Source organism: Xanthomonas bromi, from assembly GCF_900092025.1.
GTDB lineage: Bacteria > Pseudomonadota > Gammaproteobacteria > Xanthomonadales > Xanthomonadaceae > Xanthomonas > Xanthomonas bromi.
In genome coordinates, this window is the sequence record NZ_FLTX01000025.1 from 57,672 (window position 1) to 152,446 (window position 94,775).

The 94,775-nt window shown below is 64.1% G+C and carries 80 protein-coding genes, 3 pseudogenes and 1 riboswitch (1 of these 84 only partly in view); of the genes and pseudogenes, 62 read left to right on the forward strand and 21 right to left on the reverse strand.

From position 1 onward, the window contains the following. From XBLMG947_RS08625 to ndk, 5 genes are all read right to left on the reverse strand, one after another. Positions 1-581, reverse strand: partial view of a YfgM family protein gene (locus tag XBLMG947_RS08625; protein WP_065467761.1) — the 5' portion only. It extends 58 nt beyond the left edge of the window; only the first 581 of its 639 coding nucleotides appear in the window; its start codon is at positions 579-581; its stop codon lies off the left edge, out of view. A gap of 70 nt (positions 582-651) precedes the next feature. Next, positions 652-1,512: a helix-turn-helix domain-containing protein gene (locus XBLMG947_RS08630; protein WP_065467763.1), complete on the reverse strand. Its 861-nt coding sequence runs from the start codon at positions 1,510-1,512 to the stop codon at positions 652-654. After that, entirely contained in the window at positions 1,509-2,297 is a 789-nt protein-coding gene (pilW, locus tag XBLMG947_RS08635) for a type IV pilus biogenesis/stability protein PilW (RefSeq protein ID WP_065467765.1), read from the reverse strand. The genes XBLMG947_RS08630 and pilW overlap by 4 nt, the downstream gene beginning before the upstream one ends. A 10-nt stretch (positions 2,298-2,307) precedes the next feature. Continuing rightward, a complete protein-coding gene (rlmN, locus tag XBLMG947_RS08640) occupies positions 2,308-3,513 on the reverse strand; it encodes a dual-specificity RNA methyltransferase RlmN (protein WP_065467767.1) in 1,206 nt (401 codons plus the stop codon). 18 nt (positions 3,514-3,531) lie between these two features. Continuing rightward, a complete protein-coding gene (ndk, locus tag XBLMG947_RS08645) occupies positions 3,532-3,957 on the reverse strand; it encodes a nucleoside-diphosphate kinase (protein WP_065467769.1) in 426 nt (141 codons plus the stop codon). Positions 3,958-4,174: 217 nt separating this feature from the next. Between ndk and XBLMG947_RS08650 the strand changes: the two genes are divergently transcribed. From XBLMG947_RS08650 to XBLMG947_RS08660, 3 genes are all read left to right on the forward strand, one after another. Next, positions 4,175-4,807: a TetR/AcrR family transcriptional regulator gene (locus XBLMG947_RS08650; RefSeq protein ID WP_065467771.1), complete on the forward strand. Its 633-nt coding sequence runs from the start codon at positions 4,175-4,177 to the stop codon at positions 4,805-4,807. Between the two features lie 24 nt (positions 4,808-4,831). Further along, a complete protein-coding gene (locus XBLMG947_RS08655; RefSeq protein WP_065467773.1) occupies positions 4,832-7,204 on the forward strand; it encodes a 3-hydroxyacyl-CoA dehydrogenase/enoyl-CoA hydratase family protein in 2,373 nt (790 codons plus the stop codon). 156 nt (positions 7,205-7,360) lie between these two features. Then, positions 7,361-8,566 (forward strand): acetyl-CoA C-acyltransferase, encoded by a 1,206-nt coding sequence (locus XBLMG947_RS08660; RefSeq protein WP_065467775.1) that lies wholly within the window; start codon positions 7,361-7,363, stop codon positions 8,564-8,566. A 348-nt stretch (positions 8,567-8,914) separates the two neighbouring features. On the opposite strand, the gene crcB is transcribed toward XBLMG947_RS08660, so the two are convergent. Next, positions 8,915-9,316 carry a fluoride efflux transporter CrcB gene (crcB, locus tag XBLMG947_RS08665; RefSeq protein ID WP_065467778.1) on the reverse strand — a complete coding sequence of 134 codons (402 nt, stop codon included), beginning with the start codon at positions 9,314-9,316 and terminating at the stop codon, positions 8,915-8,917. Between the two features lie 109 nt (positions 9,317-9,425). Beyond that, positions 9,426-9,494, reverse strand: a riboswitch (Fluoride riboswitch). 2 nt (positions 9,495-9,496) lie between these two features. Then, positions 9,497-10,870, reverse strand: a complete 1,374-nt coding sequence (locus XBLMG947_RS08670) for a replication-associated recombination protein A (RefSeq protein ID WP_065467780.1) — start codon at positions 10,868-10,870, stop codon at positions 9,497-9,499. Between the two features lie 238 nt (positions 10,871-11,108). Between XBLMG947_RS08670 and xopZ the strand changes: the two genes are divergently transcribed. Beyond that, the gene (gene xopZ / locus XBLMG947_RS08675) at positions 11,109-15,275 is read left to right on the forward strand and encodes a XopZ family type III secretion system effector (RefSeq protein WP_065467782.1); all 4,167 of its coding nucleotides are present in this window, start codon (positions 11,109-11,111) and stop codon (positions 15,273-15,275) included. Positions 15,276-15,394: 119 nt separating this feature from the next. Here the strand turns inward: xopZ and lolA are convergent, their stop codons facing one another. From lolA to XBLMG947_RS08690, 4 genes are all read right to left on the reverse strand, one after another. Further along, entirely contained in the window at positions 15,395-16,066 is a 672-nt protein-coding gene (lolA, locus tag XBLMG947_RS08680) for an outer membrane lipoprotein periplasmic chaperone LolA (protein ID WP_065467784.1), read from the reverse strand. 65 nt (positions 16,067-16,131) lie between these two features. Then, the gene (locus XBLMG947_RS08685; RefSeq protein WP_065467786.1) at positions 16,132-18,060 is read right to left on the reverse strand and encodes a DUF3857 domain-containing transglutaminase family protein; all 1,929 of its coding nucleotides are present in this window, start codon (positions 18,058-18,060) and stop codon (positions 16,132-16,134) included. A gap of 118 nt (positions 18,061-18,178) precedes the next feature. Further along, positions 18,179-18,301, reverse strand: coding sequence for a hypothetical protein (locus XBLMG947_RS23935; RefSeq protein WP_258077737.1), 123 nt, complete (start codon positions 18,299-18,301; stop codon positions 18,179-18,181). A 148-nt stretch (positions 18,302-18,449) separates the two neighbouring features. Beyond that, positions 18,450-20,807 carry a DNA translocase FtsK gene (locus XBLMG947_RS08690; protein ID WP_065467788.1) on the reverse strand — a complete coding sequence of 786 codons (2,358 nt, stop codon included), beginning with the start codon at positions 20,805-20,807 and terminating at the stop codon, positions 18,450-18,452. A gap of 283 nt (positions 20,808-21,090) precedes the next feature. On the opposite strand from XBLMG947_RS08690, the gene trxB reads away from it, so the two are divergent. From trxB to infA, 4 genes are all read left to right on the forward strand, one after another. Continuing rightward, entirely contained in the window at positions 21,091-22,059 is a 969-nt protein-coding gene (gene trxB, locus XBLMG947_RS08695; RefSeq protein WP_065467790.1) for a thioredoxin-disulfide reductase, read from the forward strand. 57 nt (positions 22,060-22,116) lie between these two features. Further along, entirely contained in the window at positions 22,117-23,235 is a 1,119-nt protein-coding gene (locus tag XBLMG947_RS08700) for a GNAT family N-acetyltransferase (protein WP_065467792.1), read from the forward strand. 242 nt (positions 23,236-23,477) lie between these two features. Next, positions 23,478-24,227, forward strand: a complete 750-nt coding sequence (gene aat / locus XBLMG947_RS08705) for a leucyl/phenylalanyl-tRNA--protein transferase (RefSeq protein WP_065467794.1) — start codon at positions 23,478-23,480, stop codon at positions 24,225-24,227. Positions 24,228-24,305: 78 nt separating this feature from the next. Then, positions 24,306-24,524, forward strand: coding sequence for a translation initiation factor IF-1 (gene infA, locus XBLMG947_RS08710; protein WP_002813418.1), 219 nt, complete (start codon positions 24,306-24,308; stop codon positions 24,522-24,524). A 278-nt stretch (positions 24,525-24,802) separates the two neighbouring features. On the opposite strand, the gene clpA is transcribed toward infA, so the two are convergent. Then, positions 24,803-27,085, reverse strand: coding sequence for an ATP-dependent Clp protease ATP-binding subunit ClpA (gene clpA, locus XBLMG947_RS08715; RefSeq protein WP_065467796.1), 2,283 nt, complete (start codon positions 27,083-27,085; stop codon positions 24,803-24,805). A gap of 142 nt (positions 27,086-27,227) precedes the next feature. Next, positions 27,228-27,548, reverse strand: a complete 321-nt coding sequence (gene clpS, locus XBLMG947_RS08720; RefSeq protein WP_005914463.1) for an ATP-dependent Clp protease adapter ClpS — start codon at positions 27,546-27,548, stop codon at positions 27,228-27,230. 250 nt (positions 27,549-27,798) lie between these two features. Between clpS and XBLMG947_RS08725 the strand changes: the two genes are divergently transcribed. The 6 genes from XBLMG947_RS08725 to XBLMG947_RS08750 all read left to right on the forward strand — a co-directional run bounded on the left by XBLMG947_RS08725 (position 27,799) and on the right by XBLMG947_RS08750 (position 32,672). Continuing rightward, positions 27,799-28,257 (forward strand): NUDIX hydrolase, encoded by a 459-nt coding sequence (locus XBLMG947_RS08725; RefSeq protein WP_065467798.1) that lies wholly within the window; start codon positions 27,799-27,801, stop codon positions 28,255-28,257. Further along, entirely contained in the window at positions 28,254-29,390 is a 1,137-nt protein-coding gene (gene mnmA, locus XBLMG947_RS08730) for a tRNA 2-thiouridine(34) synthase MnmA (RefSeq protein WP_065467800.1), read from the forward strand. The genes XBLMG947_RS08725 and mnmA overlap by 4 nt, the downstream gene beginning before the upstream one ends. Continuing rightward, positions 29,390-30,004, forward strand: coding sequence for a high frequency lysogenization protein HflD (gene hflD / locus XBLMG947_RS08735; RefSeq protein ID WP_065467802.1), 615 nt, complete (start codon positions 29,390-29,392; stop codon positions 30,002-30,004). The genes mnmA and hflD overlap by 1 nt, the downstream gene beginning before the upstream one ends. Before the next feature lie 60 nt (positions 30,005-30,064). Then, positions 30,065-31,342, forward strand: a complete 1,278-nt coding sequence (locus XBLMG947_RS08740) for a methyl-accepting chemotaxis protein (RefSeq protein ID WP_181093154.1) — start codon at positions 30,065-30,067, stop codon at positions 31,340-31,342. Positions 31,343-31,427: 85 nt separating this feature from the next. Further along, positions 31,428-31,712 (forward strand): hypothetical protein, encoded by a 285-nt coding sequence (locus XBLMG947_RS08745; RefSeq protein WP_065467804.1) that lies wholly within the window; start codon positions 31,428-31,430, stop codon positions 31,710-31,712. Positions 31,713-31,988: 276 nt separating this feature from the next. Further along, positions 31,989-32,672: a hypothetical protein gene (locus XBLMG947_RS08750; RefSeq protein WP_065467806.1), complete on the forward strand. Its 684-nt coding sequence runs from the start codon at positions 31,989-31,991 to the stop codon at positions 32,670-32,672. Between the two features lie 478 nt (positions 32,673-33,150). Here XBLMG947_RS08750 and XBLMG947_RS08755 read toward each other — a convergent pair whose 3' ends face one another. Further along, on the reverse strand, positions 33,151-35,937 hold the full coding sequence (locus tag XBLMG947_RS08755; RefSeq protein ID WP_181093153.1) for a sensor domain-containing protein: 2,787 nt from the start codon (positions 35,935-35,937) through the stop codon (positions 33,151-33,153). A 120-nt stretch (positions 35,938-36,057) separates the two neighbouring features. Between XBLMG947_RS08755 and XBLMG947_RS08760 the strand changes: the two genes are divergently transcribed. Together XBLMG947_RS08760 and XBLMG947_RS08765 are read left to right on the forward strand one after the other, a co-directional pair. Then, positions 36,058-38,190, forward strand: coding sequence for a sensor histidine kinase (locus XBLMG947_RS08760; protein ID WP_065467810.1), 2,133 nt, complete (start codon positions 36,058-36,060; stop codon positions 38,188-38,190). A 3-nt stretch (positions 38,191-38,193) separates the two neighbouring features. Continuing rightward, positions 38,194-39,915 (forward strand): EAL domain-containing protein, encoded by a 1,722-nt coding sequence (locus XBLMG947_RS08765; RefSeq protein WP_065467812.1) that lies wholly within the window; start codon positions 38,194-38,196, stop codon positions 39,913-39,915. A gap of 133 nt (positions 39,916-40,048) precedes the next feature. On the opposite strand, the gene XBLMG947_RS08770 is transcribed toward XBLMG947_RS08765, so the two are convergent. The 4 genes from XBLMG947_RS08770 to flgA all read right to left on the reverse strand — a co-directional run bounded on the left by XBLMG947_RS08770 (position 40,049) and on the right by flgA (position 42,811). After that, complete coding sequence (locus XBLMG947_RS08770) at positions 40,049-41,275, reverse strand: ATP-binding protein (protein WP_065467814.1); 1,227 nt, start codon at positions 41,273-41,275, stop codon at positions 40,049-40,051. 164 nt (positions 41,276-41,439) lie between these two features. Beyond that, positions 41,440-41,772 (reverse strand): hypothetical protein, encoded by a 333-nt coding sequence (locus XBLMG947_RS08775; RefSeq protein ID WP_014503329.1) that lies wholly within the window; start codon positions 41,770-41,772, stop codon positions 41,440-41,442. Between the two features lie 15 nt (positions 41,773-41,787). Then, on the reverse strand, positions 41,788-42,099 hold the full coding sequence (gene flgM, locus XBLMG947_RS08780) for a flagellar biosynthesis anti-sigma factor FlgM (protein ID WP_014503328.1): 312 nt from the start codon (positions 42,097-42,099) through the stop codon (positions 41,788-41,790). Between the two features lie 67 nt (positions 42,100-42,166). Beyond that, a complete protein-coding gene (flgA, locus tag XBLMG947_RS08785; RefSeq protein ID WP_065467816.1) occupies positions 42,167-42,811 on the reverse strand; it encodes a flagellar basal body P-ring formation chaperone FlgA in 645 nt (214 codons plus the stop codon). A gap of 351 nt (positions 42,812-43,162) precedes the next feature. On the opposite strand from flgA, the gene XBLMG947_RS08790 reads away from it, so the two are divergent. The 31 genes and pseudogenes from XBLMG947_RS08790 to XBLMG947_RS08945 all read left to right on the forward strand — a co-directional run bounded on the left by XBLMG947_RS08790 (position 43,163) and on the right by XBLMG947_RS08945 (position 74,024). Next, positions 43,163-44,107 carry a chemotaxis protein gene (locus XBLMG947_RS08790; protein ID WP_065467818.1) on the forward strand — a complete coding sequence of 315 codons (945 nt, stop codon included), beginning with the start codon at positions 43,163-43,165 and terminating at the stop codon, positions 44,105-44,107. Positions 44,108-44,600: 493 nt separating this feature from the next. Then, a complete protein-coding gene (flgB, locus tag XBLMG947_RS08795) occupies positions 44,601-45,002 on the forward strand; it encodes a flagellar basal body rod protein FlgB (RefSeq protein WP_065467820.1) in 402 nt (133 codons plus the stop codon). 3 nt (positions 45,003-45,005) lie between these two features. Next, the gene (flgC, locus tag XBLMG947_RS08800) at positions 45,006-45,413 is read left to right on the forward strand and encodes a flagellar basal body rod protein FlgC (protein ID WP_005914451.1); all 408 of its coding nucleotides are present in this window, start codon (positions 45,006-45,008) and stop codon (positions 45,411-45,413) included. Positions 45,414-45,450: 37 nt separating this feature from the next. Beyond that, complete coding sequence (locus XBLMG947_RS08805) at positions 45,451-46,116, forward strand: flagellar hook assembly protein FlgD (RefSeq protein WP_065467822.1); 666 nt, start codon at positions 45,451-45,453, stop codon at positions 46,114-46,116. Positions 46,117-46,147: 31 nt separating this feature from the next. Next, positions 46,148-47,371: a flagellar hook protein FlgE gene (gene flgE, locus XBLMG947_RS08810; protein WP_065467824.1), complete on the forward strand. Its 1,224-nt coding sequence runs from the start codon at positions 46,148-46,150 to the stop codon at positions 47,369-47,371. A 143-nt stretch (positions 47,372-47,514) separates the two neighbouring features. Continuing rightward, complete coding sequence (gene flgF / locus XBLMG947_RS08815) at positions 47,515-48,270, forward strand: flagellar basal-body rod protein FlgF (protein WP_065467825.1); 756 nt, start codon at positions 47,515-47,517, stop codon at positions 48,268-48,270. Positions 48,271-49,324: 1,054 nt separating this feature from the next. Further along, a complete protein-coding gene (gene flgG / locus XBLMG947_RS08825; protein WP_010373615.1) occupies positions 49,325-50,110 on the forward strand; it encodes a flagellar basal-body rod protein FlgG in 786 nt (261 codons plus the stop codon). A gap of 38 nt (positions 50,111-50,148) precedes the next feature. Next, positions 50,149-50,841 (forward strand): flagellar basal body L-ring protein FlgH, encoded by a 693-nt coding sequence (gene flgH, locus XBLMG947_RS08830; RefSeq protein ID WP_065467829.1) that lies wholly within the window; start codon positions 50,149-50,151, stop codon positions 50,839-50,841. A gap of 10 nt (positions 50,842-50,851) precedes the next feature. Next, the gene (locus tag XBLMG947_RS08835) at positions 50,852-51,970 is read left to right on the forward strand and encodes a flagellar basal body P-ring protein FlgI (protein ID WP_065467831.1); all 1,119 of its coding nucleotides are present in this window, start codon (positions 50,852-50,854) and stop codon (positions 51,968-51,970) included. Position 51,971: 1 nt separating this feature from the next. Further along, positions 51,972-53,150: a flagellar assembly peptidoglycan hydrolase FlgJ gene (locus XBLMG947_RS08840; protein WP_065467833.1), complete on the forward strand. Its 1,179-nt coding sequence runs from the start codon at positions 51,972-51,974 to the stop codon at positions 53,148-53,150. Positions 53,151-53,161: 11 nt separating this feature from the next. Continuing rightward, positions 53,162-55,036, forward strand: coding sequence for a flagellar hook-associated protein FlgK (gene flgK / locus XBLMG947_RS08845; protein WP_065467835.1), 1,875 nt, complete (start codon positions 53,162-53,164; stop codon positions 55,034-55,036). Beyond that, positions 55,036-56,241 (forward strand): flagellar hook-associated protein FlgL, encoded by a 1,206-nt coding sequence (gene flgL, locus XBLMG947_RS08850; protein WP_065467841.1) that lies wholly within the window; start codon positions 55,036-55,038, stop codon positions 56,239-56,241. The genes flgK and flgL overlap by 1 nt, the downstream gene beginning before the upstream one ends. A gap of 318 nt (positions 56,242-56,559) precedes the next feature. Beyond that, on the forward strand, positions 56,560-57,759 hold the full coding sequence (locus XBLMG947_RS08855; protein ID WP_065467843.1) for a flagellin: 1,200 nt from the start codon (positions 56,560-56,562) through the stop codon (positions 57,757-57,759). Between the two features lie 234 nt (positions 57,760-57,993). Next, positions 57,994-59,319 (forward strand): flagellar filament capping protein FliD, encoded by a 1,326-nt coding sequence (gene fliD / locus XBLMG947_RS08860; protein ID WP_065467845.1) that lies wholly within the window; start codon positions 57,994-57,996, stop codon positions 59,317-59,319. 149 nt (positions 59,320-59,468) lie between these two features. Next, on the forward strand, positions 59,469-59,882 hold the full coding sequence (gene fliS / locus XBLMG947_RS08865; protein ID WP_065467847.1) for a flagellar export chaperone FliS: 414 nt from the start codon (positions 59,469-59,471) through the stop codon (positions 59,880-59,882). Positions 59,883-59,890: 8 nt separating this feature from the next. Then, positions 59,891-60,184: a hypothetical protein gene (locus tag XBLMG947_RS08870; protein WP_065467849.1), complete on the forward strand. Its 294-nt coding sequence runs from the start codon at positions 59,891-59,893 to the stop codon at positions 60,182-60,184. After that, a complete protein-coding gene (locus tag XBLMG947_RS08875) occupies positions 60,184-60,750 on the forward strand; it encodes a PilZ domain-containing protein (protein WP_065467851.1) in 567 nt (188 codons plus the stop codon). The genes XBLMG947_RS08870 and XBLMG947_RS08875 overlap by 1 nt, the downstream gene beginning before the upstream one ends. Before the next feature lie 70 nt (positions 60,751-60,820). Then, the gene (locus XBLMG947_RS08880; RefSeq protein WP_003482986.1) at positions 60,821-61,453 is read left to right on the forward strand and encodes a response regulator transcription factor; all 633 of its coding nucleotides are present in this window, start codon (positions 60,821-60,823) and stop codon (positions 61,451-61,453) included. Between the two features lie 221 nt (positions 61,454-61,674). Beyond that, complete coding sequence (rpoN, locus tag XBLMG947_RS08885) at positions 61,675-63,078, forward strand: RNA polymerase factor sigma-54 (RefSeq protein WP_065467853.1); 1,404 nt, start codon at positions 61,675-61,677, stop codon at positions 63,076-63,078. A gap of 8 nt (positions 63,079-63,086) precedes the next feature. Continuing rightward, positions 63,087-63,467, forward strand: coding sequence for a response regulator (locus tag XBLMG947_RS08890; protein WP_065467859.1), 381 nt, complete (start codon positions 63,087-63,089; stop codon positions 63,465-63,467). Continuing rightward, positions 63,464-64,948: a sigma-54 dependent transcriptional regulator gene (locus XBLMG947_RS08895; protein WP_065467861.1), complete on the forward strand. Its 1,485-nt coding sequence runs from the start codon at positions 63,464-63,466 to the stop codon at positions 64,946-64,948. Before XBLMG947_RS08890 ends, XBLMG947_RS08895 begins: the two co-directional genes overlap by 4 nt. Before the next feature lie 118 nt (positions 64,949-65,066). Further along, positions 65,067-66,176, forward strand: a complete 1,110-nt coding sequence (locus XBLMG947_RS08900) for a DegT/DnrJ/EryC1/StrS family aminotransferase (protein ID WP_065467863.1) — start codon at positions 65,067-65,069, stop codon at positions 66,174-66,176. 64 nt (positions 66,177-66,240) lie between these two features. After that, a complete protein-coding gene (locus tag XBLMG947_RS08905) occupies positions 66,241-66,465 on the forward strand; it encodes an acyl carrier protein (protein ID WP_024939600.1) in 225 nt (74 codons plus the stop codon). 5 nt (positions 66,466-66,470) lie between these two features. Continuing rightward, complete coding sequence (locus XBLMG947_RS08910) at positions 66,471-67,511, forward strand: ketoacyl-ACP synthase III (protein WP_065467864.1); 1,041 nt, start codon at positions 66,471-66,473, stop codon at positions 67,509-67,511. Then, complete coding sequence (locus tag XBLMG947_RS08915; protein WP_065467866.1) at positions 67,508-68,272, forward strand: SDR family NAD(P)-dependent oxidoreductase; 765 nt, start codon at positions 67,508-67,510, stop codon at positions 68,270-68,272. The genes XBLMG947_RS08910 and XBLMG947_RS08915 overlap by 4 nt, the downstream gene beginning before the upstream one ends. Continuing rightward, the gene (locus XBLMG947_RS08920; protein ID WP_065467868.1) at positions 68,269-69,006 is read left to right on the forward strand and encodes an SDR family NAD(P)-dependent oxidoreductase; all 738 of its coding nucleotides are present in this window, start codon (positions 68,269-68,271) and stop codon (positions 69,004-69,006) included. Before XBLMG947_RS08915 ends, XBLMG947_RS08920 begins: the two co-directional genes overlap by 4 nt. Then, positions 69,003-69,647 (forward strand): NeuD/PglB/VioB family sugar acetyltransferase, encoded by a 645-nt coding sequence (locus XBLMG947_RS08925; RefSeq protein ID WP_065467870.1) that lies wholly within the window; start codon positions 69,003-69,005, stop codon positions 69,645-69,647. The genes XBLMG947_RS08920 and XBLMG947_RS08925 overlap by 4 nt, the downstream gene beginning before the upstream one ends. 13 nt (positions 69,648-69,660) lie before the next feature. Next, on the forward strand, positions 69,661-70,806 hold the full coding sequence (locus XBLMG947_RS08930; protein WP_065467874.1) for an aromatic ring-hydroxylating oxygenase subunit alpha: 1,146 nt from the start codon (positions 69,661-69,663) through the stop codon (positions 70,804-70,806). Then, positions 70,796-71,419: an LbetaH domain-containing protein gene (locus XBLMG947_RS08935; protein WP_065467876.1), complete on the forward strand. Its 624-nt coding sequence runs from the start codon at positions 70,796-70,798 to the stop codon at positions 71,417-71,419. The genes XBLMG947_RS08930 and XBLMG947_RS08935 overlap by 11 nt, the downstream gene beginning before the upstream one ends. Next, positions 71,416-72,942, forward strand: coding sequence for an FkbM family methyltransferase (locus XBLMG947_RS08940; protein WP_065467879.1), 1,527 nt, complete (start codon positions 71,416-71,418; stop codon positions 72,940-72,942). The genes XBLMG947_RS08935 and XBLMG947_RS08940 overlap by 4 nt, the downstream gene beginning before the upstream one ends. A gap of 353 nt (positions 72,943-73,295) precedes the next feature. Further along, positions 73,296-74,024: pseudogene (locus XBLMG947_RS08945) on the forward strand (transposase). A 142-nt stretch (positions 74,025-74,166) separates the two neighbouring features. Here the strand turns inward: XBLMG947_RS08945 and XBLMG947_RS23595 are convergent. Further along, complete coding sequence (locus tag XBLMG947_RS23595) at positions 74,167-74,874, reverse strand: hypothetical protein (RefSeq protein ID WP_245228136.1); 708 nt, start codon at positions 74,872-74,874, stop codon at positions 74,167-74,169. A gap of 97 nt (positions 74,875-74,971) precedes the next feature. Between XBLMG947_RS23595 and XBLMG947_RS23600 the strand changes: the two are divergent. After that, positions 74,972-75,297, forward strand: a pseudogene (locus tag XBLMG947_RS23600) (hypothetical protein). Positions 75,298-75,605: 308 nt separating this feature from the next. On the opposite strand, the gene hap3 reads toward XBLMG947_RS23600, so the two are convergent. Both hap3 and xopN read right to left on the reverse strand, forming a co-directional pair. After that, positions 75,606-76,052 (reverse strand): Hpa3 family type III secretion system protein, encoded by a 447-nt coding sequence (gene hap3, locus XBLMG947_RS08955; RefSeq protein ID WP_065467881.1) that lies wholly within the window; start codon positions 76,050-76,052, stop codon positions 75,606-75,608. 1,013 nt (positions 76,053-77,065) lie between these two features. Next, a complete protein-coding gene (gene xopN, locus XBLMG947_RS08960; protein WP_065467920.1) occupies positions 77,066-79,192 on the reverse strand; it encodes a type III secretion system effector XopN in 2,127 nt (708 codons plus the stop codon). A gap of 346 nt (positions 79,193-79,538) precedes the next feature. Here xopN and XBLMG947_RS21410 point away from each other — a divergent pair. From XBLMG947_RS21410 to XBLMG947_RS09030, 14 genes and pseudogenes are all read left to right on the forward strand, one after another. After that, a pseudogene (locus XBLMG947_RS21410) lies at positions 79,539-80,146 on the forward strand (transposase); the annotation flags it as partial. Positions 80,147-80,405: 259 nt separating this feature from the next. After that, entirely contained in the window at positions 80,406-83,930 is a 3,525-nt protein-coding gene (locus XBLMG947_RS08970; RefSeq protein ID WP_083992981.1) for a glycosyltransferase, read from the forward strand. Between the two features lie 882 nt (positions 83,931-84,812). Then, positions 84,813-85,184, forward strand: a complete 372-nt coding sequence (fliE, locus tag XBLMG947_RS08975) for a flagellar hook-basal body complex protein FliE (protein WP_065467883.1) — start codon at positions 84,813-84,815, stop codon at positions 85,182-85,184. Positions 85,185-85,197: 13 nt separating this feature from the next. Continuing rightward, the gene (gene fliF / locus XBLMG947_RS08980) at positions 85,198-86,922 is read left to right on the forward strand and encodes a flagellar basal-body MS-ring/collar protein FliF (RefSeq protein ID WP_065467885.1); all 1,725 of its coding nucleotides are present in this window, start codon (positions 85,198-85,200) and stop codon (positions 86,920-86,922) included. 10 nt (positions 86,923-86,932) lie between these two features. Next, on the forward strand, positions 86,933-87,922 hold the full coding sequence (gene fliG / locus XBLMG947_RS08985) for a flagellar motor switch protein FliG (protein ID WP_065467887.1): 990 nt from the start codon (positions 86,933-86,935) through the stop codon (positions 87,920-87,922). Beyond that, a complete protein-coding gene (locus XBLMG947_RS08990; RefSeq protein WP_065467888.1) occupies positions 87,919-88,539 on the forward strand; it encodes a FliH/SctL family protein in 621 nt (206 codons plus the stop codon). Before fliG ends, XBLMG947_RS08990 begins: the two co-directional genes overlap by 4 nt. Next, positions 88,536-89,912: a FliI/YscN family ATPase gene (locus XBLMG947_RS08995; RefSeq protein WP_065467889.1), complete on the forward strand. Its 1,377-nt coding sequence runs from the start codon at positions 88,536-88,538 to the stop codon at positions 89,910-89,912. Before XBLMG947_RS08990 ends, XBLMG947_RS08995 begins: the two co-directional genes overlap by 4 nt. A 3-nt stretch (positions 89,913-89,915) precedes the next feature. Continuing rightward, the gene (fliJ, locus tag XBLMG947_RS09000) at positions 89,916-90,371 is read left to right on the forward strand and encodes a flagellar export protein FliJ (RefSeq protein WP_065467891.1); all 456 of its coding nucleotides are present in this window, start codon (positions 89,916-89,918) and stop codon (positions 90,369-90,371) included. Next, on the forward strand, positions 90,368-91,672 hold the full coding sequence (locus tag XBLMG947_RS09005; protein ID WP_065467893.1) for a flagellar hook-length control protein FliK: 1,305 nt from the start codon (positions 90,368-90,370) through the stop codon (positions 91,670-91,672). Before fliJ ends, XBLMG947_RS09005 begins: the two co-directional genes overlap by 4 nt. A gap of 166 nt (positions 91,673-91,838) precedes the next feature. After that, a complete protein-coding gene (locus tag XBLMG947_RS09010) occupies positions 91,839-92,387 on the forward strand; it encodes a flagellar basal body-associated FliL family protein (protein WP_181093152.1) in 549 nt (182 codons plus the stop codon). 10 nt (positions 92,388-92,397) lie between these two features. Next, positions 92,398-93,411: a flagellar motor switch protein FliM gene (gene fliM, locus XBLMG947_RS09015; RefSeq protein ID WP_065467897.1), complete on the forward strand. Its 1,014-nt coding sequence runs from the start codon at positions 92,398-92,400 to the stop codon at positions 93,409-93,411. Further along, positions 93,408-93,746, forward strand: a complete 339-nt coding sequence (gene fliN, locus XBLMG947_RS09020) for a flagellar motor switch protein FliN (RefSeq protein ID WP_010373746.1) — start codon at positions 93,408-93,410, stop codon at positions 93,744-93,746. Before fliM ends, fliN begins: the two co-directional genes overlap by 4 nt. Continuing rightward, a complete protein-coding gene (gene fliO, locus XBLMG947_RS09025; protein WP_065467899.1) occupies positions 93,743-94,150 on the forward strand; it encodes a flagellar biosynthetic protein FliO in 408 nt (135 codons plus the stop codon). Before fliN ends, fliO begins: the two co-directional genes overlap by 4 nt. A 1-nt stretch (position 94,151) precedes the next feature. Further along, positions 94,152-94,775 (forward strand): EscR/YscR/HrcR family type III secretion system export apparatus protein (locus tag XBLMG947_RS09030; protein ID WP_065467900.1); only part of this gene is annotated, 624 nt, incomplete at its 3' end.

A 94,775-nucleotide genomic window follows, 5' to 3' on the forward strand; every position in this document is an offset into this window, starting at 1 on the left:
AGCAACCGGCGCTGCGGCGAGGCCACATCCACGGTGGTCAGGGCCTTGGTGTACAACGCACGCGCTTCATTCGGCTTGCCCTGCGCGACTAACGCGTCGGCACGAATCTCCAGGCTGGCGTGATCCTGCACATCGCCCAGCAGCTTGATCGCTTCGTCCGGCTTGCCGCTTTCGGTCAGCACGCGCGCCAGGCGCTGCTGCACGATCTGCTTGAGCTCGCCTTCGGCGGGCACGTCGCGCAATGTCTTGATTGCTTCGGCGTTCTTGCCGGCATCGACCTGGGCCTTGGCCAGACGCAGCGCCGCCAGCTCGGCATAGATGCCGCCCTTGCCGTCGTCCAGCGCCGTGATGTCCTTGGCCGCCTTGTCCAGGTTCTTGGCCTGGATCGACTTCACCACCGCCTCGTAGCGGGTATTGGCCTCGACCAATTCGGTGTTGGTGTGCTTCTGCCACCACTGCCAGCCCAGGATCAGGGCCAGACCAAGCAGGACACCGCCCACCAGACCTGCGCCATTCTTTCTCAACCAGGAACGAACGCGTTCGCCTTGTTCGTGTTCGTCCAGCAGATCGTCGATCGCCATGCGTACTCTCGCTCCGTCATCCCGGAGGCGCGGAACATCAAAAGGGATAAATGAAAAACCGCAGTCCGCTTCACTCGGAAGCAGGTACCACGGAGCCGTCGGAGGATACCGCAAAACGGGCCACGTTAGCGCGCTGGAACGGTTTCACATCGACGATACTGCCGCCTTGCTGAACCTCTACCGCCGATGCATTGCCGAGCACGATGCGGCCCACCTGGCCCGGCGAATACGTGCGACGTTCGCCGGCACGCACCAGTGCTTTTTCGACCGCGCTGCCATCGGGTGCCAGGATCTGCACCCAACTGTCGCCACTGAAATTCAACGACAAACTGCCGCCCGGGGCAGCTGCCGCGGCAGGCGCCTGGGCGTCGGAGGTGGCACGCGGCACCGGGGTCATCGATGCGATATACGGCGCTGGCTGCTCGCGCGGCGCGGCAGGCGGCTGCGTCGCAGGACTGCCTGCCGGGGCTGACTTTGCAGCCTCCGGCATGCTGTCCAACGACACCGTGCTTGGCCCTTTGCCATCCAGATGCGAGCGCGTCGCATACCAGACCGGCACCGCGAACACGCCGGTGATGACCACGTACATGGCCTTGCGTACGGTACTTTCGAGAATGCGTCGCGCACGTGGCGTATGGGTGTGACTGACCAGCTTGACCGGTTCGATCGGCGCGATGGTCGCCTGCTGCAGGAGCGGCTCCAGATCGACCTGCAGCAGGCGCGCATAGCTGCGCAACTGCCCGCGCACGAACACCGGCGCGCCCAGACGCTGCCAGTCCTCCTGCTCCAACGAACGCACCACATGCGACGGCATGCGTAGCTTGCCGGCCACATCGTCCACACTCAGACCTGCTGCCTCGCGCGCTTCGCGCAAATGCTGTCCGCAGCCCTTTTCCTGCTCGAAAAGGTTCGGGTTGGAATCACTGATCACAATGCATTGGCCCCGGGGTTAGCGGTCGCTGCGTCAGGGAATTCCTTGACCAACCGCTGTTGGTAACGGCCGGCAGCTACCTTGTCGCCTAGCCCTTGCTCAATCTGAATGGCGAGTTGTAACACGGAAGCAGTTGCCGGTGCAGCCGAAAGACGTCGTTCGATAAAAGCGCGAGCTTCGAAATAATTGCGTCGCCCCGCTTCCAGACGCGCCATCGATTCAAGCGCATACGGATTATCCGGGTCTAGATCGAGCGCTTTGCGCAGATCGCCTGCAGCTCGCTCGGGCTGCCCCGCCTTGAGCGCGCAACCGCCGGCATTTCCCAATGCAGACGCAGGAGACGCATATGTGCGGTCGGCCAATGCACGATCGAACCAGGTCAACGCTTCTGCGGGCGAGCCATTGGCGCACAACCAGGCACCATAGTTGTTGAGCACGTCGCCGCGCTGCGGCGCGAGTTCTGCAGCGCGCCGGTACGACGCACCAGCAGCTACGGTATCGCCCTTTGCGCCCTGAATCAGCGCCAGCAGCCCGATGGCATCCACCGATTGCGCGTCTTTTTTCAGGGCGGCACGCACCTGTTCTTCAGCGCTGGCGTAATCGCCGGTCTGCAGGCGATTATGGGCGAGGCCGAGCTTTTCCTGCACCGCCAGACGGCTCTTGGTGGCGTTGCTGTCGCGGAAGGAATACACCGGCGAGACCTCTTCCACGGTCTTGACCGACCCGGCCTTGGCATTGCGACCACCGCAGCCGACCGCGCACAACGCGATCGCCACGGCCGCCATTAACGCAAGTTCACGCTGCCGCATCTCGATCAGCCTGCCCTTCCAATGTGCGGCGGAATTCCGCCTGACGACGGGTACGGTCCATGACCTGCCCCTTGAGCTGCCCACAGGCTGCATCGATGTCGTCGCCGCGGGTACGGCGCACCATCGTCAGCACCTGCGCGTCGAGCAGGATCTTCTGGAATGCGCGAATCTCCGTTTCGCCGGAGCGCTCATAGCGCGTGCCCGGGAACGGGTTGAACGGAATCAGGTTGACCTTGCCGGCGTCCTTGGACTGCACCGCATTGTCGAACTGCCGCATCAGCCTGGCCAACTGACGCGCGTGCTCCGGCTGGTCGTTGATGCCCTTCATCAGGGTGTATTCGAAGGTCACCGAGTCGCGCTTCTTGCTGCCAAGCAGGTAGCGGGCACAGGACTCCATCAACTCGGCGATCGGGTACTTCTTGTTCAACGGCACCAGGCTCTCGCGCAAGGTGTCGTTGGCAGCATGCAGCGATACCGCCAGCGAGACATCGCTCTCGGTGGCGAGCCGGTCGATCATCGGCACCAGGCCGGAGGTCGACAGCGTCACCCGCTTGCTGGCCAGACCGTAGCCCAGGTCGTCGCGCATCACGCTCATCGCGCGCACGACGTTGTCGAAATTCATCAGCGGCTCGCCCATGCCCATCATCACCACGTTGGTGAGACGGCGCTGCTGGTGCGGCACATTGCCCAGATGGCGCGCCGCCACCCACACCTGCCCGATGATCTCGGCAGTGGTGAGGTTGCGATTGAAGCCTTGGGTGGCGGTCGAACAGAAGGTGCAGTTCAACCCGCAGCCGACCTGGGAGGACACGCACAGCGTGCCGCGGCCCTTGTCGGGAATGTAGACCGTTTCGATGGCGTTCTTGCCGTCCGTGCCCATGGCCAGCAGCCACTTGTGGGTGCCGTCGGTGGAGGGCTTGTCGAACACGACATTCGGGACCAGCACCTCGGCATGCTGCTGCAACTTCGCACGCAACGCCTTGCCGAGGTCGGTCATCTGCTCGAAATCGGTGACGTAGCGGTGGTGGATCCACTTCATTACCTGATGGGCACGGTAGCGTGCTTCGCCGAGGGTCTCGGCGAAGAAGCGCTCCAGTCCCTCGCGATCGAGGTCGAGCAGGTTCTGCTTGCGCGCCGGCGCTGCAGGGACGGGCACGTCCTGCAGCACGGAGGGGATCACGACCTCATTCACGATTCGACTCACTCGGCCTCAGCGCGAGACCACTTCGGTGACGGCAAAGAAATACGCGACTTCATTGGCAGCGTTCTCGACCGAGTCCGAGCCGTGGGCGGCATTGGCATCGATCGAATCGGCGAAGTCGGCGCGGATGGTGCCCGGTGCAGCGTCCTTGGGATTGGTCGCGCCCAGCAGGTCGCGGTGTGCGGCAACGGCGTTCTCGCCTTCCAGCGCCTGGATCATCACCGGGCCGGAGATCATGAATTCGACCAGCGCGTTGAAAAACGGACGCTCGCGGTGCACGGCGTAGAAACCTTCGGCTTCACGGCGCGACAGCTGCTTGTACTTGGCGGCCACGACCTTCAGGCCAGCCTTCTCGAAGCGGCTGTAGATTTCGCCGATGACGTTCTTGGCGACGGCGTCGGGCTTGATGATGGACAGGGTGCGCTCCAGCGCCATGGGAATTCTCCGTTGGGCGGGCCACTGAAGACCCGAGGTTATCATGAAAAAAACCCGCGTCAAAACGCGGGCTTAGGCGTCTTTGCGATGGTCAATTCTATCCCGTCGCCGCTCCGTTTGCACACCGCCCCCTGAATCTTGCTGCATTGCGACATGACCTGCCTGCAACCGAGCCCGTAGACTCAAACAATCGTTTGATTGAGCCTGACCCCAACGCATGCCCAAGCCAGCCCACTTTTCCACCAAGGACCGCATTCTCGGTGCGGCCGAGGAACTGTTCGCCCAGCACGGATTTGCCGGCACCTCGTTGCGCCAGCTCACCACCCAGGCCGACGTCAACATCGCCGCGGTCAACTACCACTTCGGCTCCAAGGAAAACCTGGTCAACGAGGTGTTCCGCCGGCGCATGGACGAGATGACCACCGCGCGGCTGCAGCAGCTGGAAGCGGCGAAGAAGTCGCAGCCCGGCGAACTCACCGCGGTCCTGGCGGCGTTCGTCGAACCGGCGCTGGCGATGGCGCAGGACCGCCAGAACGGCGGCGCCTTCGTGCGCGTGATCGCCCGCGCCTATGCGGAAAAGAACGACAACCTGCGCAAGTTCCTATCCGACCACTACGGGCACGTGCTGCGCGAATTCGGCAAGGCCATTGCCGGTTGCGTGCCGGGTCTGAGTAAGGAGGAGCTGTACTGGCGGCTGGATTTTCTGGCCGGCGCGCTCACCTACGCCATGGCCGATTTCGGGCTGATCAAACGCCCGGCCGGCGTCAGCGAGGCCGACCACCGCGCCCGCGCGGCGCGCGAACTCATTCGTTTCGCGGAACCCGGTTTCCGCGCTCATTCCACACCGTAAACGTTCCACCAAGAGGCTATTGCTATGTCCAATCCGTTGCTAGTTCGTCGCGCCGCCGTGCTCGGTGCCGGCGTCATGGGCGCGCAGATCGCCGCGCACCTCACCAATGCCGGCGTCGACACCGTGCTGTTCGACCTGCCTGCCAAGGACGGTCCGGCCGACGGCGTCGTGCTCAAGGCCATCGCCAATCTCGGCAAGCTCAGCCCTGCCCCGCTCGCCAGCAAGGCGCTGGCCGAAGCGATCACGCCGGCCAATTATGAGAGCGGCCTGAAGCAGCTGCGCGACTGCGATCTGATCATCGAAGCGATCGCCGAGCGGATGGACTGGAAGCAGGATCTGTATAAGAAGATCGCCCCGTTCGTGTCCGAGCATGCGGTGCTGGCCTCCAACACCTCCGGCCTGGGCATCAACAAGCTGTCCGACGTGCTGCCGGAGCAATTGCGCCACCGCTTCTGCGGCGTGCATTTCTTCAACCCGCCGCGCTACATGCACCTGGCCGAGCTGATCCCGGCCAAGGGCACCGACAAGGCCGTGCTGGAAGGCCTGGAAGCGTTCCTGGTGACCACGCTCGGCAAGGGCGTGGTGTATGCGAAGGACACCCCGAACTTCATCGGCAACCGCATCGGCGTGTTCTCGATCCTCTCCACGGTCCACCACACGCAGGAATTCGGCCTGGGCTTCGATGAAGTGGACGGCCTGACCGGCCCGCTGGTCGGCCGCCCGAAGTCGGCGACCTACCGCACCTCGGACGTGGTCGGCCTTGACACCATGGCGCACGTCATCAAGACCATGGGCGACACCCTGCCGGACGACCCGTGGCACCAGTATTTCAAGTCGCCCAAGTGGCTGGACGCGCTGATCGCCAAGGGCGCGCTCGGCCAGAAGGTCGGTGCCGGCATCTTCCGCAAGGTCGGCAAGGACATCGTGGTGCTGGACCTGCAGAAGCAGGATTACCGCGCCGCCGATCGCACTGCGGCACCGGAAGTGGTCGAGATCCTCAAGATCAAGAACCCGGCCGAAAAGTTCGCCAAGCTGCGTGAAAGCCAGCACCCGCAGGCGCAGTTTCTGTGGGCCACGTTCCGCGACCTGTTCCACTACAGCGCTTATCACCTGGCCGATATCGCCGAGACCGCGCGCGATGTGGATCTGGCGATCCGCTGGGGCTACGGCTGGTCGCTGGGCCCGTTCGAAACCTGGCAGGCCGCCGGCTGGAAGCAGGTGGCGCAGTGGATAGCCGAAGATATTTCCAACGGCAAGAGCATGAGCAGCGCGCCGCTGCCGAACTGGGTGTTCGATGGTCGCGATGGCGTGCATGGTGCCGAAGGCTCCTACAGCCCGGCACGCGACGCCAAGCTGCCGCGCTCGGCGCTGCCGGTGTACAAGCGCCAGCGCTTCCCGGATCCGTTGCTGGGCGAGCAGTTCTCGCCGGGCGAGACCGTGTTCGAAAACGACGGCGTGCGCATGTGGCACGACGGTGACGACATCGCCGTGGTCAGCTTCAAGACCAAGATGAATACCGTCTCCGACCACGTGCTCAATGGCCTGCAGGACGTGGTGGGCCGCGCGGAGAAGGACTTCGCCGGTCTGGTGATCTGGCAGCAGAAGGAGCCCTTCTCCGCTGGTGCCGATCTGGCTGGCGCGCTGGGCCTGCTGCAGGCCGGCAAAGTGGACGCGTTCGAAGCCCTGGTCGCCAATTTCCAGGCCACCAGCCAGCGCATCAAGTATGCGCAGGTGCCGGTGATCTCGGCAGTGCGCGGCCTGGCGCTGGGTGGCGGTTGCGAATTCCAGATGCACAGCGCCAAGACCGTGGCCTCGCTGGAGAGCTACATCGGCCTGGTCGAAGCCGGCGTCGGCCTGCTGCCGGCCGGTGGTGGTCTGAAGGAAATCGCTGCGCGCGCCTCGGTCGCGGCAGGCCCGGGCGGCGATGTGTTCGCAGAGCTGAAGAAGACCTTCGAAACCGTGGCAATGGCCAAGGTTTCCAACTCGGCGGTCAATGCGCAGGAGCTGGGCCTGCTGCGCGCCACCGACAAGATCGTCTTCAACAGCTATGAGGCACTGCACATCGCCAAGGCCGAAGCGCGTGCGCTTGCTGAAGGTGGCTATCGCGCTCCGCTGCCGGCACGCCGCATCCAGGTCGCCGGCGATGTGGGTATCGCCACCTTCAAGATGCTGCTGGTCAACATGCTGGAAGGACGCTTCATCAGCGAATACGACTACGAAATCGCCACCCGCATCGCCACGGTGGTCTGCGGCGGGGAAGTCGATCGCGGCGCGCTGGTGGACGAAGAATGGCTGCTCAAGCTGGAGCGCAAGCACTTCGTCGAACTGGCCCAGCAGGAAAAGACCCAGGCGCGGATTGGGCACATGCTCAAGACGGGGAAGCCGTTGAGGAACTGAGAATCGGGAGTGGGGAATCGGGAATGGGTCAAAGCCCAACCGACTCCCCGCTTCTCCCAATTATCCGCCGGGTGATGAAGATGGCGAACTCAGGCGAATCCGCACTTACGATTCCCGATTCCCCACTCCCCATTCCCGGCTATCGGAGATAGCCAAATGAGCAAGCAGATTCAAGAAGCCTACATCGTCGCCGCCACCCGTACGCCGGTCGGCAAGGCGCCCAAGGGCGTGTTCCGCAATACCCGTCCTGACGACATGCTGGCGCATGTGTTGCGTGCAGTCGTGGCGCAGGCGCCGGGGATCGATCTGTCGCGCATCGACGACGCCATCATCGGCTGCGCCATGCCCGAAGGCGAGCAAGGCATGAACGTGGCGCGCATCGGCGTGCTGCTGGCCGGCCTGCCCAACACCGTGGCTGGCCAGACCATCAACCGCTTCTGTTCGTCCGGCATCCAGGCGATCGCAATGGCGGCCGACCAAATTCGCTTGGGCAATGTCGACCTGATGCTGGCCGGCGGTACCGAGTCGATGTCGATGGTGCCGATGATGGGCAACAAGGTCGCCATGTCGCCGAGCGTGTTCGCCGACGACCATGTGGCCATCGCCCACGGCATGGGCATCACCGCCGAGAAAGTCGCCGAAGAATGGAAGGTCTCGCGCGAGGACCAGGATGCGTTTGCGCTGGCCTCGCATCAAAAGGCGATTGCAGCGATTGCCGCCGGCGAGTTCCGCGATGAGATCACGCCGTACGAAATTCTCTCGCACCAACCCGACCTGGCCGGCAATGTCATCGCGCTGCGCAAACGTCTGGTCGACACCGATGAAGGCCCGCGCCCGGACAGCTCGCTGGAAGGCCTTGCCAAGCTGCGTCCGGTGTTCCGCAACGGCCAGTTCGGCGGCAGCGTCACCGCCGGCAACTCTTCGCAGATGAGCGACGGTGCCGGTGCGGTGCTGCTGGCCTCCGAACAGGCGATCAAGGACTACGGCCTGACCCCACTGGCGCGTTTCGTTAGCTTCTCTGTCGCGGGGGTGCGCCCGGAAGTGATGGGTATCGGCCCGATCGCGGCAATTCCCAAGGCGCTCAAGCAGGCCGGCCTGACCAAGGATCAGATCGACTGGATCGAGCTCAACGAAGCCTTCGCCGCGCAGGCGTTGGCAGTGATCCGCGACAGCGAACTGGATCCGTCCAAGGTCAATCCGCTGGGCGGCGCGATTGCGCTGGGCCACCCGCTGGGCGCCACCGGCGCGATCCGTGCCGCCACCCTGGTGCACGGCCTGCGGCGCCGGCAGCAGAAGTACGGCATGGTGACCATGTGCATCGGCACCGGCATGGGCGCGGCGGGCATTATCGAAGCGCTGTAAGCCGCTGTCCGACGAGATCGACCAGTGCGTCGATCTCGCAAACGCGATGAGTTGTGACCGAAGGCGTGCGCGAGCACGCCTTCTTTATGCCTGACCGCAGACCGCAGTCGACTGGCGTTGAACTGCGCGCAGCATCGCTTTCAACAGTCGATCCATCCGGTGGACGCACCGATCACGTTTTGGTGCGCATTTTGGCGGCCGCAACGCTTGAGCGCGTAGCGGGAACTGCCGCACCAGCAGTGCCGCACAGACCGACACGATCTACGCGCGCAACACACCGCGCAGCGCGCAGAAAACTTCGCTCATACACGTGAGTGCCTGCAAAAATTTGCAGAACAGGGAGGCTGCCTAGCGCGCCACCAGCCACTGACCTGCACGCGCACCCGCAAATACCAGGGCCAGTCCGGCCACCAGTGTGATGGCCAGATAGATGCCGATCATCGTCGAGCGATCGGTGCGTGCGAACACCAGGCACTCCATCATCAGCGACGAAAACGTGGTCAGTCCGCCGATCACGCCGACGATCAACAAGGCCCGCAGCGGCCAGCTCGATGGTCCGCGTGCATCCAGCCAGACCATCAGCACGCCAGCGACGAACGAGCCAAGCAGATTCACCGTCAGCGTTCCCCACGGAAAGCCGGTACCGAAGCGCTGGAGCAACGATGCACCGATCGCAAAACGCAGACCGGAACCCAGCGCGCCGCCGGTCATCGCCAGCAACAGCTGCTGCCACCATACCGGTGCGTTCATGTGCGTACCCCGCTATCGGGGAGAGTCTTCGAAGAAAGAGCGTGCGACATCGGCGTCATCCATCCTGAGTCAAGAACGATGCCGGGGCACAGACCTACCGCCCCGGCGGGGGTGGGCAGGCATCATCAGCGCGCAGAGTGCGTGCGGTTCGAGGAGGAATGCCATCTCCTGTGCTGCCGATTATGCCGTGGGCTTGCCGGCCTTGTCAGCCCGCGCCTGCGCGCGCGCCTCGCGCAGCCGATCGAGCTTTTCTTTCAGCTTGATCTCCATCCCGCGTGGTACCGGGTTGTAGTAGACGCGCTCGCCCATCGCATCCGGGAAACCGGTCTGATCCAGCGCGATGCCGCCCTCGGCATCATGGTCGTATTGATAGTCCTGGCCGTAGCCCAGCGTCTTCATCAGCTTGGTCGGTGCGTTGCGCAAATGCAGCGGCACCTCCTGCGTGCCGGTGGCGCGCACGTCGGCCTTGGCCTGATTGAAGGCCGCATAGCCGGCGTTGGATTTGGCGGTACTGGCCAGGTACAGCACCAGCTGTGCGAATGCCAACTCGCCTTCCGGGCTGCCGAGGCGCTCGTAGATGTCCCAGGCTTCCAGCGCCATGCTCTGCGCACGCGGATCGGCCAGACCAATGTCCTCGATTGCCATGCGGGTCAGCCGACGCGCCAAATAGGCCGGATCGCACCCGCCATCGAGCATGCGCGTCAGCCAGTACAGCGCCGCATCCGGGTTGGAGCTGCGCACGGATTTATGCAGCGCCGAAATCTGGTCGTAAAACTGCTCGCCGTTCTTGTCGAAGCGGCGCGTACGGTCGGCCAGCACCTGCAGCAGCGTGTGTGGCGTAATCTCGCCACCTTCGCCGGTCGCCAGTTCCGCAGCAATTTCCAGCAACGTCAGTGCCCGGCGCACATCGCCATCGGCGGCGCTGGCGATTTCCAGAAGCGACGCGTCGCTGACCTGGATCGTCTCCGCCCCCAACCCGCGCTGGGCATCGTGCAAGGCACGCTGCAAGGCTTCGACGATATCCTGCGGCGACACGCCTTCCAGCACATGCACGCGGCAGCGCGACAGCAACGCAGAGTTCAACTCGAAGGACGGGTTTTCAGTGGTCGCACCGACGAACAGGATCGTGCCGCGTTCGATATGTGGCAAGAACGCATCCTGCTGCGCCTTGTTGAAGCGATGCACCTCATCGACGAACAACACCGTGCGGCGGCCACCGACAAAACGCTGCGCTGCCTCTGCCAGCACATGCCGCACTTCCGGCAAGCCCGACAGCACGGCCGAGATCGCCTTGAACTCGGCATCGGCGTAGTGCGCCAACAGCAAGGCCAGCGTGGTCTTGCCGCAGCCCGGCGGGCCCCACAGGATCATCGAATGCACGCGCCCGGCTTCGACCGCGCGCCGCAAGGCGCTATCGGGAGCCAGCAAGCGCTTCTGGCCCACCATTTCATCCAGCGTGCGCGGCCGCATCCGCTCTGCCAAAGGCCCCATGGCGCTGCGATCGACATGCAGCAGATCGGGCGTGACCGAGTCGGGACGTTGGTGTTTGCTCACCCCTTCATTCTAACGCCTGCGTCGAGGGGACGTTCCACAACGCAGTGTTCGGCAATCTCTGGCAGAAACGCGGAGGTTCTCTTTCCAAGGGACCACTTCGCGCAGCTGCACTGCCTCGAACGTGCAGCGCAATATTGTTATTGTATAACGAGAGGCCGCATGCACAAGCTCGCCTATACACCGCATCGGCCGCGAGCGGCGCCAGCACAAGCGACACGTTCAACGCACGGACTTCACCATGCCCCGCATTCCGCTACGCCCGTCTGCCATCGCTGCTTGCCTTCCGGGAATGGCCGAGACCATCTCGCATCCATCCGAACCGTCAGCAAGGCGGCAAACGCACAACAAACTGGCGACCCCCGATCCATGCGCGTTCGAGGCGGAATTGATCCAGGCGCAGGAAGATCCGCTGGGTTGGTCCACGACGCTGCTCGAGCAAGCGAGGCAGGCAAGCGTCGTCGAGCCCGGATTGAAAGCCGCTCCCAAACGCAAACACGCTCTCCCACGGCCCTGCCGGAAGGTCGCAGAACGACTGGGTTTCAGGAGTGGTGCGCCAGAACCGCACACGACCCTGCTGCGTTATTCCTCCATGCAGCGCGAGCGGGACAGACCAACCGATCCATCGGACCGCCGCGCCGATGCCGGCCTTGATCCGCGAGCAGCCCCGCTGCTATCGAATGCCACCCAGAATCTCAATGAGGCGCTGATATCCCGCCTGGAGCAATCCAACCACGACCTGGCCTCGCGGATCTCCCGGCGTCGCCAGGACGAATTGAAGTACGCGCATGCACAAACGCTACAAACTGCACGCGAGCAATTGGCCTTGAGAGCCCGGCGCGCCGCCAATCTCAGCGACAGCATCAACGTGTTGACGCGCGAACGCGCCGAGCTGCTGCAACAGCTGCATGGATGCAATGTGCACACCGATGCGGTGTTGGCCGCGATACACGATCTTGAGTCGGACATTCTCTCAGCGCGCACCGCATTGAACGCGCTACCAGGCGATCAGCCGTCGCGCGCTGTCGCAGCGCGCACGGCGCCATCCTCGGCCAATGCGCATCAGGGCGTGGATGCCACACAGCTGCAGCTCGTCTGCACTCGGCTCGAAAACGCAGTGCAGGAGGCGCGCGCGCGCGGCGATGCGCTGGCCAAAGCGGTCTTCTTCGGCCGCGGCTCGGCACAGGCAGCACAAGCAGAGCGCGCACTTGCGGCTACGAATGCGGAGATCGATCAATTACGCAGTGCGTATGCACAAGCGCGCGATGCGTTGCAGTCGGATCAAGCAAGCAGCTCTGCCAATGAGCCGGCGGCTCGCACACTTGCGTCGCACCTTGCTGCAGAGCGAAACCGAGACATCGAGGCACTGCGCACTCGGCTGGGGCGCGACGAGAACATGCTGACGCTGCAACGCACGCATGCCGAGCGCTGCCAGCGGAATGCGCGGCGCCTGCAGGAGCGACTCGCCCGGGTCGACGCAAAACTGAAGCAGGCGCGGCATTCGTCGTGGATCAACACACAGGAAGTGTGGCAGCAGGAACAGACGGTCGGCCTGCTGGAAGCAGCGAACGACGAAATGCAGCGCGCGGCGGGACATGCAGCCGCGCAGCCGACGGCCGAGGAGGCCGGGCCCTCATCTGCCGACATCGTCGCCGACACCATGGAGGCACTGCTCGACGCCCTCCCCGGCTTTCGCGAGGAAACGATCGACCCGGTGAGTCGTCAGGTTCTGCGCGCCTGGGCTGATGGCCTGCATGGCCGCAGCGTTGCGTTCGGGACCGACGCCTTGCAGCCGGTCGACGCCTTGCGCATCGCCCTGCAGGCGTTATCGATCGCCAGCGAGGGCGATGCCACTGCAGCGGCCAACGTGCTGCAACGCCTGGGCGTCTTGCAGTTGCGTGAGCTGATTCCGCCGCCACAGGTCTCCATCGCTGCCGAAGCGATCCCGCCGTTGGATGCTGTCACCACCTGCGTCGGCCTGTTGGTCAGCGTTCCGCGCGGCATGCAGGTTCTTTCGCACATGCTGCGCGAAGAACCCACGCCCCCATCCAGGGAGTGGGTGGAGGCGGCGCAGGTCCATCTGCGTGCCAGCCACCGGCTTGCACTGACGCCGGACGCAGAACAGGCTGAACGCACCTGGCTGGTCGATGCGCAAATGGGAGCGCGCCATGCCGTGCATGGCGCCTCGCCGCTGCAGGGCCTGCAGTCTGCAACCGATGCCCAGCGCGGCGCCTTTCATGCGTTCCGCAACGGTTACGAAACCACCCGCGCAGGTTCACCCTATGCGCGCGTCAACGCATGCCTGCAGATGTTTGCGCAATGGGCGGTTGCAGGCAGCGGAACGCGGCGCAATCGCGCCCTCAATCCCTTCAACGCACTCGAGCTGGGGATGAAGGTCGGCGCCTCGGAAGCGCTTCCGACCGCTGCACGGCGTGCCAACGACGCTTTTCGCGAGGCGACTGGCCACTTGACCAGCTGGCTCGTCGCGCGCCGCCGGATCCAGTTGGCGTGCGGGCAAATGCCGTCGCAGGAGGAACTGGCGATGCAAGCGCTTTCGGAATACGCGCAATGGCTCCCACACGAGCAGAATGCAACCGACCTGACCTTCACTGACAAGGTGCTGGACAAGATCGAACGGCGCGCCCAGGAGCTTCAGCGCTCGGTGGCTGCCTCCGTGAGCGAGAGCGACGATCTGCAACCGGCGGCGTGCCATCCGGCGATCGCGTCCGCCTGGCTTGCATTACGTTCGGGCCGCATGCGTCTGCCGGAAACGCTGCGCCTGATCCAACGCGGCCTGCTCGACCATGCCGTACAGCCGACCGACATGCCGATCGGTGCAGCGCGCTTGGATGAAGAACTGGCTTCGGTCGCGCGCAACCACTTTCATCAGGCCGTTGGTAATGCAAGTCGCTTTCTGCATGAGGGCGACACGTCCCACGTCAAGTCGCCACGCGCGCTATTCGAATGCCTGCGCAACCTGATGGAACGGCTGGAATGGCGCGACAAGCTGCGTATCACCGAGCAACGCGTGATCGGACTCAATACGACGCCACTGTCGGCAGCGCTTGCGATCATCCCCAGCGGCCTTGGACTGAAACTGTCCGCAGGCGGTCACATCAGTTCCGATCGCTCGGTGGAAATTTACATGGGACGGACCGGGCTGTCGCTGCAGATCGGACGGCAGAAGGCGCGGCAATTCAACGCCAGTACGGGCATTAGCGCGGGCGTGCTGCTGCCGGGCACCGAACGCGCACCGGTAGGTATTACGGGAGCAGCCGACTGGCGCATCAAACAGGAATCGGGCATCGAACATGGCGTGCAGATCCGTGTGCCGCGGCGGGGCAAGGGACAGGAGCTGGAGCAGCGCAGGCAATTCCTGGCCATGTTTGAACATCTGGTGCAGCTCGCCGAGCAGTCCTGCGGCGATACGGTCGCGCCGACCGAGCGCGATTTTCTTGCGGAGTTGCTGGCGCACCACCCCAGCATCACTGTCGGCCTGATCGGCCACGCCGAGCGCACCTCTTCGGCCACCGAATCCAGCCTCAGCGTCGCTGCGGGCGTGCGCGTGGGAAACATGGACGGCCGACCGCGTCGTGCCACCCTGGGTGCTTCGCTCGGCCTCAAGGCACGGCGGGAAACCTCTCGTACGCAGACGCCGATCGAAGGCTACATGACGATGGTACTGAAGGATTCGAGTGCGCAATCCAGGGTGGAGATCGCAGGGCGCGCATCGGCCAGTCTCGTCGCCCAGCAGTGGACGCACCCAAGCGATGGCAACTCGCCGCCCACACCAGTGGCGCGGCTGTCCATGGCCACGCTCGATCTCGGCTATAGCAAGGAGCTGCGTTCGGCCGGCAGCAATACGTTCTCCACCTTGTGGATGTTCAACAACGAAATCGATCCTGTGCGCACAGATCGGGGCTTCGAATTCTTGAACTTCGCGTCATTCGAACGCGAAGTGAAACGCAACTGGCAGTTGTGGACGCACTACGGCATCTCCAAACTGCAAGGCAAGGTCGACGACCAGCGGCTCTACATGGTGGCCGAGCGCCAGTTGCAGGATTTCGTCGACCGGGTCCGCATCCACATGAAAGACAACAAGTTCGCCTCGCTGATCGTGGATTGGGTGTTACAAACAGAGGCTGCACCGCGCCTGGACGCATTGCGCGCGCAGGCCACCCTATTGCGCGCCGCCGGATGCGAGGCACAAGCGGCGGACGCCGATCGCGCCTTCGATGACCTGATCAGCCAACCAGGCATCTGGGAACCGACCATCCTGATCCTGCGCGAAAAGGGAAAACGCCAGCGCGAGCGAGGGGTCGATTTCTTCATCAAACACCAGACAAACCAGGCGGCCGAGGCGATGCGGACGGTCGGTCAATGGATCCCGTACGAGCCTGTTCCGTAGGGCTGCCGGCGTCGCCCCCGAATAGCAGGGTCTATATCACGTCGCAGCGACTGTTGCGCCCCTGGTAGGACGCCGATCGCTGCACCATGCCCTGTATGCCGTGCGTCCCGCAGATGCGTTTATTGCGTGTCGCCCACCACATCCACGCCCTTGGCCGGCGTGTAACGAAAGGTGTCTGCGGCAAAGCTGGGATTGCGCTTCCAGCCGCTGAAGCTGATTGCGGTGCGCTGGCCGACCGCATCCACCACGTCCATCCTGGCCAGGCCGTCCTCGCCGAACCCCAGCGAGGCCATCTGGAAGCTGGCATCGGTGTCCACCTTGGGCGTCAGCGACAACCATTGCAGGCCGTCGCGCGGCGCGGCTTCTTCGCTGACGTCGTACTTCTTGTCCAGAAGCGCCGGGTCGATCAACGCGACCAGCGGGCTGTTCTGTTCTTCGCTGCCTTGTGTGCGCACGGTGACCTGCTCCAGGTCCGGATCGAACACCCAGACCTTCTTGCCATCGGCCACGATCAGCTGCTTGTAGGGCTTGGCATATTCCCAACGGAACTGGCGCGGTGTTGCCAGCGCAACCCGCCCGCTCGACGTTTCCTTGACCCGGCCATTGGCGTCGGTCACGCGCTGACTGAATTGCCCATCCAGCCCCTTCAAACCACGCGTGAAGGTGTCCAGCTCCTGGCGTGCACCGGCAAACGCGGTGCTGGCAAACAGAGCGGTGGCGAGGACGGCATAACGGAGCTGGCGATGCATCGCGGTCTTCCAGAAGGACATGCGTGGATTCTGATACTTCATAGATGAATGGGCGAGCGCTAGTGCACGGAGTATTCAGATGCACGGCGCTTGCGCAGTGAGCGCGCTCACCGCGCGGTCTGCACCTTGGATAGATCGCCATACACGATCTGCCCGCGAAAACCGCGCCGTACCTGCTGGTAAAGCTCGCGAAACGCGCGGTAGTCCTGCGCCTGACACAAGGCCTGTGCCCCGCGCACGGCCGCGCGCTGTAGACGATGTACGGCAGTCACCGTTTGCCCATCCCGCGTCCAATCGACCGCGTATTCGCCGGCTGCATTGCGAAACGTGCTGCTGCGCGGGATGGCGATGATCGGCACCGTATCGGGGAAGGTCACTGCATAGGTTTCTTCGCGCACGCTGTCGTTGCAATAGAACGGGGTCAGATTGTCTTCGGCCGAAGTGGTGGTATAGATCGCGCGGATCGATTCGGCACCGGGCATGTCCGGCAAGGTCATGCCGCCGACCACCGAAAAATCCACCGCGTCCTTGGCCTGGAAGGTGTAGCGGTAATTGAATGGCGCATCCAGATCCAGCGGGTCGCCCTGGATCAGCAGATCGCCGCTGCCGTCGAAACCGGACTGGGCGAGGATCGACTCTTCGATCCGGTTGCGATTCTGCGCATTGAGCTGCACGAACATCGCGCGCAGGCCCACTTCGCCGGTCTGCCCACTGTCGAGCGTGGTCATGCCCTGCAGGCCACCTTGCGGCGTGAACCGGTAGTCGGTGCGCGCGACATAGCGATTGACCTTGCGATCGTTCGGCGGCGTCTGCGTGACCTTGCCGTCGCGCGTATGCACCACCGGCGCGCCAAGATCGCCGGCCGGCAACTGGCCGAAGCGCGCATAAGGGTTGGTCGAATCGACATACAGATCGAACGCGGGAATATAGGTGATGGCGTGATTGAAGCGGCCCAGCACCGGAATCTGCGGCAGCGTCGGGCCGCCCTCGGCGCCGATCAGCACCGGCGTGCTGGCGATGCCCTTGGCCGCAAGCAAGGCTTCCAGAATCACGGTGTGATCTTTGCAATCGCCGTAATGGTTGGCCAGGATGCTTTCGGCGCTGTTGGGCTCCAGCCCGCCATTGCCCAGATACACCGCCACATAGCGGATATTGCGCGCGACCCAGGCATACAGCGCTGCGGCCTGTGCACGCGGCGCATCGATGCCGCGGGTCACCTGGTCGGCCAATGCCTGGATCGCCGGCGTCACCGCGGCGGCGCGTCCGCCTTTGACGTGATACGCCAGGCCCATCTGCGACCAGCTATCGAAGGTGCTGGCCATCAAGGTGGGGCTGAACTCCCAGGTCGCCGCGCTCCAGTTCTGGTTCTTCATCGGTGTAGCACGCTGGTAGCGCCATTCCCAGCGCGCCTGATCGCCACGCACCACCGGCTTGTTGCTGCCCTGCAGGCCACGCGCGGAGAGATGCATCGGCAGCGACTTGGGGGCGACCAGCGTCACCACCGCATCGTCGTACTGCGCGAACACGCTGAAGGTTTCCCACAGGCTGAAATACCCTGGGAAGTACGGCGTGTTCTGTGCGCGTCGCACGCGGTAGACGATGCGTGCACCCGGCCCCAGATTCGGGAAGACCACCACCTTGACCTTGCGATCGGCATACATCGCCGCCGAGGCGCTGGAATAGCTTTCCTGGGTGTAGATCTTGTCGGCCGCCACGTCCTGGCGCAGCCCTTCGGCGGTGACGGTGTACGCCTGCAGCACGTCGAGCGTCTCCATCTTTTCGCTATAGCTCAGCCGCACCTGGCTGAACTGCTCCACTGCCGACTTGGTCTTGAGCAGAATCTCGTACTCGTCGGTTTCCACGCTGCTGGCGTCGGCGCGCACTTCGTAGTCGGCGCGGTAGCGCACGAAGCTGTAGTTGGTGTCGGCCTGCGTGCGTGCAGCAGCAGCGGGTGCGGGCCGTGGCTGGGCCTGAGCCCGAGCAAACAGCGGAACGCAGAGGAGCAGCACGAGCAACAACGAAGGACGATGCAACATGGGTCTCGATCACGGCGGGCCGGAGCGGCTCTCACTTACAGGGTAGCCGTTGTGCCCGGCAATGACAGGCACGGACTTCCAACAATGCTGCATTGGCGCACGCGGCGACCTTCGTCAATCAGCGCAATCCGTCGAGATCGACCAGCCTGAAGCCAAGCGCAGCAGGCATTGCGCGTGCAAGCGTTGCGATGAAGCCAAGGCCGGGCAAGGCTGAAATTCGCTCGCACGCGACCGTGCCCATCACTTCGCTCCACCTTAGCGATGGGTCAACTGAGCGTATGCAAGGCGTCAGCCTCTGCACCGTTGCAGCCCGTCGCATCGCCGCCAGCGCGCGTGTGGATGCAGGTGCCGACGCTGCACCTAAAAACGCGCAGCGACATAGGCGGCACTTACTTGGGCGGCGGTGGCGCCAGCACGGTGCGATCGCCATTGTGCTCGGGCGGGCTGACCACGCCGGACGCTTCCATCGCCTCGATCAAACGCGCGGCGCGGTTGTAGCCGATCTTCAAACGTCGTTGCACGCCGGAAATCGACGCACGCCGTGTCTCTGTGACGATGCGCAAGGCTTCGTCGTACAAAGGATCCGACTCGTCGCCACCGCCGCCACTGCTTTCCGGCAGGCCAGTGGCGCCGACCACGGTGCCGTCGCCCATGGTCTGCACTTCATCCAGCACGCCTTCGACGTAGGACACCGGCCCGCTGGCCTTGAGGTGTTCGACCACCCGATGCACCTCTTCGTCGCTGACGAAGGCGCCATGCACGCGGTCCGGCAATGCGGTGCCCGGCGGCAGATACAGCATGTCGCCGTTGCCCAGCAGCGCTTCGGCACCGGACTGATCCAGGATGGTGCGCGAGTCGATCTTGGAGCTGACCTGAAACGCCACGCGGGTCGGGATATTGGCCTTGATCAGACCGGTGATCACGTCCACAGAGGGTCGCTGCGTAGCAAGAATGAGATGGATACCGGCCGCACGCGCCTTCTGCGCTAGGCGGGCGATCAGTTCTTCGACCTTCTTGCCGACGATCATCATCATGTCGGCGAATTCGTCGATGAAGATCACGATAAACGGCAGCGTCTCCAGCGGCCGCGGCGCCTCGCCCAGCTCCGGGTTCGGCTTGAACAGCGGGTCCATCATCGGCTGGCCGGCGTCGATGGCATCCTTGATCTTCTTGTTGAAGCCGGCCAGGTTGCGCACGCCCACTGCGCTCATCAGCTTGTAGCGGCGCTCCATTTCGGCCACGCACCAGCGCAGCCCGTTGGCGGCTTCCTTCATGTCGGTGACCACCGGCGCCAGTAGGTGCGGGATGCCCTGGTAGACGCTCAACTCGAGCATCTTCGGGTCGATCATCAGCATCCGCAGTTCCTTGTGCGAGGCCTTGAACAGCAGGCTCAACACCATCGCATTGACCGCCACCGACTTGCCCGAGCCGGTGGTACCGGCGACCAGCAAGTGCGGCATGCGCGCCAGATCGGCCACGGTCGGGCGGCCGGCGATGTCCTTGCCCAGGGCCAGTGTCAGCGGGCTGGCCGACTTGTCGTATTCCTTGGAGCGCAACAGCTCGGACAGGAAGATCATCTCGCGGGTGACGTTGGGGATCTCAAGACCCACCACCGACTTGCCCGGAATCACGTCCACCACGCGCACCGACTTCACCGACAGCCCGCGCGCGATGTCCTTGTCCAGCGAACTGATCTGACTGACCTTGATGCCCGGCGCCGGCTCGATTTCGAAGCGCGTGATCACCGGACCCGGATAGGCCCCGACCACCTGCGCCTCGATGCGGAAATCCTTGAGCTTGAACTCGATCTGCCGCGACAGCGTCTCCAGCGTCTCTTCCGAATAGCCCTTGGCCTGCGGCTTGGGGTCGTCCAGCAGGGCCAGCGGCGGCAGGTCCGAGCCGTCGGTGCCGACGCCCTGGAACATCGGGATCTGGGTATCGCGCTTGGCGCGCTCGCTCTTTTCCACCACCACCGCCGGCGGTGGCTCGATCTTGACCGGTTCGCGCTTGGCCTGCTTGACCGCATCGACCTTGCGCACTTCCTCGCGTTCCTCGCGCATCACCCGGGTCTGCTGCCACTCGGTGGCCTGGTGGGTCTTGCGCTTCATCAGCGGGCCCAACGCCAGCACCCACTTGCCGATGCGCTCCATCACCGCAAACCACGACAAGCCGGTGGCCAGCGTGATCGACACCAGCAACAGCACCAGTACGAACAGGTTGGCGCCCAAGGCGCCAAAGCCGGAGCTGAGCGAGCCGGCAACCAACTTGCCCAGGATGCCGCCGGCCTCGGCCACCTCGCCCTGGAACAGGCGCAGGTGCAGAAAGCCGGTCGAAGAAATCAGAAACCCCACCATCCCGACCAGCCGCAGCGCCGGCCCCAGATCGCTTTGGCTTTGCTCCTCGCGCTCACCGATCAGGGCGATCCACGCAACTGCCCCCAACAGTACCGGGAGCAGGAAGGCCACATACCCGAACAGCTGCAGCAACACGTCCGCCGCCAGCGCGCCGAACCTGCCGCCCATGTTGTGGATGGGCGCAACCAGATTGCCGGTGCGCGACCAGCCCGGATCGGTCGCCGAATAGGTGAACAGGCTAGCCAGCAGATACAGCAGCAACGGCGCCACCGCGATCAAGGCCAGATCGCGCCAGAGCTTCTGCCGACGCGGATTGTCCGCCACCGCCGTCTTGCGCGACGACGACTTGCCCTCTGCGGGCTTGCTGCTGCGTTCGGGAACCTGCTTTGCCACCTGTAGCCAGACCTTAGAAAAATGCTGTTAGTAGTTGATAATAAACGACTGAGGCCACGGTTTCAGCAGTTGCATCAGCCCCCACGACCCGGCCGCGCACCGCTCAACGAAAAACGCCGCACAAGGCGGCGTCGAACATGCATTGCGGGCGGACCATGCCATCTGCGGTTCAAGCAGTTCCATCGCGCCGCCTTGATTCACCGGGTGGGGACCGCCACTCTATGCCGCCACAGGGGCGGGAATTGCTTCGCCTGCCCTACCAATTCCTAGATCGCGAGTATACATGAGCGCCTCTTCTGCCAGTCCCGCCAAGCATTCCCGCCTGCTGATCCTGGGCTCTGGCCCGGCCGGCTGGACCGCCGCGGTCTACGCCGCCCGCGCCAATCTCAAGCCGGTGGTCATCACCGGCCTGCAACAGGGCGGCCAGTTGATGACCACCACCGAAGTGGACAATTGGCCAGGCGACCCTCACGGCCTGATGGGCCCGGACCTGATGAGCCGCATGCAGGCGCATGCCGAGCGCTTCGAGACCGAGGTCATCTTCGACCACATCCACACCGCCGACCTGTCGCAGCGCCCGTTCCGGCTGATCGGCGATGGCGCCGAGTACACCTGCGACGCACTGATCATCGCCACCGGCGCCACTGCCAAGTACCTGGGCATCCCCAGCGAGGAAGCCTTCAAAGGCCGCGGCGTGTCCGCCTGCGCCACCTGCGACGGGTTCTTCTACAAGGACCAGGACGTGGTGGTGGTCGGCGGCGGCAACACCGCGGTCGAAGAAGCGCTGTACCTGTCCAACATCGCCCGCAAGGTCTACCTGGTGCACCGCCGAGACACCTTGCGCGCGGAAAAGATCATGCAGGACAAGCTGTTCGCCAAGGTCGCCGCCGGCAAGATCGAGACCGTCTGGCACCACGCCATCGACGAGGTGCTGGGCAACGATGCCGGCGTCACCGGCGTGCGGGTCAAATCCACTCTCGACGGCAGCACCCGCGATATCGATGCGCACGGCTTCTTCGTCGCCATCGGCCACCACCCCAACACCCAGCTGTTCGACGGCCAGCTGGCCATGAACAACGGCTATCTGGAAATCCGTTCCGGCCTGAATGGCGCAGCGACCGAAACCTCGGTGTCCGGCGTGTTCGCAGCCGGCGACGTGGCCGACCAGCACTACCGCCAGGCCATTACCTCGGCCGGCTTCGGCTGCATGGCGGCGCTGGATGCCGAGCGCTTCCTCGACAAGAGCGCCTGAGATGGCGCCTGACTGCCGGCCGCGCCACGCGGTCAGCATTGCCAGCGGGCCGAGCGCATGAGCGTGACTGCTCGCTGGTGCCGCCAGCTGGACGAACTTCCGGCTGGCGCCTGGGATGCGCTGCACGATGGCACGCATCCCTTCATCGGCTACGCATTTCTGCAGGGCCTCGAACGCGAAGGGTGTCTGCGCCCGGATTGGGGCTGGAACCCGCTGCATCTGACCCTGTGGGAAGGCGACATCCTGGTCGCCGCGGCTCCGGGGTATCTGAAGAACAACTCGCACGGCGAGTTCGTGTTCGACCACGCCTGGGCACATGCGTATGCGCGTTACGGGCAAGAGTATTTCCCCAAGTGGCTGTGCGGGGTGCCCTACTCACCGGTGACCGGTCCGCGTCTGCTGGGCGCGCCCAAGTGGCGTGGCCACCTGCTGGCCGCCATGCGCGAGCTGGTGGAGCGAAGCGGGCTGTCGTCGGCACACGTGAATTTCCACCCTGCCGACGAAGACGCCGCCTTCGATGCCGACTGGCTGGAGCGCAACGACCTGCAATACCACTGGCACAACGCCAGCGGCTGGAGCGACTTCGAGACTTTCCTGTCGGCGATGGACCACAAGCGTCGCAAGAACATCCGCCAGGAGCGCGCCAAAGTGCAACGCGCAGGCGCGCAACTGCGTGTAGTACATGGCGATGAGGCCAGCGATGCCGATCTGGACGCGATGTACGGCTTCTATCTCAAGACCTTCAACGAGTACGGTAATTCGCCCGCACTGACGCCCGAATTCCTGCGCCACCTTGCGCAGCATCTGCCGCGCCAACTGGTGATGTTTCTGGCCGAGCTCGACGGGCAACCCATCGCCGGTGCGCTGTGCTTGCGCGGACACGACACGCTGTACGGCCGCTATTGGGGCGGTGAAGCGCTGCCCGGCCTGCATTTCGAAACCTGTTACTACCAGGGCATCGAGTACTGTCTGCGCGAAGGCCTGACCCGCTTCGAGCCGGGCGCGCAAGGCGAGCACAAGATTTCGCGCGGCTTCCTGCCGACGCTGGTGCGCAGCCGGCACTGGATCGCCGACCCGGGCTTTCGCGAACCGCTGGCGCAGTGGTGCGCAGACGAGCGCGATGCGGTGGCCCGACACGCGCGCGACCTGTCAGAGCACGGTCCGTTTCGCGATTGATCCAAGTTAGTCGGTATCGGCGGCGCTGATTGAATGCTCACCGATGGCGGCGTCATGCTTGCTGCGGCGTGGTGCCGCGATCAGCGCACCCGCTAGCTGACACGAGGTAACGAGCTGGCGTCAGGTAGGTGCGGATGCGCAGAAGCCGGTTTCTACGCTTATTAGTGACAATTCCGAGTACCGGCCACACGCTGGTCCCACGGTGAGTGCAGTCGGTTTATCAGCTGCTCTAAACTGCACAGATGACGCGCCACCTCCCTTTTGTGCTCGATGCCAATCCTGCCGCGCCGTTTCCGCCGGCGGCGCAGGCCTTGCACGACCCGGATGGCCTGCTCGCCATCGGCGGCGATCTGTCTCCACAGCGTCTGCTCAACGCCTATGCGCACGGCATTTTTCCGTGGTTCTCGGAAGACCAGCCGATCCTGTGGTGGAGCCCGAACCCGCGCATGGTGTTTCGCACCGATGCGCTGCGCCTGTCGTCGCGTTTCAGACGTCAGCTACGCAGCAGCAGCTGGACCATACGTGCCGACACCGCCTTCGAACACGTGATCGACGCCTGCGCGTCGGTTCCGCGCGCAGGCCAGGACGGCACCTGGATCACCGCACAGATGCAGCAGGCCTACGTCGCACTGCACCGGCTTGGCCACGCGCACTCGTTCGAAGTCTTCGATGGCGTACGTCTGGTCGGTGGCATTTACGGTGTGGCGATCGGCCAGATGTTCTTCGGCGAAAGCATGTTCAGCGCCGAAAGCGGCGGCTCTAAGGTGGCGTTGGCCGCGCTGGTTGCGTATCTGCAGGCAGCAGGCTGGCCGTTGCTCGACGCCCAGGTAGAAAATCCCCATCTGCTCAGCTTAGGCGCGCAACGCCTGCCGCGAGCGCAGTTTCTGCAGCAGGTGGACCTGCAGGTCTGCCTCCCCGCTGCGCCCGGCACGTGGTCCGGGCGCTACGGAGAACGCCATGCCAGCGCGCTTGGTGAAGCCCGCTTAACATAATTTGCACCGCGGGGAGATGGCGCGTAAGATGCCGTCCCTTACGGCCCCGTCGGGCCAGCCGTGATTGCACAGGATTACATGTCGAAAGACGACTCCATTGAATTCGAAGGCAGCGTCAGCGAGACGCTTCCCAACACCACGTTCCGGGTCAAGCTGGAGAACGGGCACGAGATCATCGCCCACATCTCCGGCCGTATGCGCAAGAACTACATCCGCATCCTGACCGGCGACCGGGTCAAAGTTGAGATGACTCCCTACGACCTGACCAAGGGCCGTATTACCTACCGCATGAAGTAAGCGGTTCTGGTACTGAGACGCAAGGCGGCCAACGGCCGCTTTTTGTCGTGGCTGCGATTAAAGCGCACAACACAGAACACTGATCGACGTGCACTGCTCCCGCTCCGCAGCGGCGCTTTGAGGCAAGGCATCGGTAGGTTCAAAACTCGTCAGCGATGCATTGACCACCCGACACCGGCACCATGCGATGCCATCGTCATTGCTGACATGCATTGCAAGCGTAAAAAAGCCGCTCTTTCGAGCGGCTTTTATTCAGCTGACCAGCCCAAGGCCGGCGGTCAATCCACCGTCGCAGGTAGCAGACGCTCCGGCTCGGGATGCGCTTCGACCACCAGCTCGCCATCCTTGACGTCGATGTTGACCCGACCGCCGTCCACCAACTTGCCGAACAGCAATTCGTCGGCGAGCGGGCGCTTGATCTGTTCCTGGATCACCCGCGACATCGGGCGCGCGCCCATCAGCGGATCGAAACCGTGCTGGGCCAGCCAATCGCGTGCGGTCGGGGTGGCCGACAGGGAGACGTGCTTTTCCTGCAACAGCATTTCCAGCTCGATGATGAACTTGTCCACCACCCGCAGGATGTGGTCGAACGCCAGCGGCTGGAACTGCACGATCGCATCCAGGCGGTTGCGGAACTCGGGCGTGAAGCCGCGACGGATCGACTCCATCGCATCGGTGGAGTGATCCTGCTTGGTAAACCCGATCGACCGACGTGATGCCTGCGTGGCACCCGCATTGGTCGTCATCACCAGGATCACGTTCTTGAAGTTCGCCTCGCGCCCGTTGGTGTCTGTCAGGATGCCGCGATCCATGACCTGCAACAGGATATTGAAGATGTCCGGATGCGCCTTCTCCACCTCGTCCAGCAGCAGTACGCAGTGCGGCGTCTTGACGATCTTCTCGGTCAGCAGGCCACCCTGATCGAAACCGACATAGCCCGGAGGCGCACCGATGAGACGGCTGATCGAATGCGCTTCCATGTACTCGGACATGTCGAAGCGCACCAGCTCGATCCCCAACTGCAGCGCGAGCTGCTTGGTGACCTCGGTCTTGCCCACACCGGTCGGGCCGGCAAACAGGAAATTGCCGATCGGCTTTTCCGGATTCGCAAGACCCGAGCGTGCCAGCTTGATCGAACCGGCCAGCGTTTCGATCGCCGGGTTTTGCCCGAAGATCACCATTTTCAGGTTGCGCTCCAGATGCTGCAGCACATCCTTGTCGGTCGCACTGACCTGTTTGGCCGGAATGCGCGCCATCTTGGCCACGATGGTTTCGATTTCCTCGATGTCGATCAGTTCCTTGCGCTGGCCTTCCGGCAACAGGCGTTGACGCGCACCGGCCTCGTCGATGACGTCGATCGCCTTGTCGGGCAATAACCGGTCGCCGATATGCTTGACCGACAGATCCACCGCCGCCTGCAACGCGTCGTCGGCATAGGTCACGCCGTGGTGCGCTTCGTACTTGGGCTTGAGGCCCTGCAGGATCTCGAAGGTTTCGCCCACGGTCGGCTCGACGATATCGATCTTCTGGAAGCGACGCGCCAGCGCACGGTCTTTTTCGAAGATGCCGCGATATTCCTGGAAGGTGGTCGAGCCGATGCAGCGCAACTCTCCCGACGACAAGGCCGGCTTGATCAGGTTGGACGCATCCATGGTGCCACCCGACGCGGAGCCGGCGCCGATGATGGTGTGGATCTCGTCGATGAACAGCACCGCGTTCGGTACCTTCTTCAGCGCAGCAAGCACGCTCTTGAGGCGCTTTTCGAAGTCGCCCCGATACTTGGTGCCAGCGACCAGCGCGCCCAGATCCAGCGAGAAGATCACTGCGTCGGCGAGCACCTCTGGCACGTCGTTGTCGACGATGCGCTTGGCCAGGCCCTCGGCGATTGCGGTTTTGCCCACGCCGGCCTCACCCACATACAGCGGGTTGTTCTTGCGCCGACGGCACAGGACCTGGATGGTGCGCTCGATCTCGTCGCCGCGGCCAACCAGCGGGTCGATCCTGCCGCTACGCGCCTGCTCGTTGAGGTTGGTGGCGAACTCGGCCAGTGCGTCACCCTTGGCTTCGCCCTCCCCGCCTTCGCTCTTGGACTCGCCATCCGGCGCGGACGGTTGCTCGCCATCCTCACCCAGTTTGGCGATGCCGTGCGAGAGGTAGTTGACGATATCCAGGCGGGTGATGTCCTGCTGATTCAGGAAATACACCGCATGCGAGTCCTTCTCGCCGAAGATCGCGACCAGCACATTGGCGCCAGTGACCTCCTTCTTGCCGGAGGACTGCACGTGATAGACCGCGCGCTGCAACACCCGCTGGAAACCCAGCGTGGGTTGCGTGTCGCGCCCGTCGTCTTCGGCCAAGCGCGAGACCGAAGCCTCAATGGCTTGTTCCAGATCGTTGTGCAGGCGCACCTGGTCCGCGCCGCATGCCTTGAGCACGGCCTGCGCGGAAGGGTTGTCCAGCAGCGAGAGCAGCAGGTGCTCGACGGTCATGAACTCATGACGCGCCTCGCGTGCCCGCTTGTAGCACTGGCCGATTGTTTGCTCTAGGTCTTTGCTGAACATTGGAAACTCCGAACGGCTGTTGCCAACAATATGCGGCTTTTGTTGGAATTTTCCACAACCCTATCGGATAGGCATGTTCAGACGGCGTTAGCACGTGATCGCAGCCACACTGTTGCGCTGCTGGAATGATCCGGCGCGCGCCTTATGCCTGCTCCATCGTGCATAGCAGCGGGTGCTGGTTCATGCGCGAAAACTCGTTGACCTGGGCCACTTTCGACTCGGCGACCTCGCGGCTATAGACCCCACACACGCCACGCCCACGGGTGTGGACGTGCAGCATGATCTGGGTGGCCTGCTCCAGATTCAGGTTGAAAAACTGCTCCAGGACGGTCACCACGAAGTCCATCGGGGTGTAGTCATCGTTCAGCAAAAGCACCTGATAACGCGGCGGTGGCGCCACTTCAGGCTTGCTGGCTTCGACCATCAGGCCATGGTCGTGTTCGTGTGAGGTATTCCGAGGCATCCGGCCATTATACGGTTCAACCTTGGGTGCATTGGACGATTTGCGCTGCGCCCCGCACAATTTGTCTCCGATTCCCTGGCTGGACCTTGATGACCGATTTCATGACCGCGCTGTTGCTGGCGCCGTCGTCAACCACAGATGCACCTGTGCCCTCAGTGACGTGCGGTGCTGGCGTGCGTGGGTGGCAACGCGATGCCCGTTCCGCTGCGGATGCGGCCGCCGAGCGCTCGATCACGCAGGAGCCGAGTCCATGAGTGCGCCGGAGCAACGCTGGCACCCCGATGTGACAGTGGCCACAGTTGTGGTGCGGGACGGTCGTTTGCTGCAGGTGGAAGAAGCCATCGGCGGCCGCTTGCTGTTGAACCAGCCCGCCGGGCATCTGGAGCCCAACGAAAGCCTGCTGGATGCGGCAGTGCGTGAAACCCTGGAGGAGACCGGCTGGGATGTACGCTTGACCCAGTTCATCGGCACCTACCACTGGGTCGCGCCCAACGGGCGGTGCTTTTTGCGCTTTGCCTTCGTTGCCGATGCGCTGATTCACCACCCCGACCGCAGCCTCGATACCGGTGTGGTGCGCGCGCTGTGGATGACACCGGAAGAACTGCGCGCCTCGACCGAGCGCCTGCGCAGCCCGCTGGTGTGGGAAGTGGTCGCCGATTACCTGGCCGGGCAGCGTTATCCGCTTTCGCTGGTGCGGCACGTCGCATGAGTACGCCGCGCATTGTGGTGGGCGTGTCCGGTGGCGTGGATTCGTCGGTGGCGGCATGGAAGCTCGCCCAGCAAGGCGAGCCGGTCGCCGGGTTATTCATGCAGAACTGGGCCGACGACGGCAGCGGGGACTGCCGCGCCGAAGACGACCGCCGCGACGCGGTAGCAGTCTGCGGTGTGCTGGGCATTCCATTTCATTTCCGCGACTTCTCCAGCGAATACTGGAGCGGCGTGTTCGAGCATTTCCTGGCCGAATACGCGGCCGGGCGCACGCCCAACCCGGATGTGCTGTGCAACCGCGAAGTGAAGTTCAAGCATTTTCTCGACGCGGCGCAAGCACTGGGGGCCGAGCGCATCGCTACCGGCCATTACGCGCAGGTGGCGCATCGCGCTGGGCGGTGGCGCCTGCTGCGTGGCGCCGACCGTAGCAAGGACCAGAGCTATTTCCTGCATCAACTGGGGCAGACCCAGCTGGCTGCGACGCTGTTTCCGATCGGTGATCTGGAAAAAAGCACGCTGCGCCGCATTGCCCAGGACGCTGGCTTGCCGACCCATGCCAAGAAGGATTCCACCGGCATCTGCTTCATCGGCGAGCGCGATTTCCGCGAGTTTCTGGGCCGCTACCTGCCCGCGCGGACCGGCGAGATTCGCGACCCGCAGGGGCAGCGCATTGCCGAGCATCCGGGGGTGTTCTACTTCACCCTGGGTCAGCGCGAGGGGCTGAATATCGGCGGCGTGCGCGGACGGGCGGCGGCGCCGTGGTACGTGGTCGGCAAGGATGTGGCGAGCAATGTGCTGTACGTGGACCAGGACCGCGACAGCCCACTGCTGCAATCGCGCTGGCTGCAGTCCGAACACGCCCACTGGGTGACCGGTGCGCCGCCGGCACGCCGCTTCAATTGCACCGCGCAGACCCGCTACCGCCAGCCCGACGAGCCCTGCGCGGTCGACGTGCAGGACGATGGCAGCGTACAGGTGCACTTCGAACGGCCGCAGCGGGCGGTGACGCCCGGGCAGTCGCTGGTGCTGTACGACGGCGAGGAATGCCTGGGCGGTGCCGTCATCACCGCCACCGATGCACCGTTGGAACGCCAGTTGGCGGGATCTTCTTTTTCCTCAGAGGTAGTGGCTTGATGAGTGTTTCCATGGATCACCGCGTGCTGGCGCTTGCCGGCGTCGCCCAGGCCCTGCAACAGGTAAGGCGGATCGCCGAGACCGGGCATTCGGAGGCCGCGACGGTGCGCACCGCCATGGATAGCGTGTTCCGGGTGGACGCTCCCTCGCCAGAGGCCGTGTACGGCTCTGCAGCGGCGCTGGCGCCCGGCCTGCGCCTGCTGCACAACTATTTCCGCAACCAGGGCCAGGACGAGGTGCTGCCGCGCCTGGCCCTGGCGGTACTGCAGCTGGAGCGCCGGTTCGTACGCGACACCACGGCCGTTGCGACCGTGGCCAGCGGAATCGACGCGGCGGCGCGCCAGGCCCAGCAGCTGGGCGACAGCGGCCACCCCGATGTACTGAGCTCGCTCGGCGGGCTGTACGCGCAGACCATCAGCCATTTGCGTCCCAAGGTCATGGTGCAAGGCAACCCGCACTACCTGGGCCAGGCCGGCGTGGTTGCGGAGATCCGCGCGCTGTTGCTGGCGGCGGTGCGCTCGGCGGTGCTGTGGCGGCAGATGGGCGGCAGCCTATGGGATTTCCTGTTCGCCAAACGCGCAATGATCGAAGCCGTGGACCGCGCGCTGCGCTGATCAGCGCGAAAAATCGCTTAAAACGCCACGCTAGCGGCCGCTGACGCGCGCCAACACCGGTTGAATGGACAAGACGATCTGGCGATCGTCGCTAAAGACAACGGGGGCAGTGCCGATACAGCAACCGTGACTCTGCCGAGAACGCCCATGTATTCACGTCCACTCATCCGTCTAGCCGCTCCTTTGGCTCTGACCTTGTTGTTCCCCTTCGCTGTCGGATTCGACTGGCCCGCTTCGGTGCGCTGGGCAATCCTGGCGACCATGACCCTCAGTTGGTTGGGTTTCGCTGCCTGGGTGACGTATTCCCAGTTCCGGCCTAATCCGGACCAGGCACGCATCCTGCGCGAGCAGGACCAACTGCTCAACGAACTGCGTACGTTCGTCAGCAACGAAGTCGACGGTTCGCGCTCGGAAGTCGAGCGTGCCCGCGAACTGATCCGCCAAGCCGTGTCCGGTCTTGGTGGCAGCTTCGAAGCGATGAACCGCAAATCGCGTCAGCAAAGCCAGGCACTGGCCCGCATCGTCGACCGTGCCGGTGACGATGGCAGCGCCGGCGTCGACGTCGCCCGCTTCGCCCAGCACGCCAGCTCCCGCATGGAGCAATTGGTGGAAGCGCTGGAACAGGTAAGCGGCCAAAGCACCAATACCGTCCATCACATCGATGAGATGGCGCAGCATCTGGATGGCATCTTCGCGCTGTTGGAAGACGTCAAGTCGATCGCCGACCAGACCAACCTGTTGGCCTTGAACGCCGCCATCGAAGCAGCACGTGCCGGTGAAGCCGGTCGTGGTTTCGCAGTGGTCGCCGACGAGGTGCGCAACCTGTCCGAGCGTTCCACCACCTTCAACGAGCAGATCCGCAAGCTGGCACACAGCTCCAAGGAATCGATCGCCAAGGTACGTGAAACGGTCTCGCAGCTGGCATCGCGCCACATGGACCGCTCCCGCGAGGCGCGCCATGAATCGGCCGCCATGCTGGAGAACGTTGCCCAGATCAACGCCTCGTTGGGCGATGGCATGCGCGAAATCTCCGAGTGCGCACGTTCGATCGATGGCAGCGTGGCCGAAGCGGTGCGTGCCCTGCAGTTCGAGGACATCGCCACGCAGACGCTGAGCGGCATCCACACCCATCTGGATCGCCTCACCGCGATCAACCGTGAGGCGGTGGCGCTGCAGGAACTGCTGCATCGCAATGGCGGTGTGTACGACAGCGATCTGGTCGCCGCGCTGGCCAAGGTGTCCAACCGCCTGCGCGACATGCGCGTGGAGTGGGAGCGCCCGCCGCACAAGCCGGTGGCACAACAGGGCATGGGTGCCGGCACGGTCGAGTTGTTCTAGACCGATGCCGCAACACAAGCGCTGATTTCGACATTCCCCGGCCCGCCGGGGATTTGTCGTTCCGTAACGACCTGGTATTCCGCTCATGAACCTTCTTGCCCCGACCATCGATGCCTCCACTGCCGCACTGCAGGCCGCCGCACTGGCTGGCGCGCACGCCGAGCGCATCGCACAAAGCGATGCAGCAAAGCCCACGCTGCGGTCCGTACGCCTGCCAGCCGCGCTGGAACGGCTGGAGCTTGCCGCCCAAGCGGAAATCAAGGCATTGATCAACCCGCGCCGCGATTGCAGCGAAAACGACATGCTGTTTGCGACCGTGGCGTGGGACCTCGGGCTGGACGGCGCCGCGGTGGGCGCCTCCAGGCGCTGATGCAATACCGGCGGGGATGCCTCGGCAGGCGCCCCCGCCGCGTTGTTGGACTGCCCGATTTCAGGCTGTTGAGCCTTGCGAATCTACCGCTCTCGCGGCATCGCTCATGTCCCGCGTACGCGTTCCTTGACCACCCTGCCCGGCCGAGACTCGCTCACCCCGGCTGTGTTTTTTGTCAGGACGGTCCAGCGCCGCTACCATCCAACTCACCGCCTGAGCCCGTTACCAATCCGGGCGATCAGCATGCTTTCTTCTTCGGATTGAGCGCTGGATGCCATGAAAACCCGTTGCCTGGCGTTGCTTGCAGTAGCGCTCTCTCACTCGGCCAATGCGGCAGATGAGAGGGTATACATTGAATTTCTCTGGGATGCCCGGCCACCGCATTCGATTGCCCGCCAGCAAACCATCCAGTTTTTGACCGATGGTCAGCACGCCCACCAGGTGTGTGTCGCGACCGATTCCGCCGAGACCGATGTAGGCGGGTTGGTAGTGAAGGTGTTCGATGCCTCCGGGCAGGAAGTGTCGAGCCACCAGTACCCCGACTACCGTGGCGTCAAGCACTGCTACGTTGCCGATCTGGGCCAGGGAGGCACGCCTGGACTGTGGACGTTTCGCGCAAGCACAGGCGATGGCCGCAGCGGGGAAGAGACGCTACAGGTCCATGCCAGGCTGGCAGACTCGCCACTGTCGAAGGATCCGGGAACACCGTATGTCGTTGGCCGCCCGAACTATGACAGTGCGATCCCGCCGGCTGAGTGGCGTGGCCGCCTGGTCTGGGAAATGCAGGTCAATCCGCAAGGCACGGTCACCGACGTCACCGTGGTGACAGCAGAAGGCGTTGGCTTGAACCTTCGCGACCGCGCGATCGCGGCTGGCTACCTGTCCCTTTTCTACCCTGATAAACGGCGAGAGCGCACACCGCTGCTCTGGAGGCGCGAGCTGTCGTTCGGACCGGAATAAGACCGGCACGGTATCGGTCGATCACGCTACATCAGTCGATGCTTACCGCGTGACACGGGTGAGCTGGCCGTCATGCACGGATGCACGGGACAACAGCCCACGTTGTTCGTCGACCTATCGGGCCATTCTGGATCCGTTCGCTGGGTGTCTCCAATCGCTTCCGGGGAGATCCATACCACTCTGCCCTGATGCAGAGGCGACGCGTCTGGACCGGACTGGCGCCCCTGTCCAGCAACGACAGCATCGAGGTGGTTGCACGATGTGCCAAGGTCCGCTGGGACGAGCAAGCGCGATCTGCGCCGCTTGCGATGCACGTGCTGAACATCAGGTTGAGATCTGCGCCAGATCGCCCGGTGCAGGCAATCAGCAAACCTGTCGCCTGTCGTCGTAGCGCAGTGGAGCGGCATGGAGCAGATCACATAACCGGGGATAAGTGCGCGGCGCCCCGCCTGCGGTGCAGGCAGGGCAAATGGCTTAGTTAGCTGGCGATCACCAGCCGTGCACCCAGGCGCATGCCGGCTTCGGCTTCGCGCAGCCACTGCGCCATGTCGCGTGGCGACAACGGGCGCGAGTAGAAGTAGCCCTGAATCTCGTCGCAGCCCTGCTGGCGTAGCAAGGCATCTTCCTGCACGGTCTCCACGCCTTCGGCGACGACCTGCATGCCCAGCGCGTGGCCCAGATGCACGATGGCCTGGGTGACTTCGGCGGTGTTAGCGTCGTCGAGCATGCCTTGGACGAAGCTGCGGTCGATCTTCAGGCGCTGCACCGGGAAGCGGTTAAGGTAATGCAGATTCGAAAAGCCGGTGCCGAAGTCATCCACCGCCAGCAGCACGCCGTTCTGCTCGAACAATTCGAAGCAGCGGCGCAGCGAATCCGAATCGCGAATCAAGGCAGATTCGGTCAATTCCAGTTCCAGGCGCGAGGGCGGCCAGCTGTTGTCGCGGCAGATTTCCAGCACGCGCTCGGCAAAGCCGCGCTCGCGCAACTGTACGGCCGAGACGTTGACCGCAATGCGGCTGAAATTGAGCCCGGCGCGGTCCCAGACCACCGCCTGGCGGCAGGCTTCGCCGATGACCCATTCGCCCAGACGCACGATCTCGCCGCACTCTTCCGCGATCGGGATGAATTCGACCGGGCTGCAGGGGCCATGGCCGTGGCGATTCCAGCGCATCAGCGCTTCGATCGCCGGCGATGCATCGCCCACGGTGTTGACCAGTGGCTGGTAGACCAGTGTGAACTCTTCGCGCTCGAGTGCGCCTTGTAGCGCATGCTCGAGCTCCAGGCGGCGCTGCGCACGCAGCAGCACGTCCTGGCTGTAGTAATGGAAGGTGTTGCGGCCGGAGTCTTTGGCCGCGTACATCGCCGCGTCGGCGGCGCGCAGCAGGCTATCGAAGTCCGACAGACCCTCTCCCTGCAGCGCAATGCCGATGCTGGCACCGAGCTTGAGGGTGACCTGGTCCTTGCGCAGCGGCTCGCCGAGTGCAGCAATCAACTTGCGCGCCACATGGCCGGCGTCTTCGGGCTCGGACATATCGCGCAGCAGCACGATGAATTCATCGTCGCTGAAGCGGCCGAACAGGTCGCTGTTACGCAGATGCTGATGCAGGCGCGCCGAGGCGAGCTTGAGCAGGTTGTCGCCGGTGGCATGTCCGAACGAGTCGTTGATGCTCTTGAAGCCATCCAGATCGATCAGCAGCATGGCCAGCACCTGGCCGCGCTCGTTGGCTTCGCGGATGGCGTTTTCTGCCTGCTCGCGCAGCAGAAAGCGGTTCGGCAGCCCGGTCAGGCGGTCGTAGTGCGCCAGCAGCTCGATACGTTCGTTGGCTTCGCGCTCGCGGGTGACGTCGCGGAACAGGGCGACAAATCGCGGCGGCAGGCCTTCGCGACGGTCCAGTTCGATCAGCACCTGCACCCAGATGCGCTGACCGGAGTTGCGATAGAAGCACAGCTCCAGTTGCTCGGGCAGGCCGCCATCGGAAATACGCAGCAGCGCCGCTTCGAAAGCGTCGCGCGAATCCTGGGTGTACAGCGACAGCGCCTGCTCCAGGGTGATGTTTTCCTTGCGCAGGCCATGGATGCGGTAGCACTCCTCGGTCCATTGCATGCGGCGAGTGTCGACCTCGATCTCGCAGCCGCCGATCTTGCCCAACGCAGAGACGCGATTGAGCAGTTCGGTGCGCCAACGGATCAGTGCATCGGTCTGACGTTGTTCGGTGACGTTCTGCAGCTGGCCCAGCAGACGTATCAAGCTGCCGTCGCCGTCGAACACCGGCTGCGCCCACACCCGCAGATGATGCGGATTAGCACCGAGCAGCCCGTTGATTTCCAGTTCGAAGTGCACCGGCATGCCTTCGTGCTTGATCTTGCGCCAGGCGCTGCGCAGTTGCGCAACCGAGGGCCGGCCGAGCAGACGCAGGATGTCGCGAATGCCTTGCAAACGCACGTTCGTCATGCCGAGTTGTTGCAGGAAGTCCTGCGACACCCACAGCACGTCTTGATGCGAATCCCAGCTCCAGCTGCCCATGCTGGCGATGCGCTGGGCCTCTTCGAGTTGGGCCTGCTGCTCGCGCAGCTGCTGCTCGAGCAATTTATGATGGTGTACGTCGGTATGCGTGCCGACCATACGCAGCGGACGGCCGTCGGCGGTGCGCGATACCACGCGGCCGCGATCCAGGATCCAGCGCCATTGGCCATCGTGCTGGCGCAGCCGGAATTCAGAGACGTAGGTGTCGGTGCGCCCTTCCAGATGCGCTTGCACCGCCGCGCTGACATGCGCGTGGTCTTCCGGGTGAATCAGCCCCGACAAGGCGGTGAGATTGTTCGGAAGCGGCTGCTTGGAATACCCAAGCATGCGCGTCCATCGCTCGGAGCGATACACCACATCGGCCGGAATATCCCAATCCCACAAGCCGTGATCGGCGCTGTCCAGGCCAATTTCCCAGCGACTGGTGCCATCGGCACCCTTGGGCTCGGGAATGCTCAGGGTGAACGCCATCACCTGGCCCTGTTCGTCGCAGACCGCACGCAACCAGCCTTCGAGCCGACCGCCGCCAGTGCCCGGCAAGACGCACGGAGCCATACCACCGCTGTCGGCCAGCTGGGCACGGCTGCTTTCCAAGACGTCGGCATACGCGCCAAGGGTTGCCGGCAATCCGAGGGATTGCGCGACGCGGTTGGCCGCCAGAGGCTGGCCATGCGCATCCAACACCACCACCGCCGAGGTCAGCGGGTGCTGCAGCATGCTTGCAATGACGCCTGAGTCCACTCTGGAACACTCCGAAGAATCGACCCCGGCCTTCGGAGTCGCAATGGATAACGGCCGTGCCGTCGATTAGTTGAGCCGCCTGTTTCGCGCTGGGCCGAACCGGCCCCGGTTACGGCTAAGATGGCTGCATCACCAGCACCCAAGGTCGTCCGCGGATCCATGCAACAGCCCGTCGCCGCGCCCGCGTTTTCGTCCGCCCCCGTCTCCTGTCTTCGCCTCGCCAAGCGCCTGCAGCAAGGTCTGTGGACCCTGACCGGCCTGTATCTGCTGGTGGGGGCGGTCTGGCTGCTGCTGGGCAACCGGCTACTCCACCTGGCCGGCGCCGCCATCCCGGAGCGCTGGTCGGACGCGAGCTTTCTGATGGCGTCCAGCATCGTCATCCATCTGGTGCTGCGCCGCTTCACCAGCTTGATCGTGGACGAGTACGCCAAGCTGGCGCAGTCCGAGGCCTTGCTGCAGGCCAAGTTCCTGGCCCTGCCCAGCCCCGCCTTCATCTACGACCTCACCACGATGCGCATCCTCGATGCCAATCCGGCAGCGCTGGAATTCTTCGGCTGGGAGCGCGACGAGTTCCTGCAACAGACGCTGCAGGCGATCTGGCCCAATGCCGACAGCGAGCGGCTGGAAGAGGTGATTGCGCAGATCCGGGGCAAGGGAGATGCCACCTGCGTGTTGAACGAAGATCTGCTGACGCGCAGCGGCCCGCGGCATGTGGAGGTGCGTAGCAACCAACTGCATCTGTCCAGCGGCCCTGCCCGTCTGGTGGTCACCGTGGACCGCAGCGAGGAGCGCCAGGCGCAGCATCTGCGCGACGAGGCGCTCGAACGCCTGGAGGAAGCGCAGAGCATCGCGCGGCTGGGCTCCTGGCAGCTGGATCGCTCCACCGGCCTGGGCCGCTATTCGCCGGCGGTCTATCGCCTGCTGGGGCGCAGCGTGCCGATGCATCGTCGCGAGCATCGGATGGAAGAATTGCTGACCGCCTCCGACAGCGCCACCCAAGCGCGGATCGAACGCATGATCGAAGACATGTGTACTGGTGGCGAGGTGCAGATCGATGTGCTGTTGCCGCTGACCGGTGGCGATTCGCAGCCGCGCACCGTGCATCTGCGTGCGGAAAGCGTGACCAGCCCCAGCGGCGTGCGCCATGTCCACGGCACCTTGCAGGACGTCAGCGAACGCGAGCAATCGCGCCGGCTGCTGCGCGAACGCGAGGAGCAGTTTCGCGAGCTGGTGCGCGTGCTGCCCGACGGTGTGCTGATCCTGGCCGACGAGCATGTGATGTACGCCAACGCAGCCGGCTCGGCCCAGTTCGGCTTCCAGGGCGAAACCATCCTGGGCGAGCCGTTGCAGACTCTGGTCGGCGACAACGACCTGCCTGTGGTGCGCGAGTACCTGCGCGCAGGCAGCGATCGCAGTGAGCCGGTCTCCAGCGCACGCGCGATGCGCCGCCGCGATGGCAGCACCTTCTACGCCGGTCTGTCGGCCGGCGATATCCGTTATGGCGGGCGCAGCTGCAAGTTGCTGGTGGTGCGCGATCTGAGCGAACCTGAGCGCATGCGCGATGCCCTGGCCGAGAGCAATGCCGAACTGCAGGCGATGGCCAAGCGCCTGTTCTCGTTGCAAGAGGACGAGCGGCGCGCCATCTCGCGCGATCTGCACGACGACATCGGGCAGGCGATCACCGCGATGAAGCTGTCCGCGCATGCGGCCTTGGATGAACCCAACGCCGACGCGCGCCGCGAGGATCTTCTGGAAGTGGTGTCGCTGGCCGACAGTACGGTGACCAAGCTGCGCAACTTGTCGATGCTGTTACGTCCGCCACAACTCGATGCCTTGGGCCTGGAAGCGGCATTGCGCTGGCAGGCGTCGATGCTGTTCCGCGCATCGCAGGTGCGGCTGGAGCTGGACATTCACGCGCTCGAAGAACGGCCGGGCAACGAGATCGAGCAAGCCTGCTTCCGGATCGCGCAGGAGAGCCTGACCAATGCATTGCGGCACGCATGCGCGGGCGAAGTGCGCCTGCATCTGCATTCGGTCGACGGCGACAGTTTCCTCCTGGAAGTCAGCGATGATGGCGATGGATTCGAGCCAGAGGGCCCGCGCGGGCTTGGGCTGATCGTGATGCGTGAGCGTGCGCAAACCGTAGGCGGTACGCTCGCGATAGAATCAGCACCCGGAGCAGGCACGCGCGTGACGTTGCGCCTGCCCTATCACCCGGTCGGCGAGTCCGTCCACGACGATGGTGGACGTTGAGTCATGTGGAGTCCCGTAATCCCGCCCGGACTGGAAATCGTCAAGCCGACCCGGCTTGGCGCGGGCAACCCCGAATTACTGCATTTGGTGGATGCGGCCGCATCCGGCGGCCCGCCGCTGATGATTTTCCACATCGATATCGATCACTTCGCCTCGATCAACGAGAACATGAGTGGCGAGGTCGGCGATCAGGCGCTGACACTGGTAGCACGCCGGCTGCAGGACTTCCTCGGAACCCGCGGCAAACTGTGGCGCCACGGCAGCGATGAGATGATCGTGGTGGCGGTGCGTCGCGAAGAAACGCAGCTGCCGGAAGACTTCGCCGAAGAAATCCGCCAGCAACTGGAACTTCCGCTGTCGGTGCTGCCGTATACCTTGTTCATGACCGGCAAAGTCGGTATCAGCCTGTGCCCGGAACACTCCACCTCGCTGTCCGCGCTGCTGGATTACGCCGAAGAAGCCAGCTACCAGGCGGCACGAGAAGGCGGCAACACGGTACGGCTGTACACGCGCAACTCGACCACCAACGCGCATAGCGAAAGCATCATTGCGCGGCAGATCGTCGATGCAATCCCGCACGGCGAATTGCGTCTACGTTACCAACCGCTGGTGAGCGCGCGCGACGGCCGCATCGTCGGCATGGAGGCGCTGCTGCGCTGGCAGTCGCCGACCCTGGGCATGCTGGTGCCCGAGCGCTTCATGCGTACCGCCGAGCGGCTGGGTGTGATCGTGCAGATCGGCGAATGGGTGCTGCAGAATGCGGTGCGCCAGGCGCGCCTATGGCGCGATCAGGGTTTCGATGATTTCAGCATTGCAGTGAACGTCTCTACGCTGCAGCTACTGCGCCCGGGCTTCTTCAACGAAGTGATGGCGATGCTGCAGACCGCCGGCGTGCCGGCGCAGTTCGTCACGCTGGAGATCAACGAAAGCGCGTTGACCAACAACGTGAACTTCGTCCACGAGACGATGGCCAACCTGCGCAACGAAGGCATCAGCCTGAGCCTGGACAACTTCGGCACCGGCGATTCCAGCCTGAGCGCGCTGGTGCGCTACCCAGTGGACCGGCTGAAGATCGACCGCAGCTTCATCAAGAGCGCGCCAGCCGGCAGCCGCGAAGCCGCGATTGCGCGCGCCATCATCGCCATGGGCCATCAGTTGGGCATGACGGTGATTGCAAACGGTGTGGAATCGCAGGCGCAATTGGGATTTTTGCGTCGCAACGATTGCGACATCTTCCAGGGCTATCTGTTCGGCGAGCCGATGTCGGCCGAGTCGGCCGGCATGGCGTTGCGTCGGCGCTATCTGCGCCCGGAATCGTTCGCCGAAAGCCGCCCAGACCGCACCTTGCTGCTACTGGACGACGAAGAGAACGTGCTGCGCTCGCTGGTGCGTCTGTTCCGTCGCGACGGCTACCGGATCCTGGCGGCCGGCAATGTGCGCGACGCGTTCGACCTGCTCGCCACCAACGACGTGCAGGTGATCCTGTCGGACCAGCGCATGAGCGACATGAGCGGCACCGAGTTCCTGGGCCGGGTCAAGATGCTCTATCCCGACACCGTGCGCCTGGTGCTCTCCGGCTACACGGATCTGGCCACGGTGACCGAAGCGATCAACCGCGGCGCGATCTACCGCTTCCTGACCAAGCCCTGGAACGACGACGAACTGCGCGAACATATTCGCCAGGCCTTCCGCACGCATGACGAGTTGCGGAATGGCCGGGAATAGGGATTGGGGATTCGGGATTAGTTTAGAGCGGCGTGCGGCGCCTTTGTCTCACAGGGCACAATGACGATCAGCAACAGCAAAGCCCGCTCTTGCGAATCCCCCATCCCGAACAACCAATCCCCGCGCTCCAGCGCTACCGCGGCTGCCGGATCGGTAGCACGATTCTGAAACTGGCGCCCTGCCCCGGCGTGCTTTCGACATCGATGCGGCCGTGGTGCTTGTTGATGATGCCGTAGGAGATCGACAGGCCCAGGCCGGTGCCGCTGCCGACCGGTTTGGTGGTGAAGAACGGGTCGAAGATGCGCTGCAGCAGGTCCGGGGCAATGCCGGCGCCGCTGTCCTGGAACTGGATCCAGACGTTTTCTGCTTCGTCACGACCAGTGGTCACGACGATCGTGCCGCGCTCCACGATCGCCTGGCCGGCGTTGAGCAGCATGTTCATGTACACCTGGTTGAGCTCGGATGGCAGGCATTCCACCAGCGGTAGCTCGGCGTAATTGCGCTCCAGGGTCACCTTGTACTTGAGCTCGTTCCAGATGATGTTGATGGTGGATTCTAGACCGGCGTGCAGGTCGACCATCTTCCACGACTCGGAGCGGTCAGAGTAGGAGAAGTCCTTGAGGTCGCGCACGATGCGGGTCACCCGCTCGATGCCTTCGCGCGATTCGGCCATCAACTGCGGAAGATCGCGGCTGATGAAGTCGATATCGGCGCGGTTGCGGATTTCGTCGATTTCCGGAATCAGCGCCTTCGGATCCGGCGCCTGCAGCGCACGCTCATAGGCTTCGATCAGTGTGAACAGGCTGCGCAGATATTCCTGCAGGCTGCCAAGATTGGAGTGCACGTAACCGATCGGATTGTTGATTTCGTGCGCCACGCCCGCGGCCAGCTGGCCGATGGACGCCATTTTTTCCGATTGCAGCAGTTTGTCCTGCGCACCGTTCAGGCGCAGATAGGCCTGACGTAATTCGGCGTGGCGCTGTTGCAGCTCGCGCTCGTAATCCTGCTGGCCTTCGATGTTGTGGAACAACGCCAGAAAGTGACCGACGCCCTGCTCTTCGTTGTAATACAGGTGCGCGATGACCACGCGGTCGGCCACCGGCAGGCTGCCGGTCCAGCTGCCCTTGCTGCGCGCCTGATTCAGTGCGTCCGATGGCAATACCTGCGAAATCCGCTCGCCCAGATTGCGATCGTCGGCGGGGTCTTCCTTGCACAGGCTTTGGCGTGCGATGGCATTGGCCAGAATCAGCTTTCCGTCTGCGCGGAACAGCAGTACGCCCTCCAGCATCTGGTCGCCGAAGGAGCGCAGGATATCCTGGGATGGCAATAAGGCTTGATTGAGAAAAAACTTGGCGGTCACGGGAGCAGGCGGCGGAGAGGACGCCTCAATATACGCCGAACCGTTGACGCGCCCTACCGCCGTTTCGCATGCCCGGCGGTATGTCGCAGGCCGGACAATACATGCCGGCCACGTCAGGGTGCTGCCTTATCCGCACGCCGGTGTGCTGCAAAACGACGCGCGACTCAGGCGACTGCCAACGAACGTCCGCCGCGCAACACGCTCGATTGCCCCTTGGCGTCGTAGGACGGCGCACTTTCGGTGCGGCCCAGATGACGCAGCGCCCAGTTCACTTCGCGGCGCCGGCGGGCCAACAGCGCGCCATTGGCGCGATTGGCCTCGGCCAGCTCACGCAGGCGCTCTTCTTCCCCTGCAGGCATCGCTGCTTCGAGCGCGCGCAGCGCCGACAGCTTGTCCTGCGTGTGTCGCATCAACCCATCGATGTCGTTCTCGAGTAATGCCTGCCGTTCGCCGGCCAGCGCATCGCTGAGACGTTGCAGGAACTCGTTCACGTTCATCCTTTCAGTCGGGGATCAACCCGCCAGTTGCTGATTCAGATCCATCATGCGGCTGGCGATGGCATCCGGGTTGATGGAATAGCTGCCGTTCTGCAACGCATCCTTCACCGCCTGGACGCGACCGGTGTCGATCGCCGAGGACTGCGAAAGCTCGCGCTGCAGGTTCTGCAGGTTGGTGGCTTCGCCGGTCAACTTGACGCTGTCGGTCGGCGGGGTTGCGGCGACTGGGGACGCGCGATCTTCGCCGGCCGAAGCGATCTTGCTGCTGGTGGCCGCGGTGCGAAGGGTGGCAGCGGTCGGTAGATTGCCTTCAATTTTCTGGGTCATGTCAGGAACTCCTCTACAGGTCGTAGGGGATAACGGCACCCGGAAAAAAAACTTTATAGAAAATTTTTCACCTGGAGACCACAACGGTTCCGCTTGCTTCAACAATGCCCTGCACCACCCGGCGCGAGGACGAATTCTCCACCGAGACGCGCTCGTTCTCGCCGGCGTCCGACAGCGCGCGACCGCTCATGCGCACCTCCAGCCCGCCATTGCGCGACACCAGCGGCACGGTGTCGCCGCGCCGGACCAGCCGCTGCGTCACCAGATCGTTGGACGAGAGCAGCGAGCCGGCCGGCAGGACGCGGCGGGCGGTTTTGCCCACGGCAGCCACCGGATCGGCCAGCACCGCACCAACGATGCGCGCGGCGTCACGCTTCTCGATACTGATATCGGCCAGGGAGATGGTTTCTCCAGCGCTGATGCCGCGGCGCAAGACCAGCACGTCCTGGTTGCGGCGCACCTTCAGCGGCACGAACAGACGCCAGCCGGCCGGCTGCGGACACGCCACTTCCACCGTATTGGTGCCGGTGGGCTGGGCCTGCAATGCGATCGGACAGGCCGGCATGCGCAGACCCGGATCGAGCGTGGCCTCGGCTTCGGCATCGGGCCCGACGGTGGCCAGTGCCGCCGCACGGATGGAATCGACAGACTGATAGCTCTGGGCCCAGGCCGGAGCGGCAGCCAACAAGATGACAAGCAGGAGCAGGCGCATGGGACCAGATCCGGAGGAAGACGGGACAGACATTGCAAGAGGCGTGCCGGTTTTTTGCTGGGAGTGGGGAGTCGGGAGTGGGGATTCGTAAAAGCGGCTTCGCGGGTGATGCATTCGCCCGCTGCCGAGGCCCTTTCACCCGCCGGATCTTTCCGACAACTGTCACTAAAGCTGTCAAGGATGCACAAGCAGCAGCGGCATGAGTAAGCTGCTAGTGCACGCCTTTGAGCCAATCCCTAATCCCAAATCACCTCATCCCGGCGCTTGAGCGAATCCCCCCATTCCCGACAACGCCCCCCGACCAACCATAAAGCCCTCAAGTTTCCCGAGGGCGCTGTCGATATCTGCCCCATGACCCACGATCTGCTCAACCGCATCGACCAGCGCACCCGACTGGCTGGCCACAATCGACTGGCCCTGCTGCTGTTCCGGCTGGGTGGCCGCCAGCTTTTTGGCGTGAACGTCTTCAAGGTGCAGGAAGTGCTGCGCCGTCCGGAACTGTTCCAGGTGCCGGGCCTGCCGACCGAGTTCGCCGGCGTGGCCGACGTACGCGGGCGCTCGGTGCCGGTGCTGGACCTAGGGCTGGCCATCGGCCACCCCGAACGCGACTCGCGCGCCGAGAACGGGCCCGGCTATCTGGTGGTGGCCGAATTCAATCGGTCGGTCCAGGGCTTTCTGGTCAGCGGGGTGGAGCGCATCGTCAATATCGCGGTGGAAGACATCCATCCGCCGCCGGAACTCGGTGCCGAAGCCACTTATTTGACGGCGGTGACGCGCTTCCAGGGCGAGCTGATCCAGGTCATCGACGTGGAGAGCGTGCTGGCCGACATCGCCAAGGTCAGCAAGGACGTTCAGTTGGACCCGTCGCTGCAGATGGTGGCCTACGACCGCCAGTTCCAGGTGTTGGTGGTGGACGATTCGCGCGTGGCGCGCCAGCAGATCCGCAGCGTGCTCGACCAGCTGGGCGTTTCGGCGACCCTGCTGTCCGACGGCCGTCAGGCGCTGGATCACCTGCTGCAAGTGGCGGCATCGGGCGAAAACCCGGCCGACCGCTACGCCATGGTGATCTCCGATATCGAAATGCCGGCGATGGACGGCTACACACTGACGACGGAAATCCGGCGCACGCCGGGCCTGCAAGGCCTGTACGTGCTGTTGCACACCTCCTTGTCGGGCGTGTTCAACAACGCCATGGTCGAGCAGGTGGGCGCCAACGCCTTCGTGGCCAAGTACAGCGCCCATGAACTGGCCGATTACGTGCTGGCGCGCCTGAAAGTGGTTGCCGAAGCGGCCTGAGCAACAGGCTGCTGGCCGGTGCGCAGGTGGCCGGTCGTTCGTAGCGCCGGCCGCGTGCGGGTACCGATGGCAGTCAGAAGCAAGCCTCCTGTAGAAAGAAGGCCTCCCGGGGCGCGTCCGGTGTAGCACTCAGACGTCCCCAGGCTGCGCCGTGAATGGATGGCAGCCTGTTGAGGTGAATTACCGTCAGCAGTGACCTCGCAAGACGCCTAACCTATATCGTCTATATCATCAGGCACGACGTCCATCGGATGGGCGAAGCACGGCCGGTAGCCAAGCGCGCCGTGCACGGGGCTTGCATCGGGTTGTCCGAGCGCGCGCAAGGCCACCGAACCGGCCCTCCAGGTGTGCCATCCCAACGCAAGGCATCGCTCTGCGCGATCCAAGCACCGCCAGAGCTCTGCGACCACCCTACCCGCTCGACGGGTTCAGTAGCGCCCTGATTTGGCACAAACATTGCTTTCTCCCTTGTAACACTTCGCGGGAGAGCACCGTGTCCAGTCCATTCTCTTCGTTCCTCGGCGTTCATGGCGACGCGTTGGCGCTGCGCGAGCAGCGCATGAAGCTCATTGCCAGCAATCTGAGCAATGTGGACACCCCTGGGTACAAGGCCAAGGATCTCAACTTCGAAGCGGCGCTGAAGTCGGCGCAGGGCGTGCAGGATGGCGGCCTGATGCAGGCCACCGACGCCAAGCATTACGAAGTGGGCGGCGGCGGCGGGCTCAATCCGTTCCAGATCACCCGCGAATCCGATCAGCCCAGCCTGGACGGCAATACCGTCGATCCCGATGCCGAGCGCGCTGCCTACGGCCGCGCCGCGCTGGAATACCGCGCGTCGCTGAGCTTCCTCGAATCCAAGGTGCGCTCGATGCTCACCGCGATCACGGGCCAATAAGTCATGAGCAATCTTCCCATCTTCGATGTGGCCGGCTCGGCGCTGCATGCGCAGTCGGTCCGACTGAGCACCATCGCCTCCAACCTGGCCAACGCCGATTCGGTCGCAGGCTCGGCCGAGGCCACCTACAAGCCGATCGAGCCGATCTTCCAGGCCCAGCAGAGCCGTCAGGACCCCAGCCTGACCTCGGTGAACGTCAAGGAGATCACCACCACCAATGCGCCGCCGATCCGCCGCTACGAGCCCGGCCACCCGCTGGCCGATGCCGACGGCTACGTGTTCTCGCCCGACGTGGACCCGGTCTCGCAGATGGTCAACATGATCTCCGCCTCGCGCAATTACCAAGCAGGCGTGGAAATGCTCAATACCGCCAAGGAACTGGCGCTCGCGACCCTGACCATGGGTCGCTGACCCGTCCTAGCTGCCCCATACCAACGGAATCTTCCAGATGAGCACGATCGCCACCGATCTCTACAAAACGCTGGGCCTCAATACCAGCAGCAAGACGCCGAAAAAAGAGGAGGCGCTCGGCCAGGCCGACTTCCTCAAGTTGATGACCGAGCAGCTGCAGCACCAGGACCCGCTCAAGCCGATGGAAAACAGCGCGTTTCTGGGCCAGTTGGCGCAGTTCTCCACCGTGCAGGGCATTGGCGACCTCAATACCAAATTCACCAGCTTCTCCGCGTCCCAGAACAGCGACCAGGTGCTGAAAGGCGCGTCGCTGGTCGGGCACAACGTGCTGGTGCCCTCTGCGCAGGTGGCGATCGATGCCACCGGCTCGGCCAAGGGCGTGGTCGCCGCGACCTCGGCCGGCACCGTCAATTTCGAAATCACCGACGCCAACGGCGCCTTCGTCAAACAACTCAGCGTGCCGTCCAGCGCTGCCGGTGAGGTGTCGTTCGCCTGGGATGGCACCGACGCCAACGGCAACCGCATGGCGGCCGGCAAATACGGCGTGACCGCGACCCAGACCGACACCGCCGGCGCCAAAAGCAAGTTGCCCACCTACGTCGATGCACCGGTGGACAGCGTCACGATCGGCTCGGACGGCTTGTATCTCAACCTGACCGGGCTAGGCACTTCCCCGCTCGCCAACGTGCTCCGCGTCAGCTGAGCCGGCAACCGACACTTAAAGGAACTCATCCATGGCTTTCAATACCTCGTTGTCCGGCATCAACGCAGCCAATGCCGATCTGAACGTCACCTCCAACAACATCGCCAACGTCAACACGACCGGGTTCAAGGAATCGCGCGCCGAATTCGCCGACATGTTCCAGAGCACCAGCTATGGCCTGTCGCGCAATGCGGTCGGTTCGGGCGTGCGCGTCAGCAACGTGGCGCAGCAGTTTTCGCAGGGCAATATCGACCCGACCGGACGCAGCCTGGACTTGGCGGTCTCCGGCGAAGGCTTTTTCACCGTCTCGTCCAATGGCGCCAAGATGTACACCCGCGCCGGCAACTTCCAGACCGATGCCAACGGCTATGTGGTCAACCCGCAGGGCGCGCGTTTGCAGGTGTTCGCACCCAATCCCAGCGGCAATGGCTTCGATGTGGGCCGCCTGTCGGACCTGCAGCTGCTGACCACCGACAGCCCGCCCAAGTCCACCTCCACGGTCAACCTGGCCTTCACCCTGCCCGGCAACGCCACCGCGCCGACGGTGACCCCGTTCAACCCTGCCGACGACAAGACCTATAGCCACTCCACCGGCGGCATCAATGTCTATGACTCGCTGGGCGTCAGCCACGTGCAGACCTCCTACTTCGTCAAGACCGCCAACCCGAACGAGTGGCAGGTGCACAACTACGTGGACGGCGCCGCGGTCGGTGCCCCGACCACGCTGCAGTTCTCCGACACCGGCTCGCTGACCACCCCGGCCAACGGCATCATCGCGATGGACCCGTTCACCCCGAGCACCGGCGCGGGCGTGCTGAACATGCAGCTCAATGTCAGCGGCTCCACCCAGTACGGCGAAGCCTTCGCCCTGCGCGACACCCGCCAGGACGGTTACGCCAGCGGCAAGCTCAACGAGATCAGCATCGACACCAGCGGCGTGGTGTTCGCGCGCTATTCCAACGGCGCCGACAAGCCGCTGGGCCAGGTCGCGCTGAGCAGCTTCGTCAACCCGCAGGGCCTGCAGTCGCAGGGCAACAACATGTGGGCCGAAAGCTACACCTCCGGTGCCGCGCGCACCGGTGCTCCGGACACCTCGGACCTGGGCCAGATCGAGTCCGGCTCGCTGGAATCGTCCACGGTGGACCTGACCGAGCAGTTGGTGAACATGATCGTGGCCCAGCGCAACTTCCAGGCCAACTCGCAGATGATCTCGACCCAGGATCAGGTCACCCAGACGATCATCAATATTCGTTAAGGCCGGGAATGGGGAATCGGGAGTAGGGAATCGTAAGAGCTGGCATCGCGTGTATCGGATGCCAGCCTTGCGCCCTACTCTCCCAGCTTCCCGCAACCCGCTTTTGCGATTCCCGATTCTCCATTCCCCATTCCCGGTGCCTCATGGATAAAGCCCTCTACGTTGCAATGACCGGTGCCCGCGCTTCCCTGCAGGCGCAGGGCACCGTGTCGCACAATCTCGCCAACGTCGATACGGTGGGGTTCAAGGCCGCGCTGGCCAACACCGAGGCGTTCAAGATCCAGGGCAAGGGGTATCCGTCGCGGATCGATGCCTTGCACGTGGACCAGGGCTTCGATCGCAGCCAGGGCCATCAGAAGGTCACCGGCAACCCGCTGGATGTGTCGCTGCAGCAGGACCGCTGGCTGGCCGTGCAGTCGCCCGACGGCAGCGAGGCCTATACCCGCAACGGCGAATTGGCGCTCACCGCCAATGGCCAGCTGGTCACCGCCAACGGGCATGCGGTGCTGGATGAAGGCGGCAACCCGATGACCATCCCGCCGCATCAGGCGATGGAAATCGGCAGCGACGGCAGCATTTCCATCATTCCGCAGGGCGAAGGCCCGCAGACCATGGCCATCGTCGGCAAGATGAAGGTGGTCGATGCGCCCGCAGACCGTTTGACGCGGCGCCCCGACGGGCTGATGCGCAACAGCAGCACCGACCCGGCGCAGGCATTTGCCATCGCTACCGGCAAGACCATCAACAGCGGCATGCTGGAGGGCAGCAATGTGGATGCGGCCGGCGCGCTGGTGGAGATGATCCAGCTGCAGCGCCAGTTCGAAATGCAGGTCAAGATCATCAAGAACGGCGACGACAACGCGCAATCGGCCAATTCGCTGCTGCGTGTCAGCGGCTGAACCTGGTCGCCAAGGCAACTATGCCGTCGCTGGTCAGCGCCAGGTTGTGCCAACCACTTCGAAAGCATCCGCAAGGCGGCACGGCAGGCTTACGCAGTCATCATGTCGTTTGGCTACTGCGATCTCGCATTGATGCGCACCCGGCTGACGACGTCTGTTGTCGATGGTGTCTCGGCCGGTTGGTGCAACTTGCCACCCCAGTGCAACGAAGACCGCTTCTAAAACCGCTTTGCGCAAGTCCACTACGCATAGCAAATGCTCCGCGCCTTCGCTGTGGAGCAGCTGATCTGTGGCTTGGCTGCAGAGCCCTTGCCTGCCCACCATCGCGGGACACGCCGCAAGTGCATCGTAGGCTCCGTGGCGGCATCCATGCCGCCACAGGGTCCCGCGACGGTGAGCCGGCAAGGACAGGTGAAGATGATCGGTGCATCGATGAAGGCAGTGTTCAACGTGCTCTGTTGATCGTCACTCGCTCATCCTGACATCGCGCCCATCGAATGCCCAGACAAGCGATCCAGGAACAGCAAACTGAGCGAGGCGTCTAATGATGCGTTTCGGCTCATCGCCAGCCAACTCTCCGGTGCGGTGCCCTCGCCGATTGCGGGCTCCTTGGCGGCATGGATGCCGCCAAGGAGCCCCCATGGACGGGTTTACGGGGTGTCCCGCGAGCGGTAAGGGCAGCGCGCCCTCGACCGACCCAGCTTTAGCCCCGAGTTCCGAACCAACAACACGCGACTGGCAAACCCGCTGCGTCTGCCGTAAGACGAGCGCCAGCCAAGTGATGGGCCACGCTGACCGGCCACCGATCTCCCCCACGTGATCTGCCCCCCGTTTCAGCCGCTGCCACCGCTGATCTGCCGCTGGCAAACCGTCAACGCGGACCAAGCCAAGCCGCTGTGGTGGTGTCCATCGGCTTTCGGATGAACCGTCCGGCGCCTTCACTGCGCGTGATCCAGCGCACAGCCGGCAAAAATCCGGCGCGACTTTGGCACGGCACGTGCATATACCCAGCCGTGCCCGGAACACATCCCCGGGTCTAACGAGGAATCGGGTCATGAATCAGGCTTTGTGGGTCGCCAAAACCGGACTGGATGCGCAGCAGACGCGCATGTCGGTCATTTCCAACAACCTGGCCAATACCAATACCACCGGCTTCAAGCGCGACCGTGCCGCGTTCGAAGACCTGTTGTACCAACAAGTGCGTGCGCCCGGCGGTTCCACCTCCGCGCAGACGCAGCTTCCCACCGGCCTGCAGTTGGGCACCGGCGTGCGCGTGGTGTCCACGTTCAAGGGCTTCGACCAGGGCAGCCAGCAGCAGACCGGCCGCGCGCTCGACGTGATGGTCAACGGCCGCGGCTTCTTCGAAGTGCAGATGCCCGACGGCACCTCCGCCTACACCCGCGACGGCACCTTCCAGATCAACGCCCAGGGCCAACTGGTCACCAACAGCGGCTACCCGCTGCAGCCGGGCATCCAGGTGCCGGAAGGCGCGCAGTCGCTGACCATCGGCAACGACGGCACCATCAGCGTCACCCTGGCCGGCCAGGCCGCCGCGCAGGAAATCGGCGCGCTCACGCTCACCGACTTCATCAACCCCTCGGGCCTGCAGGCCAAGGGCGAAAACCTGTTCGTCGAAACCACCGCCTCCGGCCCCGCACAGAACGGCACCCCTGGCCTCAACGGCCTGGGCAACACCGTGCAGGGCGCGCTGGAAGGCAGCAACGTCAATACGGTGGAAGAACTGGTGAGCATGATCGAGACGCAGCGCGCCTATGAAATGAATGCCAAGGCCATCTCCACCACCGACTCGATGCTCGGTTACTTGAACAACAACGTCTGATCGGCTCGCCGCCCGTCGCCCTCTCAGGAATCAACGCCATGTCACGCCTGCCTTCTCTCTCCTCCCTGTGCCTCGCCATTGCCTGCAGCGCGCTGCTGGGTGGCTGCGTGGCTGCCGGCGATGTGCGCCCGTTCGCCGAAATGGCGCCGATCGTGCCGGTGGTTGCACCGGTGGCGCAGCCGACCGCCGGCGCGATCTACGCCGCCGGCCCGGGCCTGAATCTGTATGGCGACCGCCGTGCCCGCGATGTCGGCGATCTGTTGACGGTGAACCTGGTGGAAAGCACCACCGCCTCGTCCACCGCCAATACCAGCATCAGCAAGAAAGACGCCACCACCATGGGCGCGCCGACGCTGCTGGGCGCACCGCTCACCGTCGGTGGCTTGAACATCCTCGAGAACAGCACCAGCGGCGACCGCAGCTTTGCCGGCAAGGGCAACACCGCGCAAAGCAACCGCATGCAGGGCAGCGTCACTGTCACCGTGATGCAGCGCCTGCCCAACGGCAATCTGGTGATCCAGGGGCAGAAAAACCTGCGCCTGACCCAGGGCGACGAACTGGTGCAGGTGCAAGGCATCGTGCGCGCCGCCGACATCGCCCCGGACAACACCGTGCCCTCGAGCAAGGTGGCCGATGCCCGCATCGCCTACGGCGGCCGCGGCGCGATCGCACAGTCCAACGCGATGGGCTGGCTGAGCCGCTTCTTCAATTCCCGTTTGTCGCCCTACTGAGCCTGCGACCATGAATCTGTCTTCCCTGCCCTTCCGTCTGCTCGCCGCCGCCGTTGCGCTGTGCGCAATCGCCGCACCGGCCTCGGCCGAACGCATCAAGGATCTCGCCCAGGTCGGCGGCGTGCGCGGCAACGCGCTGGTCGGCTACGGCCTGGTGGTCGGCCTGGACGGCAGCGGCGACCGCACCAGCCAGGCGCCCTTCACCGTGCAGAGCCTGAAAAACCTGCTCGGCGAGCTGGGCGTCAATGTTCCGGCGAACGTCAACCCGCAGCTGAAAAACGTCGCGGCCGTGGCCATCCACGCCGAATTGCCGCCGTTCGCCAAGCCCGGTCAACCGATCGACATCACCGTCTCCTCGATCGCCAATGCCGTGTCGCTACGTGGCGGCTCGCTGCTGATGGCACCGCTGAAAGGCGCCGATGGTCAGGTCTACGCGATGGCCCAGGGCAACCTGGTGGTCGGCGGCTTCGGTGCGCAGGGCAAGGACGGCTCGCGGGTGTCGGTGAATATTCCCAGCGTCGGCCGGATCCCGAATGGCGCCACCGTCGAACGCGCCCTGCCCGACGTGTTTGCCGGCACCGGTGAGATCACGCTCAACCTGCACCAGAACGACTTCACCACCGTCTCGCGCATGGTCGCGGCGATCGACAGCAGCTTCGGCGCCGGCACCGCGCGTGCGGTGGACGGCGTGACCGTGGCAGTGCGCTCGCCGACCGACCCGGGCGCGCGCATCGGCCTGCTGTCGCGGCTGGAAAACGTCGAACTCTCGCCCGGCGACGCACCGGCCAAGGTGGTGGTCAACGCACGTACAGGCACCGTGGTCATCGGCCAGCTGGTGCGGGTGATGCCGGCCGCCATCGCGCATGGCTCGCTCACCGTGACGATCAGCGAGAACACCAACGTCAGCCAACCGGGCGCCTTCAGTGGCGGCCGCACCGCGGTGACGCCGCAGTCCACGATCACGGCCACCTCCGAAGGCAGCCGCATGTTCAAGTTCGAAGGCGGCACCACACTCGATCAGATCGTTCGCGCGGTCAACGAAGTGGGCGCGGCTCCCGGCGACCTGGTCGCCATTCTCGAAGCTCTGAAGCAGGCTGGCGCGCTGACGGCGGAGCTAGAGGTGATCTGACATGCGTATCGCAGCCTCGCCCATTGATCTCAACCCGAGCACCAAGGCCGATCCCGCAAAGATCGACAAGGTCTCCCGTCAGCTCGAAGGTCAGTTCGCGCAGATGCTGGTCAAGAGCATGCGCGACGCGAGCTCCGGCGACCCGATGTTTCCGGGCGAAAACCAGATGTTCCGCGAAATGTACGACCAGCAGATGGCCAAGGCGTTGACCGAGGGCAAGGGCTTGGGCCTGTCGGCGATGATCTCCAAGCAGCTGAGCGGCGACACCGGCGGCCCGGCCTTGAACACCTCGTTGAACACCGCCGACGCGGCCAAGGCGTATTCCTTGGTTGCCGGCAAGCGCGATGCCTCGTTGCCGCTGCCTGCCCGCGATGGTGCGGCCACCGGCATCACGACCAGCAGCGTTGCGAAAGCAGCCCTGGGCGCAGGCAATCTGAGCGGCATCGGCATGAGCCAGGTGCTGGATCTGATCGCCGGGCGCAGCGGCGGTGGCGAATCCGGCAGCGACGATGCCGCCGCACTGAGCTGGCCGTCGGCCAACGACCGCTGGGCCGATGTAGCCGCCAGCGACGCGGCCGATGCCAATGCCGCCGTCAACGCGAGCGCCGCCAGCAGCGCAGTTGCCAGCCTGGGGGAACGCACCCCGGAAGGCTTTGTCGCCAAGATCTGGACGCATGCGCAGAAAGCCGCCCGCGAATTGGGCGTGGACCCGCGCGCACTGGTCGCGCAGGCCGCACTGGAAACCGGCTGGGGCCGGCGCGGCATCGGCAACGGTGGCGATTCCAACAACCTGTTCGGCATCAAGGCCACCGGCTGGAGCGGCGACAAAGTCACCACCGGCACCCACGAATACGTCAACGGCGTCAAAACCACCGAAACCGCCGATTTCCGCGCCTATGGCTCGGCCGAGGAGAGCTTTGCCGACTACGTGCGCCTGCTGAAGAACAACAGCCGCTATCAGGGCGCGCTGCAGGCCGGCACCGATATCCGCGGTTTTGCACGCGGCTTGCAACAGGCTGGGTACGCCACCGATCCGGGCTACGCAGCCAAAATCGCGGCGATCGCCCACGGTCCGACCATCGACCGTGCGGTGGCCGCCATTGGCAACGCGGCGGCCGATCTGTCCAACCGCTATGCCAGTACCGCCGAGCCGGCCGGGCTCGGCACCATCCGTCGCTGAGGTAAACGCCCATGTCCATCATGTCCACCGGGACCAGCGCGCTGATCGCCTTCCAACGGGCGTTGTCGACCGTTAGCCATAACGTCGCCAACATCAATACCGAAGGCTACAGCCGCCAACGTGTGGAATTCGCAACGCGCACGCCCACCGACATGGGCTACGCGTTCGTGGGCAATGGCGCCAAGATCACCGATGTAGGCCGGGTGGCCGACCAGCTGGCCATCTCGCGCCTGCTCGACAGCGGCGGCGAACTGTCGCGGCTGCAACAGCTGTCGTCGCTGTCCAACCGCGTGGACGCGCTGTATTCCAACACTGCCACCAATGTCGCCGGGCTGTGGTCGAACTTCTTCGACTCCACCAGCGCGGTGTCGTCCAATGCCTCCTCCACCGCCGAGCGCCAGAGCATGCTCGACAGCGGCAATTCGCTGGCCACGCGCTTCAAGCAGCTCAACGGGCAGATGGACAGCCTGAGCAATGAGGTCAACAGTGGATTGACGTCCTCGGTGGACGAAGTCAACCGTTTGACGCAGCAGATCGCCAAGATCAACGGCACCATCGGCAACAACGCGGCCAACGCGGCGCCGGACATGCTCGACCAGCGCGACGCGCTGGTGAGCAAGTTGGTGGGTTACACCGGCGGCACTGCGGTGATACAGGACGGCGGCTTCATGAATGTCTTCACCGCCGGCGGTCAGGCGCTGGTGGTCGGTACCACCTCCTCGAAACTCACCACCGTCGCCGACCCGTACCAGCCGACCAAGCTGCAGGTGGCGATGCAGACCCAGGGGCAGAACGTCAGCCTCAGCGCCAGCTCGTTGGGCGGCCAGATCGGCGGTCTGCTGGAATTCCGCAGCAGCGTACTGGAGCCGACCCAGGCCGAACTCGGCCGCTTGGCAGTCGGCATGGCCAGCACCTTCAATGCCGGCCACAGCCAGGGCATGGACCTGTATGGCGCAATGGGCGGCAACTTCTTCAATATCGGCTCGCCCATCACCGCCGCCAACCCCAAGAACACCGGCAGCGCAGCGCTGAGCGCCAGCTTCAGCAACATGTCGGCGGTCGATGGGCAGAACGTCACGCTGAGCTTCGATGGCGGCGTGTGGAAGGCCACCAGTGCGAGTACCGGCTCTGTAATCCCGATGACCGGCACCGGCACCCCGGCCAACCCGCTGGTGCTCAATGGCGTCAGCATGGTGGTGGGCGGCACGCCAGCCAACGGCGACAAGTTCCTGCTGCAGCCCACTGCCGGGCTGGCCGGCACCTTGTCTGTCGCCATCACCGACCCCTCGCGCATTGCCGCGGCCACTCCCGTCAAGGCCACCGCAACGGTCGCCAACCTGGGCAGTGGCAAGATCAGCGACGTCAAGGTCAACAATGCGCAGAATCCGGCGCTACTGACGCCGTCGTCGATCGACTTCATCGACGCCAACCAGTACACCATCGACGGCACCGGCCCGTTCGCCTACACCCCCGGTCAGACCATCAGCGCCAATGGCTGGAGCTTCAATCTGGACGGCGCGCCCAAGGCCGGCGACACCTTCGGCGTCGGCCCGATGAGCGCCGGCTCCAGCGACAACGGCAATGCCAAATTGCTGGCCAAGATCGACGACGCCAAGGCGCTCAGCGGTGGCACGGTCACGCTCAACGGCGCGCTGTCGGGACTGACCACCTCGGTGGGCTCGGCCGCGCGCGCCGCCGGCTATGCGTCGGACGCGCAGAAGGTGATCAACGACCAGGCGCAGGCCAGCCGCGACTCGATTTCCGGCGTCAACCTCGACGAGGAAGCCGCCAACATGCTGAAACTGCAGCAGGCCTATCAGGCCGCCGCACAGATGATCTCCACCGCCGACACCGTCTTCCAAGCCATCCTGGGTGCCGTACGCTGATGACCGACCGTATCTCCACCAGCATGATGTACAGCCAGTCGGTCGCCTCGATGGGCGCCAAGCAGTCGCGGCTGAACCAGATCGAATCGCAGCTCGCCAGCGGGCAGCGCCTGGTCACCGCCAAGGACGACCCGGTTGCGGCCGGCACCGCGGTGGGCCTGGATCGCGCCCTGGCGGCAATCACCCGGTTCGGCGAAAACGCCAACAACGTGCAGAACCGGCTGGGTCTGCAGGAAAACGTCCTCGCGCGCGCCGGCGATGCCATGGCGCGCGTCAATGAGCTGACGATCCAGGCCAACAGTTCCGCGCTCGCCCCCGACGACCGCAAGGCCATCGCCTCGGAACTGAGTTCGCTGCGCGACAGCATGGTGAGCCTGGCCAACAGCACCGACGGCACCGGGCGCTATCTGTTCGGCGGCACCGCCGACGGCAGTGCGCCATTCATCAAGAGCACTGGCGGGGTCACCTACAACGGCGACCAGACCCAGAAGCAGGTCGAAGTGGCGCCGGACACCTTCGTCAGCGACACCCTGCCCGGCAGCGAAATTTTCATGCGCATCCGCACCGGCGACGGCACCGTGGATGCGCACGCCAACACCGCCAACACCGGGACCGGGCTGCTGCTGGATTTCAGCCGCGATGCCAGCACTGGCAGTTGGAACGGCAGCAGCTACAGCGTGCAATTCACCGCCGCCAACACCTATGAAGTGCGCGACAGCACCAATGCGGTGGTCGGCACCGGCACCTATAAAGATGGCGAAGACATCAACGCGGCCGGCGTGCGCATGCGCATCAGCGGCGCGCCGGCGGTGGGCGACAGTTTCCAGATCGGTGCCTCCGGCACCAAGGACGTGTTCTCCACCATCGACGACCTGGTCGGCGCGCTGAATTCGGACGCGCTGACCCCGCCGCAGAAATCATCGATGATCAACACCTTGCAGTCGTCCATGCGCGACATCGCGCAGGCGTCTTCGAAGATGATCGATGCGCGCGCCTCCGGTGGCGCGCAGTTGTCGGCGATCAACAACGCCAACTCCTTGCTCGAATCCAACGAAGTCACGCTCAAGACCACCCTGTCGTCGATCCGCGATCTGGATTACGCCTCGGCCATTGGGCAGTACCAACTCGAGAAGGCCTCGTTGCAGGCCGCTCAAACGATTTTTCAGCAGATGCAGTCGTCGTCGTTGTTCAACCTGATCCGCTGATTTTGCCGCAGGAAAACTGGGTTTTCTTCGCTCCTGCGTGCGGGCACTTGCGCAGGCGGACGGAGTTTATTTCTCGAAGAGTTATACCAACGCTAAAGATTGGCGGGGTGCTGCCGAATAAACCAAACCCCTTGATAAACAACGCTTACGCTTTTCGTCCTGACGCAGAAAAACAGTAAAAAATACTGAATTTCGCTAAAGGTTCCCGACGCAACGCCGTTATTCATCTCAGCAGCGGCAACGGCCAACTTGATGGCCCCCCTGCGGAGGCTCCGGGCAAGTCCCCCTTGCCGGAAAAATCGCTTAGGAGAAATCAAAATGGCACAGGTAATCAACACCAACGTAATGTCGCTGAACGCTCAGCGTAACCTCAACACCAACAGCTCCAGCCTGGCGCTGAGCATCCAGCAGCTGTCCTCGGGCAAGCGCATCACCAGCTTCTCGGTCGATGCGGCCGGCGGCGCAATCGCCGAGCGCTTCACGACCCAGATCCGTGGCCTGGACGTCGCCTCGCGCAACGCCAACGACGGCATCTCGCTGTCCCAGACCGCTGAAGGCGCGATGCAGGAAATCGGCAACAACCTGCAGCGTATCCGCGAGCTGTCGGTGCAGTCGGCAAATGCGACCAACTCGTCCACCGACCGCGAAGCGCTGAACTCCGAAGTCAAGCAGCTGACCAGCGAAATCGACCGCGTCGCCAATCAGACCAGCTTCAACGGCACCAAGCTGCTCGACGGCTCGTTCAGCGGCGCGCTGTTCCAGGTCGGTGCCGATGCTGGCCAGACCATCGGCATAAACAGCATCGCCGACGCCAACATCGATTCGCTGGGCAAGGCCAGCTTCGCTGCCGCCGTCTCCGGCGCCGGTGTGAGCGGCACCGCCACTGCCTCGGGTTCGGTCAGCGGCATCAGCCTGTCGTTCAATGACGCCAGCGGCTCGGCCAAGAGCGTCACCATCGCCGACGTCAAGGTCGGTGCCGGCGACACTGCGGCTGACGTGAACAAGAAGGTAGCCGCGGCGATCAACGACAAGCTGGACCAGACCGGCATGTACGCCTCGATCAAGACCGACGGTACGCTGCAGATCGAATCGCTGAAGGCTGGCCAGGATTTCACCTCGCTGTCGGCCGGTACCTCCAGCGCCGCTGGCATCACTGTCGGCGCCGGCATCACCACCGCCTCGGCCGCGTCCGGCTCGACCGCTTCGACCCTGGGCAGCCTGGATATCTCCACGTTCTCCGGCGCGCAGAAGGCCCTGGAAATCGTCGACAAGGCATTGACCACGGTCAACTCCTCGCGCGCCGACATGGGTGCGGTCCAGAACCGCTTCACCTCCACCATCGCCAACTTGAGCGCGACCTCGGAGAACCTGTCCGCATCACGTAGCCGCATCGCGGATACGGACTACGCCAAGACCACCGCAGAGCTGACCCGCACGCAGATCCTGCAGCAGGCTGGTACCGCGATGCTGGCCCAGGCCAAGTCGGTTCCGCAGAACGTGCTGAGCCTGCTGCAGTAACTTGCCGCAGTCATCCAGCAACGCGTTGCAGCAAATCGAAAGCCCCTCTTCGGAGGGGCTTTTTTGTGGGTGCGGTTTTTTGACGCCGGTCGATTGGCGCGGCCGGCATGGAAGTTGCATCGGCTGAAGGTCAGCAAGACGCGTCGGCGCCACTAAAGTCCTCCCGGATGCGGCCGATACCCGTCCTGTGATCCCATGCATCCGCTGTCCGGATGCCCAGACGAGGAATGCAACATGGCATCGTTGATCAGTACTTCTGCTTCAGGACTGGATATCCCCACCGTGGTGTCCACCCTGGTATCCCGTCAGCGGGATCCGGAGCAGGCGCGCATCAACAAGGCCGGCACCGCAGCGACCACCCAACTGTCGGCCATCAGCCAGATCAAGAGCAGCATGACCACGCTCAAGTCTGCGCTGGACAAGGTTGTCAGCAGCGCCGACACCAACGCCTACAAGGCCACGGTGCCGACCGATGCCGGTTTCACCGCCACCACCACCAGCTCGGCCGCGCCCGGTAACTATTCGGTGGAAGTGGTCTCGCTGGCGACTTCGCAAAAACTCGCCTCCGGCGCGTTCACCGCCGATGCCACGGTCGGCAGTGGCACGCTGACGATCGGCTACGGCGACAACAGCGTCACCGTCGACATCAGCGGCACCGACAAGCTCACCGACATCGCTGCCGCCATCAACAAGGCTGCTGGCGGCAAGGGCGTCACGGCCAGCGTGGTGACCGCCAACGATGGCCAGCACCTGGTCTTCAATGCAGTGGATCCAGGCACCAAGGGAGCGTTGACCATCAGCGCCAGCGACCCCAGCCTGAGCAGCCTCACCTTCGGCGCCGGTGTCACCGGCGGCATGACACAGCAGGTGGCCGCTGCCGATGCGCTGGTGCGCGTGGATGGCTTCGAGCGCACTTCCAGCTCCAACACGATCAGCGACATCGTACCGGGCGTGGTGCTCAACCTGACCAAGGCCGCCGAAGGCACCAAGTTCAACCTGGGCATCGCCGCCGACACCAGCGGCCTGAAGGGCAATCTCACCGCCTTCGCCGCCGCCTATAACACCGCCAATACCTTGCTGGCCAAGAGCAGCGCGTACGACACGGTCACCAAGACCGCCTCGGCACTGACCGGCGATGCGCTGGTGCGCGGCCTGCAGCAGCAGTTGCGTGGCCAGGTCAGCGGCAACGTCAACGAGCTCAAGTCGCTGGGCCTGACCATCGACAAGGATGGCGTGATGAGCTTCGACGGCGCCAAGTTCGACACCGCCATCGCCTCCGACGGCGGCGCTGCCGCCGAGGTGCTCGGCAAGGACAGCAAGTTTGGCGCCGGCATGACCAAGCTGCTGGACAGCAACGTCAACGCCAACAACGGCACGTTGACCCTGCGCTCGGACAGCTTGAACAAGACCATCAAGGGCTACGAGTCGGACCTGGACGACCTCGATGCGCGCATGGAAAAACTCAGCGACCGCTACACCGCCCAGTTCAGCGCGATGGAAGCCATGATCAGCAAGCTGCAGGGCAGCACCAGCTCGCTTAGCAGCCTGCTCACAGGCTGATTTCCGTGATGCCGATCCTCAAGTCCCGCACGGGTGTTGCCGATACAAGAAGGGCCTATCGTGATTTCGGCCTTGCCTTCCGGCAGGAGCGTCGTCGCAGGAGCACAGCGCTCCGGACCAGCGAAGGTCAGCCCATTGAGGAGTCATCCATGTACGGTTCCAATCGTCAATATGCCGAGCAATACCGCAAGGTCGGCGTGTCCACCAGCGTGACCGAAGCCGACCCGCACAAGCTGGTCTCGCTGCTGTTTGCCGGTGCCTGCCAGCGCATCCGTCTGGCCCAGGCTTGCCTTGTGCAGGGCGACCAGGCGCGCAAGGGCAAGGCCATTGGCGAAGCCTGCGCAATCGTCGGTCACTTGAACGGCTCGCTCGATCACGAAGCCGGCGGCGAGATTGCGGGTAACCTCTCGGCCCTGTACGACTACGTCATGCAGCGCCTGACCGCCGCCAATCTGCACAACGACGAGACTGCGTTGACCGAAGCGCTGGATTTGCTCAGCGAAATCGACTCGGCGTGGAACTCCATTCCCCCCGAACAACGCGGCCTTTCCGCCGTTTCGTGAGTCCTGCCATGCATAGCGTGCAAAGCCTTCAAGCAGAAATCGCTGACCTCCGCCTGGCCATGGCGCAAGAGGAGTTCGAGGTGATGCCGCACATGCTGGACAACCACGACCTGCACCTGCGCGAGTACGCGCAGCAGGTGGACATCCAGCAGGACCGCGACGCGCTGCAGGCCTTGCTGACCATGCATCAGGATCTGATGCGGATGATGCGCGAGCGTCAGCGCAAGCTGTTGGAGCTGATCCGCGCACAGCGCACCTCTTCGTCGGCCAGCCGCGCCTACGCACGGGTCGGACGGATCTGATGACCGCACTCGGCACACTCGCGCCATCCGCCGATGCCGAGCTGTTTGCCGACACGCTCAGTTGCGAACTACAGCTGCCGGCCGGCTTCCGCGCCGGGGGCGATGCCGGTGCGCACAGCGCCGCCGAAACCCTGTTGCGCAGCCTTGGCCAGGTCGAAGACCTGCGCAGCGAGGAAACCAGCGAAGACCGCGGCGAACTGCCGTTGCTGGTGCAGCGCATGGATGCCAAACTCGACTTGATGCTGGCGCTGATCGGTCGTCTGGTGCGCCAGGGCGACAGTGGCCTGAGCCAGTGCCTGGTGCGTTGGTCGGTGCGCGGAATCCGCCTGCGTTGCGCAACCAGCCACGCATCCGGCACCACCGGCAGCGTTTGTCTGCAGCCATCCGACTGGCTCCCTGAACTCGTACAGTTTCCTGCCACCGTGCTGGCAAACGCGAGCGATGGCCACGATTTCTGGCTGTGGCTGCGGTTTGCTCCACTCGCACCGGGTCTGCAGGACGCCCTGGAACGCCACCTGTTTCGTCTGCATCGCCGTCAGATCGCCGAAGCCCGCCGCCAGCGCTGATTTCCATGGTTGGCGCGGGGCGCCGGGTCAGCTAAGGTGCTGTTTATTGAAAAAAGGTCTCTTCTGCGCCGTGCGAGTCATCATCGTCGACGATCACACCCTTGTCCGTGCCGGCCTGTCCAGGCTGCTGCAAACTTTCGCCGGCATCGATGTCGTGGGCGAGGCCAGCAACGCGCAACAAGCCCTGGACATGACATCCCTGCATCGGCCCGACCTGGTGTTGATGGACCTGTCCCTGCCCGGCCGTAGCGGCCTGGATGCCATGACCGACGTACTGCGCGCCGCGCCGCGTACGCATGTGGTGATGATGTCGATGCACGACGACCCGGTACACGTGCGCGATGCGCTCGATCGCGGCGCCGTCGGCTTCGTGGTCAAGGACGCTGCTCCGCTGGAACTGGAATTGGCCTTGCGCGCTGCCGCCGCTGGACAGGTGTTCCTGAGTCCGCAGATCTCCTCCAAGATGATTGCGCCAATGCTGGGCCGCGAAAAACCGGTCGGTATTGCCGCACTGTCCCCGCGTCAGCGCGAGATCCTGCGTGAAATCGGCCGCGGCCAGAGCAATAAGGAAATCGCTGCCGATTTGGGCATCAGCGTCAAAACGGTGGAAACCCACCGCGCACGCATGATGGAATCGCTCGGTTGCCGCCGCGCCAACGATCTGGTGCTGCTGGCGGCCAAACATCACAACGAGTTGGTCTGACGCGCCACCCTTGGCGAACGCTGTCTGGCCAACGACGATCAAAACCGTGACGGGATTCCGGCGGGCATGCTTGAGCCCGCCTGCAATGTGGGTAATTTCCCGACAGTCTGTCAGGAAAATCATGAGCCTCCTCACCTGACTCCCTGATTAGAAACCCGTCGCGTTGTCCTGCAAGATGCATTCCATCGCTGCTGCGTGCAGCGCCCTTCGGAAGCGCTTCCATGAAGACGACCATTTCCGCCCAGCTTGGCCAGCAACTGCATCTCACCCCGCAGTTGCTGCAGTCGATCCGTCTGTTGCAATTGGACGGCATGCAGTTGGAACTGGAAATCCGTCGTGCTCTGGAAACCAATCCGTTGCTGGAGTTGGAAGAGCTGGCCGATAACGGGGACGAGGCCACCACCAACGACGACGGCGCCAGCGATATCGCCGCGTTCGACGAGCTGCCGGAAAGCACGATGTGGGACGTGCAGAGCAGCAGCTGGAACGATGGCGACGAGGACCGCATGCAGCGCGTGGCCGCTGGCGAGTCCACCGACCCGCATGTGCGCATCCTGCGCGAACTGGCGATGGACCTGGACGAGGCGGCACTGGGGGCCGCTGCGTTCTGGCTGGAGCAGACCGACGACGCCGGCTATCTGACCGAAGCGCTGTCGACGCTGCAACAGCTGGGCGCCACCCGTCTGGGTCTGACCGTGCAGGCAGTGGAAGCGATCCGTCAGCGTCTGCTGCAAGGCGACCCGGCCGGCCTGGCCGCCTGCGACCTGCGCGAGTGCCTGCAGGCCCAGCTGAGCGCCCTGCCCGGCCGCGTACCGGCACGCCACCTGGCGGCGCGCATTCTCGACGGCGACCTGGAGCTGCTGGCCGCGCACGACTACGCGGTGCTGGCGCGTGCGCACGATGCCGAGGTGGACGATGCGCGCGAAGCGGTGCGGCTGATCCTGTCGCTGCAACCGCGCCCGGGTGACGATCTGCTGCAGGAAAGCAACGCCAGCGTGATTCCGGATGTGCTCGCCTGGCATGCCGACGGCAGCTGGCGCGTCGCGCTCAATCCGGCGACCACCCATCGCGTCAGCATCAACCCGGTGCACGAACGCGCGCTGGCCGAAGCCGGCGACGCAGCGCAGCCGTTGCGCGACATGCTGCAGGAAGCGCGCTGGCTGACCCGCGGCCTGTCGATGCGCTACGAGACCCTGCTGCGCGCAACGCGCGCCATCGTCGAACGCCAGGCGGCTTTCCTGGCGCGCGGCGAAGAAGCGATGGCACCGCTGACGCTGAAGGAGATCGCCGACGAAATCGGCATGCACGAATCCACCATTTCGCGCATTACCACTGGCAAATACATTCAGACCCCGCGCGGCACCTTCGAGCTCAAGCATTTCTTTGCCGTGCGGCTGGAAGGTGCCAGCGTCTCCGGCCAGGCCGTCAAGGCGATGGTGCGCCGCCTGATCGAAAGCGAGCCGGCCGGCCGGCCATTGGCCGACGAGGCCATTGCCGGATTGCTCTCGCGGCAAGGCGTTAACATTGCGCGCCGCACCGTCGCCAAATACCGCGAACAACTTGATATCGCCCCGGCACGCGAGCGCCGCCGCACCAATAAACCGCTGCTTGCCCGGGCAGGATAAGGATTACTATGAGCAAACTCACCGTGCTGCTGGTCGACGACCACGAGGGCTTCATCAACGCTGCGATGCGTCATTTTCGCAAAGTGGAGTGGCTCAACATCGTGGGCAGTGCCGCCAATGGGCTGGAAGCGATCGAGCGCTCTGAGTCGCTGCGCCCCAGTGTGGTGCTGATGGACCTGGCCATGCCGGAGATGGGCGGGCTGCAGGCCACGCGTCTGATCAAGACGCAGGACGATCCGCCGTATATTGTGATTGCGAGCCACTTCGACGATGCCGAGCATCGTGAACACGCTCTTCGCGCGGGTGCTGACAATTTTGTCAGCAAGCTGTCCTATATCCAGGAAGTCATGCCAATCCTGGAGGGCCTGACGGTAAGGAGCCAGGAATGAGTGAGTCCCGCATTCTGTTGATCGACAGTGACGCCGTGCGCGCCGAGCGCACCGTGTCGCTGCTCGAGTTTATGGACTTCAATCCGCGCTGGGTCACCGACGGCGCCGACATCAATCCTGGCCGTCACCGCCACGATGAGTGGATGGCGGTGATGGTGGGCTCGGCGCAGGATGCTGCACAGGCCGACAAGTTCTTCGACTGGCTGGCCGATGCCAAGCTGCCGCCACCAGTGCTGCTGATGGAAGGCAGCCCGACCGCGTTCGCGCAGGCGCACGGCCTGCACGAAGCCAATGTCTGGGCATTGGACACCCCCCTGCGTCACGCGCAGCTGGAAGCCTTGCTGCGCCGTGCCAGCCTCAAGCGTCTGGACGCCGAGCACCAGGCCGGCGTGCAGCAGGACTCCGGCCCGACCGGCAACAGCGAGGCGGTCACCCGCCTGCGCCGGCTGATCGACCAAGTGGCTGCGTTCGACACCACCGTGTTGGTGCTGGGCGAATCCGGCACCGGCAAGGAGGTCGTGGCGCGCGCCATCCACCAGCACTCGCCGCGACGCGACGGGCCGTTTGTCGCAATCAATTGCGGCGCAATTCCGCCGGATCTGCTGGAAAGCGAACTCTTCGGGCATGAGAAAGGCGCCTTTACCGGCGCGCTGACCACCCGCAAGGGCCGTTTCGAGATGGCCGAAGGCGGCACGCTGCTGCTGGACGAAATCGGCGACATGAGCCTGCCGATGCAGGTCAAGTTGCTGCGCGTGTTGCAGGAACGCAGCTTCGAGCGCGTTGGCGGCGGGCAGACCATTCGCTGCAACGTGCGCGTGATTGCCGCGACCCACCGCAACCTGGAAACCCGCATCAGCGACGGCCAGTTCCGCGAGGACCTGTTCTATCGCCTCAACGTGTTTCCGATCGAAATGCCCGCGCTGCGCGAGCGCGTGGACGATCTGGCCATCCTGGTGCAGACGATCGCCGGCCAGCTGGCACGCACCGGTCGCGGTGAAGTGCGCTTTGCCGACGAAGCCTTACAGGCGCTGCGCGGCTACGACTGGCCAGGCAATGTGCGCGAGCTGACCAACCTGGTGGAGCGCCTGGCGGTGCTGCATCCCGGTGGACTGGTGCGCGTGCAGGATCTGCCGGCGCGGTATCGCGGCGATTTCGCTTCGGCCATTCCGGTCGAGCTGGCGCCGGAACCGGAGCTGGCGGCCGCACAGGTGGACGTGAGCGCGTTGCCGAGCAATGTGGTGACGCTGCAGCCCAAGACCGCCGATGCCGAACCGGCCGCGACGTCCAGCCTGCCGGACGATGGCATCGATTTGCGTGGGCACATGGCCAACATCGAGCTGGCGTTGATCAACGAAGCGCTGGAACGCACCCAGGGCGTGGTGGCGCACGCCGCCCAACTGCTCGGACTGCGTCGCACCACGCTGGTGGAGAAGCTGCGCAAGTACGGCATCGATCGCGAGCAGACCGAGTTGGCCAACTGAGCGCACACGCGCGCATGTTCCGCTCGCTGGCATAGCGCTTGCTTCAGCAGGACTACTCCGTTCGCAGCTGCCGGCGGCGACGGAATCCCGACCTTCACCAGCACCTGCAGAGGCATTGATGCCCATCCCCGTCACCAGTCCGCTGCTGCCGCCACTGGAAGACTTCCTGCCCTATCTGGAGCGGATCTGGACCAGCCGCATCGTCAGCAACGGTGGCGAGATGCACCACGCACTCGAACGCGCGCTGTGCGAGTACCTGGGCGTGCCGCATCTGGCATTGCTGACCAACGGCACCACTGCCTTGATCACCGCGCTGCAGGCGCTGCGCATCACCGGTGAAGTGATCACCACGCCCTACTCGTTCGTGGCCACTGCGCATTCGCTGTTGTGGAAGAGCATCACCCCGGTGTTCGTGGACATCGATCCGATGACGCTCAACATGGACCCTTCGAAGATCGAAGCGGCCATCACCCCGCAGACCACCGCGATCATGCCGGTGCATTGCTATGGCACTGCCTGCGATACAGCTGCCATCACGCGTATCGCCGACATCTACAACCTCAAGGTGATCTACGACGCGGCGCATGCGTTTGGCGTGCGCGATGAGGGCGGTTCGATCCTGCGCCATGGCGACCTGAGCGTGCTGAGCTTTCATGCCACCAAGGTGTTCAACACCTTCGAGGGCGGTGCGATCGTCTGTCCCGACGAAAAAACCTACCAGCGCATCGGGCATCTGAAGAACTTCGGCTTCGTCGATGAAACCACGGTGGTGGCACCGGGCATCAACGGCAAAATGAATGAGATCAGCGCGGCGTTCGGCCTGCTGCAGCTTCAGCACATCGACAACGCCATCGCCCAGCGCAGCGCCATCGATGCGCAGTATCGGCAGCGGTTGAGCGACGTGCGTGGCATCCACTGTGTTGCGCGGCCCGCGCACTCCAGCCCCAATTACGCGTATTTCCCGGTGCTGGTGCAGGACGACTATCCGCTCTCGCGCGATGCGCTGTACCAATTGATGCGCGAGCACGGCATTCTGGTACGACGCTACTTCTATCCGTTGATCAGCGATTTTCCGATGTATCGCGCGCTTCCTTCGTCTGCGCCGGCATGGTTGCCGGTAGCGCGTTCGGTGGCCGCCCAAGTATTGTGCTTGCCGATCTTTCCCGGCCTGACCGCAGATCAGGTCGACACCATCGCCGACATCATCGCCGGCGAACAGGCCACATGAGCGCAGCACGCAAGACCGTGTTTCCAGACTCCCGCATCTTCAACAGGCAACCAGGCGCGATCGCATGACCCAGGCAACGTTTATCGAGAACTTCCTCTCCGCCACCGATTTCCAGGAGCCGGTGGAGGTCACGCTGGACACCGTGTTGCTCGAACTCCCGGAATGGGATTCGCTGGCCGCGCTCGGCGTGATCGTCATGTTCGACATGGAATACGGCAAGACCATCACCGGCGAAGATCTCACCGCCGCCACCACTGTGGGCGATCTCTACAAACTGACCGAGGCGTAAGCACCATGCCGACCTCCACGCTGCAGAACGTCCGCTTTGCCGGCATGGCGACATGCGTGCCCAAGCGCGTGGTGTCCAATCTCACCGACTGCCGTCCGCAGATTCGCTCCGAGCGCGAGCGCCTGGTGCGCAACATCGGCATCGAGACCCGCCGCATGGCGTCGGACTGGCAGTGTTTTTCCGACCTGGCCTTCGATGCAACTGAGGTGCTGCTGGAAAAACTGCAGTGGAAGCGCGAGGAGATCGACGCGCTGATCGTAGTGACCCAGTCGCCGGACTACCCGATCCCGGCCACCGCGATCATCCTTCAGGACCGGCTGGGGCTGTCGCATGCCACGGTCGCCTTCGACGTCAACCTGGGCTGCTCGGCCTACCCGTTCGGCATCAACCTGCTCGGCTCGATGATCGCCGCCGGCGGCGTCAAGAGGGGCCTGCTGCTGGTCGGCGACCGCAGCGCCAATCTGGAAGACCCGATCTTTTCCGACTCCGGCACCGCCACGGCGCTGGAGTTCAGTGCCGACGCCCCGCCGATGTATTTCGACCTCAACAGCGATGGCAGCGGCTACAAGGCCATCATTCTGCCGGTCGGTGGTCAACGCGAGCCGGTCGCCATGCAGCACCTGATGCCATTCCGGGAAGAACCCGACGGCCCGTGGCGCCGCGGTGTGGACCTCATCCTGGACGGCGTGGCGGTGTTGAGTTTTTCCACTCAGCGCATTCCGCCGGCGGTGCAAAAGCTGCTCGACTACACCGGTGTTTCCAAGGATGAGATCGATTACTTCGTCTTCCATCAAGCTAACCGCATGATCAATGAGACCATCCGCAAGAAGCTTGGTCTTCCGGTAGAAAAGGTACCCTCCACGCTGCGCGACTTTGGCAACTCAAGCGGCGCCTCGCTGCCGGTGACCATGACCGTGCGCATTAACAAAGAGCTGGAATCCGGACCCAAGCGCATAGTGCTGTGCGGCTTCGGCATTGGGCTTTCTTGGGGTAGCTGTCTGGTGGATATCGAGGGTGCTGTGTTTCCGGATCTAATCGAATCGTGAGTATTGCCCCCGACCCCTTCTCGCTCACCGGCAAACGCATTCTCGTCACCGGTGCCTCCTCGGGTATCGGCCGCCAGATCGCCATTTCCTGCGCCGAACTTGGTGCCCAGCTGGCGATCAGCGGGCGCGACCACGCGCGGCTGGCCTCGACCTTGGAGGCGTTGGAGGGCAAAGGGCACATTGCAATCGTGGCAGACCTTGACCGGCAGGAGGACATTGATCGCCTGGTCGCCGACGTCGGCGTGTTGGACGGGATGGCGCACGCGGCCGGGATTTCCCGGCTGGTTCCGATGCGCTTGGTCAATCGGGCGCATTTGAACGACATCTTCTCCAGCAACACATTCGCACCGATGCTGCTGACTCGTGGCCTGCTGGCTAAGAAACGCATCGCCGCGAACGGCTCGCTGGTGTTCGTCGCTTCGGTCGCCTCGCATATCGGGCCAATGGCTAGCAGCGCGTACGCGGCCAGCAAAAGTGCCCTACTCGGCATGGTGAGATCGCTGGCGCAGGAAGTTGCCAAGAACGGCATCCGCGCCAACTGCATCGCCCCGGGTTACGTGCGCACACCGCTGCTGGATGGCTTGCAGGGCAGCGGCGGCAACATGGAAACACTGTTCGAACTGACACCGCTTGGCATGGGCGAGCCGGAGGACGTCGCCTACGCCGCCGCCTTCCTGCTGGCCGATGCGAGTCGCTGGATCACGCGCAACTATTTCGTGGTGGATGGCGGCCTCACCGTGCCGATGGACATCTACGCATGAACACACCGGCACGCACTGCGTTTTCGCTCAACGGCAAAACGATCCTGGTGACGGGAGCGTCGTCGGGGCTGGGGCGGCAAATCGCCATTGCCTGCGCTCAGCGAGGCGCCCGCATCGTTCTCGCTGGACGCGACAAAGACCGTCTCGCGCAGACCCAGGCGCAGCTGCAGGGCACGGGCCACGTTGGCATGCTCGGCGACCTGACCAGCGCCGCCGATCGCGAAGCACTGGCTGCTGCAGCGGGTGCGACGGTACATGGTCTGGTGCACTGCGCTGGCATGCAGAAGCATTGCCCGATCCGGCAGCTGACCGAGGCGGCGATGACCGAGATGTATACGGTCAATTTTCTCGCTCCGGTGATGCTGACGCAGCGCCTGCTGCAGTCCAATGCCATCGCCCCGCAGGGCTCGATCATATTCATGCTATCCACTGCCGCGCACCTCGGCACGCGTGGCGTGGGGCCGTACTCGGCGATGAAAGCCGGGCTCATCGGCATCATCAAATGCCTGGCGCTCGAACAGGCCAAACGCACGATCCGGGTCAACGGCATTTCTCCGTCCGCCGTAGGCACTCCGATCTGGGGCGCAGACCAACTCGATGCGCAGAAAGCGCGGCATCCGCTGGGCCTGGGTGAACCACAGGACGTAGCCAACGCCGCAATCTATCTACTGGCCGACGCCAGCCGTTGGGTCACTGGGACCAGCCTGGTGATGGACGGCGGCTCGATCCTATGACCCACCCCGTTTTGATTATTGGCGCCGGCGGATGGGGTCGCGAGGTCCTGGCGCAGATGCAGGGCGATCCCGCATGCGGAACGCAGTGGCGTCCGGTGGGATTTCTCGACACGCGCCCGCAGCTACTGGACGGTCTGGGCTGCGACCTAACCATCGTCGGCAGCCCGCTCGCGTACCAGCCACGGGACGAAGAACGCTTCGTGTGCGCAATCGGCGATCCGCATTCGCGCCAGCGCTATGCGCAGCCATTGCTCGCGCAAGGCGCGCAATTCATTCCGATCCTCACCGGCGCGTTCCTGAGCCCACGCGTGCACATCGGCCAGGGCTGTTTCGTGTGCCACCGCGTGCAGCTCAGCCCCGACGTGTGGCTGGGCGACTTCGTCAACGTGCAGGCCAACGCCATGCTCGGCCACGATGTCCATGTCGGCGACTACGCGCAGATCGGGGCAATGACCTTCGTCGGCGGCGGCGCGCGGATCGGCGAGCGCGCCACCGTGCATCCGCACGCCACCATCCTGCCCGGTATCCGCGTCGGCGACGGTGCAGTGGTCGGTGCTGGTGCAGTCGTGGTGAAGGATGTGCCAGCGGGCGCCAGCGTGTTTGGCAACCCGGCGCGGGTCATTTACCAGAAGGATTCATGAGGAAGCCACGCCAATGCGTTCGCGAATGCACCCCAGCTACTACCTATCGACGGACATCTTCGCCCGCGAACAGCGCAAGATCTTCCGCAAGGTCTGGCTGTTCGCCGGCCTCAAAACGCTGCTCCCCGACAACAACTGCTTCATCACCCGAAGGCTCGCTGGCATTCCGGTTCTGATACAGAACTTCCAGGGCAGCCTGCGTGCGTTCGAGAACGTCTGCCTGCACCGCAGCGCACTGCTACAAACCACTGCGGTAGGAAAACGCCCGTTAGTCTGCCCGTATCACGCATGGAAGTACGATGCCGAAGGTCGGGTCGAGAATATCCCCGAATGCGATGCCATTTATGGCTTCAGCGAAGACGAACGGCGTGGTCTGAAGCTGCGAGAGTTCGCCTTGCGTCAGGTGGGCAACCTGCTGTTCGTCAACCTCGATCCCAGCCCGATGCCCATCGAGGAGCAGTTTTCGGCAGACTTCATCGCCTTGCTGGAAAGTAGTTCCAACGCCTACGACACCGAGGTCATGGTGACCACCTGGAGTGGCCGGTACAACTGGAAACTCGCTTACGAAAATCTTCGGGATGCCAATCACCCACGCTTCGTCCACCCCAAAACCCTGGCCAAGAGCGTCAGCTTCGTTGCCGAGGTAAACGAAGAGCAAGCCAAGGAGTCCACGGAAGCGTTGCAAGAAAGCTCGCCCGCAGCCTTGAGGCACGAAATGCGCCGCTTCAGTTTCGGCGGCCCGGAAGCCCCCATATCCAACCTCAAGCACTTCGGCTGGCACGATAAAGTGGAACGTTGGGGCGCGCAGGATGCCTACTTCAACTGGTTGGCCTTCCCGAACATGCATATCGCCAGTTCCAACGGCGGCTACTCTTTCACGCTGGAACACCACATCCCCGTCGCACCGGACCGGACCGATCTGGAAATCTATTGGTTTAGCGCACGCAAGAAACAGCCTTACGGCTCTGCCAGCCAAGTGCTACTGGCGCAGATGCACGGCAGTAAGGTCGTGGTAGGCGAAGACGTGGACATCATGGAGCGGGTGCAGGCGGCATTGCACACAGACGCTCCGCTCCCCACCCAGGGAGCCTATGAATCCATGAATCGCCTGGTCGAACGCTGGTACACGCTGCTGATGGAGACCGAATATGAAATCTAGGTGGATCATCGGCAACAGCCAATACCTCGACCTGGCCTTTCATGCCTGGAAGCAGGCGCGCCAGGACGAAACGGTTATCAAGATCGACGTGCCCCAAGACTCGGAACACGAATTCGATCTTAGCGTGCTCGATGGGCTGAATCCGACCGACGGGGCCATGTTCGTGGCGTTCGACGAACGCTTTGGCAACTTCAAGCGCATAGAACTGATGCAGGCAGCGATGGAACGTGGCTTCAAGCTGGAGCCCTTCATCCACGCCAGCGCAGCCATCGGCACTGACACAGTCATCGGGCTCAACGTATTCGTGGGTGCCAATGCTGTCGTCGGGCACGGATGCAGGATCGACTACAACACCGTCATCCATGCCGGAGCGCACCTCGGACCGGCATGCCGCATCAAATCTTCATGCTGGATAGAGAATGGTGTGCAAATCGGCGCGTACGTCGAGATCGGCGGTAATAGCATCCTGCGGACCGGCGCCATCGTGCGCGGAGGCGTCAAGGTGGGGCGAAGCTGCGAACTTGGCTGGCCGCGTGTCTATTGCGAGGACGTGCCTGCCAAAACCTATTTCGACGCTCGCTATGACAACCCCATTCAAACCTACGGGACATGACGTTCATGAACTCAAGAAATGAGCAGCTTCGCCAACGGATCCTACGTATTGCGGAGCAAGAGCGTCCTGCACTTGAGGATGTCATTGCGCGCCTACCCGCGATTGCCAACCGCCCTGTATTCCTCGTCGCTCCCGAGTCCCATGTAGGCATGGTGCACGGTCCCAGGGTCGTTGCCGACCTGCGCCATGTTGTTGCCGCCATTGATGACCAAAGCGTCCATCTGGACCACATACACGGCGCGCCGCGCTGGAGCAGTCAGGAGTTTCTTACCAAGGCGGGGCAGTATGCCGATGCAATTGCCATCGATTTCTCTTGTAGCCTGCGCGGACGGGCGTTTGCAAATGCTCTGTGCGCCAGCGCGGGCATTGGGCAACTCAGCGTTGCGCCTTCCCTCGATCCGCTGATCCCATATTTCGAGCAGCGCTCCCTGTTCCTGCTCCAACCGCGCTCGGGCATTGGCAACATTTATGGCCCAATGATCGTCCAGCACCCCAGCAGCCATGTCATTGCCGCCGTTGATGACCAGCCAGGCGACAGCGACACCGTTCATGGGGTGCCGCGCTGGAGTTCGCGCCAGTTCATCGAACTGGCGACCCAGCATTCGCAGGCATTGGCCATCGATTTTTCTTACAGCCCCGGAGAATCGGGCCTGGCCCGCAAGCTCTGCGAGCAGGCAGGCATTGAACGGGTGGATGCCTGCCTGGCCGTTGCGCACTGCGGGCTACCCGCCGTATACGAGCCTGCGCAGGTCTACCGTCAGCGGACGCTTCTGCGCCTGGACGAATTTCTGCGTCTTGCGGATCGGCTGGACGACGATTTAAGCGTTTTTACGCTCTACAGCAACCTGTTGTTCCGCCTGACCTACGATTCCAGCCTACTGTTGGACTGCTGGGCGACGCCGATCAACGAGTACTTTTCAGAATATGCCGATAGCAGCACATTCCAGTTGGGCCAGCGGGAACATTTCTGCGATGGCGGTGCCTTCCAAGGCCCCATCGTCCAGAAGTTTCTAGAAGCATCCCGCTATCGCTACGAAAGCATCACCGCCTTTGAGCCCGATGGCATCAACTTCCAGAAATTGGAGAGCATCGCGAGCGCCCTCCCCCTTCCCCCGCACAATTTCAAGCCCATCAAAAAAGCCATCTCCAACGAACATACTACGCTGCGTTTCGAGGAGACCGGCACCGTTTCCAGCCATGTATCGCCGCATGGCGGAATGTCAGTGGCGACTACACGCCTGGACGACGAGTTGGAAAAGCTGACGCTACTGAAGTTGGACATCGAAGGGTTTGAAGCCAGAGCACTTGAAGGGGCATCTCGCCTGATCCGGACCCAGCGTCCACGCATGGCTATTTGTGTCTACCACTACGCTCAGGATTTGCTGGATATCGTGGAGCAACTGGACAAATTGGTGGAAGGCTATCACTTCCGTCTACGCCAGCACTCTCCCGGCCATTACTACGACCTCGTTTTGTATGCATCGCCTGTCGCCGGTGCCGCACCACCGCCCTGGGCGGAGTAAGACCGAGAAAATTCACGAATTGCAAAAGATAGAGCGATGACTGATGCCCCAAAATCTTTCTTTTTAACGCCACACTTCCTGAATCCACGGAAAATCGGACTTTCTGAAAAGAGTAGCGCCTGCTCACGCTGTTGGATATCTGTGAATCGGCCTACGCCAACGTCGACTTGCGAGAGCGTAATAAAGACCAATGAGTTAATGTTATTAGCCGGACTGTCGCCGCGGTGAAAAATTCGACTTGTTAGCTTATCCTCTCCTACGTAGTGGCATTGCTCGGCACGCGTTTCGTCCTCCCAAGATCCGCAGATAAATTTCCTTGGATATTGTCTCGTTATTGGAAAAAAATTGCGGGCATGACACGTCGCAAGGAGATCCCCATTGCGCTGTGGAAACGCATAGAGCCACTGATTGCGCAGATGGAGCGTTCGCACAAAGGTGGACGGCCGCGTATCGGCGATCAGCAAGCCGTCAACGGCATCGTCGATGTGGTGCGCACGGGGATGACGTGAGAAGACCTGACGTTGGAGCTGGGCGACAGTAACGGCATGACCTGCTGGCGCGGGTTGCATGATTGGCAAGCGGCCGGTGTGTGGCATCGACTGCATCTAAGGACTGCTGGCCGAGCTACGACGCGGCCAGACGCTGGATCAGAGCCGGGCAGGTCTGGACGCTACCAGTGTGACGGCGTGCCTTTGACGGTGGGCTTCACCGGCGCCAACCGGCACGATTCGTTAGTGTTCGAGGAGTTGCTTGATGCCTTGCCTGCAAATGCCGGAAAACCAGCGCGTGCGCGCAAACTGCATGCCGGCAAGGCCTCCGCCATCGAACGGTATGTCGCAACGTCCTCAAACAGCGCGGCGGCATCGCGCGAATCGCGCGCCAGGGAGTCGAGCGCAACGACCGATTGGGCCGTCATCGCTGGTCGTCGAGCGCACACATGCCTGGTCGCGGGCATGGGCAGACTGCGAATCCGCTTCGAACGCCGCATCGATCTCCACGTGGCGCTGCTCTCGCTTGCTTGCTCCATCATCTGCTTATGGCGTCCTCGTGGGATTTTATTAGCGGCTCCAAAGAACTTCTGAAAACGCACCGCTGGCGGCAGCATAAGCTGCCGGACGGTGCATGGATTGCAACGCAGAGGCCGGGATTGCACGCTATCTCGGCGGTGCCGATCACATCCACAAGATGCTGGTTAATGTGCAGGTCTTCCCTAGCTGCACCGCCTTATCTGCTGTGCAGCGGAGACGCGGTCCATCGGGCCGCACCAAACGACGCCATATTGGTCAGCAAGCTGCCGACCATGGGGCGTCCCAGCACATTGCGTAACGCCGCGGCTGCCGCGTTCGCCGTGCTGAACGCCTGTCTGGCTAGCGACATCGCTTGCCTACCTGTCTGTAGAAGATAATCCGGAAAATGCACTGCATCGGACCACGTGGCCGGAGGACGTTCCTTGTCAGGCAATGCCAGGGCGAACAGATTCAAGCGCTGATGCCCACCCAGCAAATCGGGAACCGTGATCTGACCAGTCGGACCAATGGCCTTGCCCGCATCGAGCATCGCTTTGCGCAATGCGCTTGCGCCGCCGGTGGCTAATGCACTTAATCCGGCCTCGGCAACTTCCGTGAGCATTCCAGAATTGGCTGACACACTCGGCTCGGCGTGAAAGCCAGCACTGCTCGATGACATGAGCGGCATGGTTTGCGGAGCTTCATCTTCCAGCCTGGACTGGCGCCGAGATATCTCCGCGCGGCGGTTGTGGGCCTGTGCCGTGAGTTCGGCCCGGCTTGGCGTGCCGTTTTCACCAGGACGCACGAAGCGCTTGCTTCCATCCGAGGTGATTTCCAACAATACCGGCGGTGGATCTGGCAGCAGGATCTTGGGATCGAGCGCCTGGAAACGCGGCAGGTTGGCGACACGTGCACGCCGGTCCATCGAGGGAATCAGCAACGTATCGCATGTGTGCGATGCCATTTCCGATATCGCCGCGGCGAGCGTTGCCGAACCCAAGGACTCGGAGGCAGGAGCGCGGCTGGTCTGGTCGGCGGTCCCAGAGGGCGTTCGCAGTGCGCCGACAAAAAACGATCTGAGACATTCATAGGCAAGGGGCAGCGACGCTTTCCTGCCGACCGCCTTCATATCCCCGGCGGCTTGGTAGCTGGCGTCTGGCCCGAACGCATCAATACGCTCCTGCAGACGGGCATCGGCCCATTGCACGTATTCTGCCTGCAATGCCAGCTGCTCGGCTGAGGGCTCGGCAAACCGGCGACTCTGCAAACCGGCGCGCAGCTGCGCCTTCAGGCGATCGCGGGCGGCCACACAACGCGCTGCGTATGAACCCTGCGCCGCCGACGGTGAAGCGATCTGTGGGTCGCCTTGATGCTCTCCAGCGCGATGGCTGCTCTCCGCACGCTCAGATGCAGCGCGGGAAGATTCGCCCGCTTCCATCTGCCACGGTCTCCTATAGGCGGTGGATGGTTCGCCCATCGGCAGCTTGCCGGCCCTATTTTCGCGCAGACGCGCGCTTGGTCTAGGCAGCCCTTGCAGCGGCGCGGAAGGCGACGCCCACGTCCCTGGCACGACTGCATCGCTCTCATGCAGTGCGTTGGGATTTGCCGGCGGCGCGCTTGGCATCGACGCTGGGGCGCTGTTCTGGCGTGTGAGCTTCATATGATCGCCTCCGTCGTACTGCCGGCCCCTGTCACCAGCGCATCCAGCACGACACGTGCCACGACCTGTCCCCGCTCGAGGGTGGCCGCCACGTCTTCGGGCGTCTGCGCGAGTAACAACGGGCAGATGCAGAGCAGGCCCAGAGTGGACATCGTCAGCCGCCACCCATATTCGGTCAGTAGTTGTTCCTGCAGCGCAAGCAGCGTCACTACGTCGTCGCCACCGAGTTCGCGCGCAGCCAACGGCAGGATGACCTCGGGAAATCCGGACACGCCACCGTCCTGTGATTGCGTATGCACGCGACACAGCAAGCCCGCAGGCCCGAGAACGGTCTCGCCTTCTCGCAGACGCTGCACCAGAGCATCGTTCAGGCCCAGGCGTATGCCAAGCCCGGAAAAGAACGCTGTGATCATGGGATCATGATTGATCTGATCAGATGTCATCTGAAATACCTCGCGATAAAAACTGCCTAATTTTCAGTTTTTTCTGTTTACACAGTTTCGCTGTCCGCGTCGAAACACTGGAATAGCGGCGCGAATTATCGACGCAAGGCGCGAAGCAGCACAGCGCCACACACACAAATCGGGACGCACGCGCCCCCCTCATTCAAGTCCGGCACCAAGCTGTAGTCGACCCAACTGTCGCCGGTGTCCTTATCAAACCGCTCCGCGCCAAGGCAAACACACGCAAGCTTCCGCCTTGTTTCGCGACCGCTGTGCTCAATGATGTTGGCGAGATGGCGGCGCGCGAGCCGATCGCCGAACCCTACAGCACTGAAAAATCGTCCCTCTGTCACGCACGACACATCGACTGTGTCCAAGGCGCCGATTCGCGATCGGGAGCGTTCGTGCGGTGCATTCACAACTTCGCCTGCATGAGTAACGGCAGGCTCAGGGTTGCGCCCGGAACCTCGCACAGGGAGGGAGGTTCCACGGCATCTGTGATGCAATCCCGTGCGTGCGCAAACCTTACTGTTCTGATACAGGTCGATCTATCTGCCGTATACACCTCAGGAAATAGCGTTGGCCAGTGTATGTACCTCCGCAGCCGTCAGAACTGACGTCCGACAATGCACGCCCGATCGCGCCGGACTCGGCAGTACATCGTCTCGCCATGGCTCAGCTATACGACACAACGGCCATCGCCCGCCGCCGGGTTTGGCGTCGGCACTATGATGTGCGCCGTCATCTTGCTGGCAGCACGGAAGGAGCTACATCAGGCACAGCACGACTGCAACAAGCCGCAGAACTCGCCTCCAGCGCACGAGACGAAGCCATCGATCAGCACAGCGGGCTACCTGCATCTGCCGAGACCCAGGCTCGTGTTGTCCTGATGCGGGATCGGTCGGACATGAGATGGCCGAATTTCATCGCAGCGCGGGTACGCGGCGGGCCGCCCTGCGAAGGCTGTTGGGCCATTGGCTTCGCCAAGCCTCCTAGTCGATGGACGCAGCCACTCAGGCAGGCCGGAATGTCGCTGACTCTGCTTCGCTCTCCGGAACGATTTCGGAAATTTGCGCAGCCGGCTGCTGCACCGGACGCAGCTGTTCCCTTGCCGATGTCGACGACGAGGGGTTGTGGGAACTTGCAGAGGTGCTGGGGGCCTGCGCGACCAACTCCCTCGCCGAGACGAGCAGCGCTTCCACGTCGTTGTCCTCCAGCAAGGCGTTGATCGCCTTGCTCGCCTTGGTGCCGCGCCGCTGGGCCAGCGCTTCGTGCTTGGTCCCCATGATGCCGCGAAGCGTCTGCGCCTTCCATCCAATATCTACATCGGTGTCGCGACGATGACACTTGAGCGAGGTGGCGACGTGCTGATTCAAGGCGCCAACGGCGGCCATTCCTCCTGACAGCGCGGTGATCGCCAGGCTTTCGGCGACCGGGACGTTGCGTGCTCCCCCCTGGGCAGCCGAGGCGACCTTACCGATCACCGAGGACGCGGCGCTGCCAAACACGACGAGTTGGAACGTCTGACCAATGCGCTGGCAAGTCTGGGCAGAGAGTTCTCGCGATGAATATTTATCGATGATGTCATTGAATAGTTGAGCGGACAGCACCGATTTCTCGGCCCCGATGAGCAGCTTTGATGCAAGACCGTTCGGATCGAGTTCGTCGAGCCTGCGCTCGCGCAAAGCCTGCAGGTCATTGCGCAGCAAGCTCAGTTTCCTCGCGGGTCCGCTGCCATGGCCGGCCTCCAGGTCCAGGTCGTCGGCATCTGGCGCGCCTTGCGGCCTCTCCATTTTCTTCACTTCCTCTGCCAGCTCTTTCTCCACCAACGCCAGCCCCTTGGCAACACGTTTCACCAGGTTTTGCAACGGCGACTCGATCAATTTGCGCAATTTTCCGGTATCGATGTCCGCTGCCATCAGCGGCGCGCCGCGGGCAATCTTTTCTTTCCCGCTTGCGGTGAACACGTTGGCGTACAAGAGGTTGAGCACGTTGTTGCTTTCTTGCTTGGCTTGCTCGTCGAAACCGGCCGCCACGTGTTGCGCAGCCGTCATCAATATGGCGCCGACTGTCTGCGCCGTCGGCGACAACGCACGCATCGCGTTCGTCTTGGTGAGCAAGCCAAGCGCGCTGGCCACCGGCGAGCGCAAGATACGAGGAATGGCCTGCCAACGGTTTCCCTTCCACTGCCGGTCGTGCGCGCCCTGGGTCATCACGAAATCGTGCTGGGCTAGATGCAACTCCTTCTCCGCTGCAAGCAAGGTTCGGGCTGAGTCCACATACTCCTCAGTGGAAGCATCTGGAGCATTCTGGATCTCGCGGAACGCGTCGCAGGCCTTGGCGAATGTTGCGATCTTTTTCTCAAGGGCCTGCGCCAGGTCGGGGAGCCAGTGCTTGTCATTGAACTCCTTTTTGTCCGGCACGATGGTGTGGCCCCCATGCTCGCGAATCGACTCGCACAAGGTGACTACCGTCGGGTGATGAACAGCGGCCACTGGCGCCGCGGCGAACGCAGTGCCAATCCCGATTCCGGCTCCGAACCAAGGCTTGCCGGTCTGGTAGTTGACCCAAGGCGCGACAATGTATTGCAGCGAATTGGTGAGAAAACTACCGCTTGGATTGGGCAGGCCGGACAGCAATGTCGCGCGCCGCAACGCGAACACGTCGCTTTCGCTCAGCCCCTGCGCCTTGTACCAATCCATGACATCCTTTTCGCTGATGCGGCTGACCAGATCCGCATATGTTGCCGCACGCTGCGCGCCGTCGGCGGCAGGCGCCTTCATCGGTCTCAACCTGCTGATCAGGTCGGCTGCCAAGTCCGCTGCGATGGGACGTGCATCGTCCTGGATCAGTTGCCGATGGAGGCGTGCCAGCGTCGTTGTCGCCGTATCCGCAGACACGACCGGCTGCGGAGCCAGCGCTCTGCTCTCGGGGTCGGTTATGGCCGGCAATGTCGCCAACGTGGTTTCACTGCTGCGCCTTGCGGGCGGACTCCGCAGCGGACTGAGTGCGGGATCATGTGCAACATCGGTTCGGACGTCTAAACAAGTGCCGGCGCTGGAGGACGCTACGTCCCGAATCTCCGGCGCGGCTGGCATCGCGCTGCGGCTGGACGAATCGACGGATACAGATGTCTTCATTGCATATCTCATAGCGTTGGACACGGCAGATAGAGCGATACGCCTACCAAGAACGACACGGTTGGTGCGCATCGTCTGGGATTGCATCGCAGATGCCGGAAAACCTACTTCGCTTGGCGAAGTTCCGGGTGCAATCCTGAGCCTGCCGAGGCGGCGGTGATGGCTAAGCCTACGACGCCAGGATTGAACCACGGCGGTAGCAGACTCCCGGCTGCAGCGTAGAGTTGCTGTCGTCGTATGCGAAGCAACATGCATCTCCACATCGTTGCCTGGCCTGCCGATGGCCGCTCAAGAGCCGCCAACAAACCCCCTTGGATCGTGTCCCGTTATTGGAAAAATTGCGGGCATGACACGTCGCAAGGAGATCCCCATTGCGCTGTGGAAACGCATAGAGCCACTGATTGCGCAGGTGAAGCGTTCGCCCAAAGGTGGACGGCCGCGTATCGGCGATCAGCAAGCCGTCAACGGCATCGTCGATGTGTTGCGCACGGGGATGACGTGAGAAGACCTGACGTTGGAGCTGGGCGACAGCAACGGCATGAGCTGCTGGCGCGGGTTGCATGATTGGCAAGCGGCCGGTGTGTGGCATCGCCTGCATCCAAGGACTGCTGGCCGAGCTACGACGCGGCCAGACGCTGGATCAGAGCCGGGCAGGTTTGGACGCTACCAGTGTGACGGCGTGCCTTTGACGGTGGGCCTCACCGGCGCCAACCGGCACGATTCGTTCGTCTTCGAGGAGTTGCTTGATGCCTTGCCTGCAAATGTCGGAAAACCAGCGCGTGCGCGCAAACTGCATGCCGATAAGGCCTCCGCCATCGAACGGTATGTCGCAACGTCCTCAAGCAGCGCGGCGGCATCGCGCGAATCGCGCGCAAGGGAGTCGAGCGCAACAACCGCTTGGGCCGCCATCGCTGGGTCACCGAGTGCACGCATGCCTGTCCAGCAACCGCTGGATCTCGTCCGCCACACTGTCCGTGACCAAGCGCACTGGTGACTTCAGGAGCCTGGAAGCGAATGCCAGCGGACGGACAGTCCAGTGCCATCGTCGCCATTGCTCCCGATGGCAACGCACCAGTGCGTTGCGCGGCATGCATATTGCATTGGTTTTCGGCCAATTCGATGCTCGCCGTCTTCCGGCGTGATCGAATCGATTCGCACCGGCACCGCGTCCAGCATCGGATAATTCTTGAATGATCAACTCGAACGACCGCCCATGAACTCTCCTGCCCTGGTCAGCATCGTCATGCCGACCTACAAGCCGCGCTACTTCGCGCAGGCGCTGGACAGCGCGCTGGCTCAGACCTACGCCGCGCTGGAGCTGGTGATCTGCGACGACAATGGCGATGGCGCGATCGCGTCCATCCTGGCGCCGCGCCTGGCGTCCGCTCCCTTCCCGATCCGCTACCACCGCAATCCGACGCGGCTGGGCGAACTCGGCAGCACCATCAAGGGCATCGGGCTGGCGCAGGGCGAGTACGTCAAGTTCCTGCACGACGACGATGTGCTGCAGCCGGATTGCATTGCGCAGCTGGTGGAAGCGATCGAGCGCACCCCCGGCACGGCGATGGCGTCCTCACGCCGGCAACGCATCGACGACGATGGCGCGCCGTTGCCGGACATCCTGGCCACCAACTTTCCGTTCGACGAAGACGTGCTGATCGATGGGCCGGAACTGGTGTCGTTCCTGTCCGACCATGCCATCAACTTCATCGGCGAGCCGAGCTGCGTGCTGGCACGGCGCGCCGAGCTGCTGGCGCTGGGCAACGCGCTGATGATGTTGAACGGCAAACCGATCCACTGGGTCGGCGATCTGGCGATCTACGTCAAGCTGCTGCGCCACGGCCACCTGGCGTTTCTGGCCAGGCCGCTCACGCACTTTCGCGTCTCCAGCGCGCAGTTCAGTCAGGCCGGCCGCGATCAGGTCGGGGTCGGCGATCAGGGCCATGAGGATTTGCGCCAGGGCATCCGTCAGCTCGGTTGGCGGCGTGAGCACGGCGACAACCGGCAGGTGCGCGTGGCGCCGCTCAGCCCGCACAAGGCGCGCGTGTTCAAGTCGGTGGATCTGGTCAATGCGCTGATGCGTAGCGCGGGCATGACCGAGCAGGTATCGCCGGCCACGTGGCTGGGCGTGCGGCATCCCAGCGACGTGCAGCGCGCGTTGATCGATGCGCGCCTGCAGGCGCATGCCGGCGGGCCGCGGATTGCGGTGATGCTGATCGACCGCGATGGCGATGCCCAGGCCGTGGTCGCCACGCTGGCCAGCCTGCAGGTGCCCGGCGGCTATCCAAATCAGCAGACCTGGGTGCTCAGCACCTCGCCGACGCAGGTCCGCGACGCCGAACGCGGAGTGCTGATCGACAACGACGGCTTGGTGCCGGCACTCAACCAGGCCATCGCCGCGCAGCAGGGCATCGACTGGGTGCTGCTGGTCGACGCCGGTGCCGTGTTCACCCTCAGTGGGCTGACCGTGGTGGCGTTGGGCCTGCTCGCGCTGCCGGACACCTGCCAGGCGGTGTACGCCGACGAAGTGGTGGCGCTGGACAACCGCCAGCTGGGGCTGGCGCTGCGGCCAGCGCTGTACCTGGACGCGCTGCTGAGCGCGCCTTCCACGCTGTCGCGGCACTGGCTGTTCCGCCAGGCCACGCTGGTGGCCGATGGCGGGTTTCCGGCAGGTCCGGGCGCGGCCTTCGAGCTGAATCGCCAGCTGGGGCTGGTCGAACGCCACGGGCTGGCCGGTGTGCAGCACATCGCCGAGCCGTTACTGGCGGCCTCCCCCCAAACCCGGCATGGCGATGCCGACGAACACCAGGCCATTGCGCGTCACCTCGCTGCGCGCGGTTATGTAGACGCGCAGGTGCACAGCGCCGGCCCTGGCCGTCATGCGCTGGAGTACCGGCACGCGCAGCAGCCATTGGTGAGCATTCTGGTGCTGGTCGATGGCCGCCTGGCGCAGGTGCAGCGCTGCCTGGAAAGCATCCTTGCCAACACGGCGTATCCGCATTACGAAGTGTTGTTGCTGGACCGCGCCAGCAGCCAGCCGGAACTGCGCGACTGGCTGGCCGGCATCGACGCGCTGGGCATGCAGCAGATCCGCGTGCTGCGTTTCGACGCCGATCCCTGCCGCGAAGCAGTCTGCAACGCCGCCGCCGAGCATGCGCGTGGGGACGTGCTGCTATGGCTGGCCGCAGGCGCGGCAGTGATGAAGGCCGATTGGCTGGAGCAATTGCTCAACCACGCGCTCCGCCCGGAAGTGGGCGCGGTGGCCGGCAAGCTGTTACGCAGCGACGGCACCGTGCACCACGCCGGTCTGTTGCTGGGCCTGGGGGCACCGGTCGCACGCGCCTTCGACGGCAGCGCCTTCGACGACTCCGGTTACCTGCAACGCCTGCAGCTGGACCAGAACTACGCTGCGCTGAGTGGCGAGTGCCTGATGCTGCCGCGCCAGCTGTTCCTGGAGGCCGGCGGTTTTGCGCTGGAGCCGGGACTGGCGCCGTGGAGCGATGCGGACCTGTGCCTACGCCTGCACCAGGCCGGCTACCTCAATGTGTTCGCAGCGCGCGCGCAACTGCTGATCGACCCGCTGGAACCACCCGCCGCCGCCGCGCTGGACGAAGAAGCGATGTACGCCCGTTGGCTGCCGCTGATGGCCAACGACCCGGCCTACAACCCTGGGTTTTCGCTGGACCCGGGCGCCGGCTTCCAGCTGGCCGACCCGCGCGCCAGCTGGCGTCCACTGCAGTCGTGGCGGCCGCTGCCGCGGGTGATGGCGCTGCCGGCGGATATCGAAGGCTGCGGCCACTACCGGGTGATCCAGCCGTTGCGCGCCCTGCGCGAGGCCGGACTGGCCGAAGGCGTGTTGTTCAACGGCTATCTGGAGATCGCCGAGCTGGCGCGCCAGGATCCCGACGTGGTGATCCTGCAACGCCAGGTCGGCGAAGCACGTTTGGAAGCAATGCGGCGGATGAAGGCGTTGTCGCGCGCGTTCAAGGTCTACGAACTGGACGACTACCTGCCCAATCTGCCGCTGAAGAATGCCCATCGCGAGCACATGCCCAAGGACATTCTCAAGACCGTGCGGCGCGGGCTGGGCATGGTGGACCGCTTCGTGGTCTCCACCCCTGCCCTGGCCGAGGCGTTTGCCGGGCTGCACAGCGATATTCGCGTGGCGGAAAACCGCCTGCCGCCGCATTGGTGGGAACATCTGCCTGCGCGGGCCGAACGCCAGGGTGGCAAGCCACGCATCGGCTGGGCTGGCGGCGCCAGCCATACCGGCGACCTGGAACTGATTGCCGACGTGGTGAAGGAGCTCACCGACGAGGTGGAATGGGTGTTCATGGGGATGTACCCGTTCGCGCTGCGCCAGCACATCCACCAGTTCCAGCCGGGCATGCCGATCGACCAGTACCCGGCGGCGCTGGCGTCGCTGGACTTGGATCTGGCGCTGGCACCGGTGGAGCAAAACCTGTTCAACGCGTGCAAGAGCAATCTGCGCCTCCTGGAGTACGGCGCCTGCGGTTATCCGGTGATCGCCAGCGACGTACGTTGCTACCAGGGCAACCTGCCGGTGACGCTGGTGAAGAATCGTTACCGCGACTGGATTGGCGCCATCCGCGAGCATCTGGCCGACCTGGACGCAGCACGCGCCAAGGGTGCGGCCTTGCGCGAGGTGGTGCGACGCGACTGGATGCTCAGCGGCAGCAATCTGGACCAGTGGCGGGCGGCATGGCTGCCGGACTGATCACCCGGCCGCGCGGCGCGCTCAACCATGGGTGAGCACGCCCATCATCACGTCCAGTCGGCCCGATTCGACCGGCTCACAGGTATGGAGGTGTCCGGTCTTAGCGTTTATCTATCCATAGGGGGCGGCCGAGTCGGTTGAGGGCGCAGCGCACTTGCCACTCGTGGGAGATATTCGGCCGCAGCGTCTTTCTTGATAGCGTCAAAAGCCGAGTCGGTCGAGGGCGCGGTGCCCTGGCCGCTCGCGGGACACGCCGTGAACCCGTCCCTGGGGGCTGGATGGCGGCATCCCTGCCGCCAACGGTCCCGCAAGCGGCGAGACACCGCGCTAGAAGGTTGCTCGGTGGGTCAACAGCGCAGCTCGCCATACCCGGGCGGCACGACTTCCGAGGGCGGCACGACTTCGCGCTTGCGCTGGAAACTGGCCGCATCTAGTCCCATCGCCGGCCCACGTTGGCTATCCGCCTGCATTGACACACCGACCATCTAGACGGGTCCTTGCCCGCCCACCATCGCGGGACCCTTGGCGGCATGAATGCCGCCAAGGAGCTTACAAGGACGTACTTGCTGCGTGTCCCTCGATGGTGGGCGGGCAAGGACTCTGCAGCCAACCTGCAGATCACTCGCTCTGCACCAGACAGGCCCACGTCTTGCTACACAACCTGGTTGAGCAGACCCGCGCCTGTCCACCGAACCGGTCTGGATAAAGCGCCAGGCTCGCCAACAGCGCCGGACTCGATTTGCGATTCCCGCGAAGAAATCGCGGCCGCGGACCACCTCGCAGCCCCGGCAACAGCCGCTCCCCGCCCCAGCGCCGGAATCCCGGCGCCATTTCGGCACGCCGCTTGCATTGATGTGGATGCCTCCCTGGCTGACCGCACCCATGAGCGACTCCGTTACCTCCATCCTCTCGCAGATCCGCAGCTACCAGACGCAGATGGGCCAAGGCCCGATGGGCGCGGTAGGCGATGCGGCGCGCGGCAACCAGATCCAGGGGCTGGCCGGCGCGCAGGGAACACCGGCGACGCAGGCACCGAGCTTCAGCGAGACCTTGCGCGGCGCCATCGGCGGCGTCAACGAGGCCCAGCAGAAGGCCGGCGCACTGTCCAAAGCATTCGAAATGGGCGACCCCACGGCCGATCTGGCACGGGTCATGGTCGCCTCCCAGCAGTCCCAGGTGGCTTTCCGCGCCACCGTGGAAGTCCGCAACCGTCTCGTCCAGGCTTATCAGGACGTCATGAACATGCCGCTGTAAAGGTTGACGACACATGGCACTCGCGATCAGCAAAGAAAACATGAACCAGAACGCCGAAAAGGCGGGGCAATGGTTCGACCGTGTCCGCAGCCTGCAGATCACCCGCAAGCTGACCATGATGGCCATGATCGCCCTCGCGGTGGCGGCCGGCCTGGCAGTGTTCTTCTGGTCGCAGAAACCCGGCTATCAGTCGCTGTACACCGGCCTGGACGAAAAGGGCAATGCCGAAGCGGCAGACCTGCTGCGCACCGCGCAGATCCCGTTCAAGATCGACCAGGGGACCGGCGCCATTTCGGTGCCGCAGGACCGTCTGTACGACGCCCGCCTGAAGCTGGCTGGCTCGGGCCTGACCGGCAAGGAAACCGGCGGCGGCTTCGAGCTGATGGAAAAGGACCCGGGCTTCGGCGTCAGCCAGTTCGTGGAAAACGCCCGCTACCAGCACGCCCTGGAAACCGAACTCTCGCGCACCATCGGCACCCTGCGCCCGGTGCGCGAGGCCCGTGTGCATCTGGCCATTCCCAAGCCCAGCGCCTTCACTCGCCAGCGCGACGTGGCCAGCGCCTCGGTGGTGCTGGAACTGCGCGGCGGCCAGGGCCTGGAACGCAACCAGGTCGATGCCATCGTCAATCTGGTGGCGTCCAGCATTCCGGACATGACCCCCGAACGCGTCACCGTGGTCGACCAGAGCGGCCGCATGCTCTCCATTGCCGACCCCAACAGCGATGCCGCCCAGCACGCCGCCCAGTTCGAACAGGTGCGCCGCCAGGAAAGCTCCTACAACCAGCGCATCCGCGAACTGCTGGAACCGATGACCGGCCCGGGCCGGGTCAACCCGGAAACCAGCGTGGACATGGATTTCTCGGTGGTCGAAGAAGCCCGCGAGCTCTACAACGGCGAACCGGCCAAGCTGCGCAGCGAGCAGGTCAACGACACCAGCACCACGGCCACCGGCCCGCAGGGTCCTCCGGGCGCCACCAGCAACAGCCCCGGCCAGCCACCGGCGCCGGCCGCGGCAGGCGCACCGGGCACCCCGGCTGCCGCCAACGGCCAGGCCACCGCAGCAGCCGCGCCGACCGAAAGCTCCAAGAGCGCCACCCGTAACTACGAATTGGACCGAACCTTGCAACACACCCGCCAGCCGGCCGGTCGCATCAAGCGCGTCTCGGTGGCGGTGCTGCTGGACAACGTCCCGCGCCCCGGCGCCAAGGGCAAGATGGTCGAACAGCCGCTCACCGCTGCCGAGCTCACCCGTATCGAAGGCCTGGTCAAGCAGGCAGTGGGCTTCGACGCGGCACGCGGCGACACGGTGTCGGTGATGAATGCCCCTTTCGTGCGCGAAGCGGTGGCCGGTGAAGAAGGTCCGAAGTGGTGGGAAGATCCGCGCGTGCAGAACGGTCTGCGCCTGCTGGTCGGTGCGGTGGTGGTGCTGGCGCTGCTGTTCGGCGTGGTGCGCCCCACCCTGCGTCAGCTCACCGGCGTGACCGCAGTCAAGGAAAAAGAACGCAAGGGCGGCAACGATGGCACTCCGCAGAGCGCCGACGTGCGGATGGTCAACGAAGACAACGACCTGCTGCCCGGCCTTGAAGAAGACACCGCGCAGATCGGTCAGGACAAGAAGACCCCGATCGCCCTGCCGGACGCCTACGAAGAGCGCATGCGTGTCGCGCGTGAAGCCGTCAAAGCCGATTCAAAACGTGTTGCACAAGTCGTAAAGGGATGGGTCGCCAGTGAAGCCTGAAACACAACCGATGACCGGAGTGCAGCGCGCCGCCGTGCTGTTGCTGTCGCTGGGTGAGAGCGACGCCGCCGAAGTGCTCAAGCACATGGACCCCAAGGAGGTGCAGAAGATCGGCATCGCCATGGCCACCATGACCGGCATCTCGCGCGATCAGGTCGAAAAGGTGATGGACGACTTCAACGGCGAACTGGCCGGCAAGACCTCGCTGGGCGTGGGCGCCGACGACTACATCCGCAACGTGCTGATCCAGGCATTGGGCGCCGACAAGGCCGGCGGCCTGATCGACCGCATCCTGCTCGGCCGCAACACCACCGGTCTGGACACCTTGAAGTGGATGGACCCGCGCGCCGTCGCCGACCTGGTGCGCAACGAACACCCGCAGATCATCGCCATCGTCATGGCGCATCTGGACAGCGACCAGGCTGCCGAAGCGCTGAAGCTGCTGCCCGAGCGCACCCGCGCCGACGTGCTGCTGCGCATCGCCACGCTGGACGGCATTCCGCCGAACGCGCTGAGCGAGCTCAACGACATCATGGAGCGTCAGTTTGCCGGCAACCAGAACCTGAAGTCGTCCAACGTGGGCGGCATCAAGGTGGCGGCCAATATCCTCAACTTCCTGGACACCGGCTCCGACCAGGGCGTGCTGGGCGAGATCGGCAAGATCGACGCCGACCTAGCCGGCAAGATCCAGGACCTGATGTTCGTGTTCGACAACCTGGTCGACCTGGACGACCGCGGCCTGCAGACGCTGCTGCGCGAAGTCTCCGGCGAGCGCCTGGGCCTGGCCCTGCGCGGCGCCGACGTCAAGGTGCGCGAAAAGATCACCCGCAACATGTCCCAGCGCGCGGCCGAAATCCTGCTCGAAGACATGGAAGCGCGCGGCCCGGTGCGCCTGGCCGACGTGGAAGCGGCGCAGAAGGAAATCCTCACCATCGTCCGCCGTCTGGCTGACGAAGGCGCCATCAGCCTGGGCGGCGCCGGTGCGGAGGCCATGGTATGAACGACGTGATCACCCGCTGGCTGGCTCCGGACCTGCATCTGGCCCCGGCTGCGCCGGAAACCGAATTCGACGAACCCGCCGTCTATGAGCCGGTGCTGCGCCCGCCGACCCTGGAAGAGATCCAGGCCATCGAAGACGCCGCCCAGCAGGAAGGCTTTGCGCGCGGCCATGCCGAAGGCTTTGCCCAGGGCCAGTCGGAAGTGCGCCGTTTGACCGCGCAGATCGACGGCATCCTGGACAACTTCACCCGCCCGCTGGCGCGACTGGAAAACGAAGTGATCGGTGCGCTCGGCGACCTGGCCGTGCGCATCGCCGGCCAGCTGGTCGGCCGCGCCTACCAGGCCGACCCGCAGCTGCTGGCCGAGCTGGTCGGCGAGGCGGTCGATGCGGTGGGTGGTGCCGGGCGCGAAGTCGAAGTGCGTCTGCATCCGGACGACATCACCGCGCTGCTGCCGCATCTGGCGCCCAGCAGCACCACCCGCGTCGCCCCGGACATGAGCCTGACCCGCGGCGACCTGCGTGTACACGCCGAAAGCGTGCGCATCGACGGCACCCTGGATGCGCGCCTGCGGGCCGCGCTGGAAGCCGTCATGCGCAAATCCGGAGCAGGCCTGTGAGCGCCCTGTTCGGTGCCACCCCGGCCGATTGGCTGGATGCACGCAACCTGCGCCTGGCCACCCGCCTGAGCGGGCTTGGCCTGGAACCCACCGCCGGGCGCACCCTGATCCGTGAAGGCATCCTGCGCCGCGCGGTCGGCCTGACCCTGGAAGCCATCGGCTGCGAAGCGCCGATGGGCGCCACCTGCAAGGTCGAAGTGGACGGCGGTTGGGTCGATGCGGAAGTGGTCGGCTTCGCCGGCGAACGGACCTATCTGATGCCCAGCGCCGAACTGCACGGCCTGCTGCCCAATGCCCGCGTGGTGCCCTCGCGGCGCCGCGGCGGCGTGGAAGTGGGCGAAGGCCTGCTCGGCCGGGTCATCGATAGCGACGGCACCCCGCTGGACGGCAAGGGCCCGATCCGCGCCGAAGGCAGCGTCGGCATGGCCGGCGTGTCGATCAACCCGCTGGCGCGCGAACCCATCACCACCTCGCTGGATGTGGGCGTGCGCGCCATCAATGCCATGCTGCCGATCGGCCGCGGCCAGCGCGTGGGCCTGTTCGCCGGCTCCGGCGTCGGTAAATCGACGCTGCTGGGCATGATGACCCGCTTCACCTCGGCCGACGTCATCGTGGTCGGCCTGATCGGCGAACGTGGCCGCGAAGTGCGCGATTTCGTCGAAACCACCCTGGGCGAAGAAGGCCTGCGCCGCGCCGTGGTGGTGGCTGCCCCGGCCGACCGCCCGCCGCTGGCGCGCCTGCACGGTGCCTACCGCGCCACCGCCATTGCCGAATGGTTCCGCGACCAGGGTTTGAACGTATTGTTGCTGATGGACTCGCTGACCCGCTTTGCGCAGGCGCAGCGCGAGATCGGCCTGTCGGTCGGCGAGCCGCCGACCACCCGCGGCTATCCGCCGTCGGTGTTCGCCAAATTACCGGCGCTGGTGGAACGTGCCGGCAACGGCGCCAAGGGCCGCGGCTCGATCACCGCCTTCTACACCGTCCTGACCGAAGGCGACGACCCGCAGGACCCGATCGCCGACGCCGCCCGCGCCATTCTGGACGGCCACATCCTGCTCTCGCGTCGGGTTGCCGACAGCGGCCTGTACCCGGCCATCGACCTGGAATCGTCGGTCAGCCGCGTGGTGCAGGACATCGCCGACGAACCCTGGCGCCTGCGCATCCGCAAGCTCAAACGCCTGCTGTCCGCCTACACCGCCAACCGCGACCTGATCGCCATCGGCGCCTACCAGCGCGGCAGCGACCCGGCCACCGACGAAGCATTGGCGCGCTGGCCGGAGATCGTCGAATTCCTTGGCCAGGACGTGCACAAGGCGTCGGTCCTGAGCGACAGCCTGTCCGCCTTGCAGCAACTGGTCGAACCCGAGAACTAATTCATGATGCAGTCCAAACGGATCGACCCATTACTGCGCCGCGCGCAGGAACAGGAAGACAAGGTCGCCCGCGATCTGGCCGAACGCCAGCGCACCCTGGAAACCCACCAGTCGCGCCTGGAAGAACTGCGCCGCTATGCCGAGGAGTACGCCAACAGCCAGTTGGCCGGCACCAGTGCAGTGGCCCTGACCAACCGCCGCGCCTTTCTGGACCGCCTGGACAGCGCCGTGCTGCAACAGGCGCAGACCGTGCAAAGCAACATCGCCAAAGTCGAAGCCGAGCGTACCCACTTGCTGCTGGCCAGCCGCGAGAAGCAGGTGCTGGAGCAATTGGCCGCCAGCTATCGCGCCCAGGAAAACAAAGTGATCGAACGCCGCGACCAGCGCGAGATGGACGACCTCGGCGCGCGTCGTTCGCGTCTGGCCCGCAGCCAAGACACCCACGGAGAATCCGCATGAATCCCCTGTCCGCCTTCGCCGCCGGCCTCGGCGCGCTTGCCGGTACCGGCAAGAAATCCAGCTACAGCGACCCGTCGTCCGAACCGGACGCGGGCCAGGACCAGTTTGCGCGCATGCTCAATCCGGCCAACACGCCACACCAGGCTCCGCCGCAGGCGCCCGAACGCGTGCCCGCCAAGCAAGCCGCGCCCAAGTCCAATCAGTCCGACAAGAATCGTAACGACGACGACGATCACCACGACGACGTGGCCGGCGATGCCACCGCACGTGCGCGGGCGCAGGACGGCGATGCCAAGCCGGCCAAGTCCGGCGCCGCCAAGGACCCTGCAAGCACCGAAAACAACACTGCTGCGGCTGGCGCTACCAACAAACCTGGCAAAACCGCCAAGGCCGCCACTACCAGCGAAGACGCGCCCGCAGAAGCAGGCGCTGCGACCGATGCTGGCTGGCCGCCTGCAGGGCTGGGCGGCTTCGGCATGGGCCTGCTGGCGCAGGCACTGCCGGGTGGCGATGTACTCGCCGCCGCCGCAGCGGCGCTGACTGCCAGCATGGCCGGCGCAGCCAACGCCGCGGCGACGGCCACGGCACTGCCCACCGATGCCCCCCCAGCCACCGCCACCACGAGCGCCGGCAGCGCCCTGCCCGCGTTGGGTGCGCTGGTGCCGGCCGCCGTCGCAGGCGCCAAGCCCACCTCGACCACGGCAGTGAGCGGCGACGCGCAGACCGCCCATGCATTGATGAACATCACCGCCAAGACCCTGGAATCGGCTGCCGACGACAGCGCCGGCCCGGCAGCCCCGGATGCCCCGGCGTTCGTGCTGCCGACCACCACTGCGCCGGCCCTCAACCGTGTGCAGGACGCCGCACCGATCTTCAGCGCCTCGCCCACGCCCACACCGGACCTGGGCAGCGATAACTTCGACGATGCCATCGGTGCACGGATGAGCTGGCTGGCCGACCAGAAGATCGGCCATGCCCACATCAAGGTGACCCCGAACGATATGGGTCCGGTGGAGGTGCGGCTGCACCTGGATGGCGACAAGGTCAACGCCAGCTTCACCGCCGCCAATGCCGACACCCGTCAGGCACTGGAACAGAGCCTGCCGCGCCTGCGCGAAATGCTTGGCCAGAACGGCTTCCAGCTTGGTCAGGCCGATGTCGGCCAGCAACAGCAGAATTCCTCCGGCAACCGCAATGGCGGCAACGACAACGGCAATGGCCTCACGCTGGACGACGCCCCGCCCGTCGGAATTCCGTCGGTGGTGTTACGCCAGCGTGGGTTGCTGGACGCCTACGCCTGAGATGGCGCGTCGGGCACGCCCCGGCGCCGCTAAAAACCGCGCCTCGGCCGACGGCCGATGACGCCCTTCCACCCTCGCGGCGCAAGGCCTGCGGGGGTTTTTCGGTTTGCGCACCGCCTGCGCCAGGAAACCGACGCGGTTTTGGCATGCCGATTGCATCGACAGGGTGAGCATTCCCCTGGAGCACACTGTGGCAGCGGCCGAAAAACCCAAGAAGACCGAAGACAAAGACGACAAGGGCGAGAAGAAGAAGGGCGGCAAGAAGCCCCTTCTGCTGGTCGCCATCGGTGTGGTGGTGTTGGCGGCCGCCGGCGGCGGCGCCTGGTTTTTCCTCGGCCATAAGGGCGAGGACAAAGGCGACAAGCACGCGCCCAAGGTGGCCGAAGTGCCCAAGCCGGCGCAGTACTTCCCGATGGACCCGGCGATCGTGGTCAACCTGGCCGACCCCGGCGATGGCCCGCAGTACCTGCAGGTGGAAGTGCAGCTGGTCACCCGCGACCCGGAAGAGCTCAAGCTCATCACCGAGAACGCCCCGGCCATCCGTGCGCACCTGTTGATGCTGCTGTCCCAGACCAAAGCCACCGACGTGGCCGACCTGGCCGGCAAGCAGAAGCTGCAGAAGTCAGCCCTGGCCGAAGCGCAGAAGGTCATGACCAGCGAGACCGGCAAGAAATGCGTCGAAGAATTGCTGTTCACCAGTTTCGTTACCCAGTAAGGCCTGCCCCATGAGCGTCAGTGATCTGCTTTCCCAAGACGAGATCGATGCCCTGCTGCACGGCGTGGATTCGGGCGCGGTCAATACCGAGCCGGAGCCGCTGCCGGGCGAGGCCCGTCAATACGACCTGTCCAGCCAGGACCGCATCATCCGTGGGCGCATGCCCACCCTGGAGATGGTCAACGAGCGCTTCGCGCGGCTGTGGCGCATCGGCCTGTTCAACCTGATCCGGCGCTCGGCCGACCTGTCGGTGCGCGGCATCGACCTGGTCAAGTTCAACGAGTACATGCACTCGCTGTATGTGCCGACCAACCTCAACCTGATCCGCTTCAAACCGCTGCGCGGCACCGGGCTGATCGTGTTCGAACCCACGCTGGTGTTCACCGTGGTGGACAACTTCTTCGGTGGCGACGGCCGCTACCACACCCGCATCGAAGGCCGCGAATTCACCGCCACCGAGATGCGCGTGGTGCAACTGATGCTCAAGCAGACCTTCGCCGATCTGAAGGAGGCCTGGGCGCCGGTGATGGACGTGGACTTCGAGTACATCAACTCGGAGATCAACCCGCACTTCGCCAACATCGTCACCCCGCGCGAGTACGTGGTGGTGTGCCGCTTCCATGTGGAGCTGGAAGGCGGCGGCGGCGAGATCCACATCACCCTGCCGTACTCGATGCTGGAGCCAATCCGCGAATTGCTCGATGCCGGCATCCAGAGCGACCGCAACGACCGCGACGACTCCTGGAACGTGATGCTGCGCGAGCAGCTGGACACCGCCGAAGTCACGCTGTCCAGCGTATTGGCCAGCAAGCGCATGAGCCTGCGCCAGCTCACCGGCCTGAAGATCGGTGACATCCTGCCGATCGACCTGCCCGCCCAGGTGCCGCTGTGCGTGGAAGAAATCCCGTTATTCACCGGCGAATTCGGCGTTTCCAATGGCAACAACGCCGTCAAGATCACCGCCGTACGCCCGCCCGGCGTGCAAGCCCCACGCGCCGTTCCCTTCCAGGACTCCAGCAAATGATCAACTCCGACATCCTCGACGCCTCACCTGCCACCTTCGAAAGCCTGCAGGCCGAGCACGACCAGAACGCTGCCGACCTCAACCTGGACGTCATCCTGGACGTGCCGGTGACGCTGTCGCTGGAAGTGGGTCGCGCGCGCATTCCGATCCGTAACCTGCTGCAGCTCAATCAGGGCTCGGTGGTGGAACTGGAACGCGGCGCCGGCGAACCGCTGGACGTGTACGTCAACGGCACCCTGATCGCGCACGGCGAAGTGGTCGTCATCAACGACCGCTTCGGCATCCGCCTGACCGATGTGGTCAGCCCCAGCGAACGGATCCGGAGGCTGCGGTGATCGGCCTGCTGGCTGCCGTCGCGCCGGTCGCGGCCAAGGCGACCCAGGTCGGCGCGCAGGCGCCGGCCTCGCCCAGCCTGTTTGGCGCGGTCTTTGCATTGCTGTTGGTGCTCGCGCTGATCGTCGGCCTGGGCTGGTTGCTCAAGCGCATGCCCGGCAGCGGATTCCGCAGCACCGAGGGCCTGCGTGTGGTGACCAGCCTGGCGGTGGGTGCCAAGGAACGCGTGGTGGTGGTGGAGGTGAACGGCCAGCAGCTGCTGCTGGGTGTCACCGCCGGCGGCATCAGCACCTTGCACACCTTGCCCGAACCGCTGCCGCCCACGCCCGCCCCCACCCTGCCCACTTTCAAGCAACTTCCCAATTTCGCCCAGCTGCTCGCCCAGAAGCTGCGCAAGGACCCCTGACATGTTGAGCCGTTGGAATTGTTGGGGGCGCAGCGTGCGCCTGGTGCTGATCCTGCTGGTGATGAGTTGCCCGCTGCTGGCCGCGGCCACGCCGGCCGCCCTGCCGGCGATGGCGCAGGCCGCTGCACCGGCGGCAACACCTGCCGCGGTGCCGGCCGGTTCCAACCAGTTGCCGTCGCTGCCGAACGTGAGCGTAGGCCGTATCGGCGACCAGCCGGTGAGCCTGCCGCTGCAAACCTTGCTGTTGATGACGGCGATCACCCTGCTGCCGTCGATGCTGCTGGTGCTGACCGCCTTCACCCGCATCACCATCGTGCTGGGCCTGCTGCGCCAGGCGCTGGGCACCGGCCAGACCCCGTCCAATCAGGTGTTGCTCGGCCTGTCGATGTTCCTGACCGCACTGGTGATGATGCCGGTGTGGCAGAAGATGTGGGGCGCCGGTTTGCAGCCGTACCTCAACAACCAGATCGATTTTTCCACCGCCTGGACGCTGACCACCCAGCCGCTGCGCGCCTTCATGCTGGCGCAGATCCGTGAAACCGATCTGATGACCTTCGCCGGCATGGCCGGCGACGGCAAGTACGCCGGCCCGGACGCGGTGCCGTTCCCGGTGCTGGTGGCCTCC

Coding starts and splice junctions, on each gene's coding strand:
- pilW (WP_065467765.1), bottom strand. CDS start 2,297: ATGGCGGCCGTGGCGATCGCGTTGTGCGCGGTCGGCTGCGGTGGTCGC.
- ndk (WP_065467769.1), bottom strand. CDS start 3,957: ATGGCGCTGGAGCGCACCCTGTCCATCATCAAGCCCGACGCCGTCGCC.
- XBLMG947_RS08650 (WP_065467771.1), top strand. CDS start 4,175: ATGCCCAAGCCAGCCCACTTTTCCACCAAGGACCGCATTCTCGGTGCG.
- XBLMG947_RS08655 (WP_065467773.1), top strand. CDS start 4,832: ATGTCCAATCCGTTGCTAGTTCGTCGCGCCGCCGTGCTCGGTGCCGGC.
- XBLMG947_RS08660 (WP_065467775.1), top strand. CDS start 7,361: ATGAGCAAGCAGATTCAAGAAGCCTACATCGTCGCCGCCACCCGTACG.
- crcB (WP_065467778.1), bottom strand. CDS start 9,316: ATGAACGCACCGGTATGGTGGCAGCAGCTGTTGCTGGCGATGACCGGC.
- xopZ (WP_065467782.1), top strand. CDS start 11,109: ATGCCCCGCATTCCGCTACGCCCGTCTGCCATCGCTGCTTGCCTTCCG.
- lolA (WP_065467784.1), bottom strand. CDS start 16,066: ATGAAGTATCAGAATCCACGCATGTCCTTCTGGAAGACCGCGATGCAT.
- XBLMG947_RS08685 (WP_065467786.1), bottom strand. CDS start 18,060: ATGTTGCATCGTCCTTCGTTGTTGCTCGTGCTGCTCCTCTGCGTTCCG.
- XBLMG947_RS23935 (WP_258077737.1), bottom strand. CDS start 18,301: ATGGGCACGGTCGCGTGCGAGCGAATTTCAGCCTTGCCCGGCCTTGGC.
- trxB (WP_065467790.1), top strand. CDS start 21,091: ATGAGCGCCTCTTCTGCCAGTCCCGCCAAGCATTCCCGCCTGCTGATC.
- XBLMG947_RS08700 (WP_065467792.1), top strand. CDS start 22,117: ATGAGCGTGACTGCTCGCTGGTGCCGCCAGCTGGACGAACTTCCGGCT.
- aat (WP_065467794.1), top strand. CDS start 23,478: ATGACGCGCCACCTCCCTTTTGTGCTCGATGCCAATCCTGCCGCGCCG.
- infA (WP_002813418.1), top strand. CDS start 24,306: ATGTCGAAAGACGACTCCATTGAATTCGAAGGCAGCGTCAGCGAGACG.
- clpA (WP_065467796.1), bottom strand. CDS start 27,085: ATGTTCAGCAAAGACCTAGAGCAAACAATCGGCCAGTGCTACAAGCGG.
- clpS (WP_005914463.1), bottom strand. CDS start 27,548: ATGCCTCGGAATACCTCACACGAACACGACCATGGCCTGATGGTCGAA.
- XBLMG947_RS08725 (WP_065467798.1), top strand. CDS start 27,799: ATGAGTGCGCCGGAGCAACGCTGGCACCCCGATGTGACAGTGGCCACA.
- mnmA (WP_065467800.1), top strand. CDS start 28,254: ATGAGTACGCCGCGCATTGTGGTGGGCGTGTCCGGTGGCGTGGATTCG.
- hflD (WP_065467802.1), top strand. CDS start 29,390: ATGAGTGTTTCCATGGATCACCGCGTGCTGGCGCTTGCCGGCGTCGCC.
- XBLMG947_RS08745 (WP_065467804.1), top strand. CDS start 31,428: ATGAACCTTCTTGCCCCGACCATCGATGCCTCCACTGCCGCACTGCAG.
- XBLMG947_RS08750 (WP_065467806.1), top strand. CDS start 31,989: ATGAAAACCCGTTGCCTGGCGTTGCTTGCAGTAGCGCTCTCTCACTCG.
- XBLMG947_RS08760 (WP_065467810.1), top strand. CDS start 36,058: ATGGCTGCATCACCAGCACCCAAGGTCGTCCGCGGATCCATGCAACAG.
- XBLMG947_RS08765 (WP_065467812.1), top strand. CDS start 38,194: ATGTGGAGTCCCGTAATCCCGCCCGGACTGGAAATCGTCAAGCCGACC.
- XBLMG947_RS08775 (WP_014503329.1), bottom strand. CDS start 41,772: ATGAACGTGAACGAGTTCCTGCAACGTCTCAGCGATGCGCTGGCCGGC.
- flgM (WP_014503328.1), bottom strand. CDS start 42,099: ATGACCCAGAAAATTGAAGGCAATCTACCGACCGCTGCCACCCTTCGC.
- flgA (WP_065467816.1), bottom strand. CDS start 42,811: ATGCGCCTGCTCCTGCTTGTCATCTTGTTGGCTGCCGCTCCGGCCTGG.
- XBLMG947_RS08790 (WP_065467818.1), top strand. CDS start 43,163: ATGACCCACGATCTGCTCAACCGCATCGACCAGCGCACCCGACTGGCT.
- flgC (WP_005914451.1), top strand. CDS start 45,006: ATGAGCAATCTTCCCATCTTCGATGTGGCCGGCTCGGCGCTGCATGCG.
- XBLMG947_RS08805 (WP_065467822.1), top strand. CDS start 45,451: ATGAGCACGATCGCCACCGATCTCTACAAAACGCTGGGCCTCAATACC.
- flgE (WP_065467824.1), top strand. CDS start 46,148: ATGGCTTTCAATACCTCGTTGTCCGGCATCAACGCAGCCAATGCCGAT.
- flgF (WP_065467825.1), top strand. CDS start 47,515: ATGGATAAAGCCCTCTACGTTGCAATGACCGGTGCCCGCGCTTCCCTG.
- flgG (WP_010373615.1), top strand. CDS start 49,325: ATGAATCAGGCTTTGTGGGTCGCCAAAACCGGACTGGATGCGCAGCAG.
- flgH (WP_065467829.1), top strand. CDS start 50,149: ATGTCACGCCTGCCTTCTCTCTCCTCCCTGTGCCTCGCCATTGCCTGC.
- XBLMG947_RS08835 (WP_065467831.1), top strand. CDS start 50,852: ATGAATCTGTCTTCCCTGCCCTTCCGTCTGCTCGCCGCCGCCGTTGCG.
- XBLMG947_RS08840 (WP_065467833.1), top strand. CDS start 51,972: ATGCGTATCGCAGCCTCGCCCATTGATCTCAACCCGAGCACCAAGGCC.
- flgK (WP_065467835.1), top strand. CDS start 53,162: ATGTCCATCATGTCCACCGGGACCAGCGCGCTGATCGCCTTCCAACGG.
- flgL (WP_065467841.1), top strand. CDS start 55,036: ATGACCGACCGTATCTCCACCAGCATGATGTACAGCCAGTCGGTCGCC.
- XBLMG947_RS08855 (WP_065467843.1), top strand. CDS start 56,560: ATGGCACAGGTAATCAACACCAACGTAATGTCGCTGAACGCTCAGCGT.
- fliD (WP_065467845.1), top strand. CDS start 57,994: ATGGCATCGTTGATCAGTACTTCTGCTTCAGGACTGGATATCCCCACC.
- fliS (WP_065467847.1), top strand. CDS start 59,469: ATGTACGGTTCCAATCGTCAATATGCCGAGCAATACCGCAAGGTCGGC.
- XBLMG947_RS08870 (WP_065467849.1), top strand. CDS start 59,891: ATGCATAGCGTGCAAAGCCTTCAAGCAGAAATCGCTGACCTCCGCCTG.
- XBLMG947_RS08875 (WP_065467851.1), top strand. CDS start 60,184: ATGACCGCACTCGGCACACTCGCGCCATCCGCCGATGCCGAGCTGTTT.
- rpoN (WP_065467853.1), top strand. CDS start 61,675: ATGAAGACGACCATTTCCGCCCAGCTTGGCCAGCAACTGCATCTCACC.
- XBLMG947_RS08890 (WP_065467859.1), top strand. CDS start 63,087: ATGAGCAAACTCACCGTGCTGCTGGTCGACGACCACGAGGGCTTCATC.
- XBLMG947_RS08895 (WP_065467861.1), top strand. CDS start 63,464: ATGAGTGAGTCCCGCATTCTGTTGATCGACAGTGACGCCGTGCGCGCC.
- XBLMG947_RS08900 (WP_065467863.1), top strand. CDS start 65,067: ATGCCCATCCCCGTCACCAGTCCGCTGCTGCCGCCACTGGAAGACTTC.
- XBLMG947_RS08905 (WP_024939600.1), top strand. CDS start 66,241: ATGACCCAGGCAACGTTTATCGAGAACTTCCTCTCCGCCACCGATTTC.
- XBLMG947_RS08910 (WP_065467864.1), top strand. CDS start 66,471: ATGCCGACCTCCACGCTGCAGAACGTCCGCTTTGCCGGCATGGCGACA.
- XBLMG947_RS08920 (WP_065467868.1), top strand. CDS start 68,269: ATGAACACACCGGCACGCACTGCGTTTTCGCTCAACGGCAAAACGATC.
- XBLMG947_RS08925 (WP_065467870.1), top strand. CDS start 69,003: ATGACCCACCCCGTTTTGATTATTGGCGCCGGCGGATGGGGTCGCGAG.
- XBLMG947_RS08930 (WP_065467874.1), top strand. CDS start 69,661: ATGCGTTCGCGAATGCACCCCAGCTACTACCTATCGACGGACATCTTC.
- XBLMG947_RS08935 (WP_065467876.1), top strand. CDS start 70,796: ATGAAATCTAGGTGGATCATCGGCAACAGCCAATACCTCGACCTGGCC.
- XBLMG947_RS08940 (WP_065467879.1), top strand. CDS start 71,416: ATGACGTTCATGAACTCAAGAAATGAGCAGCTTCGCCAACGGATCCTA.
- XBLMG947_RS23595 (WP_245228136.1), bottom strand. CDS start 74,874: ATGGACCGGCGTGCACGTGTCGCCAACCTGCCGCGTTTCCAGGCGCTC.
- hap3 (WP_065467881.1), bottom strand. CDS start 76,052: ATGACATCTGATCAGATCAATCATGATCCCATGATCACAGCGTTCTTT.
- xopN (WP_065467920.1), bottom strand. CDS start 79,192: ATGAAGACATCTGTATCCGTCGATTCGTCCAGCCGCAGCGCGATGCCA.
- XBLMG947_RS08970 (WP_083992981.1), top strand. CDS start 80,406: ATGAACTCTCCTGCCCTGGTCAGCATCGTCATGCCGACCTACAAGCCG.
- fliE (WP_065467883.1), top strand. CDS start 84,813: ATGAGCGACTCCGTTACCTCCATCCTCTCGCAGATCCGCAGCTACCAG.
- fliF (WP_065467885.1), top strand. CDS start 85,198: ATGGCACTCGCGATCAGCAAAGAAAACATGAACCAGAACGCCGAAAAG.
- fliG (WP_065467887.1), top strand. CDS start 86,933: ATGACCGGAGTGCAGCGCGCCGCCGTGCTGTTGCTGTCGCTGGGTGAG.
- XBLMG947_RS08990 (WP_065467888.1), top strand. CDS start 87,919: ATGAACGACGTGATCACCCGCTGGCTGGCTCCGGACCTGCATCTGGCC.
- fliJ (WP_065467891.1), top strand. CDS start 89,916: ATGATGCAGTCCAAACGGATCGACCCATTACTGCGCCGCGCGCAGGAA.
- XBLMG947_RS09005 (WP_065467893.1), top strand. CDS start 90,368: ATGAATCCCCTGTCCGCCTTCGCCGCCGGCCTCGGCGCGCTTGCCGGT.
- fliM (WP_065467897.1), top strand. CDS start 92,398: ATGAGCGTCAGTGATCTGCTTTCCCAAGACGAGATCGATGCCCTGCTG.
- fliN (WP_010373746.1), top strand. CDS start 93,408: ATGATCAACTCCGACATCCTCGACGCCTCACCTGCCACCTTCGAAAGC.